Source organism: Mucilaginibacter gracilis (assembly GCF_003633615.1).
Lineage (GTDB): Bacteria > Bacteroidota > Bacteroidia > Sphingobacteriales > Sphingobacteriaceae > Mucilaginibacter > Mucilaginibacter gracilis.
In genome coordinates this window covers 5,651,275-5,766,617 of sequence record NZ_RBKU01000001.1, presented here as the reverse complement: position 1 = coordinate 5,766,617, position 115,343 = coordinate 5,651,275, and the positions used below count along the sequence as shown (strand labels likewise).

The window sequence follows — 115,343 nt, the reverse complement described above, 5'->3', positions numbered from 1 at the left end:
CTTTATTTGATTGCCTTTGTGCTGTGCAAGGGCCGCAAAAACGCACAGCAAATTAAGGGTGTACACAAGTACACACTTCTTCGGAAGCGCCAAAATGTTGTCAGTTAAAATATGGTAAAAGTAAAATTCTATTCTATAAACGTTAGTCTATTTGCATTACAAGTTTAAATATTAAATTTCAAAATTTATATTAAAGCAACGCTTTTATTTTAATTGTAATAACTTAATATGTAATATGTTACTTAAGTATTAAATAATAACCAACCCAAAGGGTGCCAAATTTAAACCATGAAATTTACAAAACATGTTGTAAAATGCGCTTAATTTTTAACAATTTGATAATTAATAAATCACTTACTTTATAATTTGAAAAGCAATTTTGCAAAACAGCATTATTAGTGCTCAATAAAATATGGCAAACACCGCTAAAAACGCAGAGCAAACCCGATTAGAAGAAAACGCCCTCAAGGCAGTTCCGTTAGAACATTGGGGGCCGTATGTTAGCGAGCGCCAATGGGCAACCGTGCGCGAAGACTATAGTAACAACGGCGATGCCTGGGGGCACTTCACTCACGACCAGGCCCGAAGCCGCGCCTACCGCTGGGGCGAAGATGGCTTGGCCGGCATATCCGACTACTTTCAGCGCCTTTGCTTTGCCGTTGCCCTATGGAACGGTAAAGACCCCATTTTAAAAGAACGCCTGTTTGGTTTACCCAACGGCCAGGGAAACCATGGCGAGGACGTTAAAGAATTGTATTACTATCTGGATAATGTACCATCGCATTATTACATGAAATATTTATACAAGTACCCGCAAACCGGTTACCCTTATGATGAGCTGGTGAGCGTAAACATGCACCGCTCAAAACAAGAACCTGAATACGAGATACTGGATACCAACGTGTTTGATAACGACCGCTATTTTGATGTTTTTATTACCTACGCCAAGCAAAATGCCGAAGATATACAGATTTGTATCGAAATTATTAACCGGGGCCAGCTTAGCGCCGATATTACTGTGCTGCCCACACTTTGGTTTTTTAATTACTGGCAAACCGACAAGGCTAAACCCAAACCCAGTATAACGCGCCTTGATGATAACAGCGTTAAAGCAAGCCATTACATTATTGGCGATTATTATTTTTACTTTCAGGATTGCGATAAATCGTTATTTACCGAAAACGAAACTAACAAGGCGCGCATATACAGGCAGCCCAACGAAAGCGTTTTTGTTAAAGATGCCTTTCACGAAGCTATTATTGATGGCGATAATATTGACGAACTGGCCGCAAAAAATATAGGTACCAAATTTGCCCCTGTTTATAAATACACCATAAGGCCTCAACAGAGTAAAAAAATATTTATGCGGCTCAGTAAAGAGCCGGTTGAAAATGCCATAGGTCATGATTTTGAAGCACTGTTTAATTTGCGTAAGCAAGAGGCCGACGATTTTTACAGTAACTTGCTCCCTGCAAATGCTACGCCCGAATTTGCCAACATACAACGGCAGGCCTTTGCCGGCTTACTATGGAATAAGCAATATTACCATTATGATACCCGCGAGTGGCACCGCACCAGCAAAAGTTCCGATCCATCGTTATTAACCAGGCCAAATGGGCGCAACGGCAACTGGAAGTATTTAAACAACCAGGATGTAATATCAATGCCCGATAAATGGGAATATCCATGGTATGCCGCCTGGGATTTGGCATTCCACTGTGTGCCCATGGCTATGATTGACCCCGAGTTTGCAAAAAACCAGCTCATATTGATTATGCGCGAATGGTACATGAACCCCGAAGGGCAGGTACCCGCCTACGAATGGAATTTTAGCGACGTTAACCCACCCATACAAGCCTGGGCCGCCTTACAGGTGTACCGCATTGAAAAGGAGAAAAAAGGTGTTGGCGATTTGCGGTTTTTAAAGCGGGTGTTCCAAAAACTCATCATCAACTTTACCTGGTGGGCCAACCGTAAAGATGTTAACGGCAACAATATATTTGCCGGTGGCTTTTTGGGCCTTGATAATATTGGTGTTTTTGACCGCAGCAGCCCCATAAAAGATGCCGTATTAGACCAGGTTGACGGTACAAGCTGGATGGGAACCTTTGCCCTCAACATGATGGATATTGCCCTCGAAATATCTGTCCACGATGATGCTTTTGAGGATATGGCACTTAAATTTTACGAGCATTTTGTTTTAATAGCCGAGGCACTTAACGAGCTTGGCCTGTGGAACGATGAGGACGCCTTTTTTTACGATACCCTACGCATGCACAACGGCACCTACCATTTAAAGGTACGGTCGCTGGTGGGTTTAACCTCTATGTTTGCCGTATCGGTAGTGGATTACGACAGGCTTGCCCTGCTTAAAGATTTTAGTAAACGCGCCGCCTGGCTAAACAAATACCGCAGCCAGCACAAGCTGTTTTTACCTATACACGATGATGGCAAAAGCAAGATATTGCTTTCGCTTGTGCCATTTGAACGATTGGAAAAGCTGCTTGAACGCTTATGCGACGAGAGCGAATTTTTGGCGAAAGGTGGTGTGCGCGCACTTTCTAAGTTTCATGAAGCTAACCCTTACACCGCCAATATTGATGGCCGCGACTATTCGATTAAGTATGAACCCGGCGACTCGACCACCAACCTGTTTGGAGGTAACTCCAACTGGCGCGGCCCAATATGGATGCCCATGAATTTTATTTTAATTAACTCGCTTAAAAAATACTATGAGTTTTATGGCGACGAAAAGCAGTTTAACTTCCCTACCGACGACGGCATTAAAAAACTAACCCTGGGCCAAATAGCCAACGAGTTAAGCCGCCGCCTCATTTCAACCTTTGAAGCCGACGAAACCGGCGCCCGCCCCTTACACAGCAAAGCGCACCAGGCGTTTTATAAAAAACCCGAAAACGCCGACCTGATACTTTATTACGAATACTTCCATGGCGACGACAGCAACGGCCTCGGCGCAAGCCACCAAACCGGCTGGAGCGCTTTGATTGCTAATTTGATTAATGATGTTGAAGTTTAACATGGTTGCTCCAATCGAAAAAAAGATTATATTTGCTTGAAAAATATATCATATGAATAAAAAAATACTTTACTTTTTCGTTATCCTGTTTTTAATAAGTAGCTGCAAAAAAAATAACTCGGACACTGGCACCACAACTACATCTATATCAGCGTCCGATTATCCATCATTAATTGTTGGCAAATGGAAACAGGGTACAAAATTGACTGTTTATTTTAACGCATCGGGCACGGAAACATCCAGGCAAACTGGAATTGTTATTAATGCCTCTGGAACATACTATGTATACTCTGTTTCGGGTATTAGTATAACAGTTAATACCCAATCGGGTGGTTCTAATCTTCAATCTGCAACATATAGTTTCATTAATTCCAACAAAACGATAAAAGTAGTTGACGGTTTGGGATCCCATAACGAGGATCTTACATTCACAGATAATAATACTATGGTTCAAACATATACTACTTTATCTGCCGGTACAAACCCATTTGTATCTCAAACCGATGCTATAACTTACACCCGTCAATAAGCGGAGTGACATTCTATTTACGCGTCATCGAGGCACTAAGCAATCTGTACACAGGCAGATCCGCTAAGCAGGTTTCTCTGCATCGTTTAGAGATTGCTTAGTGCCTCGATGACGCTAAGTAAATTATCAATGTTGACGCATCCCTACTTCATCCCAAAATGATTATTCCCCCTGTTCACATCCGGCAACGCTGCATCGGGGTCAATATCCACGCTTAACACATCCTTATCGCTTGGGAAGGTTATGGTTACTGCTTTATCCTTCAGCCAGGTTTCTACCGGGAATTTGAGGCTTTGTTTGCTGCCGTCTTGGTATTTAACTTGCAGGGTAAAAGGCATGGCCATGGCTTCTTTATTGGCTATGGTAATGCGCAGGCCTTTTTTAACGTCGGTGGCGTCAATGTATTTGGCATCTATAATGGCCAGGTCAAGTTTCCAGTTGTTGTAAAACCAGCCTTTCCAAAACCAGCTTAAATCCTCGCCCGCGCCGTTATCCATCGAGCGGAAAAAATCATCGGGCGTGGGGTGCTTGTAGGCCCAGTTGTGGATGTAATCGCGAAAAGCATAATCAAACCTGTCTTTACCTAAAATTTGTTCGCGCAGTAAAATTAAACCAAAGGCAGGTTTAAAATAGGCTATGGGATGGCGGTATTTTTCGCTTATGGCGTCGGCAGCCGTCATAATACTTGGCGCATTGGGGTCAATAATGGTCGGGACAATTTCATCAGCAGGGTTGCCGCCGCCGGGGGCATATTCGCCATCGCGCTTGGGCGCGTACTCGCCTTTGTTAAAAACATCGCTGCAATACACATCAATAAAGGTGTTAAAACCTTCGTCCATCCAGGCAAAGCGGCGTTCGTTGCTGCCAACTATCATCGGGAACCAGTTGTGGCCAATCTCGTGCGCGGTTACCCAAAATAGCTCCTTGCCTTTATCGGTTATGCCGTCAAAAACAATTCCGGGGTATTCCATGCCCCCCGCAATACCGGCCTCGTTAATGGCATTGGGGTAGGGGTACACAAACCATTTGGCCGAAAAATACTCTATCGAGCCCTTTAAATATTCGGTTGCGCGGCCCCAGGCGTCGGTACCCGCACTCTCAACCGGGTAAACCGACATGGCCATTGTTTTTTTACCCGCCGGTAAATTAACCCGTGCAGCATCCCAAATAAAAGCCCTTGATGCGCCAAAGGCCACATCGCGGGTGTTTTGCATTTTAAAGTGCCAGGTTAGCGTACCCTTATTTACCGGGCGCGACGCTGGTTTGCCAACCTCATCGGGCGAAATTATCATCACAGTTTTATCGCTGCCTTTAGCGGTTTGCCAGCGGCTTTGCTGTTTGGCGGTTAATACCTGCTGCGGGTTAAGCAGTAAGCCACTACCGGCCACTATCATATCCCAGGGCACGGTAACCGAGTAATCAATATCGCCATACTCCAAATAAAATTCGCCGCTGCCTAAAAACGGCAAGGTGTCCCAGCCGTGGGTATCATCATAAACACACATCCGCGGAAACCATTGTGCTATTTCGTATATCTTGCCGTTTTTGGTGTCAACATAATCGGTGCGTCCGCCAAAACTACCGGGTATAGCGTAGTGGTAATTAATAAGCACGCTTATTTTACCACCGCCCGGTTTAACACCCTGCGGCAGGCGTATTTGCATACGGGTATCGTTTACTATATATGGCACTTTGGTGGCTTTGCCATTGAGCATTATCGCTACATATTCAAACTCGTAGCCATCGGTATGCTGTTGCGCGGCGTTACCGGTGGTTAGGTTTGAGCGGGCATCTGTGCGGTAAGTATTTTGATCGAGCTGTACCCACAGGTATTTAAGCTCATCGGGGCTATTGTTGGTATAATTAATGGTTTCGCTTGCGCTGATTGTTTTTTTTACGGTATCAAGGTTGGCTTTAATGGTATAGTCAACCCGGTTTTGCCAATACTTTATACCCGGCGCGCCGTTGGCGGCGTGGTAATCGTTACCGCGTTCGGTGTAAAAGAGTGGCGAAAATAAATCAGACGGTACATAGCGCGATGAAATGGTATCGTTAGGATTAGCGCCACGACGCCTGCGCTGCGCATTGCTATGGTTAACAAATAGTAAAAGAGCCACAGCGGCAAGGCAGCAAAATTGTTTTTTCATGATGTGGTACGGATAAAAAAAAGCAAGATACAAATGATAGCCGGAGTTTTAAATTACCTCGGCAAAAAAATACTTGTTAAGCCAGCGCAATGCGTTTTTTAAACAACGTAATATTAACATGCAAAGCAAAATTTGTAGTTTTACAACAAAACCGGTTTTTGCTTGTTGCGGTTTTTGTAATATCTGTACACATTAACATTTCTGCATGAAATATATTTACCCTAACCCTAAAAAGGGGATATTCCTTTTTACGCTTTTAATAATACTGCTAACTGGCGCTCAGGGCTTTGCGCAACTAATTTACCAGCCTTACAGCTACCAGTTTTATCAAAAACTAAACAAAAATGTGTATTCGCCGCAATCGGCACAGCATACGGCTTTAAAGCCATACTTTATTGCCGATTCGAGTTCGGTTAGAAATCAATACGATTCGCTGATGCTCAACAACGTTGATAATTCTAAAAAAAGCTGGCTTAACCATGTGCTGTTTACCGGTCACGTAGCCGAGGTAAAAAACAAGGATTACACTTTTTACCTGGATTACATTACCGATTTTGGCTTTGGCCGCGAGTTTAACGATAGCCGCAGCACCAATATAAACACCCGTGGCTACCAAATTGGCGGCACTATTGGCAGCAAGTTTTTTTTCTACACCAGCGGGTTTGAAAACCAGGGCAAGTTTGCCAATTATGTAACAAACTACATCACCAAAACCGGCATGATTCCTTCGCAATCTTACGACAGAACGGCCAACGGCAACAGCCAGGTAAAGGGCAGCAGCGATTGGTCGTACACAACGGCTATGCTGGGCTTTGCGCCCAATAAACACATAAGCATAGCACTTGGGCAGGATAAAATATTTATTGGCGATGGTTACCGATCGGTATTAATATCCGATTATGCGCCGGCTTACCCATTGCTCAGGTTCTCTATCGATTTGGGTAAACATGTGCAATATACCGCCATTTGGGCCTATATGGATAACCAACAGGCTCCCAGATTTGACAATAACCCCAGCGGTGCAGATTACCGCCGTACCTGGGCAGCTTTCCATTACATCGACTGGAACATTACCAACCGCGCCTCGCTGGGCTTTTTTAACGCCCTGATAGCCGCCGAAACCGACGACCAGGGAAACCGCCACGGTTTTGATGTTAACTACGTGAATCCGATTTTTTTTATGCGCAGTTTGGGCCCGTCGTCATCAATACCCGATCATACCCTTGCGGGATTTAACGCCAAATACAAAGTATTTGATAAAACCACCGTTTACGGGCAGTTGATGTTTGATCAATCGCCCTCTACGGGTAATACCGGCGCGCGCAATGCCTTCCAGATAGGTTTTCGCGGAGCCGATCTGTTAAAAGTAAACAGCCTTAATTACCTTTTTGAATACAATACCGCATCGCCATATACCTACTCCAGCCAATACCCCATTGTTAACTATTCGCAGTTTAACGAGCCCCTGGCGCATCCTTTTGGAGCCAACTTTAAAGAGGTATTGGGTATAATGAATTATACCATTGGCAGGTTTGATTTACAGGGCCAGCTTAATTATGCCAAATATGGCCTCAATACAGCCACCGTAAATTATGGGAAAGATATAACCATAGCCGATAACGCGTTGCTGCCCGCATCAAACACCGGTACGGGCCAGGGTATAGCAACAACCTTAAAATATGCCGAGGGTACGGTAGCTTATGTGCTTAACCCCAAATACAACCTGCGGCTTGAAATTGGAGCCGTTTTGCGCCAGGAAACCAACGCCCTTACCGATACCAAAACAACCCTGGTAACCTTTGGCTTACGCAGCTCGTTCAGAAATTTATATCATGATTTTTAACCCGTTTGTAAATAAAACCACAAGCGTTGCTTGTGCGCGCTTTAATACGGCGGATGTTTTTGTTCGGCGGTTTAAATAGGGGTTAGTATCTTAAATGCTTTAATTATCACACCATGAAGTTTATCTCTACCATAAAAAAATATAAATTACTATCGGCAAGCTTACTGCTAATGTTGCTTAACGCGGCAACGGTTTCGGCGCAAGCGGTGTATCAGCCTTATTCGTTTGATTTTTATCAAAAGTTTAGTTCCCAACTGTATTCTAAAGATACCCGCATACATAGTACCATTAAGCCTACGCTGCTTGATGATAGCTTGATTAAGCACACCTACGATTCGTTGATGGCTATTGGCATCAACACTCAAAATAAAAACTGGGGTTACCGCAAACTTTTTGCCGAGCACCAGTTAGATGTTAAAAGCAACGGCTACACCCTTTACGGCGACATACTGCCCGACCTGCAAATTGGCCGGGATTTTTCGGGACAAAAAACTACCTGGCTCACTACACTGGGTTACCAGGTTGGCGGCACCATAGGGTCAAAATTTTACTTTTATGGCAGCGGCTACAATAACCGCTCGGCCTTGCCGGGTTATTTAACAGATTATGCAAATACCACCGGCGTAGTATCGGGCCAAACCCGGGTAACTAATAGGGGCAGCAGTGTAACCAATTGGTCGTACTATACGTTTTTGCTGTCGTACACACCCGTTAAGTACGTAAACTTTACCGTTGGGCAAGATAAAACCTTTATTGGCGACGGATACCGCTCGATGCTATTATCAGACTATGCCTCGCCATACCCCTTCGCAAAAATAACTTTTACGCTGGGAGCGGTGCGCTACATGGCCATGTATGCCCAATTTGAAGACCCTAATGCACCCAAAATACCAGGCAGCAGCGATAACCGCTTAAAGTGGGGCTATTTCCATTATGTAGATTGGAACGTGAGCAACCGCGTATCGTTAGGCTTTTTTGATTCCATCATATCTGCCGATGCCGACGACCAGGGGCACAAACGCGGCTTTGATTATACCTACCTCAACCCTTTTATATTTTTAAGGCCATTGGAAGCCAGCAACGGATCGCCGGATAAGGCAACGCTGGGCTTTACAGGCAAATACAAGGTGGTTGATAAAACCATCATCTACGGTCAGTTTGCTTTGGGCGAATTTCAGGCGAAAGATTTTTTTAGCAGCGACGGCAGCCCACGCAATAAATACGGCTGGCAATTGGGTTTGCGCGGAGCTGATTTATTTAAAGTTAAAAGCTTTAATTACCTTTTTGAATACAATACCGCCAAACCCTATACTTTTACCGAAACCCGCGCCATTGGCAATTTTTCGCAGTATGCCGAGCCCCTTGGCCATCCCTTTGGCGCCAACTTTCGCGAATGGTTAGGTATACTTAATTATTCTATCGGCAGGTTTGATTTGCAGGGCCAGCTTAACTACGCCTACTACGGCCTGGATATGAATGGCTTAAATTACGGAGGCAATATTTTTGAACCCTATACCACCGCACCCTATACCACAGGTAATTTTACCGGCCAGGGCCTGCGCACCAATTTTTATTACGCGCAAGCCAAAGTATCGTACCTTTTAAACCCCAAATACAACCTGCGCCTGGAGTTAGGGGGCCTTTACCGTAACGAAACCAATAGCATGCTTAACAGTAAAACCAGCTTAATTACATTTGGCCTGCGCAGCTCGTTCCGTAATATTTATACCGATTTTTAATGTGAACGAAGGGCCAACTGCTTAAAGTAATTTTTACGGTATTGTGGCAAAGCACGCTTAGTTGGTAAGTTAATTTGGTTGTGTTTTCGCGGTGTTTTTTGTAATCTTACCGCCAATATGAATAAACATTTTATCTACCTTTTTTCGGCCGCTATTTTATTAACAACAGGTTTGTTTGCACAAAGCAGGCAAGATACCCTGCAAGGGAGCCTTGATGTACATTTTAACGCTTTAGGTTTTTTAGATAACCGCGAGTACACTGCATTTGTGCCCCGTTCGCGCACGTACTCGGGCACGCGCACCACTTTAGATTTTGGCGTTAACCTTGATAGCCTTAACCATTTTATTGTGGGTGTAAACGGCATACACGAGTTTGGTGCGCAACCCTATTTTTTAAAGGTTGACCCTATAGCCTATTACCATTACGAAAGCTCGAAATGGGTATTTAACATTGGCGAGTTTCCGCGCGAAGGTGTGCTTACGCAGTACCCGCGTGCCTTGCTTAATGATACGCTGCGCTACTACCGCCCCAATGTGGAAGGTTTAATGACTAACCTGCATACCAAATACGGTTACGAAACCATTTGGATTGACTGGGTGAGCCGCCAAACCGAAACCGCAAGGGAGCAGTTTTTATTTGGTGCCTGCGGTACTTACATACCCAACCCTAAGGGGCCCTTCTTTTTATCGCATTACTTTTTATTGCTGCATGATGCCGGTAACTCGTCTAGCTTACCGCAGCCGGGCATTAGCGATAATGGTGCCGCCCAGGTACGCATGGGTTTAGATTATAGCCACAAAACGGTTTTCGATTCGTTAAGGTTTGATGTAGGCGGTATGCTATCGCTGGAGCGAACCCGCGGTGTTGATGGTTTTAGAACACCTAAGGGCTTTGTAGCCAGTGCGTTTATAAGCTACCATAAATTTGCACTGTTTGAGGAGTATTATGCCGGCCAGGGAAGCCATATTGAATACGGCGATTCGTTTTACGAAAAAACAATGTATAACCGTTTAGATGTTATTTACTCGCCTTTTATGTTTAAACACATTACGGGCCAGTTCATCATCAGTTTCCACTCCTCGCCGGGTAACCTGGGCGATAGTCAGCAAGCATTCAGGCTCACGTATGATTTAGGCCGCAAAACTTTAAAACGATTTAAAACAGATAATTTACTTTAAAAGCTTATTAGTTTTTTAATTTTTGCTGTTTAACAATACTGGCTTTGGTGGCAGCGCCATCTTTAATGCCAATTTTATAAACATCCATTAAAAAATGGACAGCAAACATGGATAATACTATAGCAAGCCTTCTAAAAATATTTTTACTTGTTTTCATGGAGATGCTTTTTTCTCTAAAGTAATAAAAATAGCATTGAGTGGTTGGTTTTTAGAAAGAAAATATTCTTTATCGTTGCATTAAATAAACAAAACACCTGTAGTTTTTCAAAAGCAAATTAATAGTTTTGAATTTTAATATATAAACAATTAGATGTCAATCCAAATAGGCCAGCAGGCACCCGATTTTAAATTAGTATCGTCCGATCGTACAGAAGTTAGCCTTTCCGATTTTAAGGGCAAAAAGGTAGTTCTTCATTTTTTTCCGTTTGCATTTACAAGCGTTTGCACCACCCAGCTTTGCACCATGCGCGATAACTTTGGTTACTACGATGGCCTTAACGCTCAAATATTAGGCATATCGGTTGATTCGCCTTTTACGCTGGCTAAGTTTAAAGAAGAAGAACATTACCAGTTTCCGCTATTATCTGATTTTAATAAGGATGCATCTTCCGCTTATGGTGCTATTTACAGCCAATTTGCGTTCGGTTTAAAGGGCGTATCTAAGCGCGCAGCCTTTGTTATTGACGAAGAAGGCCAGGTAATTTATGCAGAGGTGTTAGAAGCCGCATCTGATTTACCTGATTTTGAAGCCATTGCAGAAAAAGTAAAGTAATTTTTAATTTTTTTACTGATTTTTAAAAGAAAAGTCTATTTTTGCAGTCCGTTAAAAAAGCAAAACTTAATAAAACGGAAACAAGCAAATAAGCACTCGTAGCTCAATTGGATAGAGCATCTGACTACGAATCAGAAGGTTAGGGGTTCGACTCCCTTCGAGTGCACTGAATTAAAGTCTTTTTGTATCTTGCAGAAAGACTTTTTAAATTTTAAATCACCAGGATGCTGAATTTAGTACTATTTGGCCCGCCAGGCGCAGGTAAGGGAACTCAATCTCAAAAACTTATTGACCAATACCAGTTGATACATCTTTCAACAGGCGATTTGCTTAGAGGCGAAATTTCACAAGGAACAGAATTAGGCTTGGAAGCTAAAAAACTGATGGACGAAGGAATGTTGGTTCCGGATGCTGTGGTTATTGGTATGATAAGCAATAAGCTTGATGCCAACAAAGATGCCAATGGCTTTATATTTGATGGTTTCCCTCGTACTGTGGCCCAGGCCGAAGCTTTAGATAGCCTGTTGGCTTCTAAAGGCGAAGCAATAACAAGTATGGTAGCCTTGCAGGTTAACGACGACGAATTGGAACACCGCCTTTTGTTACGCGGCCAAAATTCGGGCCGCCCTGATGATGCCAACCCCGAGGTTATCCGCAAACGTATTCACGAATACAATAGCAAAACAGCCCCGGTGGCACAGTTTTACCAAAACCAGCATAAATACAAAAGCGTAAACGGCATAGGTAGTGTTGACGAAATATTCAACTCCATTTGCGTTGTTATTGATTTGTGTAAAGCTAAATAAAAACAATAAATACTCCTTGTTATTGCGAGGTACCAAGCAACCGCACGTAGGCATATCGGCCTTGCATAGTTAGCGGTTGCTTGGTATCTCGCAATTACATTTATAATAAACTCGGTTTGCCCGATTTCATGATTAGCAAAATCCGAAATCGTATATCCCGAAATCCACCATCAATATGTCTCAAGGTTCAAATTTTGTCGATTACGTAAAAGTGTGTTGCCGTTCGGGTCACGGTGGTGCAGGGTCATCGCATTTGCACCGTGATATTTTAACCTCCAAAGGTGGCCCAGATGGTGGCGACGGCGGTCGTGGCGGCCACGTTATTGTAAGGGGCAATGCCCAGTTTTGGACCCTCTTGCACCTTAAATACCGTAAACACATTATTGCTGCCGACGGCGAATCGGGCGGGAGCTCGTTACGCAGCGGCAAAAACGGCAAAGACGAAATATTAGAAGTACCCCTGGGCACCATAGCCAAAGATGCCGAAACCGGCGAAATTTTGTTTGAGATAACTAAAGACGGCGAAACCAAAATATTAACCAGCGGTGGCCGCGGTGGTTTAGGCAACTGGCACTTTAAATCGGCAACGCAGCAAACGCCGCGCTTTGCACAACCCGGCGGCGAAGGCCAGGAAGTTTGGAACATACTGGAGTTAAAGGTATTGGCCGATGTTGGCTTGGTAGGTTTCCCTAATGCGGGTAAATCAACCCTGCTATCGGTAGTGTCGGCTGCCAAGCCCGAAATTGCCGATTACGCCTTTACAACCATTGTACCCAATTTAGGTATTGTTGCTTATCGCGATAATAAATCGTTTGTAATGGCCGATATACCGGGCATTATTGAAGGGGCATCAACCGGTAAAGGCTTAGGATTTAGATTTTTGCGCCACATTGAGCGCAACTCGGTATTGTTATTTATGATACCCGCCGATACCAGCCGCGACATTAAAGAAGAATACCGGATACTATTGCACGAACTAACCGAATACAACCCCGAGCTAACCCATAAACCCCGCGTACTGGCCATTACCAAGGCCGACATGCTTGACGAGGAACTACAGCAGGAAATGGCAAAAACACTGCCACAGGGCATAAAAACAATCTTCATCTCGTCGGTAGCGCAAAAGGGCCTTGCCGAATTGAAGGATATGCTTTGGCTGGAGATTAACAGGCCGTAAGCAACAATTTACTCAGCAAAGGCGGTTTTTAATAACCACTTAGCAAAATATAATCTTTACTTAGTTTTTTGATACTAAAATTGCTGTATTGCGGAAAGCATTGCTTAAAAGCTTCGGCTTTGCCATTTTTCTCAAAAACGGCGGGTAGTAAAATATATAGCGGGCCGGTGTTGCCATTAAACTGGTTATCGGCAATATAGGTATCGCTGTCAATATCCTCCGGCGATTCGAGCCATATAATGCGGTGGTTAATAATATCCAAACCAATATCAATACTGGTAAATACAAATAGGGCATCCTTGGGTGCGTTTTTATCAAGCTGCTGCAAATAGTTTAATGCGGGCCTGTCAATAAACTCCTGCGAAAAGCCCGATGGTCCGTGCGCGCTAACCTGGCTGTTATATTTGTAGCCGTAAATAAAAAACTTAACGGTTGTAAAGCCAACAGCTATCCACAATAGCAAAAAGGCGTACTTAAATACCGGTTTAAGCTGCATAATTAAGTAAAGTGCCCCGGGTATAAACAACAAACCTACAATACGGAAATGCCTGGCCTCGTATGATATATTGAGTTGCTTTAAAAACACGTACACAAAAAACAAAACAGCCATGCCATAAAAGCCGCACACCGCTACTTTATATTTACGGTGTGGTACAAAACGTAAAATAGCTGCAAACAATGCAATACTCAACAAAGCCGTTAGCAATAAAACTACCATGCTTTGGGTAGCATTAAAAATAGGTGGGTCTTGATGGTTGATGAGGCCGTGCGATAATTCGTCGACAGAGAAACCGGAGAGTAGGGGGGAGCCCAGCGGGAAAGCCAAAGCCTCTAAACTAAAGCGGAAACCCGGCGACTGGGAAGCGGGGTTACCGCCCCTGGATAGATATAGCTTACTGATAACAAGCAAGGATATAGCAGCGGGGATGGCCAAAACTATTCCGTTTTTTATCCAGTTCCAAAGCTGCATTTTGTTTGACGACAGGTTAAACCATAAACAAAACAAGCCCGAAGCATACATCCATAAAAAGGCCGACTTACAAAAAAAACCAATCCAGCCGGTGAGTAGCACAAAGGTTATTAGCTGCCAGTTAATTTTGCCAAAGCTAAAACAGCCGTATAAATACCAGCCCAAAAAGCCAAAAAGCAAAGTTTCGCCACCGTTATAAAATACATAAGGGATAACGTAAAACTGCTGGCTTGCTATAACACCAACACTTAAAGCTGCCACGATGTGCGAAAACCCAACTTTGCGAAAAAAATTATAAAAACCAAATATGCCCAGCACATCGCAAAACAAAACCGTTAGCGCCGCCGATTGGCCCATGTTAACACCTAAGCCAACTTTAAAACCATAAGGCAAAAGGTACTGCCCCGGCGACCACCAGGTTAAAAACGTTGTTGTGTTTTGCAATATATTGGCCTGGCTTGGGGTGATAGAGAGGTTAAAACCGCCACCCATCATCATGCTGCGCATTACCTGGAAGCCCGCACCCGGATCGGGATAGAGGCCCGGCGGGCAGATAACAATTAATATACCGGCAATAACCGTAAGCGTTAAAACAACGGCCAACACAACAAGGTGGCGTTTACTTGCTTTTAAAAACATTGTATTTTAATATGCACCAAATTGCCCTTACACCATCTTTCCAGTTTATTTTTTTGCCCTCGGCATAGGTGCGGCCGTAGTAGGATATACCAACCTCGTATATTTTTATGCCGGGTATGCGCGCTATTTTGGCTGTAATTTCGGGCTCAAAGCCAAAACGGTTTTCTTCCAGTATAATTTGCTGTAATATGGAGGTACGTATCAGTTTATAACACGTTTCCATATCGGTTAGGTTTAAATTGGTAAACATGTTTGATAAAAAGGTTAACACGGCGTTACCTATACTGTGCCAAAAAAACAAAATACGGTGTGGCTTATCGCCCATAAAGCGCGAGCCGTACACCACATCGGCGTCGGCCTTTAAAACCGGCTTCAGCAGGTTTTGATACTCATCCGGGTCGTATTCCAAGTCGGCATCCTGTACAACGCAATAATCGCCGGTAGCCTGGCTAAAGCCGCGCCTTATGGCCGCGCCCTTACCCTGGTTAATGGCTTGTTGCAACAGCATAATTTGCACACCATGCTGCTCGCTAAAAGCCTGTACCAACTGTATGGTATCATCTTTTGAGCAATCGTCAACAACAATAATTTCTTTAGTGATGCCATTGGTTAGTTCGGCATCTGCAACACGTTTGAGGATGATGCTTATCGTGGCCGATTCGTTATAGGCCGGTATAATGATAGAGAGCTTTTTCAAAATTAAATAGATTCGGTTAATTAAGTTTTTATGTATTGCGGCAACTGCAAAACGCGCAATTGTTAGGGTTAAAATTTCTTTAAATGATAGGCCACATAACCAAACATTTCTTTGGCGTATTTATTCCATACATCCAGCGCACCCGAATTGGGTAAGAGGTCTGTTAACGAATATGCATCGTGGCCGGCAATGTAATCGCACGAATACGGAACAACATCCAGCCCGGCCTTTTTAAATGTGTATAACGACCGCCGCATATGGAAGGCCGACGTTACCAGCAAATAAGGCCCTTTCACTTTTTTATCATCGAGTATTTTTTTGGAAAACACAGCATTTTCAATTGTATTGCGCGATTGGTTTTCGCCCAGCACCGTACTATCTGCAAATTTTAACAAGCGCAATTGCTGCACCACATAATCGGCTTCTTTAAACTCGGTGGTTTTAACTAACTGCCCGTTGCCGCCTGTTACTAATATTTTAGCCGCCTTACCTATGGTTTTTAGTTTAACAGCCTCAATATAGCGGCTTGCCGAGCCATTAAAATAACCCCCGCCATCGGCATCTGCCGAGGTAAAGCCACCCAATATAATGGCACAACTGTATGTTTTGTTAACGGTATCTTGCTTTGTAATATCCCAGCTACGGGCAACCTGGCCAATTATAAAATTGTTGCTAAATACATATAACACAATGGCCGCGCTGCAAAGTAAACGCTGTTTGCGTTTAATGTTTTTTGTGATAACGGCCCATGTTATTAAAACTACAACCCAAAAAAAAGGCTGTATAAGCATGAGCAAAACTTTAGAGAGGATAAAAAACATAACTAAATTATTGGCAATATAAGCAAATTATTTGTGCTTTACAGGCTGCCAAACCGTATTTGTGTTGAATTGTAGCATGTTTACAAATTGCGAACGCGGCGGCAGGTTAAGGTAAGGGTAAGTTATTTTTGACAGGTATAAGCCCTGCGGATAAGCAGGCGTAATGGTTTGGGGTACATCGGGATGGGTGAGGTAGCGCTCAAAGGCGGCCAGGCTTAACTTGCCTGTGCCAATATCAAGCAGCCGCCCCACAATAATGCGTATCATTTTACCCAAAAAACGGTTTGCCGAAATATGAAAACGAATGCGGCTACCATCGGCACTGGCATACAATAGGGCTGTGGTAACGTTACAAATGGTATGTTCGTTTTTATCGGGTGTTTTACAAAACGCCCGGTAATTGTTGTAAAGCGGCAGTAAGGCCACTGCCGAAGCCATGGCCTGCAAATTAAGCTCGTCCGGGTACAACGAACTAAAGCGATTTAAAAAAGGATCTTTATAGGTATGGATAAAATAATCGTAAGTGCGTTGTATGGCATCAAAGCGGGCATGCGGCAAGCCGTTTACCGGTACAACATCAAACACGGCAATATCATAAGGTAAAATTTTATTGAGCCTAAATGCCAAATCAAAACCCCATTCTGCATCTACATCCATGTGAAAAAAAAACTGGGCCGCATGTACATGCGCATCTGTGCGGCCGCAGCCGTTTATGGCTATGGTGGTTTTAAATATCTGGCTCAGGGCGGTTTCTAAAACCTGCTGCACGGTTAATGCGCCTGCGTGTTTTTGCCAACCGCTGTAATTGGTGCCGTGGTAACCTATGTGTACAAAGTATCGCAAATGTTTAGCCTTTTTGGGTTGGCTAAGTTAACCATATTGGTTTGATGCCGCTTTTATTTTTTAACAATGGCGGTTAAAACAGCATTGCATAGGGTACGGCTCATAGCTGCCTGGTACTGCGCTACGTGTAGCATATTGCCATCAATCGGTTTATTTATGGGTAGCCGCTTATGTATTTAACAACTGTAAAAACCAAATGCTTGGCCTTAGGTTAACAGCTACACAAAGTTTTGGGTGATAGTAGTTTTTTCGGTAATGTTTTTAATAACGTCGTCTAAGTCGCGGGCAGATTGAAGCATGTATTCAAGCATTTTTTCCTTTTCGTCCAGGCTTTCTGCCGGGTTCTCAATTAGCGGCACAAGGCCCAAAATACGGGCCAGCGGAGCCCTTACAATGTGCGATTGTATCCACGATATTTCTCTGAGCCTGTCATTCTGCTCTTCAATGGCTTTAATGTAGCGCTGTTTTTCGGTTATATCGTTGGCTATTATAAGTCGCGCTTTTTTGCTTTTATAAACCAGGTCGCGGCTTTGTACATCAACTTCAATCAGTTCGCCATTCTTTTTTTTATGCCAAAAATTGCTGCGTTTGGTTAATTCGTCTTTATTTAATTGTTTTGCTAAATCGGCTTCAAGTTTAGGTACTTCTTCTACCGGCCTTATATCTCTTATCGTCATCCCCATAAACTCTTCCTTGGTGTATCCGTAATGTTCAATAGCTGCGGTATTTACATCTAAAAACCTTAGTGTTTCCACATCAAAAACCCATTTGGGTAGTGGGCTCAACTGGAAGAGGTCACTATATTTTTTTTCAGATTCTATCAACAATAACTCGGTGCGTTTACGCTCGGTAATGTCTTTAAAGTAAACCGATAATCCTTTTTCCGAAGGATAAGCGCTAACGTCGTACCAGTTATCTAAAGGTTCATAATAATCCTGGAAATGGACAGATTGGTTGGTTTCAACCGCTTTTTTATATTTTTGGTAAGATATAGAATTTGTAGAGTTATCAAAATTATCCCAAAAATTGCTGTTCAGCATCTGGCTTTTGGGTTTACTCAAAATCTTTTCGGCCATTTGGTTCCAGTAGGTTACTACCCAATCTTTATCAACAGCAAAAAAGGCATCGCCAATACTTTCCAGTATGGTACTTCTTTCTTCGTTATACTGCTCGCGTTGTAGCAATAAAAGCGATTCTTTTTGCAATTCGGCCATTTGCAAGGTTTGGCTGAGGTGTAATTCGTTATATTTTTTTAGCTGGTAGGCCCAAAGGCCGCAAATGTAAAATAATACCGAAGCAAGCGTAACATGTATTACAAACGTGCGAACATCAAAATTATAAAGTTGCGAAAAATAAATTTTATCCATTCCGCTGTTTTGCAGGTAGCTAAATAGGGCATGGTGTAGTATTACCACAATTACCATTGGTATTTGCAAGCGCCATTTTTGATAAGTGATGAGTAGCACGCCGCCTATAAATGCAAAAAAATGCATCTCGAACATGCCATGCATCTGGTATATAAACTGTGCCATAAAAATGCCAAAAACGGCACTCAAAACGTACTGATACATAGTTGAGTTTGGCAGGGCCAGTTTGGTAGAGTAATAGGCAATTAACGATAGGCTGCCAACCAAAACTGCAATTAGCCAGGTGCCATAAAACAAGGCGAATATTAAGCCCAGCACAAAATAAACCATCAGGAAATAATTCATCAACCTATCCGATCGTTCTTTTACATTAAATAAAAAGGCGTCGTTAGGGGCGTTGCCTGCTTTAGGGGTGTAAATCATCATTACTCGGTTTTGTTGCAGTTAGGTAGCGTACAACCGTAGGCCTGTAATGCAAGAGGGTTAATATTTGGCAACGCGTTATTATTTAGTAAGCTATCGATAGCTATTTTTGCGAAATTGGTTTTTTCGTCGTTACAATACCTGCTCCGGTTATAATTGCCGCGATAGTATAAATTGTGGTGGGTATTTATTAACACAGCCTGGGGTGTAGAATACACACCGCAAGCGCGTGCAATTGAGGCATTAAACAAAACAGGGATGTTTAAATCAAATTTATCTTGTATGTTTTTTACGGTGTAACTATCATTATTCATAACCACAATAACAAAGTTTACCTTGTTTCCGTAGCTTTTTACCAATGTTTTAAAACATGCCATGTTAAACCTGGAGCATGGGCAATCGGGGTTAAAAAAATGCAAAAATACCGGTTTACTGCCGCCAGTACTTAAATAGTTATTCAAGTTAATAAACTCTCCGCGCTTAACGTTTTTATAATTGGTGGGTATGGGGGTTGGTAATTGGTATTTTAATTCGCTATACCAAAACGTTGCGCCAATTGCGCCAAAAATTAACACTAGCCATGTTATTACTATCGTCTTCCTCATCATATCGTTCCTATTCGTTATACGCATGCCTTACATAAATGGTTAGTTGCATGCAATACAATTATTAATAGCTTAACGGCTTGCATTAGGCTATAACTTTTGGTAAACAACGAATAATTGAGATAAAAAGGGAACAGCAACATGCAACGTAATTATTATAGCGAGCCACAGCCGCCAATATTGGTATTGTTGCAATTAATATGCCAACAAGCCGCTATAACAAACCGAACCTGCGCGCATAGCTATATACATAGCAACCCACACAAACACCCAAAAAGGATTCTAAAAAAGCAAAAAGGCAGAGCGCCACAGTGAGTACAACTGCACTGGTATGCTGTAAAAAATGAAGAGATAAGATAACTATGGTAAAGGCAAGCCCCATCCGTGCGGCAAAACGCTTAGGGGCCTGGTCGGTTGGTTTGGCACTAACTCCAAATAGTTTAACCAAACCATCGGCTGCAAGGGCAAGCACACTATATTTATTTAATTTAAACGAGCGCAATAAAAAATCGGCCACCAATAAAACGATGATGCCCCACCAACCATTCCACAAGTAAACTAAACCGAGTGTTAGTACCAGTAAGGCAACTAAGCGTACTTTGTTTTCGTTTACCGATACCAGGTCAACAGGGCAATCAATTTCGTTTTTCATACTAAATAAACAAAGTCAGTTAAACTTCGACGTCAAGGACGGATTCGAACCGCCGTAAAAGGTTTTGCAGACCCATACCTCTCCACTCGGCCACTTGACTATGATGCAAATATATAAATTAATCTATAATATCTATAGAATTAATAGAATATTTTTTCTGTTACAAAAGCGGCGATAGCAGGCGGGTTAATTTTTCGGGCAATTGCTTGTATAAAGGCCGTTTTGCCCATGCTACAGGGCTAACCTTAGTGGAACTTTCCAGATCGTCAAAAAAGGATTGGCGCAATTGTTTGGCTAAGTTATCATCATAAACCATAGCATTTACCTCAAAGTTAAGTTCGTAGCTGCGATGATCCATGTTGGCTGTGCCGATGATAGAAAGGCTACTATCCAATACCATAGTTTTAGCATGGATAAAACCCTTTTGATAGAAATAAATTTCGACACCCGAGCGTAAAATCTCGCCATAATAAGACCGCGCCGCCGAATCAACAAAGGCCGAATCGGATTTGCCGGGTACAAGCAACTTTACCTTTACCCCGCTCATGGCGGCGGTGTTTAGTGCATCAATTAAACTCTCGCCGGGGATAAAGTAGGGGGTAGTTATCAGTATCTCTTCTTCGGCCATACCTATGGCCTGTATGAGCGAGAACATGAGTACCGGCGTTTCCGAATCGGGCCCGCTTGCCGCTATCTGCACAATAGCATCAGATGTTTTGCTTTTATCGGCACAAAAAAATTGTTCAATAGGTTCAAGGTCTGTTTCGGCGCAAAAGTTCCAGTCGCATATAAAAAGATATTGCAGGTAATAAACTCCCGGCCCGCGAATCATCAAATGAGTATCGCGCCAAAAAAACTCGTTATTGAGTTTGGGGTGGTTAATGTAACGGTCGCTCACATTAATACCACCTACAAAACCGGTGCAGCCGTCAATCACAATTATTTTACGGTGGTTGCGGTAATTTACGCGGTTGGCTAAGGCCATAAAATAGATTTGGTAAAACGGAAAGGCTTGCACACCAGCCTCAATTAACTGGGGCACCAGGTTTTTACGTATAGAGCGGCTGCCAAAATCGTCGTAAATAAAGCGCACCTGTACACCCGCGCGCGCCTTTTCAATTAATACATCTTTTATTTGGTTGCCTATTTCATCGTCTTCAAAAATGTAATATTCTATGTGGATATGGTGTTTGGCTTTTTTTAACTCCTTTATCACATCCGGAAATTTATTTTCGCCATTCAGCAACAGCTTAACTTCGTTGTTGCCGCTAAGGGGGCTCATACTATCGTTAAGCAGCAGGCGGGCCAGTTTTTTATGGCGCTGTACTTCGGCCTCGCCGGTGTCCCATGTTTTTTCTGATTGCAGGTATATCTCCTTCCTGATTTGGTTAAGCAGGCGGCTGTTTTTTATAATTTTTTTGCTGTAAAGGCTGTTTTTGCGATAGTTGGCGCCTACCACAAAATAAATAATGATACCCAGGGCGGGTAAAAAAAGCGTTAACAATAAATAGGCCGATGTTTTACTGGTTGAGCGGGTATCGTAAATAATGCGCAAACAAACCAGGATAACAATAATGGCATAAATAATTTCGCCTAATAAAATCCAATCCATGTGTTGCAATAACATAGTTTTAAGGTTATTGTTCGGTGGTTTGCCTAAAAGCAAGCACATAAATATAAGCCAATTATTAATGTATTGTAAGAAAACAATTTTACCGTAGCCAACCTTATTGCCACACAAAGTATTAGTTTAACTTTGGTACATGCATTATCAACCTACCTATCAGGCAGCTTGCAAAGTGGCACCAAGCGTGCAAAAACACTTTGCCCACCACATAGCAACCGCACATGCAGGCGGCGAAAAAAAACTGGCTACCGCCCCCGATATTGCTGTTATTGAACAAATAATTGATGTGGCCTTTTGGGCCAGTTTGCGTAAAGAAGAAGGGCACTCGCCACGCATATCTATTGCCTTTTTGGCTCCTGCCGAAGCCGAGAAGGCTTTAATTTTTGAACGTGAACTACCTTTTAAGTCAAGTACGTTAGTAAAAATAGGTCCCGGTATTGAGCGCGCCGGTATACATTTGGGCGTTTGGCTAAAAGATGGCGAACTGGTAATATGGGGCACTACCATTACCATACCTAATTTTTGTTTTGTTTTGGATGTATCCGAACCGGCTTTGCTGGTTATTAAGCACCGCCGCATTTACGGCTTAGGCAAATATACCAATGTAGCCGTTTTAAAAGGCGATTACGTGCGTGTGATTGACGAATACAGTGCCACCCTTACCGATTGCCCCGCCATTGTTACCGCACTGCTAGGCTTTACATCGCCATCGTCGTGGAACGATTCGGTTAACGTGCTCATACAGCTTGCCGTATCTATGCGCGCACATGGGCACGGCGGTTCGTTACTGGTAGTGCCCGATGGTACCGATACCTGGCGGCAATCTATCATACAACCCATGCAGTATGCCATTAAGCCCGCCTTTACGGGACTGGCCGACCTGGTTATGAACGAGGGTACCGATAAAAGTGATATTTTTTTAAAAAGCGCCCTAAGCCGCGAAGTGGATAATATTGCCGGCCTTACCGCTGTTGACGGCGCAAGCGTTATTACCACCACACACAAACTATTAGCCTTTGGTAGCAAAATAGTAATGCGCGAAGGTAGCAGCCGCATAAAACAGGTTTGCCTTATTGAGCCTATTGTAGGCGGCGAGGCATTGTTTATCCATCCGGCGCAAACCGGCGGAACGAGGCACTTATCGGCCGCGCAGTTTGTACACGACCAGCACGACGCCATTGCACTGGTTGCCTCGCAAGACGGGCAGTTTACCGTTTTTACCTGGTCGCCGTTTCACAATATGGTGCAGGGCTATCGTATTGATACTTTGCTGTTGTAATAAATAGCCGCCAAACATTATGCTACACCAATAGTTTAACTTTTTAAATGAAGGCCATAGTTATTACCCACCCCGGCGCACCCGAAGTATTGCAGATGCAGGAACGCCCCATGCCAACCATATTGGCTACCGAAATACTGGTTAAAGTTGCCGCCGCCGGCGTAAACCGGCCCGATGTTGCACAGCGTAAGGGCAATTATCCGCCGCCGCCGGGTGCATCGGTTGATATTCCGGGATTAGAAATTGCGGGTACCGTTGTTGAAGTGGGCGCGCAAGTTACCCGGTGGAAAGTGGGCGACGAGGTATGCGCCCTGGTTACTGGTGCCGGTTATGCCGGGTTTTGCGCCGTACCTGCGGGCCAGTGCCTGCCTGTACCCAAGGGCTTATCAATGCCGGAAGCGGCATCATTACCCGAAACATTTTTTACCGTTTGGAGCAATGTTTTTGATAGGGCGAAGCTGCAACCCGGCGAAACATTGCTGGTACACGGCGGCTCCAGCGGTATTGGTGTTACTGCCATACAAATGGCTAAGGCGTTAGGCAGCAAGGTGTATGTAACGGCAGGCTCGGCAGATAAGTTGCTGTTTTGCCAACAACTGGGCGCAGCCAAAGCCATTAACTACAAAACCGAAAACTTTGCAGATGCTATTGCCCGGCTAACCGATGGCGAAGGCGTTGATGTGATACTGGATATGATTGGAGGCGATTACACGCCCGAAAACATTAAATGCCTGGCTAATGATGGCAGGCTGGTACAAATAAACGCCATGAAGGGGCGCGAAGTTAAAATAGATATTGCCGAGGTTATGCGCAAGCGTTTAATTATAACCGGCTCTACGCTGCGTGGCCGCAATGTTGACTTTAAAAGTGCCATTGCCCAAAAACTCGAACAATACATTTGGCCCTTACTGGCATCGGGGCAAATTAAGCCCGTTGTTTACAAAACCTTTACTGCAAGCCAGGCCGCCCAGGCGCACACCCTGATGGAAAGCAGCGAACATATGGGGAAGATAGTTTTGGAGATGTAAAAAAATCAGAATCAAGAGCCAAGACTCAAGAACCAAGATGCACGGTATTAGGTAGTGTGAAAAATGGGTATGGTGTATTTTTTGCGAAGAATGAAGCAACTGCACATGCCCGATTTTAACCCCGCTATTGCTTAATGAGGCTTAAAAACAAACTACTACTTCAATGCCCTCCCACATACTCGGCAAACACCTGCTGTAAATAGGCTTTGCCATATTGCAAATGCTTTTCGTTAACGGCCTTGCTCACCTTAGGGTTTTTAATAAAAATGGTTTCTTTACCAATATTATCAAACGATACGCCTTGCTCGGGAGTAATAAAGCCGAAGCCGTTATCCCAATCAAAAAACGTGAACGATTTACTGCCGGGGTTCAATAAATCTTTCGACCATTTAAACTGCGCGTAAGGTAAATTAAGCTGTGCTAAAATGGTAGCCGCAATATCTGTTTGGCCGCCCAGTTTATGTATCTTCATGCCGCGATACTGGTCTTTAATGGCACCGCCCATCAATAACAAGGGTATGTGATATTTAGCTGGCATGTAAGATTCGTTGGTGTTACGCGGCAAACGATGACCATGATCGGCAACTAAAATAAACAAGGTGTTTTTATACCAGGCTTGCTTTTTTGCCTGCTCAAAATATGAGTTTAAAACCGAATCGGTGTAGTAGGCCGTGCTTCTAAACTGGTTGCTCACACTATCGCCCGGAAAGTGCGGTTTGGCAGGCATGTCAAAAGGCTCGTGGTTGGTTAGTGTTTCTACCAAACTAAAAAATGGCTTGGTTTCTTTATTAAGGTATTGAATGTGCGCGTTAAGCATAGCACCGTCATCTACGCCCCACTTGGTATCAATTTGGCGGTGTTCAAAACTATCTTCGCTGGTAATATGGTCTATATTGTGGCTCAGTAAGTACGATTTAAAGTTCATGTACTCCACCTCGCCGCCATAATAAAACGAAGTATGGTATCCCACATCTTTAAGTGCCGAAGATATTGAAGGCAATTTTTCTTGCTTGGTATTATCGGTAACAATGGTGCGCACCGCTTGCGATGGGAAGGCACTTAAAATAGCAACAATACCTTTATCGGTACGGTCGCCGGCAGAGTAAATGCTGTCGCACAAAATGCCGCTTTTAATAAAGTTTTCAAAGTTGGGGCAAACACCCTTATCGCCACCTAACGATTGTATAACATCGGCCGTAAAGCTCTCTAACTGAAAAATAACAATGTTGGGCCGGGTTGTTGTTAATACATGCAAAGTTGTATCGGCTTTGCCGGCGTATAACGTGCGCGATAAACTATCGGCAAATTTAGGATCGAAATACAGGTAGGGGTTATGTATGGCTTTAAGGTTTTCAAAAATATTATCAAAAAGGTTCCACTCCGTGTTTAAAGCCGATTGGTTGAGTATTTGTTTGCTCGAAAAATAAGCCATACTCTGGTTAATTGGCGAAGGTTGCAACCCGCCCCGGATAAAGAAAAGATTAAGTAAAATTAAAAACGCCGAGGAAGCCAATTTAAAAGAAACCGAAGCCTTTGTTGGCCTGTACCGGTATAATATCAATTTTTCGGCAATAAAAATACCCAGGCAAAGCATTACCACACCAATAGTAATGCACAAGGCAATGGGCGAAGATCCGCTTGATGCCAGCGACTCGGAAAACTGATGGATAATGCTATCAAAAACGCGATAGTTAACCTTGGTTCCCCACTCGGTAAATATGTTTAAATCCAGTATGGTTAAAAAGCAAACCAGCACCAGGCAAATCCAAATGTAAATGCGCAGCCATATGGCCTTAATTTTAGCACCGGGAACTAGCCATATTATGATGGAAACAAGCAGGGGTATAATGGCTATATAAGCCGCCGTTGACAGATCAAGCCGGACGGCGTATAAAAACGATTCGATAATCTCTTTTACGCTGGCTATTTTTAGCTTGTGGCGAAAGTATATTTCGAAGGTAACGCGGGTAATAAAGAAGAATATCAGCCAAAATAGGTAAAACCTAACCAAGCAAAAAAGGTTTTTTAACATCGGGCGCTAAATTAACCAAATTAACCCGATGTTAAAAAACCTTAAACATATTGTTACTAAAGCGTAGGCTTATTGCCTGCCCTTACCCATATTTTGCATATCGGTCAAAGTCATTTTTTCATAGTCGGCTGTTACTTTAAACATATTTGCCGGTACTTTAGTTGCAGTAACAGCTGTTAATGTAACAACCTGCGCGCCTTTAACATTGCCGTTTTGTAAAAAAGTAAACAAAACAGGCGTACCACCTAACGATGAATAAAATTTGGTTATCATGTTGGCAGGGATAGTTACGTCTGTGGTTATCCACAAATCGTAAGTGGAACCGTCGCGCGTATCTTTAGCTACGTATTTTTTGCAATTAAAATCGCCAATTTTTTTGGTTTCTTCGGTTTTGGTGAAGGCATATTGTGGTTCGTTAGCCTGGGCCTCATCTATTTCGGCAGGAGTACCTATAGCAACCTTTTTCATGCTGGCAACGGGTACATCTAAAAACACAGCAAAAAACTCGCCGCCTTTGGTGCCCACCATTTTAATTTGTGCAGGGCCGCGTTGAAAAGCTAACGAACTGGTATCGCCCTTAAAGTACGTTGTAGCATTTGCTGTTTGGCCGCCTACAGCAATGCTGTATGATGCCTGCCCCTCGGTAATAACATTTTGAGCTTTTGCACCAAAAACTGTTGCCGAAAAAGCCAGGCCCAAAGCAACATTTTTAATTGAAATAATATTCATTGTAGTTTATTTTTTTTGAGTTTGATTGTTAGATACCAATATAAGTGCTTTGTTACGTTTTAAGTTTATAAAATTAACCTTTTCGGCCAATGCCTGTTGTTCAAGCTGGCTGGTTAAACGGTTAGTATTTGTGCCCGGGGCTATTAATAGTTTAAAAGTATAGTTTTGTTTTAAATACTGCAAGTTTACATGCGTACCACTGCTTAGGTAAATATAATCAATATTTAATTTATCAGTAAATGTTTTTCCTTCAAAAGTGCTGTCCAATATCAGTATTTTTTGATTTCCGAATTGTATGAGGTTGCCCTGTTTAAGTAAGTTGCCACAGTTTACATTTGTACCTGCCATTTGTAAATTGGTTATGCGGCAACTATCCAGATAGGGCTGTATTGAATACTGGTAAGCCTTATTCTGCGGGTTCAAATCAGTCAATAAAAAAGCCGAATTGCCTGTGCGGAATAACATACCGCTGTTTTTGCGCAAACTAAAAAAGGTGATGCTATTGGTGTTTGCCGCCCTGTAAGCCTTTAAGCTAAAGCTGATTGATAATAATAAAGCTATCAATAAACTTACTTTCAGCCATTGCTTGTTTCGTTTTACCAAAAAGCAAAACGTGGCAATTATAATCGCGTAAGCTAATAAAAACTCCGCAGGGCTCAACCAAATTTTATTGATACTGGCATAAGGCGCATGCTCTAAAAATTGCAGGGTTTGGCTCATTACAACAATGGTTTTTTGTAACAACCAACCTAATGATGCCGAAACTGCGGGTATATGTGGTAAGGCTAAAAACAACAATCCCGAACACATGATAATAAATGCAGGTACGATGATGAATACATTGCTCAACAAAAAGTAAACCGGGAAATCGTGAAAATAGAGTGCCGCTAGGGGGAACAAAATAATTTGCGCGGCAATGGAAACCGAACATACCAGCCAAATTTCGCGGACTATCGCATTTTTAACATGCACCCATTTATACACGTAGGGCTGTATGATGATGATACCAAAAACGGCTATGTAAGATAACTGGAAGCCGGCATCGCAAACATAAAACGGATTATAGAGCAGCAATACAAATGCCGATACCGCCAAAACATTAAGCCTGTTAATGTGGCGGTTAAAACTAAAGCCAATAATAACCATAGTAAGCATAAGCACCGCCCGGCTAACCGGCGGCGAAAACCCGGTAATTAAAGCATAACACCATATTAGGGTAATAGAAACAATAGCCTTAATAACTTTACTGCGTTTACCATACGGCAAAAAGCTAAGTACAAAAGTTATAATTAAATAAACCAAACCAACGTGCATACCCGCTACCGATAGCAGGTGCATGGTGCCTGTTTTGGCATAGGCTTCCTGCACTTCCTTGCGTAAATCGGCCCGGTAACCTAAAATAATGGTTGATGCTATGGCTACGGCATCGGTATCGCTTATTGCACTTTTAAGTTTGTTAACCAGGTTGAGCCGTAACTTTAAGGCGTATGCTATAACAGGGTTGCCTTGCCCATGCTGCAATACTGCAACCTGTTGCTGTATAAAAAAAGCCTGATGATAAATATTTTGATGCGCCAGGTAAGCTTTATAGTTAAACTCGGCAGGGTTTTGCGGGGCTTCAATGGGGGTGAATTTGCCGGGTACAATCAGCCGGTCGCCATACTGCAAATTAATTTGATGCGCGGTATCAATTTTTACCAAAACCAGTAAATTACCGGTGGTTGTGTTAAGTTTATCGGTATCGCCTGCTTGTTCTATTTTAGCGGTAAACCTTAAAATTCCGGCGTTAAGTTTGGGTTCGCTGTTGATGTTGGCAATAAGGTAAGCCGAAGGGTTTTTTGAAAAATGATTTGGCGCGTTAATTTGCCGGTTAGTTTCAATACCCAGCATACCGGCAATTAACAGCAAAGCAAAAATCAATACACCGCCAAGCCAGGTTGCTTTATATAAATTGAACTTTTGATAACCGAGATTTAATACAACAAACCCCAGCAACAATACACCCAAAGCTATTTGCAGTGTAACCGCAAACGTATTACAGGGGTATGCAACAGCCAGGCCCATCCCTGCCAAAAAAGGCAATAGCAATAAGGTTACGGGTATTTCTGCTTTGTTAAAGGCTGTCATTAAGTTTGCAAACTAATGGGGTAATATTAATAACAAGAATAATAAATTATGGGTAATTATTGGTGTTTAATAAAATTGCTTTAACCTTATTTTGATGCATTAAGTTAGTTGTATGGCTGTTGGGTGTTAACTACGGCGCATTTGTTTTTACAGGCTAATTATATTTTTGCCATATTTGCAGCCCCGGAAGAAAAAGATTATGAGTCAGGATTTATACATTAAAAACAAAAAAGCCTATTTTGAATACCACGTACTTGACGAGTATGAGGCCGGGATTAAATTATTAGGTACCGAGATCAAATCAATCCGCGAAGGCAAAGCCAACCTTAACGATGCTTTTTGCACCTTTATAGGTAGCCAGCTTTATGTACGTAACCTGCACATAGCCGAATATTCGCACGGCTCGTTTTACAACCACGAGCAAAAGCGCGACAGGGTGCTGCTTCTCCACAAAAAAGAACTCAAAAAACTACAAACCCGCAGCGAAGAAAAAGGATTTACCATAGTGCCATTGGCTTTATTTATAAGTCCGCGTGGTTTTGCCAAACTTAAAATTGGCCTGGCCCAGGGCAAAAAAACCTTTGATAAACGCGAAACACTGAAAGAACGCGATAGCAAGATTGAGATGGATAGAGCGTTGAAGAGGTAGGGGAGTTAGAGGCAAGAATCAAGAGACAAGAATCAAGGTTGTAAAAAAAACATTGTCCTTGCGAGCGAAAGCGTGGCAATCGCACTTACGCCGGGCCGCTTTACAGAGCGTGCGTGCCTCCGTGCAATTGCTTCATTCTTCGCAAAGACAGGTTGTGTGAAAGTGAAAGGTAAATCCGAAATTGAACATCCAAAATCCTAAATAAAATTTTTAATTATTTTGGTTCCTGCATCTAACTTCTTGCCTCTTTTCTCACCATGCCCTGTCGCCCACCAGGGGTACAAACCTAAAGGTATCTAATACAATTTTTTCGTAATCAGTTTCGTTAATTTTAAGTACGGTAACCATTTGTTGCGATTGTTCGTCGCCCACGGGGATAACCAGTACACCGCCAATGGCCAGTTGTTTCAACAAATCTTCGGGAACAAAGGGCGCGCCTGCAGTTACAATAATTTTATTGTACGGAGCGTGTTTGGCTATACCCTTGGAGCCGTCGCCACAAAAAAAGTTGGCTTTGTAGCCAATATGGGGCAGTACCTGCTTGGTGCGTTGGTAAAGTTTTTCCTGCCGCTCAATGGTATATACATCGGCGCCAAGCTCAACCAGTATGCAGCATTGGTAGCCGCAGCCGGTGCCAATCTCTAAAACCTTATCGCCCTTGCGGATGTGTAATAATTCGGTTTGATATGCAACAGTATAAGGCTGCGAAATGGTTTGCCCTTCGCCAATAGGGAAGGCAATATCTTTATAGGCCTGGTTCCAAAAAGTTTCATCAAAAAAATAATGGCGGGGTACTTTGCCTATGGCCTGCAATACGTTTTCATCGCCAATACCTTTTTTAATTAGCAGTTCAACCAATCTTTTACGTGCACCTTTTTCCCGGTAATTATCAATAAACTTATGAGCCATTATAGGCGCAAAGTTATCATAATGGGGCTTATTTGGGGTGTGGAAGTAGCGAGTGTTGAAAACAAGTTATCCTGTTTGAAGAAGCTGATAAATTGGTTAATTTTACAATATTGATTATTTGGCATTTATGGAAACAACATCAATAGTTGCACGCTTACTAAAAAATATGGGTAACATGCACGAAATGGGCCGCCAGCGCGCCTTTGAATTAGGTAACCCATTTTATGCAAAATTTGAAGAAGATGGCGGCTATTATCGTAAAGAATTACCAACGGGAGAAAAATACCTGGTTACAGTAGAAATTGTATATGATGATAACGACATGCCGATACAAATTATAGATACCATTATTAGAAAGCTGGATTAATGAAAAAACCTGAACTGGTTTTTGTATGCGGATGTAACGCCGCCGGTAAATCTACCTTTATTCGTACACGATTGAATGAGCTAGTAGGATTTGAGGTTATCATGACCGACGTCTATAAAAGTCGTACAAAAGAACTGATAAAACAGGCTATAAATCAACATCAAAACATAATAGTTGAGACTGTTTTTAACGATCCTTCATTTAGAGATTTAATTGACCTGGCCAGGAACAATGGGTACTTAACAACGTTGATTGCATTATTTTTAGATGATATACAAGAGTCGAAAAATCGGGTTGCCTTTAGAGGTACTCAACAAAGCGGTATCACTATATCAGGCTCTAATGTTCAAATCAATTTTAATGAAAGCTTTAAAAATATAGCCACCTACTTTTTCTATTTTGACCAATCCGATTTTATTTATACCGGCGTTGGAGGAGTTAACAAGCTTATTATGAGTTTTAAAAAAGGGCAGCTTTTAAACTATCACGCAACAGCGTTAAAATACCCTCAAAAATTCGCCTCATATAGTTTTCAAAAAGATAGGCTGGATGAAGATGCTTACAACATTATTATACAAAATTTGGATTTTGTGCGAAAATCGTAACTAATTGAAACAAGCTTTCGGTTGAACAAACGTTACCTATCCAAAACCTTAACATACCGGCTGCTTATCCAGCCTATTTTGCTTGCCAATTGTTTGCACCTCTTTTCCCTCTTTCAATACGGATCCACATCTGGTTGCACAATGCAGCCCTGGCTTAATTTGGTGGTTTCAAATTGTAATAATATCTCCTGTAAAATGGTTTTTACTTTGGTTATTGATACCGTGTCTTTCTCAAATTTGAGGGTGATGGAACGGATGTAATAATTGCGTATGCGATTAATTAGCGGAGCTTCGGGGCCAATTACGCGGTCGCCAAAGTGGTTGCGCAGTTCGCGGGCCAGGTATTCGGCCTGTATGTATAGTTGCTCGGGTTGTTTATGCTTAATATCAAGCTGAATGATGCGGTAAAACGGCGGGTATTTAAAAGCTTTGCGCTCTACAATTTCGGTATTGTAAAGGTCGGTATAATCGTTGCGTATTACCTGGCCAATTACGCGGTGCGTAGGGTCGTAAGTTTGGATAACTACTTTGCCCTGTTTGCCGCGGCGGCCAGCACGGCCGCTAACCTGGGCCAGCAACTGAAAGCTGCGTTCGTTGGCCCGATAGTCGGGATACTTCAATAAGCTATCGGCACTTATAATGCCGATAACGGTAATATCCGGAAAATCCAACCCCTTGGCAACCATTTGCGTGCCCACCAAAATATCTATCTTTTTTTCCTCAATATCATTCAATATGTTTTGGAAGGCCATTTTAGATCGTGTGGTATCCAAATCCATCCGCCTGATGCGGGCATCGGGCAGTATTAAACTCAGTTCGTCTTCCACCTTTTCGGTACCAAAACCCTTTTGCTCCAAATGTGCCGAACCGCAGGCCGGGCAGGTAGATGGCGTATCTTCGCGATAACCGCAATAATGGCAATGCAGCTTGCTGCTGCTTTTGTGGTAGGTTAGGGTTACATCGCAATTAATGCATTTGGGCGTATGGGCGCATGTTTTGCACATTACCACCGGCGCATAACCACGGCGGTTTTGAAACAGTATTACCTGCTCTTTTTTTAGCAAAGCCTGCTCAATATCCAGCATCAGCACGCTGCTAAAGTGCGATTGCATTGTTTTTTGTTTGGTTTCAGTGGCAATACTTACCACCTGTATCTGCGGTAGTTCAACCCCTCCAAAACGTTCGTGCAGTTCGGTAAGGCCGTATTTGTTGGTTTGGGCGTTGTAATACGACTCGAACGACGGCGTGGCCGAACCTAAAAGCACCTTGCCGCCATGCAAATGTCCTAAAAAAATAGAAGCGTCGCGGGCGTTGTAGCGCGGCGCAGGGTCGTACTGTTTGTACGAGCTTTCGTGTTCCTCATCAACAATAATCAAACCCAGATCGCCGAAAGGTAAAAATACCGACGAGCGCGCGCCAAGCACAATACGGTAATCGCCGCTCAATACCTTCTGCCAAACCTCAACCCGCTCGTTATCGTTAAACCGGGAATGGTAAACCCCAATATGGTTGCCAAAATGGTGGCGCAGGCGCTCCACAATATGAGTGGTTAGGGCAATTTCGGGCAGTAAATAAAGCACCTGCTTGCCGTTTGCCAGCATTTGCTCCATAAGCCTTATGTAAATTTGCGTTTTGCCCGATGATGTGATGCCGTGCAGCAAAACCACGTCCTTTTGTGTAAATTGCTGGTTAATACTGCTAAGGGCGGCGCGCTGGGCGGCGCTCAATACAAAGTTTTCGTCAATTTCCTCGTCGTCGGTTGATAGTCGGCTCACCACCCTTTCGTCGGCAATAAAAACCTCCTTATCAACAAGGGCCTTAATGGCGGCTGCGCCTGCACCGCTGGCCTCGGTTAGTTCGGGCCTGGTAATGTGCTTTTGCTTGCGCGATAGTTGGATGTAGGCCAGCAAGGCATCGGCCTGTTTGGGCGCACGTTCAAGTATGCTAAACAGTTCTTTCAGCATATCCGGGTTTTGATACACCGGGTTAAGGGTTATAAAAGTGCGCCTTCGGGGCTTGTATTTGTCGCTAACCTCTTCGGATATATGGATGATGTTTTTCTCAAACAATATCCGCAGCAGCGGCAAAACCGTTTTTTGGCCCAGCAGCTTTACAATATCGCTAACGCTTAGTTCGGGTTGTATTTCAAGCGCGTCAACAATTAAATATTCTTTATCGGTTAGTGAGGCTTTATCGTATTCAAACTCCTTGTTCAGTACAATTTTGGTTTCGCTGGCCAGCTTTAAGGCGGCGGGCAGGGCGGCGTTCATCACTTCGCCAATTTGGCACAGGTAATATTCGGCAAGCCATTTCCAAAAACTAAGCTGGCGGGGGGTAACCACTGGCCGGTCGTCAAGTATATCAATAATATATTTGGCTTCGTACTTTTGCGGTGCCTGGTTGCCAACGGTGTAAATAATGGCGGTGTAAAGCTTGCTTTTGCCAAACTGTACTACAACACGTTTACCCACTGTAACACTGCTATTTAGCTCAAACGGAACCCTGTAGGTGTAGTTTTTGGGTATGGCCAGGGGCAATATCACCTCTACAAAAAGCGTTTCCCTTTCATTATTAACAGTTTGGGCAAAATCAAGCATTATTTGTTTTTATAACCTGCAATTGCTAAAGTAAGCCATCCGGCTATAAATAGCAAGCCGCCTACGGGTGTTACCGGGCCAACCATATGCAACCAGCTCCAGCCCAGTAAATTGCGGCAGGCCAGCAGGTAAAGCGAGCCCGAAAACAAAATGATGCCAAAAGTAAACAGGTAATAAGTTGTTAAAACCATATTATTTTTAAACCTTGTGAGCAATGATAAAAACAATAAGGCAAAAACGTGGTAAAACTGGTATTGCACTGCGGTGTGCCAAACATCTAACTGTTTTGGGCTTAGGCTATCCGCCAGGGCATGTGCGCCAAATGCGCCTGCAATAACGGCCAGCACCCCAAATAAGGAAGCTGTTAATATAATTTGTTTGTTCATGGGGGAATTTAGTGCCGCTAAGTTAATAAGTTGAAAAACAAATAGTGAAGGCTTGGTACTAAAAATCTAACTTTGAAATAATTTAATACATTAGGATGAGAAACATTATCATAACGATTATTTTGCTGGTTTTGGCCGCGCTAATGTCGGTTATGTATTTTAGAAAATTGAACTCGCCGGGGCAGCGGCCGGGTAAGGTGATGGAGAACATCCCATCAAACGCGGCTTTGATATTTGAGTATAAAAACGACGAAACCTTTTACGATATTTTTAGCAATAACAAGCTACTATCTAACCTGATAGGCGACGAGCATATTGCCGAATTAACCGTTTTAAAAACCCGCTTACTGGATAACAACCTGCTGAAAAACCTTTTTGAGGGGCAAAGTTTATTTATATCCGTTCACCCGCAAAAAGATACTACCGCTAATCTTGATTTTTTGATAACCACATCAACCAGGGTAAATATGGGCGATGAGATTGACCAGCTTGCACGACAAAAAAACAGCGATATATTAATACACCCCATGCAACTGGCTGGTAAAAAGGGCTACAATGTTTTTTTTAACAGCATAAAACGGCGTTTTTACCTGTTGTTGAATGACGACAATACGTTTTCGGCAAGCTTTTCGCAGCCTTTGGTGGAGCAGGCGGCCAAATACCATAACGAAAACCACGAAAAGTTTTTTGTACAACTATCCGATCAGCAAAACTCAAACTCAATAGCCAACCTGTATGTAAACTACAGCCAGTTGGTGCCGCTTTTTGACGAGCTTTTTAAAAACAAAAACACCGATATTTTCCGCAGCTTCCGTTTGCTTTACGCGATAGGTGCATTTAGTTTAAACTACCGCAGTGATGCCCTTATGTTTAACGGCATAAGCCACATTAACAACAACGGCCCTAAAAGCTACCTCGATATTTTTAGGTACCAGCAACCGGTGGTAAACAAGCTTAAAAGCATTTTCCCGGCAAGTTTGGCCTATAGCCTAAACTTTGCCGTTTCAAACCCTGTTAGTTTTGAAACCGATTTGCTGCAATGGCAGTTAGAAGCCGGGTACAACAAAGAAAAGGACGCTATTTTTAAACGCATAAAAACCGAAACCAGCATTAACCTTGCCGCCGAGTTTGCTGCCCGTTTAGGCAACGAGTTTGCTATTGTAACCACCCGTTATCAAGAAAAAATAGGATTAATACAATTAAAAAACGGCCTTAACCTGCGGCCATTTATGGTTAACATCAGCAAAATGACTAACGACGATATGGGCCAGTTTAACTATGATAAATTGCCGTTTTACTTACTCGGCGATTCGTTCAGTATTTTTAGGAGGCCCTATTTCATGATCGTGGATAATTATCTCATCATCTGCAATTCGCAATCGGGGATGAACGAATATTATAAAAATTATACCCAAGGTAATTTTTTAGCCAAAACAAGCGAGTACGTGCGCTTTGATAATTTGCAGGCCGAACGGAGCAATGTATCTTTCTTTATCAATTTTAAAAACGCGCACGATATTTTAACCGAGGCCCTAAAGCCCCGCTACGCCCGTGCATTTGCCGAAAAGGGCAAAAGCTGGAGCAGCTATTATGCCGCCGGCTACCAGTTTACGGCATCGGAAAAGGATTTTTATACCAACTTTTACATGAGGTTGAATTTGCCCGATACAGCGGCGGTTGAAACTACCCAATAATGTTATAGCGAGGCGCCCTTTTTAAGTAACCTGTTTGCTAGCTAATTGATAACGCGGAATGCTTTTTTTGTGCCGTTTGCCCTGGGGTATTTTAAGTTGAGGTGTCGATTTTCCCTTCCAAATTCAACATAATTCAACAAATTAGGTTGATACCCTTTATTAAAAATTGTTTTATTGCTAGTGTTGTGTTAATGGTGTAATTACGGATAGTTTTTAGCCACAAGTCTTGAGTCAAAAAAAGAATAATCTAACTTTTGAGTCAAGACTTCGTACTATTAACTTAACACTAGCTATTGGCACGGATAACCATGTTTATTAAAACTCCAGCATTTTACCCTGTTGGGGATAAATTAATTTAAGTTGCAGGGTGTTGGCGGCGGCCAGTTGTTTTTTAATATCGGCAATATGGCCGCCTGCGGGTTTAAGGTGCGTTACCACTACGGGTAAACCTTCAACGGCGTTTGGCCCGGCAAGGGTGCTTAATACCGCCATCTCGTTCATTAGCAAACGGGGAGTAAGGTGCCCAAATAACGATTTATCGGGCTGCTGGTTAGCAAACGATACCTCTATCATAATGGCCTTTAAAGTTTTGGCTTTTACCAGCGGAGCAATGTATTGCCAAAGCTGGCGCAGTTTGTCGCTTTTTTCAATTTCGTCGGCACCGGTATCGCCAAGGTATAAAATGTAGCTGCCGTTGCTTTCTACCAAAAAGGCGGTGCTTTGGTAAGGGTTGCCATGGCTCAATACAAAAGCCTGTACACTCATTGTGGTATTATCAATAGGTGTTTTTTCGCCGGGGTTAAGCGGGGTATAATGGTATTTGTTAAGCACGGGTTTATCGCCATCGCTGCCAAAGTTGGCCCAGTTTTTCCAGGTAAAATAATTATCGCGCAGCACATCAAGCGTGTACTTTAGCCCGTAAACCTTTTTAGCCGCATCATCCGGCGAATTAATTATCATCCCGGCAACGTGGTCTAAATGCGCGTGCGATATAAAGTAGCCTTTTATGTATCGTTTTAAAACAGTATCGGCAGGCACAGTAAAAACATGGTTTTTAACCGCCTTTTCTAAACCTGCCTGCAGGGTGCCGGCATCCATACAGGCATAATTGTTACTGCCGGTTGGGGCTACCATGTAGGCACTTAGGTTACTCTCGTCGCTGCCGCCGTAAACGCCCAGGGGGACTACTTTAAAGGCGGGTTTGATTTGGGCAAAAGCGGCTGCGGTTGTTAATAATATAGTGCAGATAACTTTACAGGTTTTATTTATCATAGTTTCTGTTTTTTTAAAATACCATTTAAGCTTACGGTTAATTTTTTGCGCCGGTAACTTAGTTTTTGCTTGCAGAAGCCGCAGTGTGTGTTTATAGCTTTATTTAACGTAATGGCGTTAAAGCTTACAATAACCATTCTGCCCCAATTCGCAAATAGCAAAACGGTGGCATAAAGATAATATGCCGGGCGGCAATTAAACTAATATGTTTTATAAAGAAATTTTAGTACAGATTGGGTTTTTGATTTCGGAAGACTGAAGGCAGAGGGCTGAGGACAGAAGTCGGAGGTCGGATTTTGGAAGTCGGAAGTCGAATGCCGAAAGTCATTTGTCGGGGCCTCTAATCAACCTCCAAACCTCCGGCTTCAGACTTCTGTCCTCTGTCTTCCGAACTCCGCCCTCCGAAAATCCGAAATACAGTTTAAATGCTTTTTAGCACGGTATAAAATGCTCGGTATATTTCGCGCAGGGTTACGGCATCGGTAATGCCGTCTTCAATGTTGAGTTCTAAAAAAGTTTGTTTTTCGTCGCTGTCATCAACGCTGTGGGTGCGTATACCCAGGTCAAAATCTTCCAGGGTGGTAAAAACACGGCGCACGTTGGCGTCAATAAATAAGGTTTTTACTTTGGCCTCGTTATTGGTTTTAATAATCAGGTGGTGGTCAAGGTCCTCGTAGCCGGTTTCAACGTCCTGCATACCAAAAAATTTGCCTATTTCATCGGTAAAATCTTCTTCGTGTACGGCAAATTTAAAATCGTGCTGGCTTAGTAGTGCGCGGTAAGCAGTTGTTGCATATCCGCCTTCAAAGCCGCCGCCCAGGTCAATATCAATATCCAGGTAGATTTCGGTATCGGCTTGTTTTAGCAAGGCATGGTACTCTAAAACTTCGTCGTTAATGTCGGCAGCCACTTGTTGCCAAATTTCGTCTTCGGTTGTACCAATAAAGGTTTTTTCAATATCCATAGCTTTAAGCTTTTAGGTTTACGTAAGCAACCAGTAAGGCTGGTTAATGTTTTTATAAACTGAAAGTAGTAGTGTTATGTTAATTGTGTAATGACGGATAGTGTTTAGCCACAGGTGTTAAGTTCTAAGTCAAAAATAAGAATAATCTAACTTACGACTCAATACTTAGTACTATTAACTTAACACTAGCTGCCTCAACAATAATAACTTTGCTTTGTATAGGTATAAAACAATTTAATGATGCAACAGGCCCATGTTTTGGTTATTGGTGCGGGTGCAGCCGGGTTAATGGCGGCCATGCAGTTATCCCGTAAGGGCAAAAAGGTTTTGGTATTAGAGGCAAGCAGCCGCGCGGGTGGGCGCATACATACCCTTAACGGCGAAGGCTTTACGCAACCTGTTGAGCTGGGTGCCGAATTTGTGCACGGCCAGCTACCCGTTACGCTTGCTTTACTTAACCAGGCCAAAATACCCTACCACAGTGCCGTTGGCGATATGTGGCGCTATCGGGATGGGAGGTTCCAAAAATCAGAACAGTTTTTGCCGCATTATGATGTGATAATTAAAAAGCTTAACGCCCTGCAAACCGATATTACGCTGCACCAGTTTTTAACCACCCACCTTGCCGCCAAAAAATATACCGAAACCTGCAACATGCTGCGCAGCTTTGCCGCCGGGTATGACAATGCCGACCCCATGCGCTTTAGCGCCTTTGCCATGCGCAGCGAATTACAAAGCGAAGACGACAACCACCAATACCGCATACAAGGTGGTTACGCCGCCATAATTGCCTACCTGGAAGCAGAAATAGTGAGCCACGGCGGCCAAATTTATTTATCAACCATAGTTAAGCAGTTGCACTGGCAACCGGGGCAGGTTGTGGCTGTTGCCGATGACGGGCGCGAGTTTAAAGCCCAAAAAGTAATTATAGCCCTGCCTTTGGGTGTGCTGCAGGCCCATAAACAGCAACCTGCTGCAATAACTTTTGTGCCGCCCATACCCAAACAAGAGCAAGCCATACAGCAAATGGGCATGGGTGCGGTAATTAAATTATTGCTACAGTTTGATGAGGTTTTTTGGGAACGCCAGGCCCTTAAAAAAGGTGCCGACCACGATATTAAAAACATGAGCTATTTATTTAGCGGCGAAGCCATACCCACCTGGTGGACGCAAACACCGCACCCCACATCAATGCTTACAGGTTGGTTAGGCGGCCCCCCGGCGGCCGAACTAAAAGATGCTACCGACGATTATATTTTAGAGCTGGGCCTGCTATCGCTATCCAATATTTATGATGTGCCGCTTACCCAACTTCGCCAAAAGCTACAGGCATACCAGGTAATGAACTGGCTTGCCCAACCCTTTACAATGGGCTCGTACAGTTACGCTACCACGGCTACCGGGGCGGCCCGCGAGCTGTTGTTACAACCCGAAGCCCAAACCATATACTTTGCCGGAGAGGCACTTTACGATGGCCCAGAAATGGGCACTGTAGAAGCCGCCCTGGCCAGCGGCAAACACGCTGCTAACGCAGCTTTGTAAAGGGTAAGTTTTGGTGCTATAAGCTAAGGCTACAAAGCATCGTTTCCATTCTGAAATTTATTGGTCATGGTATTTTAAATCAAAAAAACTTGCGGTTGTAAATTATCAAATCGTATATTTGCGATATATAATTTGATGTGTATGGCAATCAACAAAAAAGAAGCATTTACCGATACCGACCAACAACTTGCCGACCTGTGCAAGGCCATGGCGCACCCGGCAAGGATAGCCATACTACGTGTATTGGCCGAACGCAGTACCTGCATTTGCGGCGAAATAGTGGAGGTGATGCCACTGGCCCAGGCAACGGTATCGCAACATTTAAAAGAGCTGCTGAACGCCGGGCTGATAAAGGGAACCATCGACGGAAAAAAATCGTGCTACTGCATTAATTGGGAAACCTTTAAAAACTTTAACCTCGCTTTTAATACCCTTAGCGGGGATATGGAGCAGGCGGCACTAAACCAAAACTGTTGTTAAGCATAAATTTTTACGATATGAAAAACACCGAAGCCATGAACTGGCAAACATTTAAAACCCTGTTAACCGGGCAGCCAAACCTAAACCTGCAATTTGAATACGCAGCCGATAAATTTGTGGATGCCGCATACCATATCACCGAAATTAAACAGGCCGTAATAACATCGGTTGATTGTGGCGGCGTGCTTAACAGTTGGACCGACGTTGTTGTACAACTATGGGAACCCAACACCGGGCATGCCACCGAAGCCATGAAAGTAAGCAAGGCACTGGATATTGTAAAGCTGGTAGAAAACAAGCTGCAACTAAACCCGCTGGCCACCGTGAAGATAGAATTTGGCAATAGCAATTTTGATACCCGCCAAATGTACCCCGGCCAAATTACGGCAAGCGGCGGCAACCTTATAGTAAACCTACAGGCCGATGTTACCCAGTGCAAAGCCATTGAGCGGGGTGGTAGCTGCGGCACCACAGCCAGCGGCGAGGAGTGCTGCACACCTGCTGTTGCGGTAAAGCCAAAGGTACAACTGGTTAATTTAGCGGCCCAAAACACTTGTACCCCTGGTTCAGGTTGTTGTTGATAAGTACTTGAATAAAAGTTTGATATAAATACTCGCTTTCAATATGGAAAGTAATCAAAATTATCGCGAAAGCATTATTGCAATTTTGGCAATGGCCAATTTACCCACTGCCGACTTACCTGCTACGCTCCCCAATTTTAGGGTTGCCCTTAATGGCAATGAGGTAATTGGCGTGGCCGGTATTGAGGTTTATGGCAGCTACGGTTTGCTGCGCTCGGTGACGGTGATGCCCGCTTTTAGGGGCGGCGGTGTAGCCGCCGGTTTGTTAGCCGAGGTGGAGCAACTGGCCGCCGCCCAAAATTTAAAAGCTTTATACCTGCTTACCGAAACCGCACCCCAATACTTCTCCCGTAAGGGGTACAAAATAATAACCCACAATGATGTACCGGCACAGGTGCAGGCATCGGCGCAGTTTAGCCACGTTTGCCCGGCATCGGCCATTGTAATGAAAAAAGAAATGATGAAAAATATACTTGTACTATGCACCGGCAATAGCTGCCGCAGCCAAATAGCTCACGGTTATTTGCAATACTTTGCAGGCCAAAATGCCCGCATTTACAGTGCCGGCATTGAAACCCACGGCGTAAACCCTAAAGCCATACAGGTAATGGCAATGGATGGTATTGATATATCAAACCACACTTCAAATAACGTTAACGAATACGTTGATATTCCGTTTGATGATGTAATTACCGTGTGCGATAATGCCAACGAGGCATGCCCTTATTTGCCCGGAAACTTTAAACGTTTCCACCACAACTTTCCCGACCCGGCAAAGGCTACCGGTACGCCCGATGAAGTTTTGCAACAATTTATAAACGTGCGCCAAATGATAAAAACCTATTGCGAGGCTTTTATTAACCAGCATATTAACCAACAAGCCTAATGGTAACCAACAATAGTGCTACGGCAGTCAGTCGTAAAAAATTAAGCTTTTTAGACAGGTATTTAACCCTGTGGATATTTTTAGCCATGCTTATCGGTGTAGGCGTGGGGTATTTCATACCGTCGTCGGCGGGGTTTATTAACTCGTTTTCCAGCGGCACTACCAATGTTCCGTTAGCTATTGGTTTGATATTGATGATGTACCCGCCCCTGGCTAAAGTTAAATACGAGAGCATGGGCAGCGTGTTTAACAATACCAAGGTTTTAACGGCATCGTTAGTACTAAACTGGGTTGTGGGTCCAATACTAATGTTTGCTTTGGCACTTGTTTTTTTACACAACCACCCCCAATACATGGTGGGCCTCATCCTGATTGGCCTTGCCCGCTGCATAGCAATGGTAGTAGTTTGGAACGACCTTGCCGATGGCAGCCGCGAATACGCCGCCGGGCTAATTGCGCTAAACAGCATTTTCCAGGTATTGCTTTACAGCGTGTATGCTTACGTTTTTGTTACCGTGCTGCCGCCTCTTTTTGGCTTTAAGGGCCTGGTGGTTAACATTACCATTTTGCAAATAGCCAAAAGCGTGGGCATTTATTTGGGCCTGCCGTTTGCTGCGGGTTTTATAAGCCGTTATGCTTTAATTAAAATTAAAGGTGAGCATTGGTTTAATACTCAATATGTGCCCTTTATTTCGCCAATTACCTTGGTGGCGTTGCTGTTTACAATTGTAGTTATGTTTAGCCTTAAAGGCGGCCTTATTGTTAAAATTCCGCTTGATGTGCTGCTGATAGCCATACCCCTGGTAGTGTATTTTGTTGTGATGTTTTTGCTTAGTTTTTTAACGGGCAAATATTTGGGAGCCGGTTATTCGCAAAGCACCTCCATAGCATTTACGGCTACGGGTAATAATTTTGAGCTTGCCATTGCGGTTGCCATAGGCGTTTTCGGCATCAATTCGGGCGAGGCATTTGCCGGCGTTATTGGTCCGTTGGTTGAGGTGCCAGCGCTTATAGCCCTGGTTAACGTGGCCTTTTGGTTACGCAAAAAATATTATACTGCACCGGTAGTAACTGTAACCCCATGAAGATAGCCCTGTTTTCGGACGTTCATGCCAATTTACCCGCCCTGGAGGCCATGCTTACCGATATGGACAGCCACAAACCCGATGCCGTTTATTGCCTTGGCGATTTGGTGGGCTACAACGTTTGGCCCAACCAGGTTATTGCCGCCATACGCCAGCGGCAAATTGCAACCCTAATGGGCAATCACGATTTAAAAGTGCAGGCCGCGCCATTAGCACAGCCTTCGGCACAAAACTATGCTTATCAGTTGGTTGATGCCCTGCACATCAACTATCTCAATACCTTGCCTTCGCACATCCGGCTTGAGTATCCAAACCTCAATATTTTAATGGTACACGGCAGTCCCCGCCAGGTTAACGAGTATGTGCTACACGATACCGACCAGCAACAGGTTTTAACCATGATGCAAGATGCCCGTGCCGATGTTTTAATAGGCGGCCACTCGCATAAACCCTACCACCGAATAATTGACGCGGGCGGAGGGGTTTATAGCCACGTGATAAATATTGGCTCGGCAGGCAAACCTAAAGATGATAACCCCAAAGGCTGCTACGTACTGCTTACGCTTAACGAAACCACCAGCCGTAACAATGCCCAAAGCCTACAGGTTGAGTTTATACGCTTTGATTACGATATTGAAAAAGCTGCCCTTGCCATTTTAAACAGCCCCCTGCCAGCCCAACTGGCCGATATGCTGCGGAAGGGGTATTAATACACCCCTGCGTACCAAAATTTATTGCCTCCTTAACAAAAGTTTTACACCCCAATACTTTAATAATTGAATACTTGTTATTACCATTGTTGCAAGTATATCCTAATGCTAAATTTTCACTATTTGTGCTAAACCTGCGCTTTGTTTTAACACTGGTTTCGGCCCTGTGCGGCACTGTTGTATTTGCTGCTAATGGTGGTCTAAAAACCCACATACTTTTTGGCGATACCACCCGGGTTGATAGCCCCGCAGCACAAAAAGATGTTGGCGATTTGCTGCATACCATCTTCAATAAAAAAGGCCATAAGGCCGATCAGGATGGGGTAAGAAAAATAAACCTTTCGGTAGTGCCAACGCTGGGTTATACCCTCTCTACAGGCTTTGCCGCAGGCCTAAGCGGCGTTGCTACGTTTTACACGGATAGTAAACACGCGGGCGAAGAATCGGTAGTTAACGCGCAATTGTTTTACGATTCGCATAGCCAGCAAACCTTCATCACGCAATCAAACATCTGGGCACTTAACCATCAAATTAAATTCGTTACCGATTTACGCGCCACCAAATATCCCGATGTAACCTACGGCCTCGGCAGTTCCAGTACCGAGTTAAAGGCCGATAACATTAATTTCGATTACATTAGGTTTTACCAAACCATCCTCAAAAAAGTAACCACCAACTTTTATGCAGGCGGCGGCTACAACCTTGATTACCATTTCGAAATTACCGAAGAGGGTAACATTGATAATTCCGTTTCAGATTTTAAACGTTACGGCGAAACATCAAGCTCCCGCTCATCAGGCTATAACCTAACCCTATTGTTTGATAGCCGTACTAATCCCGTAAATGCGTTAGGTGGTTTTTATGCCAATGCCGTTTACCGCGATAACCTGAAAGCACTTGGCAGCGATGCAAAGTGGAGTACCATACAGCTCGATGTGCGCAAGTATTTTAAACTATCGCAACACTCCAACAACGTGCTTGCCTTTTGGAGCTATACCTGGCTCACCCTAAGCGGCAGGCAACCCTATCTGGATTTGCCCAGCGTAGGCACCGATACCTATAACAACACGGGCCGCGGCTACGCCATTGATCGCTTCCGCGGAAAAAACATGCTGTACCTGGAAAGCGAATACCGCTTCGGCATCACCAAAAACGGACTAATTGGCGGCGTACTTTTTGGTAACTTAGAAAGCTACCCCCGCAACGTAATTACCAACGTGCCCAAACTTATACCCGCCGCCGGCACCGGCCTGCGCCTCAAAATAAACAAACTCTCCAACACCAACCTCTGCATAGACTATGGCATAGGCACCGATAACTCGCACGGCGTATTTGTTAATTTGGGAGAAGTTTTTTGATTTGGGATTTGGGATGTTTGATTTGGGAATTATCTTGATTTTCGATTTCGGATGTTCGATTTCGGAGTTATTTGTTGATTTGGGATTTTTTTTGATTTTTGGATTTGCATTTTTCCATTCGTTATTGCTGTAAAAAAATGTCATTGCGAGGTACGAAGCAACCGCACGGAGGCAAAGCCAATCTGCAAAGCCGCTCTGTAAAGCAAGCGGTTGCTTCGTACCTCGCAATGACACTGAGGGAAATGCAAATCCCAAAATCAAAAAAATTCCCAAATCAAAACAAATAACTCCGAAATCGAACATCCGAAATCGAAAATCAAGATAATTCCCAAATCGAACATCCCAAATCCAAAATAATTTGACACTCATTCTAAATTTCAATAATTACCTTTGCGGTAATGCAAGCCACCCAAACAACCAAACACGAAATTATACGCTGCGAGCGGTGCAGTACCGCGTTTGAGTGTAAGGCTAATAAGTTTACACAGTGCCAGTGCAGTGCTGTTGCCCTTACCATTAACGAGGTGCAATACGTTAGCGAACTGTATGATGGCTGCCTGTGCGCCCAATGCCTGCGGGTGTTGCAGCAAGAGTATGCCGGCACGGTTGGCTAAACATTACAATTTATTCATGATAACAAAAACAATATTGGCGATATTTGCCCCGCAGGCCTGCAAAGCCACGTTTGGCAGGTAAGGCGCTGATTGCCCATCTTCCTACTATTTACGCATGACAAAAAACGAATACTTTTTCCGGATACTTGTTTTAGGTTTTTTAACCGCCATTGGTCCGTTTTCTATCGATATGTACCTGCCCAGTTACGATGCCATAGCTGCCGATTTGCATACCACCACCAGCCAGATTGGCCTTTCGCTGGCTAGTTTTTTTATTGGCCTGGCTGCCGGCCAATTGCTTTACGGGCCGTTGCTGGATAGGTTTGGACGCAAAAAGCCGCTTTACATAGGTTTATCGTTATACATTATAGCATCTATAGGTTGCATGGCCGCACGCTCGGCAAACGATTTAATTATACTGCGCTTTGTTGAAGCCATAGGCAGTTGCGCCGCCGCGGTAGCATCGGTAGCCATGGTGCGCGATTTATTTCCGGTGCAGGATAACGCCAAAGTATTTTCGTTACTGATGCTGGTTGTGGGGCTTTCGCCGTTATTGGCACCTATGGTTGGCGGTTTGCTAACAACCTATTTTGGCTGGCAGTCTATTTTTGCAACGCTGGCCGGCATAACCCTTTTGGTGCTGTTGGCCGTTATATTTAAACTACCCGAAACTTACAAGCCCGATACCGCTATATCGCTAAAACCGCTGCCCATCATCAATAATTTTATTATGGTGCTCAAGGTGCCGCAATTTTATACCTACGCCTTTGCAGGTGCAATAGCCTTTTCGGGATTATTTGCCTATGTATCGGGCGCGCCGCTGGTACTTATCGATATTTATCACGTTAGTAAAAACATGTTCACGGTAATATTTGCCTGTATGGCTGCGGGGTTTATAGGCTTTAGTCAGGTTAACAGCATGGCCATGCGTTATTACAAAAGCGAGCAATTGTTAAAAGCCGCGCTTACGGTGCAAACCATATCGGGCGTAATATTTGTTTTTGCATCGGTAAACGGTTGGCTTGGTTTGGCTGGCAACCTGTTTTTTATATTTATATTTTTAAGCTGCCTTGGCTTTATCAGCTCCAATGCATCGGCTTTAACGCTGGCACCGTTCAGCAAAAATGCAGGTAGTGCATCGGCATTAATGGGAGCATTGCAACTGGGCATAGGCGCGCTAACATCTTTCGGAGTAAGCAAACTTAACAACCACACCGCAGTGCCGCTTGCCGCCATAATGGGTGCCACATCGGTACTTGCACTCGGCATACTGCTACTTGGCCGCCGCATGATAAAAAACAAAGTTGAAGTAACCGAAGGCACCGCAGTTGTGATGCATTAGTGTTTAATGATTGAAGGATTGAGTGATTGATTTATTGAATGATTGGGTTATTGAATGAGTGAGTTATTGAGTTATTGAATGATTGAGTTATTGAATGATTGAGTTATTGAATGATTGAATTATTGAGTGATTGAAGGGCTGAATTATTGAAATATAATTTTGTCATTGCGAGGCACGAAGCAACCGCACGGAGGCATGTTAGGCTTGCATTGCGGCCCTGCCAGTGTGCGGTTGCTTCGTGCCTCGCAATGACACTGTTTTTAAAATAACGTCTTGAGAGAGAAATGAAACCGAAGCAATCGTTCATTCGCTCACTCATTCATTCAATCACTCAATAACTCAGCCACTCACTCATTCAATCCTTCAATCATTAACACCTAAAGTCCCGAATAATAGTCGTAGCCCCGTTCGGCCCAGTAATCGGGTGGGCGGGTGTTGCTGAAGGTAATGTTGGCAATGCGTTTCAAATTTTTAATACCATACTTAACCGGGATGATGAGCCTTAACGGTGCGCCGTGGTTTGGCGGCAGGGGTTTGTCGTTCATCTCGTAAGCCAAAATAGTTTGGGGGTGCATGGCACTTGGGGTATCAAGGCCAATGTAATATTTTTTGTCGGGAGTGGTCATACCAATGTACTCCATTTGGGCTAGTTTATCCAATTTGAAATGCGTTACAAAGTCGGTAAACTTTACACCGCCCCAGTGTTGTATCTGGTCCCAACCTTCAACACATTTAAAATCAAAAATAATTTCTGTTTTGGGCAGGGCCTTTAGCTCGTCAAGGGTAACGGTTAAAATATCGCCGGGGGCGCGTTGTATTTGCAGTTTCCAATCGGCAGGGTCAAACTTGCCTTCAAGGCCAATATCGCTGTTATGGCGCACCTGTTTGGCAGCCATTTCTTTAGGGTAGGTTTTAACCAGGTGGTTATTGCTGTAAAACAGCCGCCTAAAAAAAAGTTCGGTTTGGTTTAGTGCGCGGCGCAGGGGCTTGTGCGCGCCTGCGGTAGCAGTAGGCACCTCATTTGCCGATGTATAGAGCTTGCGCCAGCCAAAATACGCTGTAGCCTGCAAGGCAACAAAGCTACCAAAGGCAATAAAGGTGCGCCGTTTAATTTGTTTATCGGTAAGCAATTTCCCCTCGGTAGGCGTTGGGTTTACATCCGGTTTAGCTTGCGGCGTTTCGTCGGGTTGGTTAACTGGCTGTTCCATCTTCGGTTGCTAAATTAGTATGAATAACGGGTTGGGGTTTATCATCGTCAACAACATCAAACCCTGTAATTACCGACCGGAAGTTGCGCCAGCCCGCCAGTATTACCTGTACAATATGTATCACAAAAAAAAGGCAGTAGCCCAAAGTTAACGCAAAATGGAATATGCGCGCCAGGCGGTAGCCGCCGCATAAAAAACAAAGCCAGTTAAACTGTACCGGTTTGTAAATGGCCAAACCGGTAACCAGCGAACCAAAACCCATTACAATAATTGCGGTGTAGGCTATGCGCTGGGCCGCGTTGTATTTGCCTTGTGGCGGTGCGCTTTTGCGGATATGCAAATCGTGCAGTAAAACAAGCCAGGCCTCTCTAAACGATTTCTTCTCCGGAACCAAATCGCGCCACTCGCCGGATATGATGGTGTACACCACATAAAAAAAGCCGTTAAGGGTAAAAAACCACATTAAAAAAAAGTGAAACGCCATACCCTCGGCAAGCCTGCCGCTAAAGTGGAAAAACTTGTAAAAGCCTTCCGGAAAAAAGTTAAACAGCGTGTTATTGCCTATTTGTATTTTGTAAACATCGTTACCCCAATAAATAAGCATGCCGCTCCATATCATAATGGTAAGCACCGGGAAATTTACCCAATGAAACCAGCGCATAGCAAGCGAATGTTTTTCTTTAATTTTTTTCACTTTTATCATAATTGGTTACACTACCGAAGATACAATGTTTTGTGCTGATAATATTTGGCCCGTACTATTATTTTGTACAAAGGCTACCACCTGCCAGGTTTTAGCGTTAAAGCCCGCAGGCAGCTCAACAGTTTGCGGGCCGCCCTGGTTGCGTATGCTAATGGTATTAAGGCTGCGCACAATATTAACATGGTTTAAAATATGGCCGCCGTTTTCGCCGCTTTTTACATTGGTTTGGGCGCTGTTTTGTACAAAAGCTATCAGCAGGCTGCAATTAGCGGCACCGGCCATGGCGGGGTATTGCAAACTAAGCCCAGTGGCTGTAAAATGCACGTTGCTTAATACCGGCATAAGGTTATTGGTTTTTTTAAAAGCCATTTGTGTTGCGCCCCGCAAAGCCTGCTCGTTTGATCCTACAAACTCCGTTGTGCCGTTTACCACAATTTGGGGAGTGTAAATTTGGCTCAGTTTTAACCATTGTGCATACCGGCGTTGCCTGTCGGAGTATTGGGCTTTGCTAAACTCATCCTTCCAGCCCAGGTGGTTCCAATAATCAACATGGTAGCTTAAAATGTAAATGGGTTTGGTGCTATCTTCTTTAAGTATTTTGGCCACCAGCTCATCCGCCGGCGGGCAGCTCGAGCACCCTTCCGATGTAAATAATTCAACTACCGCAAAACCGTTTTGGGGTATTTTATTTTGGTTGGCTTTGTTTTTAAAGGCGTAAACTGCGGGTATAATAAGCAGTGCAAGGGTGCAAAACATCAATATTTTAAAGGCTTTCATGCTGGTGAATGTTGTTGTTATTTTAACGCTTAGTAGCAAACAAAAGCCTATCCTTACAAACAAAAGCAAAAATATTTTTTGGCTGCGTATTGGCAAATGTTTGCCTGTTTTATTTTCCTGATGTGCCAAACCAAAAAATAAAATTGTTGTTAACAATTAGTAAATATTAACTTGCTGATAAGCAAAATTGTTATTTTTGGCTATTAACACTAATGGAAATAAACACCGGAGCCGAAGAATTTGCTGCTTATAGCGAAAATATTTTTCGTACAATAATTGAAGAATCGCCTTCGCCGGTGGGTTTATACGTTGGCCGCGAAATGGTTATCCGTGTGGTTAACGATAGCATTTTAAATATTTGGGGGAAAGACCGCAGCATAATTGGTAAAACCTTTAGCCAGGCCCTGCCCGAGCTGGAAGGGCAGCCCTTTTTTAAATTGCTTGATGATGTGTTTACCACCGGCATTGCCTACGAGGCCTCCGAAGATTTGGTGCGCCTATTAGCCAACGGCCAGCTTACCGATTTTTATTTTAACTTTACTTACAAACCCCTAAAAACTCCCGAAGGTAAAGTTTGGGGCGTTTTAAATACCGCAACCGACGTTACCGACCTGGTGCTTACCCGCAAAAAACTGCAAGCCGCCGAAGACCGTACACGCTTTGCCCTTGATGCCGCCGAAATGGGCACCTGGGACCTTGACCTGCTTAACAACCTGATAACCTGGGACGACAGGTGTAAAGAACTTTTTGGCTTCCCGAAAGACGATGATGCACGTTACGAGGATGTTTTAAACTATATACATCCTGATGATATGCCCCGCGTTGATATTGCCGTAATGAACGCCATTAACCCCCTTTTAAAAGAAAGCTACGATGTGTCTTTCCGCACGGTTGGCAGTAACACGTTAAAATGGGTACGCTGCAAGGGCCGCGCTTATTTTGATGAGCATAGCAAACCTTACCGCTTTGCTGGCACCATAGTTGATATTACGCCCGAAATTAGCACCCGCGATGAACAGCAAAAATTATTGTTTTTGATAGAAAACAGTTCCGACTCGATAAGCCTCACAACCTGGGACGGCAAGTTTACCTATATTAACGAAGCTGGTAAAAAAATGACGGGCTTTGATAGCAATGATTATGGCCACAACGAAGGCTACAGTTTCCTTATGCCCCATGAATTTGCTACGGTGCAAAACGTAATATTGCCCCAAATGTTAAAACACGGCAGGTGGAGCGGCAAATTAAACTATCGCAATAAAAAAACAGGCGAATGTATACCCGGCTGGATAAATTCCCTTTTAATAAAAGACCCCTTAACCGAGCAACCCATAGGCCGCGCCACGGTTGTGCGCGATATGCGCGCCGAAATTGAGGCCCGGAAAGAACAACAAAAGTTAATAACCGTGGTTGAAAACAGTGCCGACCTGATTGGCGTTACCAACCCTGAAGGTTTTGTAATTTACATGAACCAGGCCGGCATGAAAATGATGGGTGCCGATAGCATTGAAGAGTGCTACAGGCACAGCAGTGATTATTTTATGCCCGATGCCCTGCAGATACTGGAAAAAGAAGCACGCCCGGCTATGCGCGAAAGTGGTGGCTGGGCAGGCGAGGTTAACTACCGCCACTTTAAAACAGGCGAAGCCATACCGGTTTGGCTAAACGGCTTTAAGGTAACCGACGCGGATACCGGCGAAGCCATTGGTTTTGCATCTGTTACGCGCGATATACGCGCCGAAAAGGCCGCCCGGCAGGCCTTGGCGCAAAGCGAACAACTATTCCGTAACATTACAATTGCCGCCCCCGCCGCCCTTTGGATGACGGATGCCAACAGCATGATTACTTACGTAAACGAGGTATGGATTAACTGGACCGGCCAGCCACTTGAGGCGCAACTGGGCACAGGCTGGCTCAATGCCGTTGTTACCGAAGACAGGGATGAGGCTGCCGCCAACTTAATTGCCGATTTTGCCCAACGCAAGTTTCACGAGAGCCAGTTTAGGATACAGCACACAGGCGGCCAGCTACGCCATATTATTTGCACCGGCAACCCGCAGTACGATGCCGAAGGTAACTTTTCGGGCTATATAGGTGCCTGTGTTGATATTACCGAGCTTAAACAACTGCAAAGGCAAAAGGATGATTTTATTGGCATTGCCAGCCATGAGTTAAAAACGCCCGTAACCAGCATTAAAGCCTACGCCCAACTGCTTGAAAGCATTATGCGCAAAAAAGGCGACGTAAAAGAGGCGTTTATGATAAGCAAAATGGACGTGCAGATAAACCGCCTAACCGTGCTGATTGAGGATTTGCTCGACGTTACTAAAATAACATCCGGAAGGTTGCAGTTTCACCAAAGCTGGTTTGATTTTAACCGCATGTTACAGGAAGTGATTGAAGAACTGCAACGCACCACTACTAAACACACGCTGATTGAAGACCTTAACTCGGAAACGCAAATTTATGCCGATAAAGATAGGATAGGGCAGGTGCTTATTAACCTCATAACCAATGCCATTAAATACTCGCCCGGCAGCGACGAGATTATCATCAGCTCGAAAATTGTGGATGGAACGGTAGAGGTTTGCGTGCGAGATTTTGGTATAGGCATAGCTAAAGACAAGCTGGGCAAAGTTTTTGAACAGTTTTACCGCGTAAGCGGAGATAAAGAACATACCTTCCCCGGCCTGGGCCTGGGGCTATACATCTCATCCGAAATTATCAAACGCGAAGGCGGTAAAATTTGGGTAAACAGCATAGAAGGCCAGGGCTCAACCTTTTGCTTCTCACTTCCGCTACAGCGGGGATAAAATGGTGTAAATGCCCTTATTTACGCGGCATATAAATAATAATACAAGCACCAATAAGGGCAACCAGGGCACCTATCATATCATACCTGTCGGGTTTAAAGCCGTCAACCTTCCATGCCCAAAGCAGGGCCAGCACAATAAATATACCGCCGTATGCAGCGTAAACGCGGCCAAAGTTTGCGGTTTGCATGGTTGCAGCAACGCCGTAGGCGGCTAAAATAAGGCTGCCAGCCAGGCCATACCAAAGCGGCTTATCCTGCTTTAGCCAAAGCCATATTAGGTAGCCGCCGCCAATTTCGAGCAAGCCGGCAATTACAAAGAAAAACAACGAACGTATTAAAGCCATAAGCGCAAATTTTATATCATGGAAGGTGCAATGCCAAAAGCCTTTTTAAACACATACGAAAAATGCGATAGGTTTTCGAACCCCACATTAAGGTACACTTCCGATGGCTTTTGGCCCATTTGCTTAATTTGATAGTAAGCCTCGTTAAGCCGTTTTTGTTGCAGCCATTGGCCCGGCGATGTTTTAAATGTTTTTTCAAAATCGCGCTTAAAGCCGGCCAGGCTGCGCCCCGTAAGTCGCGCAAACTGCGCCGAAGGCACGTTGTACATGTAATTTTGGTTCATGTAGGCTTCAAGGTCAATTTTGTGTGGTTCGCTAAAGTCAAACAAAAAATCGTTAAACCGGGGGTTGAGGGTTAGCAGCAGTTCAATGGCTTCTAAGGTTTTAAGTTCGGCCATGGCGGGTTTTATAGGCTTGCCCTGGTTAAAATAGGGTAGCAGCGAATCAAAGTAACCCTTCAAAAACGGGTCGGGCGGAAGCTCAACCAACATATCGCCGCTGTATTTTTGGGCAGGCGGCAGTTTGTTATCCGCACTATAGCGCCTCAAAAAATTTTGATCTAAAAATATATTAACCGACTTAAACTCGCCCCCCGGCGGCGGTATTTTTACCGATTTAATGAGCTGATTGCGCCGCACCAAACCCATAGTACCTGCCTTCATAATAAGCAGTCCGTTATTGGTTTGCAGGTGTGTTTCGCCGGCCATCACATAGCCAATGGCATGCTCGTTTATAAATTGCTCATGGCCCCGCTGCTTTTGCGCAACGCAGGCATAAAGCAAGTTGTTGAGCTGTATATGGCTGTTATGTTCCATTTTAAAATGCTAAATATAGCCCATTATTTTAACTGGCTCATCAGCATTTTATCAAAAAGGCGGTCGGGCAGTATCTTGCGCATAAACAAAGCCGCTTTGGCCATATACCCGCCCGAATAGCGTGTTTTAGGTTTTTTAGCCGCAATGGCCTTGCGCACCAAATTAACAATAACAATAGGCTCGGCGTTATTGGCCTGCGTTTTTTTAATGGCAGCATCAAACCTATCCATCAGGCTATTATAAACCATATTGCCGGTATTTTTTTTAAGGTTATCGGCAGCAATACTGCTCCATTCGCTTTTTACGCCGCCGGGTTCAATAACCACCACATCAATACCAAACTGCTCCACCTCGTTGCGCAGGCTATCGCTCAAAGCCTCTAAAGCAAACTTGCTGGCATGGTACCAGCCGCCCAGCGCGGTAGCAAACTTACCACCTATAGACGATATGTTGATGATGCGCCCATATTGCCGGCTCCGCATGTGCGGCAAAACCAATTGCATTAACCTGGCTGCACCAAAAACATTAACATCCAACTGGTATTTTGCATCGGCTATAGAAACATTTTCGATAGGCCCGTAGGAGCCGAAACCGGCGTTGTTTATCAGCACATCTATACGGCCCTCGGCAGTAATAATTTGATTAATGGCGGCAACCATGCTGGCCTCGCTGGTAACATCAAGCGGTATTATTTTAACGCCCAAGGCTTTAATGCCGTCCATACGGTTAACCCGGCGGGCGGCACCATAAACGGTGTGCCCATCGTGCAAAAGCTCCTTAGCCATTTCTAACCCCATACCTGCCGATGCGCCTGTAACCAATATTACTTTTTTAGTGTTTTTCATTTTTTTGTTGTGTTTAACTGCACAACAAAGGTGCAGTTAAATTGTAAGCTAAACTTTGGTATAAAGCTCAATTTTGTTTTGTTGGATGGCTCAATGACGGGGCCTTCCGTAGTTAGGTGTGTTACTTTTACTGTAGTCGGAGACTACATGCATAATAGTTTCAAAGTCAGAGACTTCGAACAACAAAATTTCTTCGTAGCTATTCGAATTCGCTATTCGAAGTCTCCGACTTCGAATGCATTATGCCTGTAGTCTCCGACTATAGCAAAAGTATATTTTATCCAGTTATGCAATTCCATGATGCGACATTGTCTCGCCAATTACCGATGTCACAATTACCGTTCCCCGTAGTTTAATCATTACCCCTCAGGCACGTTTTTTTGCCATTAAAATGCTTGCGCCAATAAATATAAAAACAAATATATTTATAGAACTAACCAGAGCTGCTATGAAAAAACAAAAAGGCATTTTATTGGGTGTAATGTGTTTTTGTTTACTGGTATATCTATGTAATAGGAGGGTGGCTGGTATAAACATGATCCCTCTTAAACGTTTCGCAATAAATTATCAGCCTGTTGCCAAAAACAGGTCAGCAAGCTTCACTGGTATTCAACTTCCCGCGCCGCCTTGCAGTGTTATTGGTATATTGAATAAAAGTGTTATAAATGTTGAATATGAAAAATATGTTTTGTTGATTTTTTTAAAACTTGCAGTTTTCGAACACGCTACTTATCACGATGACTTTGAATTAAGAGACGGCCCATTCATCTTTACACGGTACAAAGATAAATCATCACTTTTGCGGGCTTATTGTGAAATTTTGGGAACTAATTTTATTTCAAAAAAATTTGGCCCCGAATATTTGTCGCCTTACGATGCTATTGATTACGTCAACTCCCACCCTGACCTAAAAAAGGATAGTTTGTTGAATGACCAGCTTATTAAATTTAATAAAGCTGAGTTTGGACAAAGCAATTAAGCCATTCCTATTTCCTGTAGTTTAGTCGTTACTCGGTTTCCACCTAAGTAACCGGGTAACCGGGATACCATATCCGCAACCCTAAAACCACCATTTAACATTTTTTAACAAATTAATTTAACATATCCCTTGTGTGAAATTGCCCATGCCTTAAATTTGCCCACCGAAATAATTTTTACCCGGAGATATGGAAGAAACAAATAGCAACAGTCAGTACGTTCAGCAGGCAGCGCCGGTGGTATCGTCGCAATCAACAGATATCCGCGCCCTTAACGAAATGATACAGCAGGAAAGTGCTTTTATCGACATCCTGAAGATGGAGATGGATAAGGTAATTGTAGGGCAAAAGTACATGGTAGAGCGCCTGCTTATTGGTTTACTGGCCGATGGGCATATTTTGCTGGAAGGTGTTCCCGGTTTGGCTAAAACACTGGCCATTAACACGCTGAGCAAATGCATACAGGCCGATTTTAGCCGCATACAGTTTACGCCCGATTTGCTGCCCGCCGATTTACTGGGCACCATGATATACAACCAAAAAAAGGAAGAATTTATTGTGCGCAAGGGCCCGCTGTTCAGCAATTTTATTTTGGCCGATGAAATTAACCGCGCTCCCGCCAAGGTACAAAGTGCCCTGCTGGAAGCCATGCAAGAGCGCCAGGTAACCATTGGCGATAATACCTTCCCGCTGCCAACGCCGTTTTTGGTGCTGGCTACCCAAAACCCAATTGAACAGGAAGGTACCTATCCGCTGCCCGAAGCACAGGTGGATAGGTTTATGCTCAAGGTAGTAATAGGCTACCCTAATAAGGAAGACGAGAAACGCATCATCCGCGCCAATATATCGCCAACGGGCATGTTAAAGCCAAACGCGGTTATTAAGCCCGAAGATATTATCCGCGCCCGCAAAGTGGTGCGCGAGGTTTATATGGACGAAAAGATAGAGCAATACATTATCGACATCGTTTTCGCCACCCGCTTTCCCGATCAGTATAAGCTCGGTAATTATAAAAACCTCATCAGCTACGGTGCATCGCCACGGGCAAGCATCAACCTGGCACTGGCCGCCAAGGCTTATGCGTTCATCAAACGCAGGGGCTACGTTATCCCCGAAGATGTGCGCGCCGTTTGCCACGATGTATTGCGCCACCGCATTGGCCTGAGCTACGAAGCCGAAGCCGAAAACATTACCCAGGAAGATATTGTAACCGGGATATTGAACGCGGTGGAAGTACCGTAAGGAAGAAGAGTCAGGAAGCGAGAATCAGGAAGCAAGATAAGACAGCGAAGCAAATAAAAAACTATGTCATTGCGAGGAACGAAGCAACCGCACGGAGGCATATTCGCCATACAAAGCGGACCAGCTTATGTGCGGTTGCCACGCTATCGCTCGCAATGACAAGTGTTAAAATAAAAGGCCTGTCATTGCGAGGAACGAAGCAACCGCACAGAGGCATATTCGCACTGCATAGCGGCCCGGCCTAACGTACGGTTGCCACACTATCGCTCGCAATGACAGGGGTTGAAAAGAGAGAAATCAAACAAATGCCAAAAGATACCAAAGACCTTTTAAAAAAAGTACGCAAAATAGAGATCAAAACCCGGGGGTTGAGCAATCACCTGTTTTCGGGCGAGTACCACTCTGCCTTTAAGGGGCGCGGTATGGCCTTTAGCGAAGTGCGCGAATACCAGATTGGCGACGAGATACGCACCATAGACTGGAACGTTACCGCACGCTTTAACCACCCCTATGTTAAGGTTTTTGACGAGGAACGCGAGTTAACACTGATGATATTGATGGATGTATCCGGGTCCGAAAACTTTGGCACCATCAATCAGCAAAAGCAGGATGTGGCAACCGAGTTATGCGCCGTGCTGGCCTTTTCGGCGATACAGAATAACGATAAGGTAGGCGTTATATTTTTTAGCGATAAGATAGAAAAGTTTATCCCGCCAAAAAAGGGCCGCAGCCATATCCTGATGATTATTCGCGAATTGATTGATTTTACACCCGCCAACAAAGGCACCAACGTAGCCGAAGCTTTAAAGTACCTAACCAGTGCCATTAAAAAGCGCAGCACGGCCTTTATCATATCCGATTTTATTAGTCCGGCTTTTGAAGATCAGCTCAAAATAGCCAACAAAAAACACGATATTATAGCACTCAGACTGTACGACCGGCACGAAGAAGAGTTCCCCAACATGGGCCTCATACCAGTGCAAGACGAGGAAACCGGTGCTATACAATGGGTAAACACCGCCAACCCCGAGGTGCGCAACGCCTTTAAGGCTGACGCCCTGCGCCGCAACGCCGGCATTAAGGAAACCTTTAAGCGCAGCGGAGTTGATTTTGGTGACATTGGCACCCACGAAAATTACGTTAAACCTTTAATGACATTATTTAAAAAGCGGGAAAGCAGACGTTGAAGATGAACCAGTATTTTAAATATTTAATAGCTTTAATATTAACCGCGGGCAGCTTTTTACAGGCCCGCGCACAAGCCGTACAGGTTGATGCCCATCTTGAAAAATCTACCATACCCCTGGGCGATCAAACCACACTGCACCTCAGCATCCGTTTTAATGCCAAGGATAGTGTGAGTTTCCCAAAACTGGCCGATAGCATACGCGCTAAAGTGCAAATAGTGAGCGTAAACAAGCCCGATACCAGCTTTGATAAAAACGACATCACGATAGAAACCATCGACAGGAGTTATACCATCACTTCCTTTGATACCGGCCAGTATGTAATACCGCAGTACGAGCTTAAAACCAAAACCGGTGTTTTTAAAACCCCCGAACTGGTTTTAACCATTAGCCCCGTAGCGGTTGATACCACCAAGGGCGTTTATGATATTAAGCAACCCATAGCCGTTGCCTACTCGTGGCAGGAGTGGCTAAAAGATAATTCGCCCAAAATAGCCTTCCCCTTGCTGGCCGTTTTGGTAATTGCCGCGGTTATTTGGTATCTGCGTAAGCGGCCAAAAAAGCCGGTATTTGTTAAACCTGCCGAGCCCGAAAAACCTGCCCACGTAATTGCCCTCGATAAACTGTATGCTTTGCGCGAACAAAAACTTTGGCAGCAGGATAGGATAAAGGAATACCATAGCCAAATAAGCGATGTAATGCGCCATTACCTTGAAAAACGGTACAGCATTAGCGCAAACGAACAAACAACCGACGAGATTTTGGCCAGCCTGCGCTATATGGATATTACCGAGCCCGAGCGTGCCATGCTGAAGCAGGTATTGGTACTGTCTGATCTGGTGAAGTTTGCCAAAGAAAAACCGCTTGCCGCCGAAAACGAACACAGCATAAACAACGCTATTGATTTTGTAGTGAAAACGCAATTGAAACCCGCGCCAACCATTATTAAAGAAGGAGAGAGCGATGGCCTGGTTTAAACAGATAGAATTTGCGCAGCCGGGGTTTTTCTGGCTGTTCGTCATCATTCCGCTTATGGTGGTTTGGTATGTATATAAACCGCAAAGGCAGCAAGGTAACCTTAGTATGCCTACTTTGCAGGGTTTTAAAAAGCACGCCAATAGCTGGTTGCCAAAATTTAGGCACACGGGTATTGTATTGCGCTGCCTGGCACTGGCCGCGCTGGTGGTTGCAATGGCCAGGCCACAGTCAAGCTTAAGCTGGCAAAATACCAGTACCGAGGGTATTGATATTGTAATAGCGTCGGATATATCGGGCAGTATGCTTGCCGAAGATTTTAAGCCCAACCGCCTTGAAGCCGGTAAGCAAATAGCTATCGATTTTATAAAGGGCCGTCCGGATGATCGCATTGGTTTGGTTATTTTTAGTGGCGAAAGCTTTACACAGTGCCCGCTTACTATAGATCATGATGTGCTGATTAACCTTTTCCAGGATATAAAAAACGGAATGATTGAAGATGGTACCGCCATTGGCATGGGCCTTGCCACCGCCGTTAACCGTTTAAAAGATAGCCAGGCAAAAAGCAAGGTAATTATTTTATTAACGGATGGTGTAAACAACACCGGCTCAATACCGCCCGTTACCGCTGCCGAAATTGCAAAGCAATTTGGCATTAGAGTTTATACCGTTGGCCTGGGTACGCATGGCACCGCGCCATACCCCATGCAAACCCAAACCGGCGAAATTGTTTACCAGCGCATGCCGGTTGATATTGATGAGCCTACGCTTACTAAAATAGCACAAACCACGGGCGGGCAGTATTTCAGGGCCACCAATAACGAAACCCTCAAGGCTATTTATGCTAAGATAGACCAGTTGGAAAAAGCCAAGATTGATGTAACCCAGTACCGCAAAAAAACCGAGATGTTTTTGCCCTTTGCGGCCATTGCCCTGCTGTTGTTACTGCTGGAGTTTGTATTAAAAAACACATTATTTAAAGGAGCCCTTACCTAAGCTATGTTACGTTTTGCACATATCGAGTTTTTATGGGGACTGGCACTTATCCCGGTTCTCATTATTATATTTATTTGGGTAAGCCGGTGGAAACGCAAGGCTTTAGCTGCCTTTGGCGATAAAAACGTGGTTAAATTAATGATGCCCCAGGTATCGATATCAAAACCCTGGCTTAAATTTACGTTGTTCATCATCGCCTACGGTCTGCTGCTTATTGGTGCTGCCGACCCGCAGATAGGTTCGAAAATGGAGGAAGTTAAGCGCAAAGGTGCCGATATTATGATACTGCTTGATGTATCAAACAGTATGCTTTCGCAAGATTTATCGCCCAACCGTTTAGAAAATGCCAAGCAAGCCATTTCGCAATTAATTGATAACCTGCACGATGATAGGATAGGCATCATTGTTTTTGCGGGCCAGGCCTACGTACAACTACCCATCACTACCGATTATAGCGCCGCCAAGCTTTTTTTAAACACCATTAACACCAACATGGTGCCCACACAAGGCACGGCCATTGGTGCCGCCATTGATATGGGCATGCAAAGTTTTGATTTTAAAAACGGCATGGGCAAGGCAATGATAGTAATTACCGATGGCGAAAACCATGAGGACGATGCCGTATCGGCAGCTAACCGTGCCCGCGATAAGGACGTTACCATTCACGTAGTAGGTGTTGGTTCGGCAGAGGGTGCGCCTATTCCCATTATTAAGGATGGCAAGCAAGCCGGTTTCCATACCGATAGTGCCGGCAAAGTGGTAGTAAGCAAGCTTGACGAAAATATGGGTAAAGAAATTGCCGCCGCAGGCAACGGCGCATACGTGCGCGCCACAAACGCCAGCAGCGGCCTTAGTATTATTATGGATCAGATTAATAAAATGGAGCGCAAGGCTTACGACAGTAAATCCTTCCGGGATTTTGAAGATCGTTTCCAGATATTGCTTGCGCTGGCCTTTATACTGCTGGTGATAGAGTTTTTTATATCCAACAGAAAAAGCGTAACATTAAGCAAACTGAAATTATTTGAGGTTAAGGAGGAAGTGAAAGTATGAAAAAGCTATTATTGGTAATCTTACTGATGCTGCCTGCTTTTGCCCTATTTGCGCAAAAGGAAAAGGCCGACATCCGTAAAGGGAACCAGCTTTACCAGGAACAAAAATACAAGGAGGCCGAAGAAGCCTATAAAAACGGCGTTGCCAAAAAAGACCAAAGCATTGAAGCTAACTTTAACCTTGGCGATGCTCAGTATAAACAAAAAAACTTTACCGGGGCCCAGGCGCAGTTTACCAAAATTGCACAATCGGCAAATAATAAAAACGTTGCTGCCCAGGCTTACTATAACTTAGGCAACTCGCTGCTGCAATCAAAAAAACTGGAAGAAAGTATTGATGCCTATAAAAAAGCATTAATTAATAACCCTAAAGACGACCAAACCCGCTATAACCTGGCCTACGCCCAAAAAATGCTGCAAAAGCAAAAAGACCAGGATAAAAAGAACAAAGACAACAAGGATAATAAAGACAACAAAAACCAGGATAAGAACAAGCAGGATCAGAATAAAGATAATAAGGACAACAAGGACCAGGACAAGAAAGACCAGGATAAAAACAAACAGGACCAGGACAAAAAAGATCAGGACAAAAAAGATCAGGATAAAAAGGACCAGCAAAGCGGCCAGCCCAAAATGAATAAAGAGGACGCCGAGCGCATGTTAGAAGCCCTCAACAACCAGGAAAAACAAACACAGGATAAACTAAAAAATAAAAAATTAAAAGGCGTAAAGGGAAACATCACTAAGGATTGGTAAAAAGGCGTATGCGGTAGCAGCATTGATGCTTTTATAATTTATAAAATAGTGGTGGATGAAATTTAACCAGGCTTTAAATGAACATTAAAAAATACATATTCATACTCTTGTTATGCTGCACGGGCAGCGTATGGGGCCAAAGCTTTACGGCATCGGTAAGTAAAAGCCAGGTAGCCACCGGCGAAGTATTTGAGGTGCAGTTCACCTTAAACGCTTCGGGAGGTAGTTATACTCAGCCAAGTTTTGGCGGTTTGCAAGTAGTAGGCGGCCCCAACGAATCTACCAGCATGGAGTCTGTTAACGGTAGCATGTCGCAAAGCGTTTCCATTGGGTATGATTTGGTAGCCAGTAAAGAGGGCACCTATACCATTGGTTCGGCAACGGTTGTATCAAACGGAAAAACGTTAAGCACGCGGCCCATCACCGTTAAGGTAATTAAGGGTTCGCCACAGCAGCAACAACAACAGGGCGGCCAGGGCCAGCAAGCCGGGCCGGATAACAGCATTGGGGCAGCTGCTTCGGGCGATATGGCTAAAAACGTATTTATACGGGCCGTGGTTGATAAAAAAAACGTTTACCTGGGCGAGCAGATAACCGTTACCTACCGCCTTTATACCCGTGTTGGTTTGGTGGGTAATAGTTTCGACAAAGCTCCCGATTTGAATGGCTTTTGGAGCCAGGATATTAAAGCGGCCCAGCAAAATACACCCTGGAAAACCGAAATGTACCAGGGCCAGCGTTATAATGCCGCCGATATTAAACAAACCATCCTGTTCCCGCAGCGCGATGGTAACCTCATTATCGACCCATTAACCATGTCGTTTGTTGCGCGCAAGGCCATGCCCGCTCGCGATATTATGGAGCAAATGTTTGGTGGCCGCTACGAAGATGTTAAGGTAAAGGCCTCCAGTCCGCCGGTAACCATCCACGTAAAGCCATTGCCCGAGGCCGGTAAACCGGCAGGTTTTACAGGCGCAGTAGGTGTTTTTAAGGTTGCTGCCAGCGTAGATAAAAAAGAACTAAAGGCCAACGAGGCCCTCAATTATCAGCTAAAAATTACAGGTTCGGGCAATATTAAGTTGCTTAAAGACGCAAACATTAACCCACCCGCCGATTTTGAAAAGTACGATCCTAAAATTACCGATACCATTACCGAAACCGAACGCGGTGTATCGGGCAGCAGGCTTTTAACCTATTTGCTCATCCCGCGGCACCAGGGTAATTACACTATAGAGCCTGTTCCGTTTAGCTATTTTAACCCGGCAACCGGGCGGTACGTTAGCCTGGCTACCCCTGCCTTTGCAATTAAGGTTAACAAAGGTGTTGATGCTGGCGGCAACGTAACCAGCCTTTCCCCGGCAGACCAGCGCGATATTAAAATGCTGAGTAAGGATATCCGCTACATTAAAACCTCCGGCCCTGATGTTTATAAAAATGGCGAAATGTTTTTTGGTTCAGCAGGCTATTATTTGCTGTTGCTATTGGGCCCCTTAGCTTTTGCAGGTGCCTTTGCTTACCGCAGATATAACGAACAGCAAAACAGCGATGTGGTAAAAGTTAAAAACCGCCGCGCCGCAAAACTGGCAGCCAAACACATGGCCAATGCCCAGCACGAGCTACAGGCCGGTAACACTAAAGCCTTTTACGAAGCCGTATCGCGCGGTTTATACGGTTACCTCAGCGATAAGCTTAACATACCCGCTGCCGATTTAAACCAGGAAAACATAGCCGCCGAATTAAAAAACCGCTCGGTTGATGATGCCCTTATACAAAAGCTACTTAACACGCTTAACCTTTGCGAAATGGCCCGCTTTGCCCCGGTATCGGGCGTATCACAGCAAGATGTATTTAACGGTGCAAAAAGCACCATTAACGATATTGAAACCCATGTATAAAATGATGAAGCGCATAACATACCTTTTATTGTTGCTGGCTTTGCCATTAATTAGTTTGGCTAACAGCGAAACAGATGCACTTTTTGCCAAGGCTAACAACCAATACAGTAAGGCAAAATATAAAGATGCCGTACAAACGTATCAAAGCATTTTAAGCAATGGCTACCAATCGGCCGCGGTATATTTTAACCTGGGCAATGCGTATTATAAACTTGGCGACATACCATCGGCCCTGTTATATTACGAAAAGGCCCACAAACTAAACCCCGGCGACGATGACATTAACTTTAACATACAACTAACCACCCTAAAAACTACCGACAAAATTGACGCCGCTCCCGATTTATTTTTAACCAAATGGTGGCAGGCCTTTGTATTGTGCTGTTCGGTAACAACACTGGGCTGGTTGAGCGTTTTGTTTTTTATAGCCGGTTTTGGTGTGTTAATAGTTTACCTTTTTGCGGCAACGGTTAGCTTAAAACGCGGCACTTTTTATACCTCGATGGCGTTGCTTTTTTTAGGATTGCTCAGCATTTTAATGGCCGCCAACCAGGTACACTACTTTACATCGCACCAGCAGGCTATAGTTTTCAGTAATTCGGTAACGGTAAAAAGCGAACCCGAAAAAGCCGCCAAAACCCTTTTTGTTATACACGAAGGAACCAAAGTTGATGTGCTTGAAAACACCAACGGCTGGCTGCGCGTTAAGCTACTGAACGGTAACGACGGCTGGATACTACCCGCCGATGTGAAGGAAATTTGAACGTAAAGTATATTTCAAATGCTACCTTAAACAAAATATACTTCTCCCGCTCATTAATAAATGAAATATTACAACTGCTTAATTATTGCGCCGTTGCTTTTCTTTGGTTATCAGGCTTAGTTCGCGGCTCATTTGGCCCGCTATGGCCGTGTTTTCTTGCGCGCGCCTAAACAGGTAGGGTAGCACGGCTTTCACCGGGCCGTAAGGCACATATTTGGCTACATTGTATTGCGTATTGGCCAGGTTAAAGCTCAGGTTATCGCTCATGCCCAGTAATTGCGAAAAATAAATGTGAGGGTGGTTGTGGTTTACTTTATACTCGTCCAGCAAATCGGCAAGCAGGCGGCAGCTATCCTCGTTGTGGGTGCCAGCCACAATGGCAATCCCGGCAATATTGGCAACGCAATAATGCAGTGCGGCATTGTAATCATCGTCGGTAGCTTGTTTGGTGCGTTGTATGGGCGATGGGTAACCCATTTCGGCAGCGCGTTTACGCTCTTTTTCCATGTAAGCACCGCGTACCAGCTTGGCTCCCAAAATAAAGCCCAAACCAACGGCAGTATGGTGGTCGTCGGTAAGCGAAACCAGCTTATCGTGCCGGTACATTTGGTAGGTATTGTAAACAATAGGCTTTTTAAGGTTAAAAACCCCCATCATAGCCAGGGCAAGGTCATCAATGGTGTTTTGTATCCAGCTTTCTTCGGCGTCAATCATTACAGGGATGCCTAAATCAAAAGCTTTTTTACATATCAGGGTTACCCTTTGTTCAACCTTTTTCCATTCATCCTGCTCGGCAGGGCTTAGGGGTAGTTTAGCGTCCAGCTTTTCTAACAGGGCAAAGCGGCCCACGCCGGTTACCTTAAAAACGGTTAATGGGATGCTTTTATCGCCATTGGCGCGGTTTATGGTGCTAATAATTTCCTGGCAGGTTTCGTCAAAAACGGCCTCCTCGTCTTCCCCCTCAACCGAGTAATCTAAAATGGTGCCTACGCCGCCCTGGGCAAGGTTACTAATGGTACCGTTACACTCGGCAATGGTTTCGCCGCCGCAAAACTGTTTAAAAATGGTGGCGCGTATCAGGCCTTTAATGGGCAGGTGAATATTAAGGAAAAAGTTGGTTATAGGCGGACCAATTTTAACTAAAAAATTAATGTTAATGAGCTTAAAAAGCCACCAGGCGCGGTTTAAATCGCTGTTTGAGGTATGGCGGAAAGCTACTTCGGTGTTTTCAAAAGAAAGTGGATTCCCCTCACGCGGGTCGGTATTGTTTTGGATTAGCATACTGCAAATTTATAAAATGCGTTTTTATATAACTCATTATTCAGCGAATAGTTTATTTTTGCCGCCTGATGATCGAATTTATTTTAACCGGCCCATACATACCTCTTATACAGCTATTAAAGGCCACAAACCTGGTGCAAACCGGCGGCGAAGCGCAAATTGTTGTAAGTGAGGGCCAAGTGCTATACAATGGCCAGGTTGATACCCGCAAACGCCTCAAGGTAAAAGTTGGCGATATAGTAGAGTTTAACGGGAAAAAAATTTTAGTAAAATAATTTTGAACCCGTAAAGCGTTTTAGTTACCACATTATGAAGCAAATAGACAGCATTAGTTACCCTATATATTTTAACAGCATTGCCGAAAAACTTGATAAATTTATCGAGGATGGCAAGTATTCGCGCTTTTTTATCCTTACCGACGAGCATACAGCTCTGCATTGCCTGCCTTTGATCACCGACAAGGTTAACCCCGATAATTACGATTTATTAGAGGTTAGTGCCGGAGAAGAAAGTAAAACTATTGATTTTTGCATCGGCATTTGGAAAATGCTGATTGATTTTGATGCCGACCGTAACAGCCTGCTTATTAACCTAGGCGGCGGCGTAGTTACCGATTTGGGAGGCTTTGCCGCTTCAACCTATAAACGCGGAATCGATTTTATACACATCCCCACCACGCTGCTATCGCAGGTTGATGCTTCCATAGGCGGCAAAACGGGTATCGATATTGATAACCTTAAAAACATTATTGGCACCTTTACGCAGCCCAAGGCGGTGTTTATTGAGCACGCTTTTTTAGAAACGCTGCCCGCAAGGCAAATTAAATCGGGAACGGCCGAGATGCTTAAACATGGCCTTATTGCCGATGCCGATTACTGGCACGCGCTAAAAAACAGCAATTTGGAAAAACCCGAAGCCGAATTGGTTTATCAATCCGCAGTTATAAAAAACAAGGTTGTTACCGAAGACCCATCCGAACGCGGCCAACGCAAAATATTAAACTTTGGCCACACCATTGGCCACGCGTTGGAGAGTTACTCGTTAGATCATGATAAAAACCCGCTAACCCACGGCGAAGCTATTGCCGCCGGTATGATATGCGAAGCCTGGCTATCACACCAAAAATGCGACTTGCCTGCCGCCGATTTAGACGAAATTGTGAGCACCCTGCTTGCCATTTACGGTAAATACCAGGTTAAAGAAGCAAGCTTTGTGGAGTTGCGCAACATTATGAAAAAAGACAAAAAAAACCAGGGCGGCAAAATTAACTGTTCATTATTAACAAAAATTGGCGACTGCCGTATTGATAATATTTGTACAGATGACGAACTTTGCGATAGTTTACGATACTATGCACAGTTAGAATATGCCAGGGTTTGAGCTAAGAGATAAAGCAGCTGTTTTTTTGCTGGCCATGCTGGTTGTTTTAACGCTTGTTGAAATGATACTCAGCTACCGCGAAAACCGCAAATTTTACCAAAAGCGCGATACCCTTAACAACCTTTACCTTACCGGCCTTGCCTTTTGCCTAAACCTAACGGTAAAAGGTGCTACCTTTTTTGTATTAAATTTTACCTGGCAGTTTAGGCTGTTTACCATTAGCAACCCCGTGCTGTATTGGGTAGTGCTCATTGTAGTTCAGGATTTTTTGTACTGGGTGCTGCACTATACTGGCCATTACTGCCGCCTGTTTTGGGCCATGCACGTAACGCACCACAGCAGCCAGCATTTTAACTTTACCGTTGGCTTCCGCAGTACGGTGTTTGAGCCTTTGTACCGCGTGTTTTTTTATTTGCCGCTTGCGCTGATGGGCTTTAACGCCTTAGATATTTTGTATGCCTACCTGGTAACCCAGCTTTACGGCAATTTGGTGCACACGCAATATAAAATAAGTTTGCCCAAATGGTACGGTTATATTTTTGTAACCCCATCGTTGCACAGCGTTCACCATGCATCAAACATACCCTACCTGGATAAAAATATGGGCATGGTATTAATTATATGGGACAGGCTTTTTGGCACCTACCAGGCCGAAAACCTGCCCGAACCAACCCGCTACGGCCTCACACACCAACCCGAAGATATGGGCCCGGTAAATATCATTTTCCACGAATGGCGGGCCCTTATTGCCGATATGCGCCAGGCCCCGGGCGTAGGCACCAAACTAAAATACCTTTTTAAGCCACCCGGCTGGAGCCACAACGGCAGCACCAAAACCGCCCGCCAACTGCAAAAAGAGTATCGCAACCGCAGATAGTGTTTTTGGCTATTACGATAATGATTGAAGGATTGAGTGATTGAAGGATTGAGTGAGTGAATGTAATTATATTTTTCCCAATAAATCATTTAAATTCAATCCTTCGATCACTCAACCCTTCAATCATTAAAATTATCGCTCGCAACGACAAAGTGATAGAAAAACTTGCGCGAAGAATGAAGCAGCCGCACGGAGGTATGTCCGCTCTGCGTAGCCACTTTGCTTACGTGTTATAATTATCGGTGAATGAAATTTAAACAGACTCTTAATAATGAAGTAAATTTCGGTGTTCTACATTCAAAATTCAGTGTTCGATATTGGTTCCGTTCTTAACTTACTCTCATTGCCGGGCGGCAGTAAAATTAAGCCTTTAGGTGTTGTTTAACCGTATCAATAAGGTAATCTATATCAAATGGTTTGCGTATAAAGCCATCGGCGCGGCTTTGTTTGGCAAGTTCGTTAAGGTTTTGTACAGATGATACCAGCAATACCGGGATGCTGCTGGTTGCCGGGTTTGCTTTTAATTGTGCGCATAACTGGTGGCCATAACCATCGGCCAGCCAATCGTCTAATAAAACCAAATCGGGTTTGTGGGTTTCAATATCTTTTAGCGGTTCGGCATCTAACGATGATATTACTTCGTACCCCTCATCCTCTAAAATATAGGCAATCATATCTAAAATATCATGATTATCTTCAATAACAATTATTTTTTTACTCATCAACTTATCACGTAGAACGATTAAAGGTAAAATAATTATTTGATATTGTACTATTTTGCTTTATATATTTTGAAAGAAATTTGCTTATAAAGATAATAACCTGGTTTATACCGAAATAAAAAGGGGCGATATTTTAAACATCGCCCCCGGTTTTTTACTTCAATTTAAGTTTTATTTTGATGCCTTGTAAACGTTATTGGTAAGGTCAACATCGGGTAACTGCTTATCCGGGTCAAGGGTAATGCTTTCTATGGTGCTGGTTGATGGGTACTTAAACGTCCAGATGGCGCCGCGTTGCCACACCTCTACGGGCAGGTGCAGGGTTTCGGTTTTGCCGTTGGCCTGTACAATTTTTAAATCAACGGGCATGGCCAGTTTTTCTTTATTTACCAGGGTTATTAAAACACCGTTTTCGGGTTTGCCCTCGGTAACTAATTTTACGCTGCTAATGGCCTGGTCAAGTTTCCAGGTGGTAAAAAACCAGCCCTTAAAAAACCAGTTAAGGTCTTCGCCGCTGGCACTGTTCATGGCGCGGAAAAAATCGTAAGGTGTTGGGTGTTTTAAAGCCCAGTTTTTAATATAGTTATGAAAAGCGTAATCAAACCTATCGTGCCCAAGCACAACGTTGCGCAGCATATCAAGGCCTAACGATGTTTTTACGTAATACAAACCATAATCGCGCAGGTTCATGGCTTCGGATGCCGTCATTAAAGGGTCCTGGTTGCGTACCAGGCTCCTGATTAGTGTACGGGCCGGGCGCGAAACGGTATCGCCATACTCGCCGTTATTAAAATGCAGACTTGAGTATTGGTTGATAAAGGTGTTAAAACCTTCGTCGAGCCACATGTATTTGCGTTCGTTTGAGCCAACAATCATCGGGAACCAGTTGTGGCCAATTTCGTGCGTAATATCGCCCCATAAATCTTTACCCTTCAGGTTATCCAAACAAAAAATAATACCCGGATACTCCATACCCAGGGCAACGCCCGAAACGCTTACTGCCGAATTCCACGGATATTCGTAATACTCGCCCGAATATATTTCCATACTGTATTTCAAGTACTCGGTTGATCGGCCCCAGCTTTCGTGCGCGTCGGCACCGTAGCTTTCTACCGGGTAGGCCGACATGGCAATGCCCTTGCGGCCCGAAGGGAAATCAACCTTGGCTGCATCCCAAATAAACGCCTTTGATGCCGCCCACGATACATCGCGACTGTTCAGCATTTTAAAGTGCCAGGTTTTTGTAGCACCCATTGCCGGTACGGATGCTTGCGCGGTTGCTTCCTGCGGGTTAATAATCATCACGGTTTTATCGCTGCCACGGGCGGCATCAAGCCTGCGGTTTTGGGTAGCGGTAAGCACCTGGGCGGGGTTTTGCAAATCACCCGAGCCAACAACCAGCATGTTTGATGGTGCGGTTATGTAATAATCAAAATCGCCATATTCGCAGTAAAACTCGCCAAGGCCCATGTAGGGTAGCGTGTTCCAGCCTTCCACATCATCGTAAACGCACATGCGCGGGTACCATTGGGCTATCTCGTACACGTAACCATCTTTAAACTTTTTGCGGCCCATGCGGTCGGCACCGTAAAAGGGTATCGAGAAACTGTAATTTATTTTAACCTGCACCTTATCGCCCTTGCCACCAAGCGGCGTGTTTAAGCGCACCTGCATACGGGCATCGCTTATTACAGGTTTTACGGTATAACTTTTATCTAAATAAGTAACCGTTACACTTGCAATATGGTAACCGCCGCGGGCAAAGCCCTTAACATCAAACCTATCGCCCTCAACCGGCGTGGTTGATGCCCCGCGCGAACCTGGTTTAAACAGGTTTTGATCTAGCTGCATCCACAGGTAATCTAACTTATCGGGGCTGTTGTTGGTGTATAATATGGTAACCTCGCCGGTGATGGTAGTATCCTGAGTGCCTTCGGTTAGGGATGCTTTAATGTGATAATCGGCACGGTTTTGCCAGTACTGTACACCCGGAAAACCACCCGGCGACCGCAGTTGCGAACCCGGAGTTGGCCAGGTGATAGGGCCAAACAAATCGAGGTGATTGTATTTAATAGAATCGGCTGCGGCGGGGGCCTGTGCATTTGCACTGCCGTTGCCAACCAGTAATAAACCCGCCATACCAAGCAGGCATAAAAATTTTGAAGTTTGATAACGCATGTATAAGTTCAGTTATGCTTGCAAATTAACCAAATTTATAACACATGTTAAATTATTAATTTTAAGGTAACAGAGGTGGGCCGCCTTTTAAAGTTTATTATTATAAATAAACATCGCTTCCGCGCAATATTGCAGAAGTATTTTTTATATCCTACAAAAGCTGCCATGCAAGCATGTTTGCCTGCTTCCGCGATATTGCTTTATACCATCGCGATAGCGGCGTTTAAGACGCTGTTTAAAAATACCCAAACGAGCGTCATTGCGAGGTACGAAGCAATCTCTAAACTATACAGAGTGGCTCTGTAAGTCTGTTTGCCCTGCGTAGAGATTGCTTGGTGCCTCGCAATGCCGCGGCGGAATTGATGTTTTTATTGTTATAATTATTTGTGAATGAAATTTAAACAGGCTCTAAGTATTCGGTATTTAAAAATTATTTGGCTTGCAGTATTTTAATGCGGCTTTGCACATAGGTAATATAATCTTTGTCTTTAGCGGGTGGGTTAGTTTCCAAGTACTTTTTGTAGTATTTAATGGCGTCGCGCTTGTTGTGCAGGTCGGTATCATAAAGGTTGGCCAGGCTGTAAAAAACCATGGGTTTCTCTTTAAAAAACAAGCTTTTTTGGTAATTAACGGTGGCAGGTTTTAGCTTGTGCATGGTTTGGTAGGTATCGGCAATTTCGCTGTAATAGGCGTATGTATTGTCGGATATGCTTTGCAGCAGCACCTGGTTAAAATACTCAAGGGCCTTGTTATAATCTTTTAACTTTTTGTAGCTCTCGGCCGTAAGGTAAAAAGTACGTTCGGTTTGGTAAATGCTGGGCAGCTCCATAAACCATTCAATACAGCAAGCATAATTTTTAAGCTCGTAATATGCCGATGCCATTTTGTTATAAATATCGGCATTATCATCGCCAAGGGCCAGCAGCGTGTTGGCATATTTTATGGTTTGCGGGTACTTTTTGGTGGCATAGCTCAGTTTCATGAGGGCGCGTATCAAAATAATATTGGTAGTATCGGCAGCAAGGGACTTGCGCAAAACCGCGTCGGCCTCCTTGTTTTTATTGCCCAGTAGTAAAAATGCACTAAGCTGCACGGCAACCTCCGGCTCGTCGGCGTCAATTTTGTTGGCCCGGGTTAAATATTTAAGCGCATTAACGGTATCCAGCTTTAAGCTGTACATATTGCCCAGGCGTTTGTTTACCGAAAAATTAAGGCTATCAACAGCTATTATTTTTTGATAGTAAAAAAGTGCCTGGGCATTGTTGTCGCGCGTGGCATTTAGGGAGGCCAGGTTAAACAGCACGGGCACGTTGGTGCTATCTTGCAAATACATGCGCTGGTAATAACCAATTGCATCGGGCAGTTTGCCAGCCATTTGGTAGGTATAAGCCAGGCGCGAAAGTACCTTCATATCGCTTACAGGCTCGGGGTACACGCTTTTTAGGTAATTGGCGGCTTCCATATAGCGTTGGTTTTGGTACATATCCAACAGCAGGGCATCGTTAGCTTTTTGGGCCAAGGCCGTGCAGGCGGCCATCATCAGCGCAAAGCAAAAAACAGTAAATTTCATCCGGTTAATAGTTTAAACTAAAGTATTAGTTTAAAACCACATTGCCAAATTTAATTGATGCTATAATAGCGGTTGGTGTTTAGGTAAGCCAAAAAATGCACCATCGGCGCGGCTGTAAATTAGTTAAAACAAAAACGTAATAAAAATATTACATATATATGTCCCGGCCCAAGCGGGTACTAAGTGTTTTAAAAGTGTGAAGTGAAATTGTTAAGTGGGCACCATACAGCAGCGTTTGTATGGTGTTTTTTATTGCGGCTAAGTTAAAGTTTTGTTTTTTATTGAAACATAATTGCTGGCCATTGCTTTATAATAAAGTTAGATGTTATTATTTAACCTAAAAAGATACGATAATGGATAAGCTAAAAAAGTTTGAACTGATGGAGAAAATAGTTCATGAGTTAAACGATTTAAAAAACAGCCAGCAGGCACTGATACAAAAATTAGGAAAAATTGAGGTTGATAATATTGACCTGGGCGACAAACGCCTTGAAAAAGACCTGCCAGATATGCACCAGCGCGTTGCCGATAACCTGGATACCATTGCCGGCATACTGGATTACTTTGCCGATAAAACTACCGAATATGAAAGCAGTAACAATATTGCCCAGCTTAAAGAGCAGGAAGCCTTAAAATAACCTACGGTAAATGGTTATTAAGTTAAGGAACAGAACAAATATCGAACATCGAAATTTATCCCATAATTCAATAGATATTTGTTTTAATGCTTAGCTAAACCACATTTTTGCTTTAGCTATAATGCCCTAACGGCCCGCTACAGCCCGGCCAAGTTGTTAGTATACTTTGTGTTTAATACAGGGTGTATTTACAATTTGGTTGTGCTGCCAGCGGGCCTTGTTGTTTACCGCCTATGGTTGTTTGGCATATTTTAAAAAATTTTATAAATTTAACTCACCAATTAATCTATGAAATTTAAAATAAGCCTGCTGCTTATCGCTTCAATCGGTATATTTATTTGGGGTGCTTTTTACGCCTATAATAGGGCCAATTCTAATTCCGGGCCGCTTCCGGGGATTTTAATTATGATATTGGGTATTTTGTGTTTTGGTGCTTACTTTATTTTATGCATCATTTTGCGATTATCTATCCGGACGCAGGTTACCGCCGAAGTGATGCTCATCGGCATTATAGCCTTCTCGTGTTATAAATTAACCCGTAAAGTGGTGCTGCATGTGCCGGGCAATTTTAAGGGCAGTATTATACTGGTTTACGGGGTTGATAACCAGCCCAGGTTACAGCCCAGGCGTTTTTTTTACCGCAATATTGATATTAACGTGCCGCAGTCGGGCATTATATTGATTTCAAACCGCTTTGCCGAAAAATATATAAACAACATTTTTATACTCGATAGCTTGCACCACCACACCTTCGAAGTGCTATCGCAAAGTACCGATACCATATTATGCAACAAAAAACCTTACATAGCCGATGTGTTTAACTACGCTTATCCGCCGCCAACGCTAACCTTTGAGCCCGATACCGCAGAACAAGCCTTAAAAAAGGCCGAAGCCGTTAAACAGCTTGAGTACCGGGCCAGCAAATGATAAGGATAAGCCTTATATTTGAGCAATAAAATTAAAAGCCAAAAATGAAAACTGTAAAATATTTAATAATTGCCCTTTTGCTAAGTGGTATGAGCGCCAATGCACAAACCGCCACCGTTAACACCAGTTTTAACCACGTGCTTAAAGCCTATTTAGGTATTAAAGATGCCCTGGTGGCCGATAACAGCAAGCTGGCCAATAGCAACGCCAAAGAGTTTGCCGCCGCAGTTAAAGAGGTTGGCAGCAACCAGCTTGATGCCAAACAAAAAACCATTTGGCTTGCCTACGGCGAAAAATTAAGGTTTGATGGCGAACACATCAGCGAGTCCGACAAGTTGGCGCACCAGCGCGAGCATTTTACCAGCCTCAGCAAAAACATGCTGGCCGTAGTTAAAGCCTTTAAAAGCAACACCATGGTTATTTACGCCCAGTATTGCCCCATGAAAAAAGCAACCTGGTTAAGCCAAACCGCCGCCATACACAACCCATATTACGGTAAAGACATGGATGATTGCGGCACCACTAAGGAAACTATAAAAGCGAATTGAGATGTTTCGGATGTCGGAGGGCGGATTTCGGATTTATGGAAGTTGTATCAGGAGGATGGAAGAAGGACCACGTAAGATGGAAGATAAATAAAACGTTTTGAGTATGGAAGAAGAAAAAACCTTTGTCATTGCGAGGTACGAAGCAACCGCACATAAGCAAAGCGGCTATACAGAGCAAACATACCTCCGTGCGGTTGCTTGGTACCTACCCATGACGTTTTTAATTCCCCTCTCGAGAGGGGGCGGGTTGAAACGTGTAGTGGCCGGGGTGTGTTGTACGCCAGGCATTTCGAAAATAACACACCCCTCCGCCCCTCTCGAGAGGGGAATCGCACAAGCCAACGCTCTTATTCGTCAGTTCACTTTCATAGGCCGCAGCATTCTATCACTCGCAATAACACCGTGATAAATCAAAAATCAAAATAACTCCGAAATCGAACATCCGAAATCCGAAATCAAAAATAAATCTAACCTAGTGCAAAACCACATCCTCTTTATAGATACCGAAACAACGGGGCTGCCTATTGATTGGACGCAGCCTTACTCCAACAATGCCAACTGGCCCTACGCGGTGCAGGTATCATGGATTATTTATACCCGCGATGGCGCGGAACTTAAACGCGAAGACCATTACATAAGCGATAACGACTTTGAAATAAGTCCCCAGGCCCTTAAAATACATGGCATAACGCGCGATTTTTTAACCCAAAACGGCCAACCCCGCAAGTTTGTGATGGATTTGCTTTATGCCGATTTGAAACATTACCAGCCCATGGTGGTTGGCCATTACATGGAACTTGATTATAATATAACCGGGGCCGATTTTTATCGCCTGGGTATGGATAACCCCATTGCCAGCCTACCCATGTATTGCACCATGCTGGGCTCAAGCCAGTACACCCGCAACCCGCAGGCCACGTATTTGCGCCTGGGGCAATTGTACAGCACCTTGTTTAACAAACCGCTGCACCACCAGCACAACGCCATGGTTGATGCCGAAGCTACCGCCGCCTGTTTTTTTGAGATATTGCGCAATGGCGGCATAACCGACGGGGCCATAGAAAAACAACGGGCCGACCGCGAACGCCGCCGCCATCAGCCCGCGCTTAAAAGCGGCTGTGGCCTATCTGGTTTACTTTTATTTGCATTCACCCTTTTAATTGCATACTGGCTATGAAAAACCGGGTTGATTTTTTAAAAACTGTACACCCCTTTAACCTGCTGCCCCAGCAAGTGCTCGAAGAGGTTGCCCAACAGTTACAAGAAATAAGATATAGTAAAGAAACCGTTATTTACAAACAAGAAATAACCAAGCTGCGCGGTATTGATATTTTGGTTGAGGGCGAGTACGAATCGTTTTTTTACGATAGTGCCCAAAACAAACGCCTGTTAGAGCATTACCAAAGCGGCCACTGTTTTGGTGGTATATCAATGCTGGTTAACCGCAAACAATCTTTACGCACGGTAATTGCAAAAAAAGGCACCATAATATACTTTTTACACCGTAAAGAGTTTAGGGCAATATGCAAGGCCTATGATGCTTTTTTTCAGTACTTTACATCCGAGTTTGGCAAAATGATGCTTAACGACGAGTTTGCTCATTTTTTTAAGCACCCCGTTACCTTCGAAGAAAGTTACATCGCCTCCGAGCAACTCTATTCGCGCAAAATGGAGAGCATGGAGTACCGCGATATTGTGGCCTGTGCCGATGATACCCCAATTTTTGAGGCTGCCCGCTTAATGGCGCATCATAAAATAAGCTGCGTTTTTGTAAAAAACCAACAAGGCGACATTATAGGTTATGCTACCGATATTACCCTGCGCGATAACGTTGTTGCCCGCCGTTTAGATGCCGGCCTGCCCATTAGCCAGATTATGGATAACCCCATAGTAGTGATTAATAGCGATGCTTACGTTTACGAGGCTATTTTGATGATGTTTCGTACCAAAACGCGCTACCTGCTTATCAAAAAAGATGGGCAGTTTGTTGGTTTTATAAGCCGCACCAAATTACTGAGCGAGCAGGCGCAATCGCCATTGGTATTTATACAATCGGTTAAGCTGGCCATTTCTGTCGAAGAACTCAAACGCAAGTGGGATAGCGTGCCGCAAATGGCCACCCAGCTTTTGGGCCGCGGCGTGCATGCCGAAATTGTAAACCAGGTGATAACCACCGTTGCCGATACCATTGCCATAAAGGTTATTGAGAGTGTGATTGAGGAAGTGGGCAAACCGCCGGCCAAATTTGTGTTTATGGTGCTTGGCAGCGAGGGCCGCAAAGAGCAAACTTTTAAAACCGACCAGGATAACGCCATTATTTACGAAGACAAGGCAAACGAACACCGCGAAGAAGTGCGCGAATACTTTTTAGAATTTGCCAAGCGCGTATCCGACAAGCTCAATTTCATTGGCTTTATTTATTGCGACGGCGGTTTTATGGCCATGAACCCCGAGTGGACGCACTCCTTATCCTACTGGAAACGAAACTATTTGAGTTGGATGGCCGAATCGGTACCAGAAAGTGTGATTAAGTTTTCCACGTTTTTTGATTGCCGCCACATTTATGGCGAAGAAGCCATCATGACCGAGCTTAAAGACTTTTTAGATAAAGAACTTGAACGCCCCATGGAAAAACTGTTTTTCCACATGGCCAAAAACGCTTTGCAGTACGAGCCGCCGCTTACTTTTTTTAAACGCATCCGCACGTTTACAAAAGATTCGCAGGATGTGTTTGATATTAAACGCGCCATGACACCCATTGTTGATTTGGCCCGTGTATACGCCCTTAAACACCATATTTTTGATGTTAACACCGGCGAACGCCTAAAGGCTCTTAAAGATAAAGGTGTGTTTACCGAAGCCGCTTATCACGAACTCATACAATCATACTATTTTTTAATGAGTTTGCGTTTGCGCCGCCAGGCCACTCAAATTATTCACGATAAAACGGCGCCCAATAATTATATCGACCCCGAAACGCTCACCAAAATTGAGCGCGTAACCCTTACCGAAATATTTAAAACCATCGAAGGTTTCCAGGCCCGCATCCGCATGGAGTTTACCGGCAACCTGTTAGGCTAACATGATAATGCAAAAGCCCTTGGTTAACCATCAAATTATTTTGATGCTTAACCAAGGGCTTTTATAGCTGTAGCCGGTTGTAACTATTTTGGTTTGTTAAACAAAAAGCCTGCGCTGCATATTAGCATATTGGCTTTAATTTTGTTGTAAAGGGCGGTGTTAATGGTTTTGCTTATCAATATAACGCCATTGGTGCGGGTTGCGCCATCAATTTCTTGCGCGGTAACGTTGCTTAAAAACGCATTTAAGTGCATGGCTATATTGGTAGTAAAATCTTTGGTGCCATCGGCAATAATGTTGGCCAGTGGAACGCTTACTTCCAAATTGTCGTTAAGGTCAAATTCCAGTGGTACTGCGGTGCTGTTGCTGGTTGTATAGGTGCCCTGCAATACCAAAGGGTATGGTGCAGTAGGGGTTTGCGTAAAAACAACGGTAGCTTTAACAAGTGTATAATCGCCTTTGGTAATATTAATGGTGCTTAACAGCGAAGCCGTAGCAAATAAATCAACATTGCTTATAGCTCCCGACGAGTACTCTGATGCTACATCGCCACGTTTAGCATTGAGCCTAAATTTAGTAATATTGGCCGTGCCTGCATACCAGCTAAAAGTTTGCTTGGTGGTAGTAAAAGGGGTAAGGCCTCCCTCGGTTTTAGCCGCACCAAATGTAATAAGCTGGCTATCCGGAATTAAAGCAAAAGTAAGTTGCGGATCGGAAGCTGTAGGGGTAACATCGGTTTTTTTGCAACCTGCAAATAGCACACATATCACCATCACTACAACTGTAAAATGCGAAAGGCACTTTTTCATTGTAAATTCATTAAGGGTTTAATCGTATCTGTTTAATTAGTAAACAAATATAACAGAATAGTTAGCAATTGTAACAAAAAAATAACATTAAAGTTATTAACGTGTTAAATTAAAATAAACACCGCATAAATTTAGTTAATATGTTGTAATATAGATTGGTATGTACACCTATTTGCGCAATGTATCGCTTTTGTAAAAAAAACATCCCAAAACCGTACAATTGCTGTATCAAAACCGAACGGTATTTTTGACTCTGTTGTTTATAATTAATTAAAAATCAATAAATTAATACATGGCACTGGCTTTGCTGGCATTTTGGCGGTGGTTTAGCATTATTATTTTTATAGCATAATTAGGCATGATATTCAGTTACTTAAAAATAGCTTTCCGTAATTTAAGCAAAAACAAGGCACATACGTTTATAAATATTGCGGGGCTGGCAATAGGGCTCACCTGTAGTTTATTTATGCTGTTATGGGTACAAAGCGAGTTAAGCGTTGATGCTTACCACGTTAACAACTCGCGCCTGTACCGTGTTTACGAACGCGAATACCTGGATCATAAAATTACTGCCGACTATGAAACCCCCGGCGTTATGGCCGATGAGCTTAAACGCATTATGCCCGAGGTGCAATACGCCGCCGCCATGCAAGAAAGCAATAATATCCACACCTTTAAAGCCGCCAATAAAACCATTAAACTGGAAGGCACCTACGCCGGTGCCGATTTATTTAAAATGTTTACTTACCCCTTGCTGGCAGGCACACCGCAAAGTGCCCTAAGCACACCGGTTAGTATAGCTATATCGCAAAAAATGGCTAATGTGCTTTTTGGCGGCGTTGAGCAGGCAATGGGCCAGGCCCTTAGGTTTGATAACAGCGAAAGTTTTGTAGTTACAGCCGTGTTTGCCAATGTGCCGCAAAACTCATCGCGCAGGTTTGAGTATGTTATTAACTGGCAGGCGTATTTGGCTACGCATCCCGGCCAAAAACAGTGGGACAATAGCGGCCCCGCAACCTACGTTATGCTAAAACCTAATGCCAGTGCGCAACAGGTTGGCAAAAAGTTACGCCGTTTGGCTAGCCATTACCGGGTAGAAAACGCCGCTTTCCATTCCGAACACGGTTTGCAGCCTTATGGCGATGTTTACCTGCACTCCAATTTTGTTAACGGTAATATTGAAGGTGGCCGTATAGCCTATGTACATTTGTTTAGCATTGCCGCCATATTTTTATTACTTATAGCCTGCGTTAATTTTATGAATTTGGCCACCGCCCAGTCGGTTAAACGCTCGCGCGAAATTGGCGTGCGCAAGGTATTGGGCGCAGTGCGCGGCACACTCATCAAACAATTTATAGGCGAATCGTTGCTATTTACCGTTTTGGCCGTTGCTGTTGCCTTGTTTTTAATTACGCTGTTTTTGCCTGCCTTTAACCAAATAACCCAAAAGCAAATAACCATACCTTTTAACAGTGCAGGCTTTTGGCTAAAAATACTTTTATTGATATTGCTTACAGGGTTTATATCGGGCAGTTACCCGGCCTTGTTTCTGTCGTCGTTTAATCCGGTTAAGGTGCTAAAGGGCACATCCAAGATAAATACGGGCGCAGTTTGGTTTCGCAAGGGCCTGGTAGTTTTTCAGTTTGTGCTATCCGGAATATTAATTATCGCAACCATAGTGGTATCGCGGCAGGTTAGATACATCCAAACCCTAAACCTGGGTTACGATCGCGATAATTTGATTTACATCCCCGTAGAGGGCGCGCTAAACGCCAAGTACGATTTATTTAAAACCGCCGCCCTTAACATGCCGGGTGTTGCTTCGGTGTCAAACATATCAACCACACCCACTTTTATTGACGATGCTACCACATCAATCGATTGGGACGGCAAGCAACCGGGCACCAAAGTATCTTTTGCTATAGCCGCCATTGGCTACGATTTTGCTTCGGCCATGAAACTGCAAATGCTCCAGGGCCGCGATTACTCCAAAGCCTACCCCGCCGATGCCAACAATTATATTATTAACGAGGCCGCCGGGCAAAAGCTGGGCTATACCAATGCCGTAGGCAAAACCATCAATATGTGGGGCGTAAAAGGTAACATCATCGGCGTGGTAAAAAACTTCCACTTCGCATCCTTGCACAACGAGATAAAACCCCTTGTGCTGCGCCTAAGTCCCGGCATACTTGATGGCGGCTATTTGCTGGTACGCATTAAACCCGGCCATACCGGCAATGTATTGGCGAGCCTGCAAACCTTGTGTAAACAAATCAACCCCGAGTTTCCGTTCACCTACTATTTTTCGGACGAGCAATACCAGCAGCTTTACAAAAGCGAGCAGGTAGTGGTTAAACTATCCAATGTTTTTAGTGCGCTGGCAATTTTTGTATCGTGCCTGGGCCTGTTAGGTTTGGCTATGTTTACCGCCCAGCAACGCGTTAAGGAGATAGGCATCCGCAAGGTATTGGGGGCAAGCGTTGCATCACTATTTGGGCTCCTATCGGCCGAGTTTTTGTTGCTCGTGGTATTGGCCCTACTCATTGCATCGCCCATAGCCTGGTACGCCATGCACAGGTGGCTGCAGGCATACGCCTACCACACGCCGCTACAATGGTGGGTATTTGCCCTGTCGGGAGGCTCCATTATGCTTATAGCCCTGGCCACGGTAAGTTTCCAAACCGTAAAAACAAGTTTAATAAACCCCGTAAAAACTTTGCGGAACGAGTAGGAGGATAAAAAACCGACTACCATATCATAGTCTGTACCCACATTTTAACCACACGCCTCATGCTGCGCCGTTAGGTGCAATAGCCCGGTAGAATAATAATATGCAATTGGTTTTTGCGCCGTAGGTGCAATACTTGGCGAGTATGCAAGGTTGGCTAATAGCAATGGGCGAAGTATCGTACCTACGGCACGAATTGCTTGCCAACCGTTTTTTCTACCGACATATAACTCCTACGGAGTTTAAAAAGGATCTGCGTACACGCCCGCGCCGTTAGGTGCAATAGCCCGGTAGAAAATATATTATGCAATTAGTTTTTGCGCCGTAGGCGCAATACTTGGCAAATATGCAACGTTGGCTAACAAAAATGGGCAAAGTGCCTAATCTCCCTAACCAAAATTCTTTCTGCAATAAACTTCAAACTCTTTTAGGCGTTCAATTTGGCCGGGGCGGGGAGATGCAAACGGACGTACTTTTTTTATCAGTGCCAGCGCATCGGGCAGGGTGGTTCCAATTTTAATGAGGTAGGCCAGCGCCATGGTGGGGCCACGGCCAAGGCCCTGCCGGCAATGTACGTAGGCTTTGCCGCCGTGGTTTATTTCGTTTTCAATAAACAGGGCGCCTTTCAGTAAATCGTCAATTGGGGGTGGGGTGTTATCAACAGTGGGCAGGTGCAGGTATTTAAAACCCTTATACTGCGCACTTTTATAAACCGAATGGATGCGCATGTTCACTATGGCGGTAACGCCCAGTTTGTGCAGCTTTTTTAAACCTATTTTGTTGTACTGGCTGCCTAAAAACAAGTTTGCGGTAATTTGGCATCGTTTTAATATGGGCAAGCCAAAAATAACACGGTGAAGGTTATCCAAAATTTTCATTACAAAAATTTTAAAAATAACCCACAGGCTCCTCAGTTTACCGTACATGGGCGTGGTAATTATCGGCCACTAAAACTTTAAGCACGCGGGGCATTATTTTGATGCTGATAACGCTGCTTTGCTGTTCGGTATCGTCGCAAATGTAACTTACGGGCTGGTTTAGGGTAACGGTAACCTGCTTGCAGCGCCAATGCTTTAACACGTCCGATTCTGTTTGGAACAGCATTGTGCCGGCCACGCGTAGTAACGATGTTAAATCGGTATTGTTCATCAGTATCACATCCAGGTAACCATCGGTAACGTTAATATCCGGCAGGAACGAAAAATCGCTAAAGCCAATGCTGCCCGCATTGGTAACGGTAAGCGTAACGCCTTCCTCGTTAAACTCCTGCCCGTCTATCAGTAATTTATACTGCATGGGTGCCGATTGCACCAGCGTTTGTATTGCCGAAATACCATAAGCCAGTTGCCCAAAATTATTTTTCAGATCGCGGTTGGTTTGCAATATCATATCGGCCATAATGCCCAGGTTTACCCGCAGTAAAAACGGAGTTTGGTTAGCCATAGCCATATCAATGGTAATTACTTTGGTGTGGCCTCCTGCTATAAGTTTTACGGCGTCAACAGCATCCTGCGGAATGCCCAGCTCTTTAGACATTACGTTGGCCGTGCCGCCCGGTATAATACCCATAGGCGTATCGCAGCCATACAGGGCGCGGCCAACCTCGGCAATGCTGCCATCGCCGCCATAAATTACAATCAAATCTGTTTTGCCTATCAGCCATTTTGCAATATCAAACGCCTGCCTAAACGGCGTAGTTACGCTAACATCCCAATGGATGCCGCTATCAATCAATACCGTGTTTAAATAAGACAGGATAGGTTCTTCCTTGCCCGAAGCCGGGTTAATAATAATATGGATATTTTTGAAATGCATGTGCTTACATTACAACCCGCTGCACATGCAAGTGTTTTGTTAAATGGCAAATTTAAAAACCACGGTTGTGCCGTTGCTAATATGTGCTTCCGGAGGCTGTAAAAAGGTTATTCCGCGGGCCTCAAAATGTTTTAAATAGGTTTGGCTGCGCAGCTTTACAAAAAATGCTTTGGCGTAACCATCGTGAACGGGTAAAATATGTTTGGGTTTTAGGGCGTCGGCAAACTGGGTAACCTGCAATTCGTTACAAAATGGGGCCATAATGGGTAAAATGAGCAGGTCGATACCTGCAATTTGCGTAAGCGAAGCATCCATCGAATCTACCGAATGCAAAATATTGCCGTTAATAACATAGCCCGTCATTTCGGGAATGGGGCTGTCCAATAGTGGCATGTGGATGATCGGCATGGCCTTAAATTCCATTTGGCCAAACATGCGCACACCATCGGTAAACAAAATAGCGTTTATACCCTCCTTTTGCAGTGCCTGGGCCACTTGCTTATTGCCAAACACAGGTGCATTGCTTAACGCGATAATTTTTTTAATGTTATCCATATCCAGATGATCGGCATGGATATGTGTAATTAAAATAGCCGAAACATCCGCAAAATCGTCGGCACTCAGCAGTCCGTCAGCAAAAGTATAATTGCCGGGGTCTACCAGTAACTTAAAATTGTTTTGCTCAAATACCAGGCACGAGTGTATGTATTTGGTGATTTTCATGGGGCTGTATATTGATTGATACGCTTCAAGATACGGATTTTGTTTTGGATGCTGTCCTGAAAATTGTTTATAATTTAGCAAAGTTCAAATTCTTTTCCGTTTTCATACCACGTAAAAAACGGGCGGGATTGTGCGATTCCCTCCCAACGGGAGGGTGTAGGGAGGGGTTTATGCGCGAGCTGGGCGAATAAACCACTCCCTGACACTTCACAACCCAACGCACCCCTCCCTAAGTAGGGAATAAAACAACCGGCTTGTATATGCGGACTATTACGCTCGCCAAAAGGGATTAGGACTATCATCAGATTCCACAATTCCCAATCACACCCATTTCAATGTTTTTAAACAATCGCTTACTTTTTCAATCAGCCTTCAATATCTCCTTCCAAAAAACTACATTTGTTTTGATGAAGAAATTACTGGTTGCCAACCGTGGCGAAATTGCCCTGCGCGTTATGCGCTCGGCGCGCGAAATGGGTATCAAAACCGTGGCCGTTTACTCGGACGCCGACCGCAATGCCCTGCATGTGCGCTATGCCGACGAGGCGGTGCATATTGGTCCGGCGCCATCAAATCAATCGTACCTGGTGGGCAGCAAAATTATTGAGGCCTGCAAACAAACCGGTGCCGAAGCCATCCATCCCGGTTACGGTTTCCTTTCGGAGAATGCTGCCTTTGCGCGGCAGGTGCGCGAAGCCGGTTTGATACTGGTAGGCCCATCGCCCGAGGCTATGGAGGTAATGGGCAATAAACTATCGGCAAAAGCCGCAGCCCTAAAATACAACATACCCATGGTGCCCGGCACCGAAGAAGCCATAACCGATGTTAACGACGCTAAAAACCGCGCCGTTGAGGTTGGCTTCCCTATACTAATTAAGGCGGCGGCAGGCGGCGGCGGCAAAGGCATGCGCATTGTTGATAGCGTTGACGAGTTTGAGGAGCAAATGCAACTCGCCGTATCCGAAGCTACATCGGCCTTTGGCGATGGTTCGGTGTTTATTGAGCGTTATGTGTCGTCGCCAAGGCACATCGAGATACAGATTTTGGGCGATACACACGGCAATATAGTACACCTTTTTGAGCGCGACTGCTCGGTGCAGCGCCGCCACCAAAAGGTGATAGAAGAAGCACCATCCAGCGTGTTAACGCCGGAGATAAGGCAGCAAATGGGCAAATGCGCCGTTGATGTGGCCCGCTCGGTAAACTATACCGGTGCCGGCACGGTTGAGTTTATTATGGACGATGACCTTAACTTTTACTTCCTGGAAATGAATACCCGCCTGCAGGTTGAGCACCCCGTGAGCGAACTGATAACCGGGATTGATTTAGTGAAGGAGCAAATTAACATTGCGAGGGGCCACGCCCTAACCTTTAAACAGGAGGACCTGCATATTCAGGGCCACGCCATGGAACTACGCGTTTACGCCGAAGACCCGGCAAATAATTTCCTTCCGGATATTGGCACGCTGCAAACCTACAAAACCCCCAAAGGCCCCGGCGTGCGGGTTGACGATGGCTTTGAACAAGGCATGGAAATACCCATTTACTACGACCCCATGATAGCCAAACTTATTACCTACGGCGCCAACCGCACCGAAGCCATTGAACGCATGATACGCGCCATTGACGAATACCAGATAACCGGCATAACAACAACCCTTGCCTTTGGCAAATTTGTAATGCAACACCCGGCCTTCACCAGCGGCCAATTCGATACACATTTTGTAAAAAAATACTTTACCCCCGAGGTATTAAATACCGAAAACCAAGACGAAGCAAAAATAGCAGCCGCAATTTTTGGTAAACTGCTATCCGCCGGCAAACAAGTTGGACCTGCTAATAAAGCTGAAGTAGGGAATAGTGATTGGGTTAAGAATAGGAGGGCGTTTTAGTAATAGGTTGTATTAGCTCTAAAATTGCTGTAATTTAAACTACTTCCTGCTAGCAGTATAAATCGCTCGCATACACTGTTAGTTTCTTATTTTTCTCTGCCGCTTGCGCCAGCATGGGCAACCCTAATTAGGCTACAACAAGCCATCATTCGGCTACATCCGTTGAACCGTAATTGCGCACCTTTGTATCAACAAGCAAAAGGGAAACAGCATTCCCTTCGCGTTAAAAATTCAACATCCACCAAAAAATAAAAATTATGAAAGTATTTGTTACAGGAGCCACTGGCTTCGTAGGTACAGCCATTGTTAAAGATTTAATTGCAAACGGTCACCAAATTTTGGGCCTGGCCCGGTCAGATGCTTCTGCCCAGGCCCTGGTAGCGGCTGGTGCCGAAGTTCACCGTGGAGATTTGGAAGATCTGGATAGCTTGCGTAGCGGCGCGCAACAGGCAGACGGTGTAATTCATGCCGGTTTTATTCACGATTTTGCCCGCTTTGCCCAAGTATGCGAGGTTGATAAAGCAGCAATCCAAACTATTGGCAAAGTGCTTGCGGGTTCAAACCGCCCGTTTATTGTTACCAGTGGCACCGCTTTGGTTAACCCCGGCAGTTTAGCTACCGAAGATATGACACCTAACCACGAAGCGTTGCATTTTCCGCGCCGGTCGGAAGAAACTTCAGACGCCGTAGCCGAGCTCGGCGTGCGCACATCGGTAGTCCGCCTTTCACCATCCGTTCATGGCGAAGGCGACCATGGCTTTGTACCGATATTAATAAACATAGCCCGCGAAAAGGGTTTTGCCGCCTATATAGGCGAAGGTAACAACCTTTGGACGGGCGTACAACGCTTTGATACCGGCAGTTTATACCGGCTGGCATTAGAAAAGGGAACGCCAAAAGCCCGCTTCCACGGCGTGGCCGAAGAGGGCATTGCTTTTAAAGATATTGCCCAAAGTATAGGTGCGCACCTCAATATCCCGGTAAAATCCATATCCCCCGAAGAGGCTGCCGCTCATTTTGGCTGGTTTGCTGCCTTTGCCGCAATTGATTGCCCTGCATCTAGTAAACTAACACGCCAAAAATTAGGCTGGGAGCCAACCGGAGTAACTTTGCTGGAAGATATGGCCCAATACTATTTCAAATCGTAAAAACTAACTATCTTGTGCTATGAGTGCCGTGCAGCTTCACCGTTTTAAAACCATTGCCCAGTATCACCACATGGTGGGTTTGCCTAAACCGGAGCATCCGCTAATCAGCGTGGTTAATGTTGCCGATATTAAAGGCTCGTTTATGCCGGGGCAGGTTAGCCTCATATTCGATTTTTATTCCATCGCCATGAAAAGGGCTCCGGACAGAAAATTTAAATACGGCCAGCAAACCTATGATTTTTTTGAGGGGACTTTGTTTTGTATGGCACCGGGACAGGTTTTTGGTTTTGAAGTTAAAGAAGGTATTGAACATAAACCATCGGGATGGATGATACTTATCCATCCCGATTTTTTGTGGAACACGCCGCTGGCCAAAACAATTAAGCAGTATGAGTATTTTAGTTATTCGGCCAACGAATCGCTTCAACTTTCGGAGAAGGAAGAAAATTTGATGACCGGAATTGTACAATACATGGAGCAGGAATACCACTCCAATATTGATAAATTTACCGATACCGTTATCACCGCCCAATTAGAGTTGCTGCTTACCTATACCAACCGGTTTTACCAGCGCCAGTTCATCACCCGTAAAATAGCTAACCACCAAATTATAGATACGGTAGAAGCCATGCTTACAGCATATTTTAATAGCGATGTTTTAGCCAAACAGGGCTTGCCCACGGTGGCTTACATTGCCGGCCAGCTTAACCTAACCCCCGGATATTTAAGCGAGTTACTTAAAACCTTAACCGGGCAAAGCACCCAACAGCACATTCACGATAAATTGATTGAAAAGGCAAAGGAAAAACTATCAACCACCACATTATCAATTAGCCAAATAGCATATCAATTAGGTTTTGAGCATTCACAATCGTTCAGCAAGTTATTCAAAACCAAAACCGAAGTTTCGCCATTGGAGTTTAGGCAATCGTTCAATTAATGTGTTTATATTATTTTTTCAAAACCGAATAGATTTTTTGAAAACGAAAAAGCCCGATAATTTATAGGGCTTTTAATGGATTAAGCCTTTACGCTCCCAACAGTTCCCCAGTCGAAAGTTATTCTAATTTTTGTTGCTGTCATGGTCATTTTAATTTATTGGCTTGATATTAATTTATTTTTTTTTCAAATAAGCTGTGTAGCCTTGGTTTTTATACAACAAACCTACATATTCTTTTACAATCAAACTGTCATTTTGCGTTTTTGTTTCAAAATCTTTCAATGTGCCGAGAGGATTAAACTCTACCTTTACGCCATCTAATTGAAATTGAACAGTCGAATTATGGGTAATGTTTTGATGTCTGTATCCCATAATACAATCGTTTTTTAAGCTATATGTTTTACGACAAACCATTTCTATTTCATACGTGTCGCTCCCAGATAAAGTTACAGAAAACTTTGAATCTAAAAAGTTACCCTCGTAATTATTTTCTATTTCAGGAGTAATTGGTTTTTTATTTATAAACAAAGACGTAACAGAGTACGTAGCGTTTGCATGTTTACCACCATGACAACATCTATTGGTAAATAGTTGATGATCGGTTTTATCTTTATCAACAGCTACAACTGTAAATTTGGTGGTTTGTACTATATCTATCATTTCAGTGCTCTTGTCGGTCATCTTTATGTTAGTATGCTGCCAAAAGTTTTCATAATACTTAAACGACGAAGTTGGTAAGTATATTTCTTGTACATCATTTAAAATCAAATCATTTATTTTAGGAAACTTATCACTTAAAAGCTCTTTTGTGACTTTTTGCCAGTACGATGGCAAATCGTGTCTATTCCTTAAAAATTTAGTATCAAATAGTAGTTTAATAAGCTCCTCATTATAAATGCCCATATATCTAAGACTATTTAAAGTTATAGATGCTACTCCACTAATAAGGACAGCTTTACCTATTTCTATAAGTGCACCATTAAATTTTTCCTTAGAATAATCGAGTATGGGTTTTGTAGACTGTGTTAAATTTAATATTTCGCCCATTATAATGAATATAACCCCAAGGCCGGCTAATATCCAAGGAATGCTATTTCTAAGTGAATTAAGTATTTTTTTATTCAAGAGGGTTGAATTGATTAGGTTTTCATAAAGATAATAACCTTTTTGAATAAATAACAAGTATTTTTTAAAATCTTATATAATATCAATATTTAGCCTTTGTCCCAACTCATATATAGTTACCCTCTCTTGCACCGTCGTCATCACCAAAAATTAACACGGTTTATATAAAACTTATCCAATTAATAAATTAAGTGTAAAACTTTCCTGTCAAACAGCAAGCCACAATTATTATAATTAGTTTAGCTCCATCAAAAAGTATCCCCTTTAGGGGACGGAAGGGGGCTTATGTTTACAGGAATAATAGAAACTTTAGGTACGGTAACCAATTTGCGGCACGATAGGGGCAACCTGCATATCACGGTTGCATCGGCTATTGCGCAGGATTTAAAGATAGATCAGTCGGTGGCGCATAATGGTGTTTGTTTAACGGTTGTTGCCCTGGCCGATGGCGAACATACCGTTACGGCTATTGACGAAACGCTTAACAAAACCAACATAGGCACCTTTAACGTTGGCGATTTGGTTAACCTGGAGCGTTGCATGCAAATGAATGCCCGCTTAGATGGCCACATTGTACAGGGCCATGTTGATCAAACTGCCGTTTGCACTGCCTATAATGTATTAGATGGCAGTTGGGAATATACTTTTGAGTATGATGCCGCCAATGGCAACGTTACGGTAGAAAAAGGATCGATCTGTGTAAACGGAATTAGCCTTACGGTAGTAAACTCAGGGCTCAACTATTTTTCGGTGGCTATTATTCCTTACACCTGGGAGCATACCAACTTACAACAAGTGCGCGTGGGCTCAACCGTTAATTTGGAGTTTGATATTATTGGCAAATACGTTGCCCGGTTAATGCAGCGGTAAATTAATAATCGCTGTAACTAATTTTGGTAACCGTGCCGGCGTCGCTTAAATCGTATTCCAGGTATTGGTTTGTGGTAGAGTCGTCGTTGGTAACATCCAGCAGCGCCGTTTTATCCTGAATTTTAAAAGCGGGCAATTCGGCTTCGGTATTGCCAATTGCATTGTACTTGTGGGCACTGGCTAAACCAACGTTGTATTTGTGCGATGTTATTTCAAAGTTGGCCAGCTTATCGTGTATAAAAATAAATTTAGCGCCATTATAGTTTAGCACCGTGCCTTGCTTATAATGAGCCTGGGTAGAGTAGGGTGCTATTTGCTTAGGCTGCCCTAATGCGCTTATCACCGCGTTTTGCGACGAGCCTATTTTTACAGCATTTTTACCTGCCCTTAATTTAATCTCTAAATCGGCCACATCAACGGTAACCTTTGGGGGGCTCAGTAGTTGGGTAATAAAAAAACCTGCCGATACAATGGCAACCGCACCTACACCCAATACAATCGTTTTTTTATAATTTATCTTGCTCATAACATCCAGTTTTAACTCAACACCAAGTTAGTTATCATCTTCAACATTAAAATTACTTAAAGGTTTAAAGGTCATCAAGTAATAAATACGATACAGGGGCAAATACATACTTAACCGTCAGCACGCTAGGGCTTTTTTACTTTGCGTTGATGGATGGTGTTAAAAAAGCTTGGTATCGCTTTCGTTATTTAAGTCGCGGTTATTTACATGGATAACAATGGCCCTTATTTTTTCGTCGAGTTTATTAATGGCAACCTCCAATAATTTAAGGTATTCAACAGGGGGCTGATAGCCTTCCTCTTTAATGAGGTTCATCATACCCATAATAGAGGTTAGGGGGCCGCGGTACTCGTGCGATTGGATGTGCGCTATATTAACCAGCGATTGGTTTTGGGCCAGTATTTGCTGCTCGTATAGTTTACGCTCGGTAACGTTTCTTAAACTGTACGATACGCCTATTACCTCGTTTACAGCATTCCATGCCGGCGCAAAGTTGGCTTCCCACCATACCTCGCCAAGTTCGCCGTAATTGGTAAGGCCCTCGGCATAGCTTTTTTTCCCGGCAAGGGCCAAATTAAATTTTTCGAGAAAGGTGTTGATAAACGAAGTTGCGAGGTAGGTAATAAATAAATCGCCACGGGATAGCTTGGTACTATGTACTTTTCTAACAAAGTTGTATGCCGTTTTATTGTAATCTAAAACCTGCCCGCTTGCATCAAGCAGCACATGTAAATTGGCCGAACTTTCAAAAAACGACCGTAGCCTTATTTCGGCATTAATAATGGTTTGTTTTTGTTGCTCGGCCTGCTGCCTGTTTTTTTCAAGCTGCTGATGGTTTAACTTGAGTTCCATAATGCTCATAGCTTGTTTAGATAGCATTTTTAGCATCATTTGCTGATGCTTATCTAAGTTATGGGGTTTACTATGGGCCACGCAAAAGGTGCCAAGCACAAGGCCATCGCGGTTTATAAGCGGCGTCCCTGCATAAAAGCGAAGCGATGGCCCGCCCAATACCAAGGGGTGGTTTGCAACACGCTCATCAAGTAAAGTATCCGGAATGATTAATACATTGTGGCTTTGTATAATGTGGTTGCAAAAAGAAATTTGGCGCGGGGCACTTTCAATGTTAATACCCCTGCTTACTTTTATCCATTGGGTGTGCTCATCAAGCAAACTTATCAGTGCTATTGGGGTGTCGCAAATTTCGGACGCTATTGCTACCAGTTCCTGCAATTCATTATCTAATTGCAAATTTAACTGCTCAAACTGTTTAACTGCCTGTACACGAACAGTTTCACTCATATATGTTTTGGGGAAAAGATTAGCTACCTAAAAAAACAAATATAAAACCTACAATTATGATTTTGGCAAAGTTTGGACATGATGCTCAAAACGGTTTTTTTACCAACAATAATAAGGTTTTTACCCGACTTTTAGTGTATCTTTTACATATATATTGTGCTTTAGGGATAGTTTTTTTCGGTTTCGTAATTAAGATTAACCCACAGTACGTTTAAAAACAAAATAGCCAATAATACCAACAACGGCTATGCCCACTAACAACGCGGCCAGCCAGCTTATACTGGGCTTTGTTTGGGTGGTTTTATTTTTGCTTATTTGTTTACTTGTTTCGTTTTTTAAAGTACTATCGGCTTGGGTAACATGTGTTATCCGGGCCATGTTACTTTGTGCCGCTTGGGCGAGACTTAACTGGCTGCTTCCGGTTTTTTTAAACACAATGCTTTTAGCTATACCCGTGTATGCAAAGGTTGAGCCCGCGGTAATCTGAATTTTTTGAACCGCGCCCGAATCGGGTACGATGTCAATCTCGTCGGAGTCGCGCGTGTTTTTCGCTATCTTTAATTCGCTGTGGGTTTTACCGGTATCAATGCTCAATACATCTTTTTTACTGGTGCTAACTGTATGTACAACGGTGCTAACATCGGTTTTAGTTGTTGCTGTTTTGCGGGTTTGGCAACCAGTGAGCATCAGCAAAAAGACTATTGGCAGATAAATTTTTTTGGTTTGTGGCATGGTTTTCGGGCGTGTTTTTTAAGCGTTCGGTATCTTTTTTGTTTTCCATCTTCTCCAAACGCTGGTCTATTATTTTATACTGTATTTTAAGTATCTCAATTTGGTTGGCTAACAACTGGCTGTCGTTTTTTAAACCGAAATACGATGTCATAATCCCGGCGGTAGATACCACCGAAAAAGCAACCAGCAAATAAAGTATCCTTAGTGTAATTCCGCGTATTTCTCTTGTTTCTATGGTAGTCATGGCGTATGCTTTAGGCCGGTTTGTCTTCCAGTTTAATAAAACCAACCATATCTTTAACATACCTGGTTTTGCGCAACACCGATGTGCCTTCGCGGCTTCCGTTGTTATTGGTGTTGCCCTCAATAGTGTGCAAAAGTCCGTCGGCAAAAACACCGGTAACAATACCGGTATGGTAACCTTCGGTATGGTGCATAATAAAAATGCATCCCGGTTCGGGCAGGGTTAAGTGAGTTCCGCGCCCGCTCTGCCACTCGTCAAGCACGCCGCCGGTTGCTTTAAGCGGATTAACAAGCCCTAATTTTGCCGACGCCTGCTTGGCGCACCAGTAAACAAAAGCCATGCACCAGGCGTAGCCCTTGCCCAACCCAACCGCTTTCAGGTAGGTTTCAACAGCCGGTCCATCGTTATGGCCCGCAGCCTCGGTAACGCCCAACTGGCTACCGGCCACATTTATAATTTCAATTGCTAATTTGCCCATTGTGTTATTGTTGTTTTAAATTTGATTTAACTTCGGTTGTGGTTTGCTTAACGGTAACTTCGGTTTGAGTTTCAAAAACCGTTACCGATTGCTGTATAAACTGCAGCGCTAAAACAATACCGCCGCACACCGCCGCCGCGTATCCGCAAAAAGTGCCAACCAGCAACAATTTGCCTGGCCAGGTAATGGCCGTTGCCGCCCCAAATGATGCTGTAGCCATACCAAGTACTATCTGTATTTTTTTTACCGTTGGCGGCACCGCGCTTCTAAAGCGCAGCCAGCCTTGTTTTAATAAAGTTTTCATTTTTACTGAAGCGAAAAAATTTGTGTTGCAACCAATAACCGGATCGTTATTGGCCAATGCAATAGTGCTTTGCAAGCAAAAAACAATGGTAAATTGCCTGCAAAGCATATAAAAAGGCACTAAGCATGCAGATTTATTTAGTTTAATATCCACCAGTTAACCTGGCTTGTATCTGCCGAGCTATCGCTGCTTATCACAAATGATGTACCGGCCACTATAGTACCGTAAGTTAAACCACCGATAGTGCCTCCGTTAGCTTTACGGCATATCATAATAATACTACTTGCACTTACTGCCGTTGTGTTGATAGTTATTGTACCCGCAACCAGCGTAGATGTGCCAATAGATGCATTGGTGCCGGTCGCAATCTTTATTTTATTACCGGGTGTTAGTAAATTGACGTTACCGCTCACCTGCACTTTGTCAGTTATATTATCGGAAGTTGTGCCAATTAGTAAGTTGCCACCAAAGTAATTGGCTCCTGACTTAGAATATAAAGCATAATTATCAACTGCTCCTGTGCCTGCACCACCCAAATATAGAGTTGCCCCTACTGTCGCTGTACCGCCTCCAGTCGTTACGGTTCCTATTGGATTAATGGCCACATTGGCTATAACAGGACTGGTGCCTGAAGCCGATAACGCTACCGGAGAAGAACCCACAACTAAGTTTGCATAAGAAAGCCCTGAACTGAGAGAAGCAGCTGATGAAGCGTTTAACAAAACACGCCACATCATATTTGTTGAACCACCCAATTGAACTTTTGCATCCGATGCTGTGTTAACAATGGTGGCCCCACCCGTTACTAAGAATGCCGAGCTGCCCGACGATAATCCGGTGCCCCAAATAGGACTATTAAAAATAGTATTACCTCCAAAATAATTCGTGCCGGCAGCCGAATAAAGAGCATAATTATTAGTACCACCTGTACCAGCATTGTCGATATATAAAGAGGCTGTATTGGTAACCGATGCACCATTGTTTGTACCCAAAGTTACCGGCAGAACCGTTAAGCTATTTGCAAAAGCATGTGTTCCGGTTGATGCGGTGTTATAGCCTGTATTCGCTATTAAAGTATTGGTATAATTATTATTAGCTGTTAAACTAGATATAGTTGTTCCTCCTAAGTTAACTCTAAGTTGTACCGAAGTAGCCCCGCCAAATAACCAGGTAGCTTGAGTACTAGGTTGACTTGCTGCATTAAAACCTGTAACATAAAAATTACCTGCCGTAAAGGGAACAGATGTAATGATAGAACCACCGGGAACTGCTAATTGTCCTCCTATATTTGTATCCCCAGAGTAATTAACCGAGAACTTTGAATTGTGCGTCCCTGCTCCATTTGCTGCGGTATTAGTGCCTATATCTATTAAAGATTGACTATTGCCGCTACCTTGAGATGTAATATAAGCTGATAAATATAGTCCTCTAAATCCTGCAGTACCTGTTTGTGATATAGTAGGAAATATTGAAATATAAGATTGTAGTAATGTACTTGAAGTTAAAGTTCCACCCCCAGCAAAGGTAGTTGCACCATTAAAAAAGTTAGCTCCAGAAGCTGAATACAAAGCATAATTATTAGTTATTGAAACATTAGTTCCAGCAATGGGAGCATTATCTATGTATACAGTAGCTATTCCATTATAAGAAACTCCTGTATTAGTTGAAGTTATAGTCGAAGCTGCAAAAGAATTAATAGCTGTTATTCCTGCTATTACTGTGGAAGCTGCTGTTGATGAATTATTAAAGGTACTTGCTACAGCTTGTAATTGAATACCATTTAATCCCCATGCTGGCATGGATACCGTAGAGCCACCTAACGTAAGGAAACTACTTGCAAAACTATTACTTAAAGGTAATCCTATACCGACAAAAGGTCTACCGCTATTAATAACTAAAGTAGGTACAGTATTGGCAACTCCAGCAGAAGAACTTGGAGTATAGAAAACTATACCATCTTGGGTATTATTACCGGCAGCATTACCACTAACATTAACAAAAGCCAGTCCCTTTCCTGCACCTTGACTATATAATCTCGCAAACGAACCATCAGTTAAATCCATTTGTATATACTGAGACTGATTAGTAGTTGTTCTTGTTGCTCTTATTCCTGATACATTAGTAGCAGCCACTCCTCCTCCTGCTCCTGCTATTAATACTTCCAAAGAGGTATTAGGAGTAGTTGTACCAATACCAATATTTCCACTAAAATAAGTATTACCACCAAATATACTATTTCCTGAAGCAATCTGTAGTGCATAGGTATTACTTGCTGTTACATTAGTTCCAGCAGTGGGTGCAGAAGCAATATATACCGTAGCTAAATTTGATGCAGTTACTCCAGTATTGGTGGCACTAAATGCACCTCCTGCAAAAGCTACTACACTATAGTTTGAAACTGTACCGTTAACAACTGTTGAGTTATCTAAGAAAGTAGAATAGGCACTATCTATACCATAACCGCTTGTTCCTCTATTAGCAGAAGAAACGTTGCCACCTCTAAACCATTGAAAAAATGTAGGAGATGCAGTATATATTGGTAGTGCCCCAATACCATTAGATACTAAAACCGAACCAGCAGCAACAGAAGGTAAACTACCCAATTGTCCTGATGATGTGGTAGTAACCAGTCCACCCGCACTGGCTATTGGTGTAACTGTTAAATTTCCGCTTACTAATGTATTACCTACTCTATCAACTGTAAATACTGAGCTATGCGTACCGGAAGCACTTGCGCCTGTATTGGTGCCGGCATTTATCAAATAATTACCACCAGTACCAATTGAACTTTCAAATGGACTTATATATAATGCAGAGTAACCATTTGCTAAAGTATTAACAATAGTAGGTAGAATAGAAATACCATAACCTGATACAGGAGTACTCGTAGTATTAGAGATCTGTTGACCTCCACCTACGCCAAACATAGCACCAGCGTTTACAAGTCTTGCTACTGTTACTGTACCTGTAACATCTCCTCCATTATTCTTTATTAATAATTGTGTAGAACCTAAAAAACCTAATGCTATAGTACGTCCTGTAGAACCTGTTCCTCCATTTTCATAAGTTATATTATAAACACCACCACTCCAATAATGCCTTACTCTTTCATAATTTGTTGTTTGGTCTGTAGTATTATAGTAAGCAATGCCTGTTGAAGTTGATCCAAGTGTTAATTGGTGAGTTGGGGCAGTAGTGCTAAACCCAATTCTATGATTTGTTGCATCGTAAAACAGGTTTGCATTGTCTTGGGTGTAAACTCCCGAAGGGCCTGCAAAAATGAGGGATCCGGGGGTAAAGGTGCTTGATGTGCCGGTACCGCCGTTTGTTATTGGTAATATGCCTGTAACATGCGTTGTTAAGCCAACTTTGCCATAGGTTGGAGCGGTACCAGCACCGCCAGATAGTAGTACATTTCCCGTGGCAACGGCCAGTAGTTTGGATAGCGTGGTTGGGCCCGATGCATAGAGCAAATCGCCGATGGTGTAGGCTGCCAAACCTGTGCCGCCATATTGAGGGTCGATAACGGTGGCGTTCCAAACTCCGGTGATGATGGTGCCCAGGGTGGTTAAAATGGAGTGTATTACGTTTGCCGGCAGGGTGTCGCCGGTTAATTTTGATGCTGCGAGGGAGTTTATCCAGGCAGGGTCGGTATAGGAGCCGGTTAGTGATGCGTAGAGGGTATCGGCGTATGCTTTAACCCTGGCTGCTGTATAATACAGGTTTGTTACGCCTTCGGCCAGCGCATCCGTAGTGCCGGGTGATGATACCAGGCGAATGTATGCCGAGCCGCTCCACCTGTACTCGAAGTTGGTATCAAGCGTTACGTAAATTTTGCCTGTTTCGCCGGTGGTTGGCAGGGCGGCCAGGTTGGCAAATTCTAAAACATCGTCAACATAGCTTGGTAGTTGTGCGCTCGAAACTTTGCCGCTTCCGTCTAAACCGGCGTAGCCGTTGGCTACGTTTTTATTGGCCGTGTTTTCGGCGGTATAGCCTAAACTGTCTTGTTTGTTGTTTAATGCCGTGTAAACCCCGCCCGATTGTACAGGATTGCTGCTGCCGTTGACCGGTGAGGCATCGGTTACAACCGGGGGGACTTTGATAACGAGGTCGGCATCGGAAACCGCGGATGTTGGCCACCAATATTCTACAACAGAACCGGAAACAAAAACGCCTACGGTTTTGCCCGGCCTAACTGCTGCGGGTACGCCTGCTTTGGCTGCTGCAAGGCTTGCCCAGGCTTCGTTGTCGCCGCCATAATACCAGTCGGCATCACCTTTTTGCGTGCGTTTTACTGCTCCTCCAATTTCTAAATTAGCTGCCATGTTTTTATGCGATAGTTATATTGTGACGGTGTGTTGTTGAATAGGGTATGCTTTGACTCATAGCATATATTTTATAGGTAGTTACCGGTGTGCCCGAGGCATCGTTAACTGTTATTGCGCTTTGTACGTATTGGGCCGTTATATCTAAATTTAACGCGTCCTGATCGATAACGCTTACCAGCGATTTACCCGGAGGCAGCACCAGGCAAAATTTAGTGTTGGTGCTGCCCGTATTTAATGTAAATGTGTTACCTGCATTGCTAAGCCGGGCGTTAGTTAAAGCGCGGGCACTTGCACTATCGGTAGGGAAGGCGGTAACGGTATCGTACCATAATTTGTAAAAGCCCTGGTAGCTTAATGTGCTGCTGGTTGCGTTGCTTGCCGGTATGCGGCCCGTAGCATCGGCAATGCCGATGATGTTGTTTTTGATTGGCCCTTGCGCGTACGAAAATGTGGCTGTGTAAGCTACGGCCGTTGCGCTCATTACTACAGTAGCATCGGTATAAGGGCTTGTGGTCGATATTTGGGTGCCATTTTTTTTGATACTTAAAGCTGTGCTGCTGCCACCATCGTTTTGAGTAAAGGTAGCCGTGAGCGGGATGCTGATGCTTTGCCCTATCTCCAGGCCACTGGTAGTTTGGGTTGACGATAGCGAGGCCGACGGTGCCGTATACGTTGGATGCGGTACCAGTGCAGCACTTAAAGCACTAACCTGGCTTTGCAGGGCGGCATCTCCGTTAACCCTGTTTGTAGTTTCGGTGGTGAGGGACGAACCGAGCGTGCTTACCTCATCTTGCAATGCAGCATCGCCGTTAACCCTGTTTGTAGTTTCGGTGGTGAGGGACGAACCGAGGGTAGTTACCTCATCTTGCAATGTAGCATCGCCGCTAACCCTGTTGGCTGTTTCGGTGTTGAGGTTTGAGTTTAGGGTTGTTACCTGGCTTTGTAATGCCGTGTCGGCGGTTTGCCTGTCGGTTACTTCGGTGGCGAGCGACGCGTTTAGGTTTGTTACCTGGCTTTGTAGCCCAGCGTCGGCGCTAAGCCTTTCGGCTGTTTCGCCGGTTAAGGCCGAGTTTAGGGCCGCATTATCTGCCGGGTTGCCGGTTAGGCCTGCAAAGCTTCCCGTAAGGGCGGCCAGTTTTGTTTTTTCGGCGGTGGTGTAATCTTCGGTGCTTAGGCCTTTGCCATCAACTTTATCAACTTTGTTGGCTATGGCGGTGTCGCGGGCGGTTAGTTCGCTTAAAAGCGAACCGTTATCGGTAGCGTTGCCGCTTAATAAGGCAAAGGTGCTGGCCGGCTCGTTGTTGCTTAATACCCAGTTGTTTAAATTACTGTCCCATATGTATTCCTGGGCGTGGGGGCTATCGGCTATTACGGCATAGTCGCCATCTACGCCTACGGGTATGTTTAGCTGCAAGGCTTCTAACGATACGTATTTGCCTACAAAATGTGGTGCTGCGCCCGAAGTTGCTACGAGCGACAACAGGTTTGAAACCCGCACCTTTTTGGTTACTGCCGAGCCCGAAGTGGTAATGGGAACATAATCGGCAATGGTTACAACCAGGTCTTCGGGTAGTTCGGATATTTTTTTATTTGGCATATTATCGGCGTAAATAGCGTTTAGGTTGGTTAATGTAATTTTGGCCCTTTACTGCTGTTAACCTGGTGCCGGCACGCTTTTCGGTATCAAAAAACTGACCGGGAAGGCAACCCGGCGTGGCCAGGTATTTGCGGAAATAAGTTACATTATCGGCCATAAAATCTTCGGTGGCAGTAAAAAAGGCGTTGGCGTCTGCCTCCGCGCGTGATGCTACGGCCTGTATCTCTTTATCAGATATCTGCACCGAAAAATCGACCGTTTTTTTAACAAAACCCGATTGTGTGGAGCGTACATTATCGCTGCGTACAAAGCGGGCAAAGCTTAGGTAAACCAACACAGGTTTAAGGCCGGCATAAATTTTTGTGGTGGTGCTTTGGTCGGGCCAGGTGTAGTTGTAGGTGGTGCCATTCAATAATTTTTGAAACCAAAGCTCATCGGCAGTGGGTTGGTAGGGCGCCATATCTGTTTGGGCGGCAATGCCTGCGGCGTAGCTTGTTAGGTATTTTATCATATCAAAATACAGGCGCTTGCCCAGCATTCGGCACAAATCAAGCCGTTGGGCCTCTAAAATAAAAGGCTCCAGGCGCTTACTATCGTCCATATTGACGGTTAAATTGCGATAGGCAGCAAAATCTTGTTTGGTTATCAGTAGTGGTTCCATATGGTTTGGTGCGGATGGGCCGGGAGTGTTTTTTAAATAGAGGTTAATGCGGTTTATGTTTTGCGCGTTTGTGTTACGCCAACGTTTGTGCTACCATCGGGGTATATTTTTATGGCATCTTCTTCGGCTACGCCGTACAGTACGGTTAAAATGTTGCGCTTGCTGGCATCGCTTATGTATTCGTTGGTGAGTAGCTGGATGAGGCTTTCGGGAGGATCGGCCTTGCTGATTTTAAACTCGATGGGGATGATGGAATAATCGGCCGTGGGGTTTATGTTTTTGTAAAAGCCCTCGCCCAGCTTTTTAAATATGGCCTCGAGCATAATGCGCTCTTCGGTGGTTACCATGTTGTAGTACATGGTGGCATCGCGCACCTGTTCCTGGTTAAAAAAGCCGCCGCCATCGGTTACCGAAAGCAGTATTTTGGGGATGAGGAAGTTGCGGATAATTTTGTTGGTGAGTTTGGTATCGGTGTACTCAAAAAGCTTGTCGTCGGCATTGTTGGTAATGGGGATAAGCTCGGGTACTTCTTCGTCGTTTTCAACATCAACTACAATAATATCGGCACCTTCGGGGCCAATAAAGGCGGTAAGCTCGGTTTCAAATTCGGCGCGGGCTTCTTCGTCGGCAAATTTGCCTTTGTGTACCATGATGCTTTTTGCGCTGAAGTTGTTTTGAAGATTGGCCGTTGTACGAATATCCGACTGTATTTCGGCATACAAACTTTCCATCACGGCATCGCAGGATGCAAGGGGATAGCTATGCTCGTCCATACTTACATACAGCAACTGGCCTTTGTATTTATCCCAGCCGCCAACACTTTCTACCTGGGCGGCAATGGCATCGGCTGCCAAATCAAAGGCGTGAAACCAGGTGATGAGATCGGTACGGATGTTGTTGCGTTTTTCACGGCTCCAATCGGCATAGGTGGCATAATCAAAACCCGATTCGTTTTTACGGCTCTCCGAAGCCATGCGCACATGCTCAAACGGAACGTGAAAAATATCGGTTATTTTGCCCGCCGCGTTTACGTTTACATGCAATGCAAATCCCCGGAAACGGGCCATATCTTTTTTTACCAGCGAGAGTATTTTATCCATTGTTTGGCAATCGCTGTTTACAATGGCCTGGTAAAAGGTTAAATCGGCAAAGCCGGCACCACCAATAAAGCGGCCATAGGTATCAACACAGTTGCGCGCTGTTGGGGCCGAACTGGTGATGGCGTAAATGCGCTGCGGATAAACGTTGTCTTCATCGTAATTTACAATGCCATATACGCGGTTTTCGCGCTGGGTTATCCGCTGGGTGGTATCGCGCCGGGTGCTGGTTAGTAATCTCATTTTAAGTATTGGTGGATTTTTTAATATTTGGGAGCCGTTAGCCGGGGAAAAGGAATATTGAATAACGAATATTGAATTTTGAACGTCCAACACCGAAGTATTAACTCATTATTCAATGTTGTTTAGTTAAGTCATTTAAGAATGCGCCATGGGTGCAAAAGGTCGGTTTTAATCAATAATTGCATATTGCATGCCGGTAGGTATGCCACTTATCGAGGTGTTGTACCTACGGCACAAATTTTTGTTTTGTTTGTTTTTGCTACCGACCTGTGACCCCGATGGGGTCGCCTTTCTTACTAAACCACCTTGCCTTACTATTCGGTATTTAAATGGGTATTGTGGCCCTTTACCGTGATTTTTTACCTTGTGTGTTTACGGGGAATATTTCGGTTTGGGCGGCGTCTACAGTTTCTTCGGGTTGTTGCTTTTCGGGTTGTTGTGGTTCGGCTGGCTGCTGTTCTTCGGGTTGTTGTTGCGGAGCGGGGGCGGTAATTACTACTACCACGTCGTCGTCTTTACCGGGGTACCTGTCGAAATGTTGTAACAGGGCCGGGTGTGCCTGTAATAGTTTTTCGGCAGCTTCGTCGGTAAGGTTATCGTTGGTGAGGGTATCGCCGCCAAAGGTTGTTTGCAAACTACGATCGGGCTTGAGGAGGTATTTGCGGGTTGGATACGTCATGCTGAGAATGTTTGATGGATTGTTTTGCTGTTGCAGATACAGGTATTTTTGTATGCGGTAAAATGCTTTTTGGTAACAGTTGCCGCAACCTTGCTTAATATCCTGGTTAAATAACTGCTTGTAAACCTGGTTAAGATAGGCCAGGGCCTGCGGCTGGCGTTGTGCTATTTGGGCACTTAAAACTTGCCAACCCCCAGCGGGGGGAGTTACTATATCCATGTGGTTTGTGTAATTGTTATTGCTGCCTTATTTTGTGTAGTTGTGGGCCTTTGCTCTAATTTTCCTGAACGATAATTACCGGCAGCCATACCTGGCAGCTTAGGACCGCCGCTCAATAGTTGGAGCCGGTAATTACGTGCAAGAAACATATATAGAGTTGTAAAGCACCCTGTGGCCGGTAAGGGCGGCTTTACGCTAAGCTTCGTCGGCTTTAATTAGGGCCAGCAGGGCGGTTTTGGTTGTTGCGTAGCTGGTTTTGTAGAGCGTTGCAGGCATGTGCGGCTCTTTAAAGTTGGCCGGCGAGGTAAGGTTTACTTCGTAAGCACCTTCGGAGTTGGCATCGTTAGGATCGGATTTTAGGGTTGTTAGTTCGAGGCCCAAATCGGTACCAAAAATTTCGAAGGCCGAATCGCCCGATTTGTGGATGTTTTCGATAATGGCTACTACGCGGTTGGTGCCCAGTTTTTCGATCTCGGTTTTAACTGCCGAACCTTTGGCAAACACCACAAAATCAACCATGTGGTCAAAACGGGCACTATAATCCTTTTTTATAAAGGTTGTTTTTGGTTTAACCGAAGTGTTGTAACCTTCGTAACGGTAACCGGTGGCACCCTGGGTTAGGGTAATATCGGTTATAATTTGTGGGTTGTTGGTATCTCTAACATAAGCTGCAATATCGCTACGGTTAAAAAGGTACACTACTGCCTCGGTGCCGCCCACTACGGGGTTGTTGCAATCGTACAGCATGTTTTGGATAAGTTGTCCGCAATTTGTCATTTGGATGGTGATTTTTAATTTGATGAGGGGCCGGGGGCAGCAGGGCAAAAATTGCTGCCTCAGGCTGTTGTTTTTTTTGAAGTGTTGTGCTGGGTTTGGCTATTAATAGGCAACCATGGTTAAATAGTCTTCGGCTATTTTGGCGTCAAGGTTAAAGGCATAGTCAACGTTGTACTTTTTGCCTATTTTGTCGTAAAACGGATCAAGCTCGCTTAGGTTGCTTACCTCTTCGGTACCAATTTGCAGGTTGCTTTTGGTTGTGAAAAGGGCGCGGTGGGGCTGGTTCCACTTGGTGCCGTTGTTTTCGTAATTGCGGATGTGGCGGTCTAAAAACTGGAAAGGTATCACATCAACACCGTCTATTTTAAAGGTATCGATGCCGCTTTCGGTACGCTCGTAAGCCAGTTCAATGTTGCTTACGGCCTTACGCTCGCGGGCGTACTGGTCTACAACGGATTGTGTGGCTACAATTACTTTGTCCTTTGCTCCGCGTAAGCGCAAATCGGCATTGTATATCATGCTCTCAAACATGGTTGTAACTACTTTGGCATCGGTATCGGCCTGGGTAAAGGCCTGTGCGGCGTAGCTTGAACCGGCGTTGTTGGCAATGGCTATGTGCTTGGTGCCATCGGCAACGGCAATGGCTTTGGCTTGTGCCCAAAAACCGTTTAGGGCGTTAAAGTAACCCGGATCGACCGAGTTGGCCAGGTAGCCACCGTTTGTTGCAATATCGGCAGCGGTATTGCCTAACCAGGCAAAGCGCAGGGCGGTTTCGTAAGCGGCAAGTGAAAAGCGTTCTTCTAAAAAGAGGGCAAAATCGGTATTGGTTAAATCGGACTTTTGGACGCCGTTTTTTAATCCCCATACAAAAAATGTTTGTAAAAGATCGGTATAGCACTCCTGTATACGATCGCCGATGTATTGTGGCTGCCAAAATTTTTCGATGGCGGGGATGGCTGATGCTGTGGGCGTTATACCGCAGTCGGTTATTTTTTTGCCCGTTAAACCATACTGGCCAAGGTACACCATTTGTTGTTTGGCTTTAATGCCGGTTACAACGGTGTGAAACTGATCGATAGTTGGGTTTTGAAATACTGATTGGTAAAACGCCTCGCGCAAGCTCATTACTTCTTTACCATCAAAGGTAACGGCGGATAAATTAATGGTTGATGACATTTTTTAGTGTTTGAATGATTGGTGGAATAATTGGTGGGTAACGATAAATATCGAACACAGAACACCTAATTTTGAATGATGAAGTGAAGGTTGGTATTAAATATTGAAGCAATAATTGGGGTGGGTGATATTGAAAAGCCGTTGTTCAATATTGTTTACTGCCTGGTTGGGCGTTTGTGTTAAGCCGTTTTGTGGTCGCCTTTTTTGGCTTTTAGTTCGGCGCGGCGGGCGTCCATTTTTTCGGCTAAGTTGTTGCCTGCGGGTTTGGTGCTGCGGTTAAATTTGTTTTCGCGTTTTTCGGGCCGGTAGCTTGATTTTGCCATTTGCAATGCTTTTGATGCACTTGCCATTACGGTTTCGCTTTGGGCCAGGGTGTTTTCGAGCTCCAGCTTTTCGGCCTTTAATATGGCCAGCTTTTTACGCAGGCTTGCCAGTACGGCCCGGCCTTCAGGGTCGGCACTGGTGGCGGTGCCGCCGGTTGGCTGGGCAACATCGGTTACCAGGCCATCGGCTATGGTAATGGTTGTGCCGTCTTCAAATTCGTAGTCGCCATCGGCAGCGGGTATGGTTAGGGCGTCGTCGGTAAAAACGGCTGTGCCTTCGGCCAGGTCGCCATCAAAATAAAGGTCGCCATCGTCGCCCACCAGGGTTTTGGCGGCTGCCTGTATGTTGGCATCGTTGTTAAAATCTTTCACCAGGTTTTTTAGGCCGCTTATTAACTGGCTAAACCTGTTCTTTTTTGTTTTGTCCATGTGTTGTTGTTTTTGTGGGGTTGCTGGGTGCTGTTGGGGCGCGTTGTTGGTTGACGGGTATTTATAAGGATTGTGTAATTGATTGCTATACAGTGCCATTGCCTTTACGGTATCAATTATACCGGTTGCAAATTTGAGTTCGACGGCCAGCTCGGGGCTCATTAGTTTTTCGGCCGTCATGTAGCTTTGCAGCAGTTGGTTGCTGGCGCCGGTGCGTTGCTTGTAAAAGGTAAGCAGGCGGCTTTGCTCGTTTTGTAGTTCGTTGGCGTACTGGCGGAAGTATGCTGCGTCGCCCTCGCCATTACCCCACGGGTTGTGGATAAGGAAGCGTGAGTTTTCGGTGAGTTTACGCTCTGTGCCGGCCATGAAGATGACGGTGGCGATTGAGCAGCATAATCCCTCTACAATGGTGGTGATTGGTTTGCCGGTGTTTACCAGAAAATCGTGAATGGCGAAACCTTCGAACACGGAACCACCATTGGAGTGGATGTGTACCACGATGTTGTTGCAGGTGCTGTTAGAGTTGTACGCATCCTTTACGGAGGTTAAGGACACAGCGCCCGACTGGCCCAGGCTGGGAACCTGCTGGCTAACAATATCGCCGTAGATATATATGTGAGCTGTTTGTGGCATGGGTTTAATGATTGAATTATTGAGGGATTGAATTATTGAGTGATTGAATGATTGAGGGATTGAATTATTGAAGGATTGAATTTTGATGGATGATGCATGATTTAATTTTTGCCATGCTTCCTACTTCTTGACTCTTGACTCTCGCTTCCTGACTCTTTTTAAAATATTACTTCTATTGCTATTGTGATACAAAGGTACGGTGGATTGTGGTTTGGTTTACTATCACAGTTTTGATAGTAACTTTAATTGTAGCGGGGTTTAGCTTGCCAGGGCATCATCCGCAGCCATATCTTTTGCGATGCGGAGCGAACGCCATATTGTGGCACTTGATACGCTGAACACAATTTCGGCATCGCTTACTATGGTGCTGAGGCTTTTGCCTGTGGTTTGTATGCGGGCATCAACCCAAAGGTAGATTTCGAGATACATAAATATTTTTGGCGACATGAAGCCGTTTAAAACCAATTGTTTTAACGTGCCATTGTTTTTAAGCTGTAGCAGGGTTTGAAACATTTTTTAAGTATTAAATAGTTGGTATTGGGTAGTAGTTAGCCGTAAGTATTAAGTTCTAAGTCAAGAAAAATAGAATAATCTAACTTTTGACTCAAGACTTTTGACTCAAGACTTAGGACTTAGTACTGTTAACTTATCACTACTATCAAGCAGTGAGACTTGAGCTGGTAAACTGTTTGCCAGAGGTTTTATTAGCCATTTTTGCTTTGCTTTTGTGTTATACAAAGTTACGGCTTTTATTACGTTTGGTATAATTGTAATAAAAATTATATGGCTGATTTTGAGTGTGTTGTATTTTGATAATTAACTAAAATAATGGGAATAATTATAATAACCGTCGGATTTTTGGAATGTTTAAAATTAAAATACTAAATATTTTAGTTTTCTGTTTTAATTATATATTTTCACAAAAAAATTAAATCATGAAAAAAACCTACGCGATTATTTTAATGTTATTTTTAAATTATAACTCAATTGCCCAATCTATTGGCAAAAGCGTTATGTATTTGGTTGGTAAGAACTTTACAGTAACTCCAAAGAACAAAGAACTTATTGGATACGGTTATCCTGAATTTTATAAAGTTGTTTCGGACGATTCGAAGGCTGAAAATGTTCTACTATTTTACGATGCCAAAAACTATAATTCAAATTATGACAGTTTGGTTAATAAAACGTTTAAATGTATTAGTGTTAAACCATGGATTAACCAAGTTGACCCAAGCGATCCTTACTATTACGCAATTGAATTGGAGAACCCCACTATTAAAAGTAAGGTGTATTATAAATTTAGTACTCTTAGTGAAACTTACTTTAAAGAGACTTTCAAAATTACTGGACTGGGCTTAACAGACGACTATTATTGCAGCCAAATAACTACGGAGACAGACAAAATAAGCCGGACAAAAACTTTCGATACGCCTGATGGGAACTCCATCGCATTTTCAAAAGAAATAAAAGGCGGAATAGCAACTTATTATGCTATTCTTAAAACAACAGACGAATCGGCACATGGAGGAAAGGGGTTTACAATTCTTTTTAAAGATGGTTCGAGGATGTCAAATCCTGTTGCCAAAGTTGATGTTACCGTTGGAAGCGGTGCTTATTTCAATCATAAAATATTTTTTCGGCTATCCCCGGCTCAAATACTCAAGTTTAAAACCGGCATTGCTACTGATATGAAAATTGATGTGCTGAAGATTGAATTAGACCCAGGAGAAGGTGAGGAAACAAGAGCATTTTTTAATTGCTTGTTAAATAAATTGTGATATTTTAAATGTTGATTATCAAGCCTCAGTACAATTACCTGAGGCTTGATAATTTAAAAAATTGCTCATGCTATGCAGCATCACTTTGTTTTGCATGCTGCTCTATACAACTTCAACCACTAATATTTGGCGGGGCATAATGGGAATAATTATAATAACCGTCGGATTTTTGGGAATGTTAGGAGGGCAGAATGCAGATGGCCGATAGGCGGAAATAGAAAAGGCTTCGCCGGTTATGGTGAAGCCTTTGTTGTTTTTGTAATAAGGATTATTAATTAATAGTCGTTGGTTTTTTTAGCGTTTTTAGTTTTCTCTAAAGCGGTGTCGGTATAAAAAAGAGAGATCCGGCCTTTGCTACTAATTTGAACAAAGATGGTATTGCCGTTATTGGTTGTCCATTGAGCGTAATAAGATGCTTTACCCAGTTTGATAGCCTGTACTTCGTAACCATCACCTTCTTTATACGGTTCCTGGAAATTTTTTACAATTTTAGGATTACCATAAACATCAGACAACTCGGAAACCATGGCGTCAAACGTGCTTATGATATGTATTTCTTCAAGCTCGGGGAAGGATACTCCAGCTTGATAGAATTTGTTATCTATTATGGATGCGCTAATAGCACCGGTTTTACGGCCAGTAAAAACAGCGTCGAAAAAGTAAAGCTGATCTGCTTTTGAATTCTCTTTGTCAAATCTACCACCTTTAGAGGCCATTGTTGCCTTAACGGTTTCTGCTGATGAACCAAAAGGGATGCCCCAAAAACCATCTATCGATTTTTTTTCGTTAGGGTTGAATACTACTTTTGGAACGTCGTTAAGCCCATCAATGCAATTGGCGTAAGCCATAACTTTTACTTTAACGTTCCCGAAAGGAGAAGGAACGCGTTTTTTACCTAAAAAAAGATATGATTTGATCTTTTTGGTTTTAAATTTAGCCATATCATCAGCACTTAATGATATGGAGCCAGTATAGATATAGTTATTAATTATATCTTTTTCGGCACTTCTGTCAATGATTACGTTAGAGAAATTTAAGACAGCATCGTCTTCAAAGGTTATTGACGCATCCGTAACTTTATTATCCGGATCGGATATTCCAAGTATCATTTTAAAAAATGTGCCGGTGCCTGCTTTGTCAATTATTTTGGCAAAGCCGAACTGGTCTCCAGGAGTTGGTGTTCTGTAAATAATGTTGTCGTCTGTGACTGACTTTTTAATATCTTTACAATAATCAGTTTGTGCCTTTGCCGAACTAAATATGGCAATAAATAAGATGAGATTCAATAATAGTTTTTTCATATTTCATTAATTTTCGATAAAAATATAAAATCAAATTAATAAAGCAACAAAAATACTAAAAAAATTAGTGATAAATTTTTTAGTATTTTTGTTGCTTTTGTAAACTATTATGTTGTGGGTTTAAAAATTGCTCATGCTGTGCAGCATGGCTTTGTTTTGCAGGCTGGCTTGTACATCTTCAACCACTAATATTTGGCGGGGCATGCTGGCGGCCATTGTTTTGGCCATATCGTTTAGGGAGCGGGTGGTGGCTAAATCGGTAGAGCCGTCGTTTAGGGCGTTGCTGCCGTTAAACAGGCCGCCTAAGGCGTAACCGTTGCCCTGGGTGCTGGTGTTGAACGCCCTGCCGCCGCCTGCCTGGTTTATGGCCGACAAAATGGGCGCAAACATTTGGGTTGAACGGGCATTGATGATGGATTCGCCGTTGCTGAGTTTGGCGTTTATGCTATCGCTGGTGCCGCTGCCCGGCCCGGTTAAATAGCTGCCCTGCCCGTCGGACAGGTATAAACCACCTTTTGCAAAGCCGGATGGGTTTGTACTGTTGATGGTGCTAACCTGCTTTATACCGTTTGCTATTGTGCCTGCAATTTCGCCTGCGCCAATGGCTATATCTATAGCTGCATGGATGGCTCCTATAATTGGGCCTTCGTCCATATCGTTGGCAACAGCCTCGCGGGTTGAGGTATATATTGCGGATATTTGTTTTTCGGTATTAATAGCAATTTCGGCCACGGCTATAGCTTTTTGAGCCACAAACGCTGCCTTACCAGCGGCTGTGTTTTTGCTAAACATGCCCGATAGCTTGGTAAAGTGATCTGAATATTGCTTGGTTTTAGCTTCGATCAGCGAAACCTCGTCTTGAAAGCTTTTCTTTTTTTGAACGGTCTCAACTTTATTGAGGGCGGCGGTGGCTTCAGTACGTTTTTTTTCGATCTCGATCAATTGCGCAGCGTTGCCTTTAGCCAGTAGTACCTCTAAGTTATATTGGTCGGTAATTACCTTTATTTGGGCCTGTAGCTTCTTTTTGGGGTCGGTTTCACCTTCGGCTAGTTTTTTGTCTTCTTCTAAGGTTTTTTCTAAAAATGCTTTTTTTGCTTCGTGGCCTTCTTTTAAAATTTCTAAGTCGCGCAGTGCAGATTGTTCTCTTAATGTTTGTTTTTGTTTTTCGTTTAGATTACTGTTTTTAAGATCAAACTCCAGGTCTTTTTTGTTTTGTTCGCTTTTTAATGTTTGGGTTTTTTCAAAATCGCCTTCTGCCTGTGCTAATTTTAATTGCATTTGGGCGTCAAACAAAGCTTTGTCGTCGGCTGCTTCTTTGTCTTGGGTGTCTTTGGCTTGCTTTTCGGCGAGCTCTTTTAATTTTTGATCGCGCTCTTTTATTAATTGTAAATAGGCTGCCGAATTTTTTTTGAACTGTTTAATTTGTTCTTTAAAACCGGCCTCAAGTTCGGCTACCTCTCGCTTATTAGCATCTTTTATGTTATTAAGGATCATCCTGTTTTGCGATTCCTTAAACGCCTCGCGAGCCTTTGCTTTTTTGTCGTCGGCGGCTTTGTTTTGTTCGGCTAATTTAGTTTGCGCCTCGGTGGCTATTTTACCTTCTTCTTCAAAACTTTTTGAAATGATGTCGTTTTTTTGTTTTAAGGCGTCGTATAAGCTTTTTACTGTTTCGTCGTCAAGATGTTTTGATTCTTTCAGGGCTTCTATTTTCGCAGCGGTAAGGTTTTTAAGGCTAAACTCTTCCTTGCCATGAATACCGTTGATAGCATTTACCTTGCTGAGGGTATTCTCTATCTGCTTGTTGGTGTTTTTTGTATTCTCGTCTGTTTCTTCTTTTTGTAAGGCTTTTATCTTTTTATTGTATTCTTCCTTGTCTTTTATATTGGCACCTATCAATTTGGATTTTAACCGGGCGATTTCGGTTTCACGCTCAATATTTTTACCTGCGGTGGCTTGAATGTCGTCGTTAAGCTCTTGCTCGGCTTTCTTTAGTTCAAATGTTTTTTTGCCTGCTTCGGCCATTGCTTTGCCTAAATTCATCAAACTATCAATAGGGTGAGCGATAAAGTTGCCCAGTTTGCTAAATAAATCGCCCACGCTTTTGATGCTGCCAAAAAACTCATCTAAAATATGTTTACCGGCGGCTATTGCACCGTTAAAACCAGCCATGCCTTGCTCAATAAGATCGACAATGGGTTTGAAGTTTTTGAGGTAATCGGTTAACAAGCCAACGGCAATAATTATAGCACCTATGCCGGTGCCTACAAGTGCCTTGCCGAAATTTTTAGCACCACCAGTAGCAACCTCGAAACCGGACTTTATGTATTGGAAGACTTTGGCAGAAACCTTTGTATTATTATTTAAATCATTTTGTTCGTGTGATAGGGCACGTACCTGGTGAAAATATTCCGCAGTTGATTTTCCGATATTTTTCAAGCCTTCTACTCCGGTAGCAAAACCCTCTTTTAACGTTTTAAATTGCTCGGCAGCTTTACCTATACCTTCGGAAAATGGGAGTATTTTTTTTCCGGCTTCCACAAACCTGTCGGAGAAATCGGAGATAGATTTGCTTTCGAGTTTTTTTAGGCTTTCTTGCAATTCATCTATTTTTGCTTTGAGTACGCCGCCAGTTCTTGCGCTTTTCTGTTGTTTTTCGCTGAGATTTAAATATTCGGTAGTTAAAGCCAATATAGCTACCTTGGTATTAACAATACTTCCCTCTGTGGTGTCAAGTATTTCTTTATGCGCTTTAATTAATTTTGTGCCTGTTTTTCTTCTTTCATTTAGTTTGTCCTGCTCCGTTTGTTCGCCTTTTTGTTGAGTTAGCAAAGTTGTTATACGCTTTTCGAGACTACCGCCAATTCGTTCATTTTCGCGTTCAGTGCTATTTAGGTTATTGTAAGTCTCAATTAATTCTTTAATGTGTTTAGCTTTTTCGCTTTCGTCTAAATTTTTGTAATCCTTCCTGGACTCTCTCAATAATTTCGTGGTGTCTGATATCGCTGCTTTAAGTTTCTTTTGAGCTTTTTCGGCTTCTTTGGCAGCATTTGTATCGGCAACCTGGGCTTTACTTGAGTCGGTTTGTTTTTTGGTAAGTTCACTCAGATTATTTTTTAATTCTTCGGAAGATTTAGCTGCTTCGGCAAGTCGGGTAGAAAACTCTTTTAGGGCATCTTTGCTTTTATCGGCGGCTTCGGTTGCTTTTTTTATTTGCTCGGCAATTTTATCCAGTGCTTCGCCGCTTTCTTTGCCGGTGGTTTTGAGTTCTTTGAGTTGCTCGGCAAGGGCTTTTACGGCTTCTTTGGCTTTGTCGGCATTTTGGGTGAGGGCCGCGGTATCAATATCGATACTGAGGAGGGCTTTTTTGGTATCGTCCATAGGGTTGGTTTATTGGTTCATTAGTGTCATTAGTTCATTGGTGGGGTAGTTTGTTAGTTAAGCGGTATTGGTTGGGTTGGAATGATAAAGTGATAAGACCAATGAACCAATGACCGGTGAACTGATGAACTAAAGGCGTATCAGCTCTACTTTGCAGGGTTTTACGCCGGTGAAATCGGTTATTTTGCTGATGTAGAAGTAGCTGGCGTATTTTTGGATGTAAACGGGTTTAAAAAAATTGAGCGTTTGGATGTCGATTTCGTTGAGTTGCAGGTAGCAGGTTAGTTTGCGCTGATCGGCCAGTACGTTAATGAAATCGGCGTAGTGGTTGTTAAAAACGCTGGTCATGGTTAAATCGGCATTGGTATTGCCTGATGCAAAGTAGGCGAAGGGTATGCTATCGCTCACCGGGGTAAGATCATGATCCCAACGGTAATTTACGGGTACATCTTTTTTGTTGAGCAGCAGTATGCGCTGGGTGGTGCTGATGGTAAATTGGAGGCCGTTGGCACCAAGGGTATCATAATCGGCTATTTTTTTAATTGTTGATGTGCGGTTGTTGCCCAGCACCAGTTCGTCGTAACTGGCAGCAAAGGGTATATCGTAAATGTCCTGGTAAATATCCAGGTTAAAATCGTTAATGTAAAAGCTGCCGTTGCCGTATGTGGCGGGCGATATGGCATCGTCTTCGGCAAATTTGGCTTCGTTTTGCTGGTAGTAATCGCCTATCTGCACGTCGTAATCTTCGTCGGCCTCGGTAACTTTGGCACTCCAGTCAATGGCATTGGGCATTTGTTGTAAAATGTAGCCAAAGGGCACAATGGTAACGGTTTTGGCCACATTATCTGTTTGGATGATGGCGCAAAACAAAAACGAGATAAACTTTAAAAAATCGGTACAGTTCATATCGGGCATGGTGCCTTCCAACTGTATTTGTTCGCCAAAAATAACATCGTTGTTGTTGGCTTTTATGGTGAGGGTGGCGCCGTGGTAAATATCAACGGTGGTGTAAACACCGTGCCCGGCGGTTTCAACTTCCAAATAAATCTGGTCGCCGGGTTTTAGGGGTACGCCGGTGAGCGTCATGTTGAAATCGTAATGTTGTACGTCGTGATTATCGTCAACGAAAGATAAATTGGGTGCTTCAAATAACTTGTTTATTGAACCATCCGAATATCTTACCATAATTTTAAAATAAGCACCTTTACCGCTATCGCCCCCGGTATCTGGCCTGGCTAAATGTATTTGCGGGAAATGGGCATTAATGTCTACCCGCATAATGCGATCTGCCGTCCAGTTAATGCCGTCAAAAAGGTGGGCGGTATCGGCAATGGTTTGGTTAAACGGAATGGCGTTGTGTACGCCGTTGGGGCTAACAAAGTGTACATCGGTACCGCATTGTACCTCAATATCCTGCGGGGCATATTGGTCGATATACCGTTGCGGGTGCGATATTTTATCGGCACTAAAGGGCAGTATCAGGTTGTTGTAAATGGGGGTGGTTACCGGGTCGTCGGTAATTTTGTTGATGAGGGTATAACCTGCCGAGGCCACTATTTTATCAACCAGGGTTTTGGCAAATACGGCGGGCCGCATTTCGTTTGGCGATATGCCCTGGCCGCGTATGTCGCTGGTATCGTTGGTGATGTTGCCGTAGTTTATAAACGGGTAAATGTAGCCATCGGTGCGCAGGCGCGATGCTATTACGTTTTGCATGTTCCACAGGTGGTCGTACTCGCTCAGGTCGAGGTCGGTAATTTTGCCGGTTATCACATCAAAAAAATCGGTATTGCCGCAGCTTAACACAACGGTAAGCGCGCTTTTTGATGCACCCGTAATGCGCAAATTACCTTGCGGGATAACATCAACCCCGTTTTGGATGTACCGGCACGCCAGCTTTTGGCGGATGATGGCGACACCGTTAAAGTTAAGATCTTCGGGATAGCCCAGCGCGGCGCGGTTGGCGGCGGTATTGGGCAGGTTGATGCTGTTTGAGATGTTGCCCTGCACGGTTTTTAAATCGGCAAGGGTGTTTACGGCATACGACAGGGCGATTAGGCTGTCGGAAGGTAAATCTAACGGGATGTCGTTAACTAATAGTTGTGCGTTTTGCATAAGGCCCCCCAGCCCCCTAAAGGGGGAGTTTTTGATTAGCGCCTCCCGCAAAGGGAGGCTTGGTTAGTGAATTGAATGGTGCCCCCCAGCCCCCTAAAGGGGGAGTTTTTGATTAGCGCCTCCCGGAAGGGGGCTTGGTTGGTTAGAGCAAATGTTGAGTACCGGATTTTACTTGGTTATTTGGTGTTTGTTATTGATTTACTTAGGTTAAGTATTGCACCTACGGCGCAAAAAGAGATATGTTTGTTTTTTTTCTACCGACCTGTTGCACCTACGACGCAAAAAAAAATTTGTTTGTTGATTTCTACCGGGCTATTGCAGCTACTGCGCAAAAAAGACTGTTTGTCGTTTTTCTACCGGGCTATTGCACCTAACGGTGCAATAGAGATTGTTTGTTGATCGCTACCGGGCCACTGCACCTCCCGGTGCATTTTCTTGTTCCCCCTTTAGGGGGTTAGGGGGCTTAGGCGCGCTGCACGTTAACTTCGGGCAGGATAAAGGCAATTTCAAAATCGCCGGTTTGGCCGTAGGTTTGGTACATTTTTAGGGATGTGGTATCAATAATTACGCCTTGCCAGGTGTTGGTGGCGGCATTAACCAGGCGGTACACCTTGGGCGAATACAGCAGGGTTGCCAGTGCTTCGGCCTCGTAGGCGGGTATGTCGTTTTTGCCGGCGGTTATCTTCTTTTTTGCGCTTATGCTGATGAGCTGCTGGGTGCTATCCGCGGCAGCGTAATCGGCAATGTAGCGGTCCATCAATACGGGGTTTGTGGTGGTTATTTCGTGTATCTGGTTTTTAATGAGCATGTAATACAGCCAGCCGCCGGTTGGGCCCATCCACTTGAGGTACTCGTAGGGCAGGCCGTTGCAGGGCGATTTATCTAACAGTAAACGCCGGCTTTCGGTTACGGGTATGTTGTTGCCCTGCCCATCGGTGTAAAACAAAAAAACATCCAGCCAATTGCTGTTTGCGGGTATGTTTTGGGTTATGCGCAAGCGGTTAACGCCCAGCTTGTTGAGTAGCGTTCCGGGGGCCTGTCTTTCGATCAGGAGTTTAGAGCCGTCTTCGTTTAGCAGTGCCGAACCATCTTCGTTTAGTAACATGGATTCGCCCAGCGAACCGCAGATGTTGCCATTAACATCAATACCGTTACCACCCAGTTTAAGCTGATAGCCGGCCACCTTTTCGGAATAAATGAAGGAGATGTCCCAGGGCATATCGGTATAGAGCACGGGTATTTTAAAATCGTTTAAAAACTTGCCGGGGTTGGCCTGGTTTGCACCGGGATAGGTTACATAGGGCTGCATGTT

Annotated in this window: 100 protein-coding genes, 2 tRNA genes and 1 pseudogene (2 of these 103 only partly in view); 49 read left to right on the top strand and 54 right to left on the bottom strand. The window is 43.9% G+C overall.

The window, feature by feature from the left end; translation table 11 throughout:
* Positions 1-93, bottom strand: the 5' end (the start) of a protein-coding gene (locus BDD43_RS25650; protein ID WP_121201032.1) for a TonB-dependent receptor. The gene continues 2,370 nt to the left of window position 1, outside the view; 93 of the gene's 2,463 nt are visible here — the first part of the coding sequence; its start codon is at positions 91-93; its stop codon lies beyond the left edge, outside the window.
* Between the two features lie 319 nt (positions 94-412).
* Here BDD43_RS25650 and BDD43_RS25645 point away from each other — a divergent pair, with 319 nt between their 5' ends.
* A complete protein-coding gene (locus BDD43_RS25645) occupies positions 413-3,037 on the top strand; it encodes an MGH1-like glycoside hydrolase domain-containing protein (RefSeq protein WP_121201030.1) in 2,625 nt (874 codons plus the stop codon).
* A gap of 52 nt (positions 3,038-3,089) precedes the next feature.
* A complete protein-coding gene (locus tag BDD43_RS25640) occupies positions 3,090-3,566 on the top strand; it encodes a hypothetical protein (RefSeq protein WP_121201028.1) in 477 nt (158 codons plus the stop codon).
* 143 nt (positions 3,567-3,709) lie between these two features.
* Here BDD43_RS25640 and BDD43_RS25635 read toward each other — a convergent pair whose 3' ends face one another.
* Positions 3,710-5,713 carry a M1 family metallopeptidase gene (locus tag BDD43_RS25635; protein WP_121201027.1) on the bottom strand — a complete coding sequence of 668 codons (2,004 nt, stop codon included), beginning with the start codon at positions 5,711-5,713 and terminating at the stop codon, positions 3,710-3,712.
* A 205-nt stretch (positions 5,714-5,918) separates the two neighbouring features.
* Here BDD43_RS25635 and BDD43_RS25630 point away from each other — a divergent pair, with 205 nt between their 5' ends.
* The 3 genes from BDD43_RS25630 (at position 5,919) to BDD43_RS25620 (ending at position 10,474) form a co-directional block, all read left to right on the top strand.
* Positions 5,919-7,556 (top strand): gliding motility protein RemB, encoded by a 1,638-nt coding sequence (locus BDD43_RS25630; RefSeq protein ID WP_121201025.1) that lies wholly within the window; start codon positions 5,919-5,921, stop codon positions 7,554-7,556.
* 113 nt (positions 7,557-7,669) lie between these two features.
* The gene (locus tag BDD43_RS25625) at positions 7,670-9,295 is read left to right on the top strand and encodes a gliding motility protein RemB (RefSeq protein WP_121201023.1); all 1,626 of its coding nucleotides are present in this window, start codon (positions 7,670-7,672) and stop codon (positions 9,293-9,295) included.
* Between the two features lie 117 nt (positions 9,296-9,412).
* Positions 9,413-10,474, top strand: coding sequence for a hypothetical protein (locus BDD43_RS25620; RefSeq protein WP_121201021.1), 1,062 nt, complete (start codon positions 9,413-9,415; stop codon positions 10,472-10,474).
* Between the two features lie 7 nt (positions 10,475-10,481).
* Here the strand turns inward: BDD43_RS25620 and BDD43_RS30260 are convergent, their stop codons facing one another.
* Positions 10,482-10,631 (bottom strand): hypothetical protein, encoded by a 150-nt coding sequence (locus BDD43_RS30260; RefSeq protein WP_162847166.1) that lies wholly within the window; start codon positions 10,629-10,631, stop codon positions 10,482-10,484.
* Positions 10,632-10,784: 153 nt separating this feature from the next.
* Here BDD43_RS30260 and BDD43_RS25615 point away from each other — a divergent pair, with 153 nt between their 5' ends.
* From BDD43_RS25615 to obgE, 4 genes are all read left to right on the top strand, one after another.
* Complete coding sequence (locus BDD43_RS25615) at positions 10,785-11,246, top strand: redoxin domain-containing protein (RefSeq protein WP_121201019.1); 462 nt, start codon at positions 10,785-10,787, stop codon at positions 11,244-11,246.
* 92 nt (positions 11,247-11,338) lie between these two features.
* Positions 11,339-11,412, top strand: a tRNA-Arg gene (locus BDD43_RS25610).
* Between the two features lie 58 nt (positions 11,413-11,470).
* Entirely contained in the window at positions 11,471-12,052 is a 582-nt protein-coding gene (locus BDD43_RS25605; protein ID WP_121201017.1) for an adenylate kinase, read from the top strand.
* A 175-nt stretch (positions 12,053-12,227) separates the two neighbouring features.
* Positions 12,228-13,229, top strand: a complete 1,002-nt coding sequence (gene obgE / locus BDD43_RS25600) for a GTPase ObgE (protein ID WP_121201015.1) — start codon at positions 12,228-12,230, stop codon at positions 13,227-13,229.
* A 28-nt stretch (positions 13,230-13,257) separates the two neighbouring features.
* On the opposite strand, the gene BDD43_RS25595 is transcribed toward obgE, so the two are convergent.
* From BDD43_RS25595 to cls, 9 genes are all read right to left on the bottom strand, one after another.
* On the bottom strand, positions 13,258-14,838 hold the full coding sequence (locus BDD43_RS25595; RefSeq protein ID WP_121201013.1) for a hypothetical protein: 1,581 nt from the start codon (positions 14,836-14,838) through the stop codon (positions 13,258-13,260).
* Positions 14,819-15,535: a glycosyltransferase family 2 protein gene (locus tag BDD43_RS25590; protein WP_121201011.1), complete on the bottom strand. Its 717-nt coding sequence runs from the start codon at positions 15,533-15,535 to the stop codon at positions 14,819-14,821. Before BDD43_RS25590 ends, BDD43_RS25595 begins: the two co-directional genes overlap by 20 nt.
* Positions 15,536-15,603: 68 nt before the next feature.
* Positions 15,604-16,356, bottom strand: a complete 753-nt coding sequence (locus tag BDD43_RS25585) for a YdcF family protein (protein ID WP_121201009.1) — start codon at positions 16,354-16,356, stop codon at positions 15,604-15,606.
* A 27-nt stretch (positions 16,357-16,383) separates the two neighbouring features.
* Positions 16,384-17,199, bottom strand: coding sequence for a tRNA pseudouridine synthase A (locus BDD43_RS25580; protein ID WP_121201008.1), 816 nt, complete (start codon positions 17,197-17,199; stop codon positions 16,384-16,386).
* A 218-nt stretch (positions 17,200-17,417) separates the two neighbouring features.
* The gene (locus BDD43_RS25575; RefSeq protein ID WP_121201006.1) at positions 17,418-18,992 is read right to left on the bottom strand and encodes a PAS domain S-box protein; all 1,575 of its coding nucleotides are present in this window, start codon (positions 18,990-18,992) and stop codon (positions 17,418-17,420) included.
* Positions 18,992-19,597 carry a DUF6436 domain-containing protein gene (locus BDD43_RS25570; RefSeq protein WP_121201004.1) on the bottom strand — a complete coding sequence of 202 codons (606 nt, stop codon included), beginning with the start codon at positions 19,595-19,597 and terminating at the stop codon, positions 18,992-18,994. The genes BDD43_RS25575 and BDD43_RS25570 overlap by 1 nt, the downstream gene beginning before the upstream one ends.
* Before the next feature lie 211 nt (positions 19,598-19,808).
* Positions 19,809-20,246 carry a DUF4395 domain-containing protein gene (locus tag BDD43_RS25565; protein WP_121201002.1) on the bottom strand — a complete coding sequence of 146 codons (438 nt, stop codon included), beginning with the start codon at positions 20,244-20,246 and terminating at the stop codon, positions 19,809-19,811.
* Between the two features lie 29 nt (positions 20,247-20,275).
* A tRNA-Cys gene (locus BDD43_RS25560) sits at positions 20,276-20,346 on the bottom strand.
* 60 nt (positions 20,347-20,406) lie between these two features.
* The gene (gene cls, locus BDD43_RS25555; protein ID WP_246001791.1) at positions 20,407-21,873 is read right to left on the bottom strand and encodes a cardiolipin synthase; all 1,467 of its coding nucleotides are present in this window, start codon (positions 21,871-21,873) and stop codon (positions 20,407-20,409) included.
* A gap of 136 nt (positions 21,874-22,009) precedes the next feature.
* Here cls and BDD43_RS25550 point away from each other — a divergent pair, with 136 nt between their 5' ends.
* Both BDD43_RS25550 and BDD43_RS25545 read left to right on the top strand, forming a co-directional pair.
* Positions 22,010-23,152, top strand: a complete 1,143-nt coding sequence (locus BDD43_RS25550; RefSeq protein WP_121201000.1) for a putative sensor domain DACNV-containing protein — start codon at positions 22,010-22,012, stop codon at positions 23,150-23,152.
* Between the two features lie 47 nt (positions 23,153-23,199).
* Entirely contained in the window at positions 23,200-24,180 is a 981-nt protein-coding gene (locus BDD43_RS25545; RefSeq protein WP_121200998.1) for an NAD(P)H-quinone oxidoreductase, read from the top strand.
* Positions 24,181-24,340: 160 nt separating this feature from the next.
* On the opposite strand, the gene BDD43_RS25540 is transcribed toward BDD43_RS25545, so the two are convergent.
* The 3 genes from BDD43_RS25540 to BDD43_RS25530 form a co-directional block, all read right to left on the bottom strand.
* Positions 24,341-26,212, bottom strand: coding sequence for an LTA synthase family protein (locus BDD43_RS25540; RefSeq protein ID WP_121200996.1), 1,872 nt, complete (start codon positions 26,210-26,212; stop codon positions 24,341-24,343).
* Positions 26,213-26,281: 69 nt separating this feature from the next.
* The gene (locus BDD43_RS25535) at positions 26,282-26,941 is read right to left on the bottom strand and encodes a hypothetical protein (RefSeq protein WP_121200994.1); all 660 of its coding nucleotides are present in this window, start codon (positions 26,939-26,941) and stop codon (positions 26,282-26,284) included.
* A gap of 6 nt (positions 26,942-26,947) precedes the next feature.
* Positions 26,948-29,068, bottom strand: a complete 2,121-nt coding sequence (locus BDD43_RS25530) for a ComEC/Rec2 family competence protein (protein ID WP_121200992.1) — start codon at positions 29,066-29,068, stop codon at positions 26,948-26,950.
* Between the two features lie 199 nt (positions 29,069-29,267).
* On the opposite strand from BDD43_RS25530, the gene smpB reads away from it, so the two are divergent.
* Positions 29,268-29,717: an SsrA-binding protein SmpB gene (gene smpB / locus BDD43_RS25525; protein WP_121200990.1), complete on the top strand. Its 450-nt coding sequence runs from the start codon at positions 29,268-29,270 to the stop codon at positions 29,715-29,717.
* A gap of 252 nt (positions 29,718-29,969) precedes the next feature.
* Here smpB and BDD43_RS25520 read toward each other — a convergent pair whose 3' ends face one another.
* Complete coding sequence (locus BDD43_RS25520) at positions 29,970-30,626, bottom strand: protein-L-isoaspartate(D-aspartate) O-methyltransferase (RefSeq protein WP_121200988.1); 657 nt, start codon at positions 30,624-30,626, stop codon at positions 29,970-29,972.
* A 127-nt stretch (positions 30,627-30,753) separates the two neighbouring features.
* Here BDD43_RS25520 and BDD43_RS25515 point away from each other — a divergent pair, with 127 nt between their 5' ends.
* Together BDD43_RS25515 and BDD43_RS25510 are read left to right on the top strand one after the other, a co-directional pair.
* Entirely contained in the window at positions 30,754-30,993 is a 240-nt protein-coding gene (locus BDD43_RS25515; RefSeq protein WP_121200986.1) for a hypothetical protein, read from the top strand.
* Entirely contained in the window at positions 30,993-31,598 is a 606-nt protein-coding gene (locus tag BDD43_RS25510; protein WP_121200984.1) for a zeta toxin family protein, read from the top strand. The genes BDD43_RS25515 and BDD43_RS25510 overlap by 1 nt, the downstream gene beginning before the upstream one ends.
* 113 nt (positions 31,599-31,711) lie before the next feature.
* Here the strand turns inward: BDD43_RS25510 and priA are convergent, their stop codons facing one another.
* Both priA and BDD43_RS25500 read right to left on the bottom strand, forming a co-directional pair.
* Positions 31,712-34,195 carry a replication restart helicase PriA gene (priA, locus tag BDD43_RS25505; protein ID WP_121200983.1) on the bottom strand — a complete coding sequence of 828 codons (2,484 nt, stop codon included), beginning with the start codon at positions 34,193-34,195 and terminating at the stop codon, positions 31,712-31,714.
* Positions 34,195-34,581: a DUF423 domain-containing protein gene (locus BDD43_RS25500; RefSeq protein ID WP_121200981.1), complete on the bottom strand. Its 387-nt coding sequence runs from the start codon at positions 34,579-34,581 to the stop codon at positions 34,195-34,197. The genes priA and BDD43_RS25500 overlap by 1 nt, the downstream gene beginning before the upstream one ends.
* A gap of 95 nt (positions 34,582-34,676) precedes the next feature.
* Between BDD43_RS25500 and BDD43_RS25495 the strand changes: the two genes are divergently transcribed.
* Positions 34,677-36,275: a hypothetical protein gene (locus BDD43_RS25495; RefSeq protein WP_121200979.1), complete on the top strand. Its 1,599-nt coding sequence runs from the start codon at positions 34,677-34,679 to the stop codon at positions 36,273-36,275.
* A 315-nt stretch (positions 36,276-36,590) separates the two neighbouring features.
* On the opposite strand, the gene BDD43_RS25490 is transcribed toward BDD43_RS25495, so the two are convergent.
* Both BDD43_RS25490 and BDD43_RS25485 read right to left on the bottom strand, forming a co-directional pair.
* The gene (locus tag BDD43_RS25490) at positions 36,591-37,547 is read right to left on the bottom strand and encodes an MBL fold metallo-hydrolase (RefSeq protein WP_121200977.1); all 957 of its coding nucleotides are present in this window, start codon (positions 37,545-37,547) and stop codon (positions 36,591-36,593) included.
* Positions 37,548-37,968: 421 nt separating this feature from the next.
* A complete protein-coding gene (locus BDD43_RS25485) occupies positions 37,969-38,511 on the bottom strand; it encodes a hypothetical protein (RefSeq protein ID WP_121200975.1) in 543 nt (180 codons plus the stop codon).
* A gap of 237 nt (positions 38,512-38,748) precedes the next feature.
* On the opposite strand from BDD43_RS25485, the gene BDD43_RS25480 reads away from it, so the two are divergent.
* The 10 genes and pseudogenes from BDD43_RS25480 to BDD43_RS25440 all read left to right on the top strand — a co-directional run bounded on the left by BDD43_RS25480 (position 38,749) and on the right by BDD43_RS25440 (position 47,109).
* The gene (locus BDD43_RS25480; RefSeq protein WP_121200973.1) at positions 38,749-40,053 is read left to right on the top strand and encodes a flavin monoamine oxidase family protein; all 1,305 of its coding nucleotides are present in this window, start codon (positions 38,749-38,751) and stop codon (positions 40,051-40,053) included.
* Between the two features lie 141 nt (positions 40,054-40,194).
* Positions 40,195-40,533, top strand: coding sequence for an ArsR/SmtB family transcription factor (locus BDD43_RS25475; RefSeq protein ID WP_121200971.1), 339 nt, complete (start codon positions 40,195-40,197; stop codon positions 40,531-40,533).
* A gap of 17 nt (positions 40,534-40,550) precedes the next feature.
* Entirely contained in the window at positions 40,551-41,114 is a 564-nt protein-coding gene (locus tag BDD43_RS25470; RefSeq protein ID WP_121200969.1) for a DUF6428 family protein, read from the top strand.
* A 43-nt stretch (positions 41,115-41,157) separates the two neighbouring features.
* Positions 41,158-41,556: pseudogene (gene arsN2, locus BDD43_RS31140) on the top strand (arsenic resistance N-acetyltransferase ArsN2); the annotation flags it as partial.
* 18 nt (positions 41,557-41,574) lie between these two features.
* Positions 41,575-42,000 carry an arsenate reductase ArsC gene (locus tag BDD43_RS31135; RefSeq protein ID WP_246001885.1) on the top strand — a complete coding sequence of 142 codons (426 nt, stop codon included), beginning with the start codon at positions 41,575-41,577 and terminating at the stop codon, positions 41,998-42,000.
* Positions 42,000-43,085 (top strand): ACR3 family arsenite efflux transporter, encoded by a 1,086-nt coding sequence (arsB, locus tag BDD43_RS25460; RefSeq protein WP_121200965.1) that lies wholly within the window; start codon positions 42,000-42,002, stop codon positions 43,083-43,085. Before BDD43_RS31135 ends, arsB begins: the two co-directional genes overlap by 1 nt.
* On the top strand, positions 43,082-43,795 hold the full coding sequence (locus BDD43_RS25455; RefSeq protein WP_121200963.1) for a metallophosphoesterase family protein: 714 nt from the start codon (positions 43,082-43,084) through the stop codon (positions 43,793-43,795). Before arsB ends, BDD43_RS25455 begins: the two co-directional genes overlap by 4 nt.
* An 86-nt stretch (positions 43,796-43,881) precedes the next feature.
* Complete coding sequence (locus BDD43_RS25450; RefSeq protein WP_147425738.1) at positions 43,882-45,153, top strand: BamA/TamA family outer membrane protein; 1,272 nt, start codon at positions 43,882-43,884, stop codon at positions 45,151-45,153.
* Between the two features lie 398 nt (positions 45,154-45,551).
* Positions 45,552-45,767: a cysteine-rich CWC family protein gene (locus BDD43_RS25445; RefSeq protein ID WP_121200959.1), complete on the top strand. Its 216-nt coding sequence runs from the start codon at positions 45,552-45,554 to the stop codon at positions 45,765-45,767.
* Positions 45,768-45,882: 115 nt separating this feature from the next.
* The gene (locus BDD43_RS25440) at positions 45,883-47,109 is read left to right on the top strand and encodes a multidrug effflux MFS transporter (protein WP_121200957.1); all 1,227 of its coding nucleotides are present in this window, start codon (positions 45,883-45,885) and stop codon (positions 47,107-47,109) included.
* A 377-nt stretch (positions 47,110-47,486) separates the two neighbouring features.
* On the opposite strand, the gene BDD43_RS25435 is transcribed toward BDD43_RS25440, so the two are convergent.
* The 3 genes from BDD43_RS25435 to BDD43_RS25425 are packed head-to-tail and all read right to left on the bottom strand — an operon-like array spanning position 47,487 to position 49,797.
* A complete protein-coding gene (locus BDD43_RS25435; protein ID WP_121200955.1) occupies positions 47,487-48,317 on the bottom strand; it encodes a molybdopterin-dependent oxidoreductase in 831 nt (276 codons plus the stop codon).
* Positions 48,301-49,011, bottom strand: a complete 711-nt coding sequence (locus tag BDD43_RS25430) for a cytochrome b/b6 domain-containing protein (protein WP_246001790.1) — start codon at positions 49,009-49,011, stop codon at positions 48,301-48,303. The genes BDD43_RS25435 and BDD43_RS25430 overlap by 17 nt, the downstream gene beginning before the upstream one ends.
* Before the next feature lie 15 nt (positions 49,012-49,026).
* Positions 49,027-49,797 carry a DUF1223 domain-containing protein gene (locus tag BDD43_RS25425; RefSeq protein ID WP_121202122.1) on the bottom strand — a complete coding sequence of 257 codons (771 nt, stop codon included), beginning with the start codon at positions 49,795-49,797 and terminating at the stop codon, positions 49,027-49,029.
* Positions 49,798-50,009: 212 nt separating this feature from the next.
* On the opposite strand from BDD43_RS25425, the gene BDD43_RS25420 reads away from it, so the two are divergent.
* The gene (locus BDD43_RS25420; protein ID WP_121200953.1) at positions 50,010-52,610 is read left to right on the top strand and encodes a PAS domain-containing sensor histidine kinase; all 2,601 of its coding nucleotides are present in this window, start codon (positions 50,010-50,012) and stop codon (positions 52,608-52,610) included.
* Between the two features lie 16 nt (positions 52,611-52,626).
* Here the strand turns inward: BDD43_RS25420 and BDD43_RS25415 are convergent, their stop codons facing one another.
* Genes BDD43_RS25415 through BDD43_RS25405 form a run of 3 tightly spaced genes read right to left on the bottom strand, consistent with a single transcriptional unit; the run spans position 52,627 to position 54,616 of the window.
* A complete protein-coding gene (locus BDD43_RS25415; protein ID WP_121200951.1) occupies positions 52,627-52,956 on the bottom strand; it encodes a YnfA family protein in 330 nt (109 codons plus the stop codon).
* Between the two features lie 11 nt (positions 52,957-52,967).
* Entirely contained in the window at positions 52,968-53,771 is an 804-nt protein-coding gene (locus tag BDD43_RS25410; protein WP_121200949.1) for a helix-turn-helix domain-containing protein, read from the bottom strand.
* A 23-nt stretch (positions 53,772-53,794) separates the two neighbouring features.
* Positions 53,795-54,616, bottom strand: coding sequence for an oxidoreductase (locus tag BDD43_RS25405; RefSeq protein WP_121200948.1), 822 nt, complete (start codon positions 54,614-54,616; stop codon positions 53,795-53,797).
* A gap of 448 nt (positions 54,617-55,064) precedes the next feature.
* Between BDD43_RS25405 and BDD43_RS25400 the strand changes: the two genes are divergently transcribed.
* The 9 genes from BDD43_RS25400 (at position 55,065) to BDD43_RS25360 (ending at position 64,459) form a co-directional block, all read left to right on the top strand.
* Positions 55,065-55,595: a hypothetical protein gene (locus BDD43_RS25400; RefSeq protein ID WP_147425737.1), complete on the top strand. Its 531-nt coding sequence runs from the start codon at positions 55,065-55,067 to the stop codon at positions 55,593-55,595.
* Between the two features lie 187 nt (positions 55,596-55,782).
* Positions 55,783-56,835: an AAA family ATPase gene (locus tag BDD43_RS25395; protein WP_121200944.1), complete on the top strand. Its 1,053-nt coding sequence runs from the start codon at positions 55,783-55,785 to the stop codon at positions 56,833-56,835.
* Positions 56,836-57,140: 305 nt separating this feature from the next.
* Entirely contained in the window at positions 57,141-58,022 is an 882-nt protein-coding gene (locus BDD43_RS25390) for a DUF58 domain-containing protein (RefSeq protein ID WP_121202121.1), read from the top strand.
* A 2-nt stretch (positions 58,023-58,024) separates the two neighbouring features.
* A complete protein-coding gene (locus BDD43_RS25385) occupies positions 58,025-58,999 on the top strand; it encodes a hypothetical protein (RefSeq protein ID WP_121200942.1) in 975 nt (324 codons plus the stop codon).
* The gene (locus BDD43_RS25380) at positions 58,986-59,993 is read left to right on the top strand and encodes a vWA domain-containing protein (RefSeq protein WP_211339732.1); all 1,008 of its coding nucleotides are present in this window, start codon (positions 58,986-58,988) and stop codon (positions 59,991-59,993) included. The genes BDD43_RS25385 and BDD43_RS25380 overlap by 14 nt, the downstream gene beginning before the upstream one ends.
* 3 nt (positions 59,994-59,996) lie before the next feature.
* On the top strand, positions 59,997-61,046 hold the full coding sequence (locus tag BDD43_RS25375; protein ID WP_121200940.1) for a vWA domain-containing protein: 1,050 nt from the start codon (positions 59,997-59,999) through the stop codon (positions 61,044-61,046).
* Positions 61,043-61,801 carry a tetratricopeptide repeat protein gene (locus BDD43_RS25370; RefSeq protein WP_121200938.1) on the top strand — a complete coding sequence of 253 codons (759 nt, stop codon included), beginning with the start codon at positions 61,043-61,045 and terminating at the stop codon, positions 61,799-61,801. The genes BDD43_RS25375 and BDD43_RS25370 overlap by 4 nt, the downstream gene beginning before the upstream one ends.
* Positions 61,802-61,878: 77 nt before the next feature.
* Complete coding sequence (locus tag BDD43_RS25365) at positions 61,879-63,696, top strand: BatD family protein (RefSeq protein WP_121200936.1); 1,818 nt, start codon at positions 61,879-61,881, stop codon at positions 63,694-63,696.
* 1 nt (position 63,697) lies between these two features.
* Positions 63,698-64,459 (top strand): tetratricopeptide repeat protein, encoded by a 762-nt coding sequence (locus BDD43_RS25360; RefSeq protein WP_246001788.1) that lies wholly within the window; start codon positions 63,698-63,700, stop codon positions 64,457-64,459.
* A 78-nt stretch (positions 64,460-64,537) separates the two neighbouring features.
* Here BDD43_RS25360 and BDD43_RS25355 read toward each other — a convergent pair whose 3' ends face one another.
* A complete protein-coding gene (locus tag BDD43_RS25355) occupies positions 64,538-65,740 on the bottom strand; it encodes a proline dehydrogenase family protein (RefSeq protein ID WP_121200934.1) in 1,203 nt (400 codons plus the stop codon).
* A 68-nt stretch (positions 65,741-65,808) separates the two neighbouring features.
* Here BDD43_RS25355 and BDD43_RS25350 point away from each other — a divergent pair, with 68 nt between their 5' ends.
* From BDD43_RS25350 to BDD43_RS25340, 3 genes are read left to right on the top strand one after another with little or no spacing between them, the layout of a single operon-like run.
* Positions 65,809-66,015, top strand: a complete 207-nt coding sequence (locus tag BDD43_RS25350) for an RNA-binding S4 domain-containing protein (protein ID WP_121200932.1) — start codon at positions 65,809-65,811, stop codon at positions 66,013-66,015.
* A 34-nt stretch (positions 66,016-66,049) separates the two neighbouring features.
* Positions 66,050-67,120 carry a 3-dehydroquinate synthase gene (gene aroB / locus BDD43_RS25345; RefSeq protein WP_121200930.1) on the top strand — a complete coding sequence of 357 codons (1,071 nt, stop codon included), beginning with the start codon at positions 66,050-66,052 and terminating at the stop codon, positions 67,118-67,120.
* Entirely contained in the window at positions 67,107-67,997 is an 891-nt protein-coding gene (locus BDD43_RS25340; RefSeq protein ID WP_121200928.1) for a sterol desaturase family protein, read from the top strand. The genes aroB and BDD43_RS25340 overlap by 14 nt, the downstream gene beginning before the upstream one ends.
* 362 nt (positions 67,998-68,359) lie before the next feature.
* Here BDD43_RS25340 and BDD43_RS25335 read toward each other — a convergent pair whose 3' ends face one another.
* The 3 genes from BDD43_RS25335 to BDD43_RS25320 all read right to left on the bottom strand — a co-directional run bounded on the left by BDD43_RS25335 (position 68,360) and on the right by BDD43_RS25320 (position 72,467).
* Positions 68,360-68,719, bottom strand: coding sequence for a response regulator (locus BDD43_RS25335; protein WP_121200926.1), 360 nt, complete (start codon positions 68,717-68,719; stop codon positions 68,360-68,362).
* A gap of 171 nt (positions 68,720-68,890) precedes the next feature.
* The gene (locus tag BDD43_RS25330; RefSeq protein WP_121200924.1) at positions 68,891-70,897 is read right to left on the bottom strand and encodes a M1 family metallopeptidase; all 2,007 of its coding nucleotides are present in this window, start codon (positions 70,895-70,897) and stop codon (positions 68,891-68,893) included.
* Positions 70,898-71,327: 430 nt separating this feature from the next.
* Positions 71,328-72,467, bottom strand: a complete 1,140-nt coding sequence (locus tag BDD43_RS25320) for a tetratricopeptide repeat protein (protein WP_121200920.1) — start codon at positions 72,465-72,467, stop codon at positions 71,328-71,330.
* A 353-nt stretch (positions 72,468-72,820) separates the two neighbouring features.
* On the opposite strand from BDD43_RS25320, the gene BDD43_RS25315 reads away from it, so the two are divergent.
* The 5 genes from BDD43_RS25315 to BDD43_RS25290 all read left to right on the top strand — a co-directional run bounded on the left by BDD43_RS25315 (position 72,821) and on the right by BDD43_RS25290 (position 77,661).
* Entirely contained in the window at positions 72,821-73,105 is a 285-nt protein-coding gene (locus BDD43_RS25315; RefSeq protein WP_121200918.1) for a hypothetical protein, read from the top strand.
* 288 nt (positions 73,106-73,393) lie between these two features.
* Positions 73,394-74,032, top strand: coding sequence for a hypothetical protein (locus tag BDD43_RS25310; RefSeq protein ID WP_121200916.1), 639 nt, complete (start codon positions 73,394-73,396; stop codon positions 74,030-74,032).
* 44 nt (positions 74,033-74,076) lie between these two features.
* Positions 74,077-74,580, top strand: a complete 504-nt coding sequence (locus BDD43_RS25305; protein WP_121200914.1) for a DUF3347 domain-containing protein — start codon at positions 74,077-74,079, stop codon at positions 74,578-74,580.
* A gap of 475 nt (positions 74,581-75,055) precedes the next feature.
* Positions 75,056-75,757 (top strand): 3'-5' exonuclease, encoded by a 702-nt coding sequence (locus tag BDD43_RS25295; RefSeq protein WP_121200910.1) that lies wholly within the window; start codon positions 75,056-75,058, stop codon positions 75,755-75,757.
* Complete coding sequence (locus BDD43_RS25290) at positions 75,754-77,661, top strand: DUF294 nucleotidyltransferase-like domain-containing protein (RefSeq protein WP_121200908.1); 1,908 nt, start codon at positions 75,754-75,756, stop codon at positions 77,659-77,661. The genes BDD43_RS25295 and BDD43_RS25290 overlap by 4 nt, the downstream gene beginning before the upstream one ends.
* 83 nt (positions 77,662-77,744) lie before the next feature.
* Here the strand turns inward: BDD43_RS25290 and BDD43_RS25285 are convergent, their stop codons facing one another.
* The gene (locus BDD43_RS25285) at positions 77,745-78,470 is read right to left on the bottom strand and encodes a hypothetical protein (protein ID WP_121200907.1); all 726 of its coding nucleotides are present in this window, start codon (positions 78,468-78,470) and stop codon (positions 77,745-77,747) included.
* A gap of 358 nt (positions 78,471-78,828) precedes the next feature.
* On the opposite strand from BDD43_RS25285, the gene BDD43_RS25280 reads away from it, so the two are divergent.
* The gene (locus tag BDD43_RS25280; protein WP_121200905.1) at positions 78,829-81,201 is read left to right on the top strand and encodes an ABC transporter permease; all 2,373 of its coding nucleotides are present in this window, start codon (positions 78,829-78,831) and stop codon (positions 81,199-81,201) included.
* A 386-nt stretch (positions 81,202-81,587) separates the two neighbouring features.
* On the opposite strand, the gene BDD43_RS25275 is transcribed toward BDD43_RS25280, so the two are convergent.
* From BDD43_RS25275 to BDD43_RS25265, 3 genes are read right to left on the bottom strand one after another with little or no spacing between them, the layout of a single operon-like run.
* The gene (locus BDD43_RS25275; RefSeq protein ID WP_121202118.1) at positions 81,588-82,076 is read right to left on the bottom strand and encodes a dual specificity protein phosphatase family protein; all 489 of its coding nucleotides are present in this window, start codon (positions 82,074-82,076) and stop codon (positions 81,588-81,590) included.
* A gap of 37 nt (positions 82,077-82,113) precedes the next feature.
* Entirely contained in the window at positions 82,114-83,013 is a 900-nt protein-coding gene (locus BDD43_RS25270) for a diacylglycerol/lipid kinase family protein (protein ID WP_121200903.1), read from the bottom strand.
* Between the two features lie 39 nt (positions 83,014-83,052).
* On the bottom strand, positions 83,053-83,736 hold the full coding sequence (locus BDD43_RS25265) for an MBL fold metallo-hydrolase (protein WP_121202117.1): 684 nt from the start codon (positions 83,734-83,736) through the stop codon (positions 83,053-83,055).
* Between the two features lie 407 nt (positions 83,737-84,143).
* Between BDD43_RS25265 and accC the strand changes: the two genes are divergently transcribed.
* The 3 genes from accC to BDD43_RS25245 all read left to right on the top strand — a co-directional run bounded on the left by accC (position 84,144) and on the right by BDD43_RS25245 (position 87,716).
* Entirely contained in the window at positions 84,144-85,628 is a 1,485-nt protein-coding gene (gene accC, locus BDD43_RS25255; RefSeq protein ID WP_121200899.1) for an acetyl-CoA carboxylase biotin carboxylase subunit, read from the top strand.
* A 257-nt stretch (positions 85,629-85,885) separates the two neighbouring features.
* Entirely contained in the window at positions 85,886-86,776 is an 891-nt protein-coding gene (locus BDD43_RS25250; RefSeq protein WP_121200897.1) for an SDR family oxidoreductase, read from the top strand.
* Between the two features lie 19 nt (positions 86,777-86,795).
* Positions 86,796-87,716, top strand: a complete 921-nt coding sequence (locus BDD43_RS25245; RefSeq protein ID WP_121200895.1) for a helix-turn-helix domain-containing protein — start codon at positions 86,796-86,798, stop codon at positions 87,714-87,716.
* 174 nt (positions 87,717-87,890) lie between these two features.
* Here the strand turns inward: BDD43_RS25245 and BDD43_RS25240 are convergent, their stop codons facing one another.
* Positions 87,891-88,841 (bottom strand): hypothetical protein, encoded by a 951-nt coding sequence (locus BDD43_RS25240; RefSeq protein ID WP_147425736.1) that lies wholly within the window; start codon positions 88,839-88,841, stop codon positions 87,891-87,893.
* A 285-nt stretch (positions 88,842-89,126) separates the two neighbouring features.
* Between BDD43_RS25240 and BDD43_RS25235 the strand changes: the two genes are divergently transcribed.
* A complete protein-coding gene (locus BDD43_RS25235; protein WP_121200892.1) occupies positions 89,127-89,711 on the top strand; it encodes a riboflavin synthase in 585 nt (194 codons plus the stop codon).
* 1 nt (position 89,712) lies between these two features.
* On the opposite strand, the gene BDD43_RS25230 is transcribed toward BDD43_RS25235, so the two are convergent.
* The 15 genes from BDD43_RS25230 to BDD43_RS25160 all read right to left on the bottom strand — a co-directional run bounded on the left by BDD43_RS25230 (position 89,713) and on the right by BDD43_RS25160 (position 105,972).
* The gene (locus BDD43_RS25230) at positions 89,713-90,237 is read right to left on the bottom strand and encodes a hypothetical protein (RefSeq protein ID WP_121200890.1); all 525 of its coding nucleotides are present in this window, start codon (positions 90,235-90,237) and stop codon (positions 89,713-89,715) included.
* 159 nt (positions 90,238-90,396) lie between these two features.
* Entirely contained in the window at positions 90,397-91,539 is a 1,143-nt protein-coding gene (locus tag BDD43_RS25225) for a GAF domain-containing protein (protein ID WP_121200888.1), read from the bottom strand.
* A 195-nt stretch (positions 91,540-91,734) separates the two neighbouring features.
* Positions 91,735-92,226: a hypothetical protein gene (locus BDD43_RS25220; protein WP_121200886.1), complete on the bottom strand. Its 492-nt coding sequence runs from the start codon at positions 92,224-92,226 to the stop codon at positions 91,735-91,737.
* Complete coding sequence (locus BDD43_RS25215) at positions 92,186-92,515, bottom strand: hypothetical protein (RefSeq protein WP_121200884.1); 330 nt, start codon at positions 92,513-92,515, stop codon at positions 92,186-92,188. The genes BDD43_RS25220 and BDD43_RS25215 overlap by 41 nt, the downstream gene beginning before the upstream one ends.
* Positions 92,516-92,525: 10 nt before the next feature.
* The gene (locus tag BDD43_RS25210; RefSeq protein WP_121200882.1) at positions 92,526-92,993 is read right to left on the bottom strand and encodes a CHAP domain-containing protein; all 468 of its coding nucleotides are present in this window, start codon (positions 92,991-92,993) and stop codon (positions 92,526-92,528) included.
* Positions 92,994-92,997: 4 nt separating this feature from the next.
* Entirely contained in the window at positions 92,998-93,297 is a 300-nt protein-coding gene (locus BDD43_RS25205) for a hypothetical protein (protein ID WP_147425735.1), read from the bottom strand.
* Positions 93,298-93,434: 137 nt separating this feature from the next.
* Complete coding sequence (locus BDD43_RS25200; protein WP_121200878.1) at positions 93,435-97,622, bottom strand: beta strand repeat-containing protein; 4,188 nt, start codon at positions 97,620-97,622, stop codon at positions 93,435-93,437.
* Between the two features lie 4 nt (positions 97,623-97,626).
* Positions 97,627-99,222: a hypothetical protein gene (locus tag BDD43_RS25195; RefSeq protein ID WP_121200876.1), complete on the bottom strand. Its 1,596-nt coding sequence runs from the start codon at positions 99,220-99,222 to the stop codon at positions 97,627-97,629.
* Position 99,223: 1 nt separating this feature from the next.
* Positions 99,224-99,883, bottom strand: coding sequence for a DUF6712 family protein (locus BDD43_RS25190; protein ID WP_121200874.1), 660 nt, complete (start codon positions 99,881-99,883; stop codon positions 99,224-99,226).
* 53 nt (positions 99,884-99,936) lie between these two features.
* A complete protein-coding gene (locus BDD43_RS25185) occupies positions 99,937-101,223 on the bottom strand; it encodes a hypothetical protein (RefSeq protein ID WP_121200872.1) in 1,287 nt (428 codons plus the stop codon).
* Positions 101,224-101,569: 346 nt separating this feature from the next.
* The gene (locus BDD43_RS25180) at positions 101,570-102,121 is read right to left on the bottom strand and encodes a hypothetical protein (RefSeq protein ID WP_121200870.1); all 552 of its coding nucleotides are present in this window, start codon (positions 102,119-102,121) and stop codon (positions 101,570-101,572) included.
* A gap of 195 nt (positions 102,122-102,316) precedes the next feature.
* Positions 102,317-102,898 carry a hypothetical protein gene (locus tag BDD43_RS25175; RefSeq protein WP_147425734.1) on the bottom strand — a complete coding sequence of 194 codons (582 nt, stop codon included), beginning with the start codon at positions 102,896-102,898 and terminating at the stop codon, positions 102,317-102,319.
* A 102-nt stretch (positions 102,899-103,000) separates the two neighbouring features.
* Entirely contained in the window at positions 103,001-104,074 is a 1,074-nt protein-coding gene (locus BDD43_RS25170; protein WP_121200866.1) for a hypothetical protein, read from the bottom strand.
* 179 nt (positions 104,075-104,253) lie between these two features.
* Positions 104,254-105,459, bottom strand: a complete 1,206-nt coding sequence (locus tag BDD43_RS25165) for a head maturation protease, ClpP-related (protein ID WP_121200863.1) — start codon at positions 105,457-105,459, stop codon at positions 104,254-104,256.
* A gap of 258 nt (positions 105,460-105,717) precedes the next feature.
* Complete coding sequence (locus tag BDD43_RS25160) at positions 105,718-105,972, bottom strand: hypothetical protein (protein ID WP_121200861.1); 255 nt, start codon at positions 105,970-105,972, stop codon at positions 105,718-105,720.
* 422 nt (positions 105,973-106,394) lie between these two features.
* Here BDD43_RS25160 and BDD43_RS25155 point away from each other — a divergent pair, with 422 nt between their 5' ends.
* Entirely contained in the window at positions 106,395-107,237 is an 843-nt protein-coding gene (locus BDD43_RS25155) for a hypothetical protein (RefSeq protein ID WP_121200859.1), read from the top strand.
* 275 nt (positions 107,238-107,512) lie between these two features.
* On the opposite strand, the gene BDD43_RS25150 is transcribed toward BDD43_RS25155, so the two are convergent.
* From BDD43_RS25150 to BDD43_RS25130, 4 genes are all read right to left on the bottom strand, one after another.
* Positions 107,513-108,538 carry a hypothetical protein gene (locus BDD43_RS25150; RefSeq protein ID WP_121200857.1) on the bottom strand — a complete coding sequence of 342 codons (1,026 nt, stop codon included), beginning with the start codon at positions 108,536-108,538 and terminating at the stop codon, positions 107,513-107,515.
* Positions 108,539-108,658: 120 nt separating this feature from the next.
* Positions 108,659-111,916, bottom strand: coding sequence for a coiled-coil domain-containing protein (locus BDD43_RS25145; RefSeq protein ID WP_121200855.1), 3,258 nt, complete (start codon positions 111,914-111,916; stop codon positions 108,659-108,661).
* Between the two features lie 129 nt (positions 111,917-112,045).
* Positions 112,046-114,031 carry a hypothetical protein gene (locus BDD43_RS25140; protein WP_121200853.1) on the bottom strand — a complete coding sequence of 662 codons (1,986 nt, stop codon included), beginning with the start codon at positions 114,029-114,031 and terminating at the stop codon, positions 112,046-112,048.
* Positions 114,032-114,494: 463 nt separating this feature from the next.
* Positions 114,495-115,343: the 3' portion of a hypothetical protein gene (locus BDD43_RS25130; protein ID WP_121200849.1), read on the bottom strand. Its footprint extends 951 nt past the window's final position; the window shows 849 of its 1,800 coding nt (coding positions 952-1,800); its start codon lies off the right edge, out of view; the stop codon is at positions 114,495-114,497.

Excerpts from the sequence above, each read along its gene's own strand:
- BDD43_RS25645 (WP_121201030.1), top strand. The coding sequence starts at position 413 with ATGGCAAACACCGCTAAAAACGCAGAGCAAACCCGATTAGAAGAAAAC.
- BDD43_RS25640 (WP_121201028.1), top strand. The coding sequence starts at position 3,090 with ATGAATAAAAAAATACTTTACTTTTTCGTTATCCTGTTTTTAATAAGT.
- BDD43_RS25635 (WP_121201027.1), bottom strand. The coding sequence starts at position 5,713 with ATGAAAAAACAATTTTGCTGCCTTGCCGCTGTGGCTCTTTTACTATTT.
- BDD43_RS25630 (WP_121201025.1), top strand. The coding sequence starts at position 5,919 with ATGAAATATATTTACCCTAACCCTAAAAAGGGGATATTCCTTTTTACG.
- BDD43_RS25625 (WP_121201023.1), top strand. The coding sequence starts at position 7,670 with ATGAAGTTTATCTCTACCATAAAAAAATATAAATTACTATCGGCAAGC.
- BDD43_RS25620 (WP_121201021.1), top strand. The coding sequence starts at position 9,413 with ATGAATAAACATTTTATCTACCTTTTTTCGGCCGCTATTTTATTAACA.
- BDD43_RS30260 (WP_162847166.1), bottom strand. The coding sequence starts at position 10,631 with ATGAAAACAAGTAAAAATATTTTTAGAAGGCTTGCTATAGTATTATCC.
- BDD43_RS25615 (WP_121201019.1), top strand. The coding sequence starts at position 10,785 with ATGTCAATCCAAATAGGCCAGCAGGCACCCGATTTTAAATTAGTATCG.
- BDD43_RS25605 (WP_121201017.1), top strand. The coding sequence starts at position 11,471 with ATGCTGAATTTAGTACTATTTGGCCCGCCAGGCGCAGGTAAGGGAACT.
- obgE (WP_121201015.1), top strand. The coding sequence starts at position 12,228 with ATGTCTCAAGGTTCAAATTTTGTCGATTACGTAAAAGTGTGTTGCCGT.
- BDD43_RS25595 (WP_121201013.1), bottom strand. The coding sequence starts at position 14,838 with ATGTTTTTAAAAGCAAGTAAACGCCACCTTGTTGTGTTGGCCGTTGTT.
- BDD43_RS25585 (WP_121201009.1), bottom strand. The coding sequence starts at position 16,356 with ATGTTTTTTATCCTCTCTAAAGTTTTGCTCATGCTTATACAGCCTTTT.
- BDD43_RS25575 (WP_121201006.1), bottom strand. The coding sequence starts at position 18,992 with ATGATGATTTACACCCCTAAAGCAGGCAACGCCCCTAACGACGCCTTT.
- BDD43_RS25570 (WP_121201004.1), bottom strand. The coding sequence starts at position 19,597 with ATGATGAGGAAGACGATAGTAATAACATGGCTAGTGTTAATTTTTGGC.
- BDD43_RS25565 (WP_121201002.1), bottom strand. The coding sequence starts at position 20,246 with ATGAAAAACGAAATTGATTGCCCTGTTGACCTGGTATCGGTAAACGAA.
- cls (WP_246001791.1), bottom strand. The coding sequence starts at position 21,873 with ATGTTATTGCAACACATGGATTGGATTTTATTAGGCGAAATTATTTAT.
- BDD43_RS25550 (WP_121201000.1), top strand. The coding sequence starts at position 22,010 with ATGCATTATCAACCTACCTATCAGGCAGCTTGCAAAGTGGCACCAAGC.
- BDD43_RS25545 (WP_121200998.1), top strand. The coding sequence starts at position 23,200 with ATGAAGGCCATAGTTATTACCCACCCCGGCGCACCCGAAGTATTGCAG.
- BDD43_RS25540 (WP_121200996.1), bottom strand. The coding sequence starts at position 26,212 with ATGTTAAAAAACCTTTTTTGCTTGGTTAGGTTTTACCTATTTTGGCTG.
- BDD43_RS25535 (WP_121200994.1), bottom strand. The coding sequence starts at position 26,941 with ATGAATATTATTTCAATTAAAAATGTTGCTTTGGGCCTGGCTTTTTCG.
- BDD43_RS25530 (WP_121200992.1), bottom strand. The coding sequence starts at position 29,068 with ATGACAGCCTTTAACAAAGCAGAAATACCCGTAACCTTATTGCTATTG.
- smpB (WP_121200990.1), top strand. The coding sequence starts at position 29,268 with ATGAGTCAGGATTTATACATTAAAAACAAAAAAGCCTATTTTGAATAC.
- BDD43_RS25520 (WP_121200988.1), bottom strand. The coding sequence starts at position 30,626 with ATGGCTCATAAGTTTATTGATAATTACCGGGAAAAAGGTGCACGTAAA.
- BDD43_RS25515 (WP_121200986.1), top strand. The coding sequence starts at position 30,754 with ATGGAAACAACATCAATAGTTGCACGCTTACTAAAAAATATGGGTAAC.
- BDD43_RS25510 (WP_121200984.1), top strand. The coding sequence starts at position 30,993 with ATGAAAAAACCTGAACTGGTTTTTGTATGCGGATGTAACGCCGCCGGT.
- priA (WP_121200983.1), bottom strand. The coding sequence starts at position 34,195 with ATGCTTGATTTTGCCCAAACTGTTAATAATGAAAGGGAAACGCTTTTT.
- BDD43_RS25500 (WP_121200981.1), bottom strand. The coding sequence starts at position 34,581 with ATGAACAAACAAATTATATTAACAGCTTCCTTATTTGGGGTGCTGGCC.
- BDD43_RS25495 (WP_121200979.1), top strand. The coding sequence starts at position 34,677 with ATGAGAAACATTATCATAACGATTATTTTGCTGGTTTTGGCCGCGCTA.
- BDD43_RS25490 (WP_121200977.1), bottom strand. The coding sequence starts at position 37,547 with ATGATAAATAAAACCTGTAAAGTTATCTGCACTATATTATTAACAACC.
- BDD43_RS25485 (WP_121200975.1), bottom strand. The coding sequence starts at position 38,511 with ATGGATATTGAAAAAACCTTTATTGGTACAACCGAAGACGAAATTTGG.
- BDD43_RS25480 (WP_121200973.1), top strand. The coding sequence starts at position 38,749 with ATGATGCAACAGGCCCATGTTTTGGTTATTGGTGCGGGTGCAGCCGGG.
- BDD43_RS25475 (WP_121200971.1), top strand. The coding sequence starts at position 40,195 with ATGGCAATCAACAAAAAAGAAGCATTTACCGATACCGACCAACAACTT.
- BDD43_RS25470 (WP_121200969.1), top strand. The coding sequence starts at position 40,551 with ATGAAAAACACCGAAGCCATGAACTGGCAAACATTTAAAACCCTGTTA.
- BDD43_RS31135 (WP_246001885.1), top strand. The coding sequence starts at position 41,575 with ATGAAAAATATACTTGTACTATGCACCGGCAATAGCTGCCGCAGCCAA.
- arsB (WP_121200965.1), top strand. The coding sequence starts at position 42,000 with ATGGTAACCAACAATAGTGCTACGGCAGTCAGTCGTAAAAAATTAAGC.
- BDD43_RS25455 (WP_121200963.1), top strand. The coding sequence starts at position 43,082 with ATGAAGATAGCCCTGTTTTCGGACGTTCATGCCAATTTACCCGCCCTG.
- BDD43_RS25445 (WP_121200959.1), top strand. The coding sequence starts at position 45,552 with ATGCAAGCCACCCAAACAACCAAACACGAAATTATACGCTGCGAGCGG.
- BDD43_RS25440 (WP_121200957.1), top strand. The coding sequence starts at position 45,883 with ATGACAAAAAACGAATACTTTTTCCGGATACTTGTTTTAGGTTTTTTA.
- BDD43_RS25435 (WP_121200955.1), bottom strand. The coding sequence starts at position 48,317 with ATGGAACAGCCAGTTAACCAACCCGACGAAACGCCGCAAGCTAAACCG.
- BDD43_RS25425 (WP_121202122.1), bottom strand. The coding sequence starts at position 49,797 with ATGAAAGCCTTTAAAATATTGATGTTTTGCACCCTTGCACTGCTTATT.
- BDD43_RS25420 (WP_121200953.1), top strand. The coding sequence starts at position 50,010 with ATGGAAATAAACACCGGAGCCGAAGAATTTGCTGCTTATAGCGAAAAT.
- BDD43_RS25415 (WP_121200951.1), bottom strand. The coding sequence starts at position 52,956 with ATGGCTTTAATACGTTCGTTGTTTTTCTTTGTAATTGCCGGCTTGCTC.
- BDD43_RS25410 (WP_121200949.1), bottom strand. The coding sequence starts at position 53,771 with ATGGAACATAACAGCCATATACAGCTCAACAACTTGCTTTATGCCTGC.
- BDD43_RS25405 (WP_121200948.1), bottom strand. The coding sequence starts at position 54,616 with ATGAAAAACACTAAAAAAGTAATATTGGTTACAGGCGCATCGGCAGGT.
- BDD43_RS25400 (WP_147425737.1), top strand. The coding sequence starts at position 55,065 with ATGAAAAAACAAAAAGGCATTTTATTGGGTGTAATGTGTTTTTGTTTA.
- BDD43_RS25395 (WP_121200944.1), top strand. The coding sequence starts at position 55,783 with ATGGAAGAAACAAATAGCAACAGTCAGTACGTTCAGCAGGCAGCGCCG.
- BDD43_RS25390 (WP_121202121.1), top strand. The coding sequence starts at position 57,141 with ATGCCAAAAGATACCAAAGACCTTTTAAAAAAAGTACGCAAAATAGAG.
- BDD43_RS25385 (WP_121200942.1), top strand. The coding sequence starts at position 58,025 with ATGAACCAGTATTTTAAATATTTAATAGCTTTAATATTAACCGCGGGC.
- BDD43_RS25380 (WP_211339732.1), top strand. The coding sequence starts at position 58,986 with ATGGCCTGGTTTAAACAGATAGAATTTGCGCAGCCGGGGTTTTTCTGG.
- BDD43_RS25375 (WP_121200940.1), top strand. The coding sequence starts at position 59,997 with ATGTTACGTTTTGCACATATCGAGTTTTTATGGGGACTGGCACTTATC.
- BDD43_RS25370 (WP_121200938.1), top strand. The coding sequence starts at position 61,043 with ATGAAAAAGCTATTATTGGTAATCTTACTGATGCTGCCTGCTTTTGCC.
- BDD43_RS25365 (WP_121200936.1), top strand. The coding sequence starts at position 61,879 with ATGAACATTAAAAAATACATATTCATACTCTTGTTATGCTGCACGGGC.
- BDD43_RS25360 (WP_246001788.1), top strand. The coding sequence starts at position 63,698 with ATGATGAAGCGCATAACATACCTTTTATTGTTGCTGGCTTTGCCATTA.
- BDD43_RS25355 (WP_121200934.1), bottom strand. The coding sequence starts at position 65,740 with ATGCTAATCCAAAACAATACCGACCCGCGTGAGGGGAATCCACTTTCT.
- BDD43_RS25350 (WP_121200932.1), top strand. The coding sequence starts at position 65,809 with ATGATCGAATTTATTTTAACCGGCCCATACATACCTCTTATACAGCTA.
- aroB (WP_121200930.1), top strand. The coding sequence starts at position 66,050 with ATGAAGCAAATAGACAGCATTAGTTACCCTATATATTTTAACAGCATT.
- BDD43_RS25340 (WP_121200928.1), top strand. The coding sequence starts at position 67,107 with ATGCCAGGGTTTGAGCTAAGAGATAAAGCAGCTGTTTTTTTGCTGGCC.
- BDD43_RS25335 (WP_121200926.1), bottom strand. The coding sequence starts at position 68,719 with ATGAGTAAAAAAATAATTGTTATTGAAGATAATCATGATATTTTAGAT.
- BDD43_RS25330 (WP_121200924.1), bottom strand. The coding sequence starts at position 70,897 with ATGCGTTATCAAACTTCAAAATTTTTATGCCTGCTTGGTATGGCGGGT.
- BDD43_RS25320 (WP_121200920.1), bottom strand. The coding sequence starts at position 72,467 with ATGAAATTTACTGTTTTTTGCTTTGCGCTGATGATGGCCGCCTGCACG.
- BDD43_RS25315 (WP_121200918.1), top strand. The coding sequence starts at position 72,821 with ATGGATAAGCTAAAAAAGTTTGAACTGATGGAGAAAATAGTTCATGAG.
- BDD43_RS25310 (WP_121200916.1), top strand. The coding sequence starts at position 73,394 with ATGAAATTTAAAATAAGCCTGCTGCTTATCGCTTCAATCGGTATATTT.
- BDD43_RS25305 (WP_121200914.1), top strand. The coding sequence starts at position 74,077 with ATGAAAACTGTAAAATATTTAATAATTGCCCTTTTGCTAAGTGGTATG.
- BDD43_RS25290 (WP_121200908.1), top strand. The coding sequence starts at position 75,754 with ATGAAAAACCGGGTTGATTTTTTAAAAACTGTACACCCCTTTAACCTG.
- BDD43_RS25285 (WP_121200907.1), bottom strand. The coding sequence starts at position 78,470 with ATGAAAAAGTGCCTTTCGCATTTTACAGTTGTAGTGATGGTGATATGT.
- BDD43_RS25280 (WP_121200905.1), top strand. The coding sequence starts at position 78,829 with ATGATATTCAGTTACTTAAAAATAGCTTTCCGTAATTTAAGCAAAAAC.
- BDD43_RS25275 (WP_121202118.1), bottom strand. The coding sequence starts at position 82,076 with ATGAAAATTTTGGATAACCTTCACCGTGTTATTTTTGGCTTGCCCATA.
- BDD43_RS25270 (WP_121200903.1), bottom strand. The coding sequence starts at position 83,013 with ATGCATTTCAAAAATATCCATATTATTATTAACCCGGCTTCGGGCAAG.
- BDD43_RS25265 (WP_121202117.1), bottom strand. The coding sequence starts at position 83,736 with ATGAAAATCACCAAATACATACACTCGTGCCTGGTATTTGAGCAAAAC.
- accC (WP_121200899.1), top strand. The coding sequence starts at position 84,144 with ATGAAGAAATTACTGGTTGCCAACCGTGGCGAAATTGCCCTGCGCGTT.
- BDD43_RS25250 (WP_121200897.1), top strand. The coding sequence starts at position 85,886 with ATGAAAGTATTTGTTACAGGAGCCACTGGCTTCGTAGGTACAGCCATT.
- BDD43_RS25245 (WP_121200895.1), top strand. The coding sequence starts at position 86,796 with ATGAGTGCCGTGCAGCTTCACCGTTTTAAAACCATTGCCCAGTATCAC.
- BDD43_RS25235 (WP_121200892.1), top strand. The coding sequence starts at position 89,127 with ATGTTTACAGGAATAATAGAAACTTTAGGTACGGTAACCAATTTGCGG.
- BDD43_RS25230 (WP_121200890.1), bottom strand. The coding sequence starts at position 90,237 with ATGAGCAAGATAAATTATAAAAAAACGATTGTATTGGGTGTAGGTGCG.
- BDD43_RS25225 (WP_121200888.1), bottom strand. The coding sequence starts at position 91,539 with ATGAGTGAAACTGTTCGTGTACAGGCAGTTAAACAGTTTGAGCAGTTA.
- BDD43_RS25220 (WP_121200886.1), bottom strand. The coding sequence starts at position 92,226 with ATGCTCACTGGTTGCCAAACCCGCAAAACAGCAACAACTAAAACCGAT.
- BDD43_RS25215 (WP_121200884.1), bottom strand. The coding sequence starts at position 92,515 with ATGACTACCATAGAAACAAGAGAAATACGCGGAATTACACTAAGGATA.
- BDD43_RS25210 (WP_121200882.1), bottom strand. The coding sequence starts at position 92,993 with ATGGGCAAATTAGCAATTGAAATTATAAATGTGGCCGGTAGCCAGTTG.
- BDD43_RS25205 (WP_147425735.1), bottom strand. The coding sequence starts at position 93,297 with ATGAAAACTTTATTAAAACAAGGCTGGCTGCGCTTTAGAAGCGCGGTG.
- BDD43_RS25200 (WP_121200878.1), bottom strand. The coding sequence starts at position 97,622 with ATGGCAGCTAATTTAGAAATTGGAGGAGCAGTAAAACGCACGCAAAAA.
- BDD43_RS25195 (WP_121200876.1), bottom strand. The coding sequence starts at position 99,222 with ATGCCAAATAAAAAAATATCCGAACTACCCGAAGACCTGGTTGTAACC.
- BDD43_RS25190 (WP_121200874.1), bottom strand. The coding sequence starts at position 99,883 with ATGGAACCACTACTGATAACCAAACAAGATTTTGCTGCCTATCGCAAT.
- BDD43_RS25185 (WP_121200872.1), bottom strand. The coding sequence starts at position 101,223 with ATGAGATTACTAACCAGCACCCGGCGCGATACCACCCAGCGGATAACC.
- BDD43_RS25180 (WP_121200870.1), bottom strand. The coding sequence starts at position 102,121 with ATGGATATAGTAACTCCCCCCGCTGGGGGTTGGCAAGTTTTAAGTGCC.
- BDD43_RS25175 (WP_147425734.1), bottom strand. The coding sequence starts at position 102,898 with ATGACAAATTGCGGACAACTTATCCAAAACATGCTGTACGATTGCAAC.
- BDD43_RS25170 (WP_121200866.1), bottom strand. The coding sequence starts at position 104,074 with ATGTCATCAACCATTAATTTATCCGCCGTTACCTTTGATGGTAAAGAA.
- BDD43_RS25165 (WP_121200863.1), bottom strand. The coding sequence starts at position 105,459 with ATGCCACAAACAGCTCACATATATATCTACGGCGATATTGTTAGCCAG.
- BDD43_RS25160 (WP_121200861.1), bottom strand. The coding sequence starts at position 105,972 with ATGTTTCAAACCCTGCTACAGCTTAAAAACAATGGCACGTTAAAACAA.
- BDD43_RS25155 (WP_121200859.1), top strand. The coding sequence starts at position 106,395 with ATGAAAAAAACCTACGCGATTATTTTAATGTTATTTTTAAATTATAAC.
- BDD43_RS25150 (WP_121200857.1), bottom strand. The coding sequence starts at position 108,538 with ATGAAAAAACTATTATTGAATCTCATCTTATTTATTGCCATATTTAGT.
- BDD43_RS25145 (WP_121200855.1), bottom strand. The coding sequence starts at position 111,916 with ATGGACGATACCAAAAAAGCCCTCCTCAGTATCGATATTGATACCGCG.
- BDD43_RS25140 (WP_121200853.1), bottom strand. The coding sequence starts at position 114,031 with ATGCAAAACGCACAACTATTAGTTAACGACATCCCGTTAGATTTACCT.